The following is a 112918-nucleotide window of genomic DNA, read 5'->3' as shown; positions in this document are numbered from 1 at the left end:
TGGCATGGATGTTCGACGAGGAGCAGACCCCGCAGCAGAAGTACGCGCCGGATCTGGTCAAGGACCCGGTGCTGCGCGGCATCTCCCGGACGTTCGTGCTGTGGACGGTCGTCTCGCTGGCGATTCCGCCGCTGATCGGCGGCCTGGTCACGATGTCCTGGCAGGGCGCACTGACCGCGTTCTTCTGGGGTTCACTCGTGCGGGTGGCGTTGCTGCACCACGTGACGTGGTCGATCAACTCGATCTGCCACGCGGTCGGCAAGCGCCCGTTCGCCTCGCGGGACCGCTCGGGCAACGTCTGGTGGCTGGCGGTGCTCTCGTGCGGCGAGTCCTGGCACAACCTGCACCACGCCGACCCGACATGCGCACGCCACGGCGTGGAGCGGGGGCAGCTGGACTCCAGCGCGCGCATCATCCGCTGGTTCGAGAAGGCGGGCTGGGCGTACGACGTGCGGTGGCCCCGGCGCGAGCGTATCGACTCCCGCCGCAGGGACCCGGGTGCCGAAGCGGCATGATGGTCCCCGTGCCGACCGACGACCGAGCGAACGCGCCCAGCAAGAAGGACCACTCCTCCCACACCAGCACGCCGCCGGCCGCCCGCCGTGCGCGCCGGCGTATGACGGGCAAGGAACGCAGGGAGCAACTGCTCGACATCGGACGGACGTTGTTCGCGGAACGCGGCTTCGAGGCCACCTCGGTGGAGGAGATCGCGGCCAAGGCCGGTGTCTCCAAGCCCGTCGTCTACGAGCACTTCGGCGGCAAGGAAGGGCTGTACGCGGTGGTCGTGGACCGCGAGATGCGGCAGCTGCTGGACATGGTCACCGGAGCACTCACCGGCGGCCACCCGCGTGAACTGCTCGAACAGGCCGCGTTCGCGCTGCTGGACTACATCGAGCAGTACACCGACGGCTTCCGCATCCTGGTGCGCGACTCCCCCGTGGCCCAGTCCACCGGCACCTTCGCCTCCCTGATCAGCGACATCGCCACCCAGGTCGAGGACATCCTCGGCCGCGAGTTCAAGAACCGCGGCTTCGACCCGAAGCTGTCCCCGCTCTACGCGCAGGCCCTGGTGGGCATGGTCGCGCTGACGGGCCAGTGGTGGCTGAACGCGCGCAAGCCGAAGAAGGCCGAGGTCGCCGCGCACCTGGTGAACCTCGCCTGGCACGGCCTGGACGGCCTGGAGGCCAAGCCCCGGCTGATCGGCCACCGCCGGTCGTAGGGGCACACCGCGCGGGCGCGGTGCGGGCCCCCGCACCCGCGCGGCCCGGGCCCATAGCCGTCGAGCGACCGGGATGCAGCGGAGAGTCACCAGGCTGTTTACGCAGCTGTATATTCCCGACCATGTCGGATGCCATGATCCGCGTCCCCGCCGAGGTACGTGACCGCCTCCTCCAGCTCGCACAGGACCGCGGCTCCACGATCGGTGCCATAGTGCGCGACTACGCCACTTCGACCCCCACCCGTCGCGAGATGGAAGCCAGAGCGGCGGAGACGAAGCAGATTCTGTATGAACTGTCCGGATACGACCCCACTCCGCAGGAGGAGGCGTCCGTAGTCGCCGAGTTGGAGCGACGCATCGCGGACGGCGCCCGGTGACGAGGTGCACTTCGTCTTCGCCCCTCCGCCCTGCTGGCCGCAGGGGCGGGGAATCGTCTGGTGTCCGGGCTCATCCATGAGGCGAGCCGCCGTCCCGAATGGTCGCTCTACGTGCCCTTGTACGCGCTCGTGCAAGCGGACTGGGAACGCAAGGGCATCGCGGAGCACTTCGCGGCCCTCCCGGACGTGGCATTCATCGACCTGGACCTCCCGGGTGCGCTCGCCGTCACCCAGGCAGCACACGGTGGACATCAACACCTGACGAAGCCGATCTGCTTGATCTCGGCGTCATATCTCCTCCTGGAACTCCAGGCGGTTGCCGACCGGATCGCGGGTGTGGAAGCGGCGGTGGCCGGGGAGGGCGTCGTCCCAGCGGGCGTCGGCTCCGGCGGCGGTCAGCCGGGCGGCGAGCGCGGCGAGCCCGGCGACCCGGATGCCGGGGTGGGCCTTGGCGGGCGGGCGGTAGCCCTCCTCGACGCCCAGGTGCAGCGCGACCGCACCGGCGCGGAACCAGCAGCCGCCGCGTACGGCGAGGGCCGGGGGCTTGGGCTCCTCCGTCATACCCAGGACACCCGCGTAGAAGGCCCGCAGCGCGTCCTCCGCGCCGGGCGGAGCCGCGAGCAGGACATGGGCGAACGCCTCGATCGTCCGGACGGCGCGTGTGCTTCCCCGTTCACCGCCTGCCCGTTCACCGCCGCACCGCCACCGCGAAGACCCGGCGGAACGGGAAGAGCGTCCCCGAGGGCCCCCGCGGGTACGCGGTGCGCAGCGCGGCGGCGTACTCCTCCAGGAAGGCATCCCGCGCCTCCGGGTCGTCCGCGAGCCGGGTGAGCACGGGCCGCAGCGTCGTGCCCTTGACCCATTCCAGCACCGGGTCCGGGCCGGGCAGCACATGGGTGTACGTCGTCTCCCACGTGTCGACGGCGCAGCCCAGCGGCGCGAGCACCTCGAAGTACCCGGCGGGATCGAGTACGGCGTCACCCGCCGTCTCCGCGCCCAGGCGGTCGCGCCAGCGCGGCGAACGGCGCAGGGCGCTCAGCAGGGTGTGGCTGGGGGCGGCGAAGTTGCCCGGCACCTGGAAGGCGAGGACCCCGCCGGGGGCGAGCGCCGCCACGTAGGCGGGGAAGGCGGCGGTGTGGCCCGTGAGGCGTCCCTCGCCGCCGGCGGCGGGAATCCAGTGGAAGGCCGCGTTGGAGAAGATCAGGTCGAAGGTGTCGGCGGGGGCGGGCCGCCACGTGGCCAGGTCGGCGTGCGCGAAGTCCAAGGTGCCGCCGCCCGGGGTGGCGCCCGCGTGCGTACGTGCCTCGGCCAGCATCGCGGCGGAGTTGTCGTAGCCGGTGAGGTGCGCGGCGGGCCAGCGCTCGGCCAGCTCGGCGGTGGGGCCGCCCGTGCCGCAGCCCAGGTCGGCGATACGGGGCGCGGCGCCGGAGGCCTCGGCGGGGAGCGCGGGGACCCGGGCCAGCAGTTCGCGGCGCGGACGGGCCCGGTCGTCTGCGTACCGCCCGTACTGCCGCGGGTCCCAGAGGGGGGCGGGCGGGGGGCCGGGGAACGTACCTGAGGTCATGCACACCAGGCTCCTCCGCGAGTATCTTGATGTCAAGAGACTTCACATCGACACAACTACTACACTGATCCCATGGAGGACGAGGTCGACCGACTGGTTGCAGCATGGCGACGCGAGCGCCCGGACCTCGACGTGGAGCCGCTGGAGGTGCTGAGCCGGATCAGCAGGCTCGCACGTCACCTGGACCGGGCCCGGCGGATCGCCTTCGCCGAACACGGCCTGGAGCCGTGGGAGTTCGACGTCCTCACCGCACTGCGCCGCGCGGGGCCGCCGTACCAGCTCTCCCCCGGCCAGTTGCTCACACAGACCCTGGTCACCTCCGGCACCATGACCAACCGGATCGACCGGCTGGCCAAGAAGAGCCTCGTGGAGCGGCTGCCCGACCCCAGCGACCGGCGCGGCGTGCTCGTGCGGCTCACCGCCGAGGGGCGGCACCGCGCGGACAGCACCCTGGCCGGACTGCTCGACCAGGAACGCGCCATCCTCGTCGAGCTGTCGCCCGTACGTCGCAGGGAACTGGCCGGGCTGCTGCGGGAGTTGACCGCGCCGTTCGACAACACGCCGTAGGCCGGACAAGGCACGGCGGGCAGCGGCGGGCGGATCACCCCGGGCCGGCGGTCGCCTCGACGTCGGCCGGGCCGACGCCCGCGCGGCGGGCGAGGGCCACGGCGGCGAGCGTGGAGTGCACGTCCAGCTTGCCCAGGACGTTCTGCATGTGCGTACGCACCGTGTGCGGCGAGAGGTAGAGCCGCTCGGCGACGGCCTTGCGGCCGAGACCGGCGACCATGCAGCGCAGCACCTCGTGCTCGCGCGGGGTGAGGGCCTCGACCAGCCGCTCGCTCTCCGTACGGTGCTTCCTGGCCGCCGTCAGCTCGCGCAGCACGCCGGTCAGCAGCGCGGGCGGCAGATGGGTCTCCCCCTTCAGCACGCCCCTGACGACCTGGAGCAGCCGGGAGAGCGAACTGTCCTTGGCCACCCAGCCGCACGCCCCCGTCTGGAGGGCCGCCGCCGCGCACCGCGCGTCGTCGCGCTCGGCGAGGACGACCGTGCGCAGGGCCGGGTGCTCGGCCCGCACCCGGGCGACCAGGCCGAGGCCGGCGGAGGCCGCGACGCGCGGGCCGGACGCCCCCGGCGGGGCCTGCGGTGCGGTGCGGGCGCCGTCGCGGGCGGGCGGGCGCGCCGCGCCGTTGACCGGACCCGCGCCCGGACCCGGACCCGGGCCCGGAGCAGGCCCCGGACCTTGGGCCTGTGCCGGGCCCGCGCCCGCATCGCCGGTCAGCTCGCAGAGGTCGGCGTCGACCAGCAGCACATCGAAGCAGCGCCCCTCGCCCGCGCCGCGCTCCAGCGCCCGCAGCGCCGCCGAGCCGTGCCCGGCCGCCGCGACCTCGATGTCCTGCTCGGCCGCCAGCGCGGCAGCCAGCGACTCGGCGAATATGCGGTGGTCGTCGACCACCAGGACCCGGATCCGCTGCATGTCACCCCCTGACGGAGGGTGCGCCGTCGGACGGAGCGGTGTCGCGCCCCGGCCGCCGCCGGGCCCTCGCCCCGTCCGGGTGTCGCACCCCGGCTGTCTCGACCCCCTGGCCGCACCGGTTCCTGACCGGTGTGGTGTGTTCAACTCAGCGTAAGGCCGAGGTCCGTCCGCGGAAGGCTATTGGCGAAACTGCCCACCTCTCGCGGGGGCGGGACAGCTCTTGGCCTGGAAATTGCGATGCGGATCGGGACAGAAGCCGACCAGCGGCGCCGGATCAGCCCGCACGGCGCCCGGAAGCGGCAACGCCCGGCTCTCCCCCGTCCCGCGCGCCCCTCCGGGACACTTCGGCGGGCGACGAACAGCCAGTCCGGCTCCAGCGAGTGGACGGGGCTCCGCGCGGTACGGGCTGGGTACCCGGATGAGGGCGCGGGCGCGTGGAGACCCGGGGTTGCCAGGCGCCGGACTTCTGCTGCAAGCCGGGCCACCAGGTGGCCCGCGTCGTGAAGCACCAGGGTCTGTCATGCGGGTCGGGCCGGGGGCGCGGCCCGGTGCGCGGCCTCTCCAGGCGGAAGGGTCGTGCGCCGGGGCACGCGAGCCCGGCATGACCCGGACGACGGACCCCCACCGCCGGGCTGAACGCCACACCACCCCACCGCGCCGCGCCCCGGCGCGTTCACCGCACCCGGTGCGCCCCGCGCGAGGGGACCGCCTCGAAGACGCGCGGGCCGCCGAACCCGGCGGCCGTGAAGGCCGTACGCAGCGCTTCCGCCACCGCGGCGGTCAGCGCGGCGTCCAGCAGGACGACCGCCGAGCCGCCGAAGCCGCCGCCCGTCATCCGGGCGCCCAGCGCGCCCGCCGCGAGCGCCGTGTCCACCGCGAGGTCCAGCTCCGCGCAGGAGACGGCGAAGTCGTCGCGCAACGAGGCGTGTCCGGCGGTGAGCAGCGAGCCGACCCCGCGGACGTCCCCGGACTCCAGCAGCCGGACAGTGTCGGCCACCCGGCGGTTCTCGGTGAGCACATGCCGCACCAGCTCCGGCACCCCGGGCCGCCCGCCCTCCCCCGCGACGCCGTCGGCGGCACCCGCCCGCAGGCGTCCCAGCGCGCCGTCCAGTTCCTCGTACGGCACGTCGCGCAGGGCGCGTACGCCCAGCAGCCGCGCGCCCTCCTCGCAGCCCGCGCGCCGCTCGGCGTACGCGCCGTCGGCCAGTTCGTGCCGCACCCGGGTGTCCACGACCAGCAGCGTGAGCCCGTGCTCCGCGAGGTCGAACGGGATCTGGCGGCGGCCGAGGTCCCGGGTGTCCAGGAAGAGCACGTGCCCCTCGGTGCAGCAGGCCGACGCCATCTGGTCCATGATCCCGCAGGGGACGCCGACGAAGTCGTTCTCCGCCCGCCGGCACAGCAGGGCCAGCTCCGCCGCCTCCGGTCCGCCGGACCCGCCCGGTCCGCCCGGACCCCCGTGCAGTTCGCTCAGCGCCAGCGCGGTGGCGACCTCCAGCGCCGCCGAGGAGGAGAGCCCGGCGCCCGTGGGCACCGTGCTCTCGACGTGCAGGTCCGCGCCGCCGGCCGGGGCGCCCGCCGCGCGCAGCGCCCAGGCCACCCCGGCGGGGTACGCGGCCCAGCCAGTGGCGTCTGCGGGGGACAGCGTGTCGGTCCGCAGCTGGACCACCCGGCCCGGCGAGGCGGCCGAGTGCAGCCGCAGCACCGCGTCGTCGCGGCGGGCGGCGTGCACGCGGGTGGTGTGCGGGAGGGCCAGCGGCAGCACGAACCCGTCGTTGTAGTCGGTGTGTTCGCCGATGAGGTTGGCCCGGCCGGGCGCGGCCCACACGCCGTCCGGGGCGTACCCGTAGACCTCGCGGAAGCTCATACGGGGGCCGAGGCCGCCGTTCGCCGCGCGAAGGCCCACGCGTCCGCCACGATCACCGGCAGTTCCGCCCGGGAGGGGCGCCAGCCCAGCCGGGTGCGCGCCCGGTCGGCGGCGGCGACGAGTACGGCGGGGTCGCCGTCGCGGCGCGGCGCGGCGCTCTCCGGCACGGCGTGTCCGGTCACCTCGCGGACGGTCTCGACGACCTGGCGGACGGAGAAGCCGTTGCCGTTGCCGAGGTTGCAGATCAGGTGCTCACCGGCGACGGCGGCGTCCAGGGCCAGCAGGTGCGCCTCGGCGAGGTCGGAGACGTGGATGTAGTCGCGCACGCAGGTGCCGTCGGGGGTCGGGTAGTCGTCGCCGTAGACGGAGATCGACTCGCGGCGGCCCTGGGCGACCTGGAGCACCAGCGGGATGAGGTGGGTCTCGGGGTCGTGCCGCTCGCCGTACGCCGCGCCGTCGGCGGCGAAGTGGGCGCCCGCGACGTTGAAGTAGCGCAGCGAGACGGCGGCCAAGCCGTGCGCCCGGCACTCGCCGGAGATCATCTGGTCGACGGCGAGCTTGGTGGCGCCGTACGGGTTGGTCGGCGCGGTCGGGTCGTCCTCGGTGATCGGGCTGCGGACGGGCTCGCCGTAGGTGGCGGCGGTCGAGGAGAAGACGAGGCGGCGCACGCCCGCGTCGCGCAGGGCGGCCAGGAGTTCGATGGTGCCGCCGACGTTGTTGCGCCAGTACTTGTCCGGGTCCGCGACCGACTCGCCGACCTGGGAGCAGGCGGCGAAGTGCAGCACCCCGTCGAACGCGGGGGCGCCGGACGCGCCGGGGCGCAGCCAGCGGGCCGCGTCCTGGACCCGGCCCTCGATGAACTCCGCCCCGGCGGGCACACCTTCGCGGAAGCCGGTGGAGAGGTCGTCCAGCACGGTGACCCGGTGCCCGGCCTCCAGCAGGTGCGCGGCGACGACGCTGCCGACGTACCCCGCGCCGCCCGTCACCAGGTAGTGGCGGGCGGGGGCGGGGGTCTCGTTCTGGATGTGTGCGGTCACGCGCTCGCTACCTCTCGCAGTCGCTGCGCCGCGGCCTCCGGCGGCACATCGTTGATGAACACGTTCATGCCGGATTCGGAACCCGCGAGGAACTTCAGCTTGCCGGAAGCGCGGCGGATGGTGAAAAGCTCGAGGTGGAGCGCGAAGTCGGCGCGGGACGGCGCCGCGCCGGGTGCCTGGTGCCAGCCCGCGACGTACGGGGTGGGCGGCTCGCCGGGCCCGAAGACCCGGTCGAGGCGGCGCAGCAGCTCCAGGTAGATCCCGGCGAACTCCGCCCGCGCCGCCTCGTGGAGCGAGGGCAGGTCCGGCACCCGGCGCAGCGGATAGAGGTGCACCTCGTACGGCCAGCGCGCGGCGTGCGGCACGAACGCGGCCCAGTGCGCGCCCGTGAGGACGACGCGGGAGCCGTCGGCCAGTTCGGCGGCGAGCACGTCGTCGAAGAGGTTACGCCCGCCGGTGCGCTGCCGGTGCCCCTCGACGGAGCGCAGCACGCGGGCGGTGTGCGGGGTGGTGAAGGGGTAGGCGTAGATCTGGCCGTGCGGGTGGCCGAGGGTGACGCCGATCTCGGGGCCCCGGTTCTCGAAGCAGTAGACCTCCTGCACGCCGGGCAGCCGGGCCAGCCGCGCCGTGCGGTCCGTCCAGGCGTCCAGGACGAGCCGGGCCCGCGGCTCGGTGAGGTCCGCGAAGGAGGCGTCGTGGTCGGCGGTGAAGCAGACGACCTCGCAGCGGCCCGCGCCGGGGCGGTGGGCGAAGAGGCCGTACGGCCCGTCGGCGCGGGTGGCGCCGGGCGGGCCGGTGAAGGAGGGGAAGCGGTTCTCGAAGACGGCGACCTCGTACTCCGCCTCGGGGATCTCGGTGTGCCGCCCGCCGCGGGACGGGCACAGGGGGCAGGCGTCCGCGGGCGGGTGGTAGGTGCGGTCCTGCCGGTGGGCGGTGACGGCCGTCCACTCGGCGAGCAGCGGGTCGAAGCGGATCTCGGAGGCGGCGGCCCCGGCTTCGGCGGTCCCGGCTGCCGCGGCCCGCGGGGTGAGCGGGCGCGCGTCGGCGGCCTCGCGTACGGCGTCGTCACGGCTGTCGTAGTAGACGATCTCGCGGCCGTCCGCCAGCAGGGCCGAAGTCTTCTTCACCAGGCTTCCTCCCGCAGCACCCGTACAGAACTGAACGCAAACAATCACAAGTCAACATCAGGATCAAGCGTGCCCGCCTGGGCCGCCCTGTTCGGGCGATCTTTGCGGATCGGCCCGCAGGGGGCACCTCGCCGTGCGCCCGCCGTGGAGTGCGCGACCGGCTTCAAGGGGCAACCCGCATGACGGGCGCTCACCCCGCCGCAGCGCTCGCAGCGCCCGCGGCGCCCCGGCTCACTCCCGTTCGCGTACGGGCGACGCCCCCGCCCGCTCCAGCAGCCCCGTACGCGCGGCCAGTGCCGCCGCCTCCAGCCGCGAGCCGACTCCGAGCTTCATCAGCACCCGCTGCACGTGCGTACGCGCCGTGCTCGGCGCGATCCGCATGCCGACGGCGATCAGCCGGGTGTCCTCCCCCTCGGCCACCCGTACCAGGACCTCCACCTCGCGCGGGGTGAGCATCTGCAACAGCCGCTTGCCCTCGTCGTCCGGCTCCGCTGCCGGGTTGAGCAGTTCGGCGAACGCGTCCCGCAGCAGCTGCGGCCCCACGGCGACGTCACCGGCCCGCGCCTTGATCATGGCGCGCTCGACGCCCTCGATCCGCTCGTCGTGCCGCACGTAGCCGGAAGCGCCCGCCGCGAAGGCCGCCGCGATGCCGCGCGGGCTGGGCACCGGGCCCAGCACCAGCACCGCTATCTGCGGCTTCTCCCGTTTGATCCGCACCACCGGGTCGAAGATGCCGGGCTCGGCGGGCGTCGCGGTGCCCAGCAGGCACACCTCCGGCGCCCTGCTCACCACCAGGTCCGCCGCACCGGCGCTGGGCGCGGCGGCGGCCAGCACCCGGTGTCCGCGTAGTTTCAACGCCGAGGCCAGCGCCTCGGCGAGCAGCCGGTGATCGTCGACCACCATGAGCCGCACGCTCATCGAGCCCCGCCCCCCATCCCCCGCCCCGGACACGACCGTCCCGCCCGTGAGGACTGCCCCCACAGGCCCGGCCGCATGCCCCCGGAAGCTACACGCTCGTGCGCCGATGCGCGCCCCCACGAAGGGGGGCGAAAGGGCAAAGAGGAGGGGCGGGTGCGCAGTCGCACCCGCCCCCCGCCGCCGCATCGGTTCACCCGATCCGGTCAGCTCACCCGATCCGCCCGGTGCCTGCGGCTCACTCGACGCCGAATCCCGCGGCCAGGTACTTGCGGCCGCTGCCGGAGGAGTCGCGCTCCGAGATCAGGTCGGTCTGGAGATACAGCCTGCCGTACGCGAAGAGCGCGCGGTCCAGCAGCGAGAACGCCACGAAGCCGTCCTCGACCTTGCTGCTGCCCAGCGTGAACCAGAGGGTCTGCTTGCCCTTCGCGGGCTCGACCCCGACGATCTCGCCGCCCTCGTCGTAGGTGGGCAGCTTGTAGGCGATCAGCTCGTCGCCCTCCATCGTCAGCGGGGTGATGCTGCGGCCCTCGCCCGCGTCCGACTTCCACTTCGTCTTGCCGGTCTTCAGGTCGAAGGCCATGATCTCGTTGGTGCGGCCGGTGCCCGTACCGTCTTCGTGCGCGGCGGTCGGCATGTACAGCGCGTCCTTGCCGACCGCGATGTCCTTGCACGCCTCGGTCTCGATGTCGCAGTCGACCTCGTACCGGTCGCCGAGCGGGATCTTCGCCATCAGCTTGCCCTCGGGCGAGATGGTCATGACGTCGGTCGCCGAGACCTCACCGGCGCCCACGACGAGCACCAGCGGGTCGGTGGAGGCGACGGACAGCGTCTCGACGCCCTTGGGGACCTCGAACTCCTGCTGCTTCTTGCCCGTCTTCGGGTCCAGGGTCTGCACCTTGAACGTCGCGTCGGAGAAGCTGCCGCACTCCACGACCGCGACCAGCTTCGGACCGCCCGCGTAGCCCTGGTCCCGGCAGTCGCCCGGCTTGGCCGACCACAGCGGCTTGCCGCCGGTCATCTTGTAGCCGACGGAGCCGCCGATCCAGGCCGAGGCGACGGTGCCCTGGCTGATCGTCACGTTCTCCACGCCCAGGGTGTCGGCGCCCGGCATGGTCTCCTGCCACACCTTCTTGCCCTTGTCCAGGTCGATGACCACCATCTGGTTGCAGTCGGCCTTGCTGGACTTGGTCTCCTGGGTGACGATCGCCGTCTTGTTGTCCTCGGTCACGTGCCGGGACGCACCGCAGACCGCGCCGTCCAGCGCGATCTTCCACTTCTCCGTGCCGCTCTTGGGGTCGATCCCGAGGACGGCGTTCACGGTGCTCTTGGCGAAGGTGTCCTCGGTGCCCCACAGGCCGGCCACCGAGGTCAGGTCGTCCACCTTGGGCGCGTCCAGGCTGAAGAGCATCTCGCCCTTGGTGCTCTTGGGCTTGCTGCCGCCGGTGCCGCCACCGCTGTCGCCGCCGCTGTCACCACCGCCCTTGGTGCCCTGCGAGCTGCCCTTGTCGTCGCCCTTGGACTCGTCCTTCTTGTCACCGCCGTCGTCCTTGGTGAGGAAGAAGACACCGCCGGCGGCGATCAGCACGACGGCGACCACCGCGGCCACGATCATGATCATCTTGTTGTTCCTGCCGCCGCCCGCACCCGGGCCGCCCGGCCCGCCCGGACCGGGCATCGTGCCGGGAGGCGCCGTCGGATACAGACCCGGGTCCTGCCCGTACGGCGGCTGCCCCGGCTGCCCGTACGGTCCCGCGCCCGGCTGCCCGTACGGGGGCAGGGTGGGCGGCTGGGCCGGGGGCGGGGTGGGGGCGCCGAAGCCGCCGGGCGGTGGCGGGGTCGGCGCACCGAAGCCGCCTCCCGGCGGCGGCTGCTGGGGGTATCCGTAGCCCGGAGGCTGACCGGGCTGGCCCTGCGGGTATCCGTAGCCCGGAGGCTGACCGGGCTGGCCCTGCGGGTATCCGTACCCACCGGGAGCCCCGCTCGGCGGACCACCCGGAGGCGGGTCCTGCGGCCCGCCAGGGCCGCCCGTCGGCGGCTGACTGGGCGGCGGAGGCGGCTGCGACATGACATTCCCTCGTTACGGCGGACCGGCTGCCCAGCGCTGCGCAAAACCCTTCAGGGGCGAGCGAATCGGGCATTTGGCCTGCCAGTTGTTGGCTGGCTGAGCAGACGTTCTTTGTATCACCGGACACCGAAGAGCCGTTGTCCGGTTCCCGCCCGTGACAGCCCGTCGTTATGAGAATGCAGCCGCGCTCTACGCGCCCTCTGCCAGCTCCAACCAGCGGGTCTCCAGGTCGTCACGCTCCGCGACCAGCGCGCGCCGCCGGCCGTCCAGTTCGGCCACCAGCTCGAAGTCCGTGGCGTTCTGGGCGATTTCGGCGTGCAGCTTGGTCTCTTTCTCGCCGATCCGGTCCAGCTGCCGCTCGATGCGCTGGAGTTCCTTCTGCGCGGCACGGGAGAGGTGGCTCGCCGAAGCCCCCGACCCTGCGGCCCCTGCTGCCCCGGTGGCCGCCGGAGCGGCGCCGGACGCCGCGGGGGCGGGAGCCGGGGCCGCGGCGGCGGCGCCGGACGGCGCCGCGTCGCGCATCCGCGCCCGCCGCTCCAGGTACTCGTCCACCCCGCGCGGCAGCATCCGCAGCGCGCCGTCCCCCAGCAGCGCGAACACCCGGTCCGTCGTCCGCTCCAGGAAGAACCGGTCGTGGGAGATGACCACGAGCGAGCCGGGCCAGCCGTCCAGCACGTCTTCCAGCTGGGTCAGCGTCTCGATGTCGAGGTCGTTCGTCGGCTCGTCGAGGAAGAGGACGTTGGGCTCGTCCATCAGCAGCCGCAGGATCTGGAGCCGCCGCCGCTCGCCGCCGGAGAGGTCGCCGACCGGCGTCCACTGCTTCTCCTTGACGAAGCCGAACCGCTCGCACAGCTGCGAGGCGCTCATCTCGCGCCCCTTGCCCAGGTCCACGCGCGAGCGCACCTGCTCGACGGCCTCCAGCACCCGCCAGGCCGGGTTCAGCTCGGCCACCTCCTGTGAGAGGTACGCGAGCTTCACCGTGCGGCCGACCTTGATGTGCCCGGCCGCGGGCTGCGTCTCCCCCTCGCTGCGCGCGGCCTCCTCCAGCGCCCGCAGCAGCGAGGTCTTGCCCGCGCCGTTGACCCCCACCAGGCCGATCCGGTCGCCGGGACCGAGCTGCCAGGTCAGGTGGCGCAGCAGCACCCTCGGGCCCGCCTGGACGGTCACGTCCGCCAGCTCGAAGACGGTCTTGCCCAGCCGGGAGTTCGCGAACCGCATCAGCTCGGCGGTGTCGCGCGGCGGCGGCACGTCCGCGATCAGCTCGTTCGCCGCCTCGATGCGGAACCGGGGCTTGCTGGTGCGGGCCGGAGCGCCCCGGCGCAGCCAGGCCAGCTCCTTGCGCATCAGGTTCTGCCGCTTGGCCTCCTCGGTCGCCGCGATCCGCTCGCGCTCGGCCCGCGCGAAGACGTAGTCGCTGTAGCCGCCCTCGTACTCGTGCACGGTGCCGCCCTGCACGTCCCACATCCGGGTGCAGACCTGGTCCAGGAACCAGCGGTCGTGCGTCACGCAGACGAGCGCGGAGCGCCTGCTCCGCAGGTGCCCGGCCAGCCAGGAGATGCCCTCGACGTCCAAGTGGTTGGTCGGCTCGTCCAGGACGATCAGGTCCTGCTCGGAGATGAGCAGCTGCGCGAGCGCGATACGGCGCCGCTCGCCGCCGGAGAGCGGGCCGATCACCGTGTCCAGGCCCTCGGCGAAGCCGGGCAGGTCCAGCCCGCCGAACAGGCCGGTCAGCACGTCCCGGACCTTCGCGTTCCCGGCCCACTCGTGGTCGGCGAGATCGCCCAGCACCTCGTGCCGCACCGTCGCCGCCGGGTCGAGCGAGTCGTGCTGGGTCAGCACGCCCAGCCGCAGCCCGCCGACGTGCGTGACCCGGCCCTCGTCGGCGCTCTCGTGCTTGGCGAGGATGCGGATGAGGGTGGTCTTGCCGTCCCCGTTCCGCCCGACGACACCGATCCGGTCCCCCTCGCTGACGCCGAGGGAGAGGCCGTCGAGGAGCGCACGGGTGCCGTACACCTTGTCGACGGCTTCCAGATTGACGAGGTTGACAGCCATCTCACTCCTGATAAGGGAACCGGTCAGCCCCCCAGGGTAGCCGCCGGGTTCCGGGCGGTTCCGCGCAGCCGCCGGTCAGGGGCCGGACGGCCGCCGGACCGCCACCGCGCAGACGTCGCTCAGCCGCCGGTGAGCATGAGTGCGATGCCCGCCGCCAGCAGCGCGGAGGCGGCGACCCTGGGCGCACCGAACCGCTCCTTGAAGAACACCGCACCGATCGCCGCCCCCGCAATGATCGACGACTCGCGCAGCGCCGCGACCGGCGCCAGCGGAGCCTGCGTCTGCGCCCACAGGACCAGCCCGTAGGCGCCCGTGGACAGCGCGCCGCCGAGCAGCCCGAGCCAGACCACCGGGCGCATCCGGTCCAGCAGCTCACCCCCGCGCACCGCGAACGCGTACAGCGGGATGCACGGCCCCATCAGCAGGACCAGCCAGCCGGTGTAGCCCAGTGCGGTGCCGGAGGCGCGGACCCCGGCGCCGTCGACGACGGTGTACGCGGCGATGGCCAGCCCGGTGCTGACCGCGGCCAGCAGCGCGGGCCGCGCCGTACGGACGCCGCCGGCCCGGCCCCGGATGCCCCACAGGGCGACGCCGACCAGGCCAGCGGAGGCCACGGCCACCCCCGCCGTCTGCCAGGGACCGGGCGTCTCGTGCAGGAAGACCATGGCCAGCACGGTCACCACCAGCGGCGCCGTACCGCGCGCTATCGGGTACATCTGGCCGAAGTCGCCCAGCTGGAACGAGCGCATCAGCAGCACCTGGTAGCCCACGTGCAGCACCACGGAGGCCAGCAGGTACGGCCAGGCGCCCGCCGCGGGTACCGGCGCGTAGGCGACGACGAGCGCCCCGCACAGGATGTCGGCGGCGCCGATCAGCGAGAAGGCGACCAGCTGGTCCCGTATGCCGTGCGCGATGGCGTTCCAGCCCGCGTGCGTCACGGCGGCGGCCAGCACCGCGGCGACGACCAGCGGCGTCACGCGCCCGTGGCTTCCTCGGCGACCTCGGCCAGGGTGCCGCCCGCGTGCGCGACCAGCGTCTCGGGGTCCAGCGCGAACACCGTGTGCGGCGTACCGGCGGCGGCCCACACCGTACGGTGCGCGAGCAGGCCCCGGTCCGCGAGGACCCGCAGCGTCGTGCGGTGCCCGAACGGCGGGACGCCGCCGATGGCGAAGCCCGTCGCCGCCCGTACGGTCTCCGCCGACGCGCGGCGGACCTGCCCGGCCGCCAACTCCGCGCGCACCCGCGCCACATCCACCCGCCCGGCGCCGTCCATCAGCACGAGCACCGGTACGCCGTCCGCCTCGAAGACGAGGGACTTGACGATCTGGCTCAGCTCGCAGCCGACCGCGGCGGCGGCCTGGACCGCGGTGCGCGTCGCCTCGGGGAAGGTCCGCACCTCGACGTCGTCGAGCCCGAGCGCGGCGAGCGCGACGGCGAAGCGGGGGTGGACACCAGGTGAAGCAGCGTTCATGCCCGTCAGCCTAAGGGCACTCCCGTAGTCCCCGGCGAGCGCGCGACGACCTGCGTTGTCAGCTCATCCCCGCTCCACGTTCCACCTCGCAGGATCGCTACTGTGGGCTCATGGGGAGGGGAGCTTGGCAGCAACAGGCGTACGACAGGGCAGCGGCCGAACTGTCCGGCACCGGCCCTGAGATCGAGGACCTCCGCGTCAGCGAATGCGACTTGCCCGCGCTACCGGACGAACTGTGGCGATTGCGACGGCTGCGCCGTCTCGCCATCCACGCTGACAACCTCCAGGAGATTCCCGCCGGGATCGCGCGGCTGACACGGCTGGAGAGCTTGGAGATCGACGCACCGGTCACCGCCCTGCCGCCGGAGATCGGTCTGCTCACACAGCTGCGCCGGCTCACCATCTCCAGCGGTCAGCTTGAGGAACTACCCGTCGCGATCGGCGAGCTCCGCCGACTGGAAGTCCTCAACGCCCAGCGTGAGCCCTTGCGGGCCCTCCCGGCGGAACTCGGCCGACTCGCGTCCCTCCGCCGTCTGTGGCTGAACGGCGAAGCCCTGGAGACCGGGGGAATCCCGGCCGCGCTGTGGGAACTCGGCGCACTGCGCGACCTGGACCTGCCGTACTGCCAGGTCGACGAACTCCCGGAAGGCATCGGGAATCTCCGCGCGCTACGCCGCCTCAACCTCTGCCACGGCATCCTCAGCGACGACGACGGCGTGTGGTCCGCCCCACCCGCCGACCTGTGGGAACTGACCGCTCTCGAAACACTGATCCTCCCCATGAGCGGCCTCACCGGCATCCCGCCTTCCCTCGGGCGCATGACCCAGCTCCGTCACCTGGACCTCAGCACCTGCGACGTGCGTGAACTGCCGCCGCAGGCAGCCCGCCTCGCCAACCTGGAGTACCTCGATCTCAGTTGGACCCTGGTACGCACGGTGGACTCGGCCGTGCGCGGACTGCCACGCCTGCGAGAGCTCCACCTGAGTCAGCGCGAGGTGCACGATTCCGGCTTGCCCCTTCGGGCGACCCCCGCGCCGAAAGACCCTCCGCCGCCCGGGTGATGAGGCCGGTCGCGCGGGTTCGGGCGCGCGGGACAACCCGACCGGCGTCAGTACCGGCCCCTCGGTACGAGGCGTCAGACAGGCATCGAACTCGCCCCGGAACTGGTCAGTTCCGCGAACGCCTCAACACGCCGGCGCCAGGCTGCTACCGCGCCGCGCGTGAGGTCCGGTGGAGCTTCTCGGGCCCGGGGCGGAGGCAAACCCGCCCCGGGGCGGTCACCCCGCGTCGAGGACCTTCCGGACCACCGGGCCCGCGAACTCGCCGCCGTGGCCCGACTCCGGCACCACGGCCGCCGCCGCGACGTCGTCGCGGTAGGCCGTGAACCAGGCGTTCGGCTTCTTCTGGTTGTCGACCTCCGCCGAGCCGGTCTTCGCCCCGACGTCGCCGTCGGCGCCCGCCATCGCCTCGGCCGCCGTGCCGCCGGTGGCGGTCGTCTTCATGAGCTGCCGCAGATCGGCGGCGACCTGCGGCTTCATGGTGCGCGGCGCCTTGGCGAAGGTGCGGTCGTCGAGCGAGGGGGAGACGAGGTAGGGCTGCTTGAAGACACCGGACTTCACCGTCGCCGCCACGGACGCCATGGTCAGCGGGTTCATCCGGACGCCGCCCTGGCCGATCAGGGAGGCGCCCTTCTGCGCGTCGGCCTGCACGGGCACCTGGCCGTCGAACGTGCTCGTGCCCGTCTTCCAGTCGAGGCCGATGCCGAAGACGTCGCGCGCCTCCTTGGTCAGGGCGTCGTCGTCCAGTTCGGGTGCCTGGCTGATGAAGGCGGTGTTGCAGGAGCGGGCGAAGCTCTGGCTGAAGGTGCCGCCCTTGATCTCGAACTTGTCGTCGTTCTGGAACTTCCAGTGCCCGTAGGTGAAGTACTTGGGGCAGGGGTGCGTCTTGCCGGGAGCGGCCAGACCCTGGTCCATGAGCATCGCCGCGGTGACGACCTTCATCGTGGAGCCGGGCGCGTACGAGCCCTGGAGCGCGGTGTTGAAGCCCTTGGCGGGCGAGTTGGCGATCGCCAGTATCTCCCCGGTGCTCGGCTTGACGGCCACCACCGACGCCTTCGCCTTGCCCTCGACGGCCGCCTCGGCCGCCCGCTGCCGGGTCAGGTCGAGGGTGGTCTTCAGGGTGCCGGGGGTGCCCTTGGAGAGGGTGAGCAGCGTGGTGCCGGTGTCCTTGCCCTTGGCGTCGACGATCCGGGTCTCGATGCCGGGGGTGCCGTCCGTCTTGGCGCCGTAGCGCTTGCGCAGGTCGGCCAGCACCCCGGCCAGCGCGGGGTGCTCCTCCTTGGTCAGCTCCGCGCCGTTGCGGTCGACGGCCCTGACCGGCGGCGTGCCCGCCTCACCGGTGCGGACGGCCTGGCCCTCCTTCAGCTTGGGGTGCAGCACGTCGGGCTTCCAGCGGACGACGGGCTCGCCCGTCCGCTCCTGCCGTACGACCTCCAGCCGGGATTCGTAGGACCAGGTGGCGCGCTGCTCGCCGTGCGCGACCGCGGCCTTGACGCCGAACGGCACCGCCGCCTTCGCGGCCGGGCCGGGGGTGAACTTGAGCTGGGAGACGCGGGCCTGCTTGCCGAAGGCGGTGAGCGCCTTGGCGGCGGCCCCGCTGTCGTCCGTGAGCGCGGCGGCCTTGCCCGCCTCGCCCGCGGACCAGGCGTCGAGGAAGTCCCCGGCGGCCGTGCGGACTTCACGGGCCGAGAGCGGGCCCTTCTTGACGGGCTCCGCGTTCTTGCCGTCGCCGTCGCCGTCGGAGGCCGCGGACGTGCCGTTCCCCGAGCCGCTTCCGTCGTCGCCGGTGAGGGCGTACACACCGAACCCGGTGGCTCCCACGACCACGGCGGCGATCCCGCCGACCACTGCCATCCGCTGGCTGTCACGCACCGACATCCCGCCCCTCCGCGCCGCCCCCGCCGTCTGGCGGAGGACCTCCGACAGCGAACCCTAGAGCACCGAAGTGACAGCCCCTGCCTCAGAGTCACCTGAGAGTCACCTTTCGGACGGGACCGCGGCGAGGACATCCGCTTCAGCCGGACCCTGCTCGAAGAATCCGGGGGCGAGGTCTCCAAGATCGAGAGCGCCGCCTCGGGCCGTCTGGGGGCCGTCGTCGTCGCTGCGAGAGACCCTAGATCCAGGTGTCGAACCACATGCGGGCGCGCCAGTCGTCGGTGGGGATGGGCTCGCCGGTGTAGATGGGCCAGAAGTAGATGAAGTTCCAGATGATCAGGAGCACGAGGACGCCGCCCGCGACGATGCCGATCGTGCGGCGGCGTTCCGTGACGCCCGGTGGGCCCGCCAGGGCGCCGAGCATCATGGCGAGGGCGAGGCAGAGGAAGGGCAGGAAGACGATCGCGTAGAAGAAGAAGATCGTCCGCTCCTGGTAGAGGAACCAGGGCAGGTAGCCCGCGGCCACGCCGCACAGGATGGCGCCCGCCCGCCAGTCGCGGCGCAGCAGCCAGCGGTAGAGCGCGTACGCCAGGGCGAAGCAGCCGGCCCACCACAGCAGCGGGGTGCCCAGGGCGAGGACCTCGCGGGCGCAGCCGTCGGCGGCCGTGCAGCCGTCCTCGCCCGCCTTGGGCGACTCGTAGAAGTAGGAGACGGGGCGTCCCAGAACCAGCCAGCTCCATGGGTTGGAGTCGTAGGTGTGGCCGGAGTTGAGGTTGACGTGGAAGCTGTAGACCTCGCTCTCGTAGTGCCACAGGCTGCGCAGCGGGCCGGGCAGCCAGCCCCAGCCGCCCGCTTCGCCCTCGCGCTCGGCCCAGTCGCGGAAGTAGCCGCCGCTGGTGGCGAACCAGCCGGTCCAGCTGGCGAGGTAGGTCAGGAGCGCGACGGGCACCAGGGAGAGGAAGGCGGGCAGCGCGTCCCGGCGGAGCATGGCCAGGCCGGGGCGGCCGGCTCCGGCGGTACGGCGCGCGCCGACGTCCCACAGGACGGTCAGCAGCCCGAAGGCGGCGAGGACGTAGAGGCCGTTCCACTTGGTGGCGCAGGCCAGGCCGAGGCAGACGCCGGCGGCGAGCCGCCAGGGGCGCAGGCCGAGCCCGAGCCGGTCGCCGACGTGGAGGCGGGGACCGGCGAGGGCCGGGGCGGGCGCGAGCGCGGGCGCGGGGCCTGCGGTGGAGCCGGAGGGGGCGGACGGATCGGGGTCGTCAGGGGGCAGCGCGGCGGCGAGCCGGGCGCGGGCCTTGTCCCGGTCGACCAGCAGGCAGCCGAAGGCCGCCAGCACCCAGAACATCAGGATCAGGTCGAGCAGGGCGACCCGGCTCATCACGAAGTGCAGCCCGTCGACCGCCATCAGCGCGCCCGCCAGGCAGCCCAGCATCGTGGAGCGGAAGAGCCTGCGGCCGATCCGGCAGAGCAGGAAGACCGAGAGAGTGCCGAGCAGCGCGGTCATGAAGCGCCAGCCGAAGGGGTCCAGGCCCCACATCCACTCCCCGAGCCCGATGATCCACTTGCCGACCGGGGGGTGCACGACGTACGAGGGGTCGTCGCTGAGCGGGATCTTCTGGTCGTCGCGGAGGATCAGCTTGTCCGCGCCGTCCGCCCACTTCGCCTCGTAGCCGTGCTGGTAGAGCGACCAGGCGTCCTTGGCGTAGTAGGTCTCGTCGAATATCACCGCGTGCGGGGAGCCCAGCTGCCAGAACCGGAGCAGCCCCGCGACCAACGCGACCAGTGCCGGGCCGCCCCACGCCGACCAGCGCGCGAGGCGCGCGGCGAGGTGCGGGGAGAAGCCGAACAGCGCCGGGAAGCGGGGCGAGGGGCTCGGGTACGGCGGCACGAGCCGTTCCCGTACGCCCGACTGCGGACGCGCCACGTAGCCGTATCGGCGCAGCCGCGCGGGCCAGCCGGGCGCACCGCCAGGGGTGGGGCCACGCTCGGCTGCTGCGGCTTCTGCGGCGGTGTCACTGGTCGTCACGGGCTCATCGTAGGGAACCGCGCTGGGTTCGCGTGGCATACCGCTGCGAGGATGGTCCGGTGGACACCGGAACCCTCGTACTCGCAGGAACCCCCATCGGCGACCCGGACGACGCGCCGCCCCGGCTCGGCGCCGAAATCGCAGCGGCGGACATCGTCGCCGCCGAGGACACCCGGCGGCTGCGGCGGCTGACCCAGGCGCTGGGGGTGCGGCCGGAGGGACGGGTCGTGTCCTACTTCGAGGGCAACGAGGCCTCGCGTACGCCGGAGCTGGTCGAGGCGCTGGCCGAGGGCGCGCGGGTGCTGCTGGTCACGGACGCGGGGATGCCCTCGGTGTCCGACCCCGGCTACCGGCTGGTGGCGGCGGCGGTGGAGCGCGGGGTGCGGGTGACGGCGGTGCCCGGCCCGTCCGCCGTGCTGACGGCGCTGGCGCTCTCCGGGCTGCCGGTGGACCGCTTCTGCTTCGAGGGTTTCCTGCCGCGCAAGGGCGGTGAACGCCTGAACCGGCTGCGGGAGGCGGCGGCGGAGCGGCGCACGCTGGTCTACTTCGAGTCCCCGCGGCGGCTGGGCGACACGCTCGCCGCGATGGCGGAGGTCTTCGGCGCGGACCGCCGGGCGGCGGTGTGCCGGGAGCTGACCAAGACGTACGAGGAGGTCCGGCGGGGCGGGCTCGGGGAGCTGGCCGGGTGGGCGGCGGGCGAGGTGCGGGGCGAGATCACCGTCGTCGTGGAGGGGGCGCCCGAGCACGGCGCGGAGGAGCTGGACGCGGCCGAGCTGGTGCGGCGGGTGGCGGTGCGCGAGGAGGCCGGGGAGCGGCGCAAGGAGGCGATCGCGGCGGTGGCGCAGGCGGCGGGGGTGCCCAAGCGCGAGGTGTTCGACGCGGTGGTGGCGGCGAAGACGGCCGGGGGACAGGCCGGGGGCGCCTGAGAGGCAGTCTCTGAGAGCCGCCCCCCGCGCTTCGCGCGGCCCCGCGTGCCCCGCCGCTCGCGCCAGGCGGAGCGGCGGGTAAAGGGATTATCGTGAGAGGTAAAGCCCGTGCCGCGATGCGGGCCGCATTCTCCATAGCTGGGCCAAATCTGCCCCAACAGCGCGGAGGGCTGCTGCGCATCCCCGGGCGGAGGAGTCCACTGGTGAGTGGGCCATCCGCCCGTCGAGAGGAGCCGGGGATGAAGGACAGCAGTGGCACCAGTGGTCCCAACGGTGCGAGCGCCCCGAGCAGAAGGGGAGCCACCGGGGAGACGGCTCACGAGGCGTACAGCTTCGCCTGCATGAAGTGCGGGTACTCGTGGGAGCAGACGTACGACATCGAGCACCACGTGCCGCCGACGGGGGAGCCCTTCGTCACGTACTACACGGACGGCAAACGCGTGCCTTCCCCGCTCAAGAGCCCGACCTGCGTCAACTGCGACGGGCACGTGCTGCGGATCATGCGTTCGGGCCGGGTGGCCACCGCGCAGGAGGCGCTGCACCACCTGTGACCGGCCTGCCGGAGCGGTGCCGGCGGCGCGGATTATCATCGCGGGATGCCGAAGCCTGACCAGCCCGCGCCGCCGCCGCCCGCACCGCTCCGGGTCCCGGTCGCCGACTCGCACACGCACCTGGACATGCAGGAGCCCGCCGTCGAGGAGGTGCTCGCCAAGGCCGCCGCCGTCGGCGTACGCACGGTGGTGCAGGTCGGCTGCGACCTGGAGCGCTCGCGGTGGGCCGCCGAGGTGGCGGCCGAGCATCCCTCGGTGCACGCCGCCGTCGCCCTGCACCCCAACGAGGCGCCCCGGCTGGACGCCGAGGGGCCGGACGTCCTGAACGCCGCGCTCGCGGGCATCGAGAAGCTGGCCGCGCTGCCCCAGGTGCTGGCCATCGGGGAGACCGGGCTCGACCACTTCCGCACCGGCGAGGAGGGCCGCGCCGCGCAGCAGCGCTCCTTCCGCGCGCACATCGAGATGGCCAAGCGGCTCGGCAAGGCGCTGGTCATCCACGACCGGGACGCCCACGAGGACGTGCTGCGCGTCCTGGCCGAGGAGGGCGCCCCCGAGCGCACCGTCTTCCACTGCTTCTCGGGCGACGCGGAGATGGCCCGGCTGTGCGCCGCGCACGGCTGGTACCTCTCCTTCGCCGGGAACGTCACCTTCAAGAACGCGCAGCCGCTGCGCGACGCGCTGGCCGCCACCCCGCCCGAACTGCTGCTGGTGGAGACCGACGCACCGTTCCTGACCCCGGCGCCCTGGCGAGGGCGGCCCAACGCGCCGTATCTGATCCCGATCACGCTGCGGGCCATGGCGGCGGTCAAGGGGATGCCGGAGGACGCGCTCGCCGAGCACATCGCGGCCAACACGGCACGGGCATTCGGCTACTGACGCGCGCCCGTAAACTGCACCGGTGAGTACCGCCCCCGACCCCTCCTGCGGCCCCGTTCCCGACCTGCCCGCCGACCCGCCCGCCGACCGGCTGCTCGGCCCCGCCGACGTCCGCGAGCTGGCCGCCGCCCTGGGCGTACGCCCCACCAAGCAGCGCGGGCAGAACTTCGTCATCGACGCGAACACGGTGCGCCGGATCGTACGGACCGCCGGGGTGCGCCCGGCCGACGTCGTGGTGGAGATCGGGCCCGGTCTCGGCTCGCTCACCCTCGCCCTGCTGGAGTCGGCCGACCGCGTGGTGGCCGTGGAGATCGACGACGTGCTCGCCGGCGCTCTGCCCGCCACGGTCGCGGCCCGGCTGCCCGAGCGCGCCGGCCGCTTCGACCTCGTGCACGCGGACGCGCTGCGCCTGGCCGAGCTGCCCGGGCCGCCGCCCACCGCGCTGGTCGCCAACCTGCCGTACAACGTCGCGGTCCCGGTGCTGCTGCACATGCTGGCCGGCTTCCCGAGCATCGAACGCAGCCTGGTGATGGTGCAGGCCGAGGTGGCCGACCGGCTGGCGGCGCCGCCGGGCTCGAAGGTCTACGGGGTGCCGTCGGTCAAGGCCGCCTGGTACTGCGAGGTGCGGCGGGCGGGCGCGATCGGGCGTACGGTCTTCTGGCCCGCGCCGAACGTGGACTCCGGCCTGGTCTCGCTGGTACGGCGCGATCCGCCGCGTACGACGGCCTCGCGCGCGGAGGTGTTCGCCGTCGTGGACGCGGCGTTCGCGCAGCGGCGCAAGACGCTGCGGGCGGCGCTGGCCGGTTGGGCCGGTTCGGGGGCGGCGGCCGAGGCGGCGCTGGTGGCGGCCGGGATCTCGCCGAAGGCGCGGGGCGAGGGGCTGACCGTCGAGGAGTTCGCGGCCATCGCGGAGCACCGCCCGGGACCGGGCGCGGAGCCCGGGGCGGCGGAACGGGCACGCTCGCAGGCGCGGTCGCGGTCGCAGGGGCAGACGCAGACGCAGACGCAGACCAGAGGGGACACCGCATGACCGGCAGCACCGGCGGGCCCGGCACGCAGGGCGTGACCGTCCGGGTACCGGCGAAGGTGAACGTGCAGCTCGCCGTCGGCGGCCCGCGCCCCGACGGCTTCCACGGGCTGGCGAACGTCTTCCTCGCCGTCGGCCTCTACGACGAGGTCCGCGCCACCCGCGCGGAGACCTCCCGGCTGACCGTCGAGGGTCCGGACGCGGACCAGGTGCCGCTGGACGACAGCAACCTGGCCGCCCGCGCCGCCCGCGCGCTGGCCGCGCACCACGGACTCGGCGAGCCCGCCGTCCACCTTCACCTGAGCAAAGACATCCCCGTCGCGGGCGGCATGGCGGGCGGCAGCGCGGACGCGGCGGGTGCGCTACTGGCCTGCGATGCGCTCTGGGGCACCGCCACACCGCAGGACGAACTCCTCGCGCTGTGCGCCGATTTGGGCTCCGACGTGCCGTTCAGCCTGCTGGGCGGCGCCGCGCTGGGCCGGGGCCGGGGGGAGTTGCTGACTCCGCTGGAGGTCGGCGGCGTCTTCCACTGGGTGTTCGCGGTCGCGGACGGCGGGCTGTCCACACCGGCCGTCTACCGCGAGTGCGACCGGCTCCGCGAGGCGTCCGGCGCCGGGGCGGCGGCCGTCGGGACCGGCGATCCGGAGGCGTCCCCCGCCCTGCTGGAGGCACTCCGTACGGGCGACCCGGCGGCCCTGGCCGCCGCACTCGCCCCGGACGGCGGCTCGTCGAACGACCTCCAGGCCGCCGCCCTCTCGCTGCGCCCCTCGCTCGCCGGGACCCTGGACGCCGGGACGGCGGCGGGCGCGCTCGCCGGGATCGTCTCCGGCTCGGGCCCGACCTGCGCGTTCCTCACCGAGGACGCCGCCTCGGCGGAGTCGGTGGCCGAGGCCCTGCGCGCCTCGGGCACCTGCCGGACCGCGCGCCCCACGACCGGCCCGGCGCCGGGCGCCACGCTGCTGGGCTGACGGGACGGCGGGCGGGACAGCGGGACGGGCCCCACCCGGTCGGCGCCGCACCCGCCCCCGCTACTCCCCCGCCCGCTCCCCGGCCTCGAAGGCCCGCCGCAGCCCGTGGTTGCTGATGAGCAGCCCGCCGTCCACCGGGAGCGTCACGCCGGTGATCCACGACGCGTCGGAGGAGGCGAGGAAGGCGACGGCGGCGGCGATGTCGTCCGGCCTGCCGACCCGGCCGAGCGGGTACTCCCCGGCCGCCCGTTCCAGCACGGCTGCCCTCCCCTCCCAGGCCGGGGTGTCCACCGTGCCGGGCGCGACCAGGTTCACCCGCACCCCGCGCGCCGCGCTGCTCCCGGCGAGCGTCCGGGTCAGCCCGGCGAGTCCGGCCTTGGCGGCGCTGTAGGAGTGGTTGCCGAAGTCCCGCTCGCCGTTGACCGAGCCGACGCTGACGATGGCGCCCCGTCCCCCCGCCGCCACGAGGTAGGGCATCGCGGCGCGCGCGCAGCGGAAGGCGCCGTTCAGGGTGATGTCCAGGTTGCGCAGCCAGGTCTCGTCGGTCTCGTCCTCGAACAGCTCGGTGCCGTGGAGGCTCGCGTAGGCGTTGTTGACCAGGACGTCCAGCCCGCCGTACAGCTCGGCCGCGTACGCCACCGCCTCCTCGACCGCCGTACGGTCGCCCACGTCGCAGCCGCGCGCCGCCGCCTCGCCGCCGTCCTCGCGGACGCGCCGGGCCGCGCCCTGCGCCCGTGCCTCGTCGCGGTCGGTGATCAGCACCCGGGCCCCCTCGGACGCCAGCCGCCGCGCGATCGCCTCTCCCATGCCCTGTCCGGCTCCGGTCACCAGCGCCGCGTACCCCTCGAATCGCCGCATCGCACCAGCATAGGTACGCGGCACCGCTTCAGAGCCCGGTAATATCCGCCCCGATCACGAACCCCCGCGCAGGCCCTTCCGGCAGCACCGCGTCCTTCCCGTACGGAATGCGGTGGGTGTCGGCGTACGCGCCACCGCCCGGCCGGGGCGACGTCAGCACCGTGACCGCACCGTCGCCGTCGAAGTCGTCGATGATGACGTAGAGCGGGATTCCGGCCCGCGCGTACGCGCGCTGCTTACGCACCCGGTCCCGCTCCCGGGCATCCCGGCCCGGTGAGACCACCTCGAACACCGCAGGAACCCGCCCCGCGTCCACGCCGAGGTCCTCCTCGTCGGGGATCTCGTCCAAGTCCTGCTGAGCGATGAACAGATCGGGGATGCACACCTTCCGCCGGTGGATGACATTCACATCCTGGAACGCGGCGTACCCGCCCCCCGCCAGCTCGGCGTCCAGCGCCCGACGGAGGCGGTTGATCACGATGCCGTGACGGCGGCGGCCGGTGGGGGACACCTCGATGGACTCCTCGATGATCTCGGCTCGGAAGCCCGCAGGAAGATCCATGGCCTTCCACGTCTGCCACAGCACCTCATCGAGGGGGGAAGGATCACTGCCTTCCGCATCCGGACCCGCCTCGTAGGCAAGTGCAGTCATCGTGAGAACACCTCCTCCGTCAGTGTGGGCGCGGGTGCCACCGCGGCACAACCGCTGATCCGACGCTACGGGAATCGAAGAGTGCCACCTTCCCCCGTCGCGCTCGTTCACCCGAAAGGGGCCGGCGGCAGGCGCGTCAGGCGCGCAGGCAGCCGCGCAGGGCGCGGACCAGGGCCAGGGCGCGCGGGTCGGAGGTGACCGACTTCTGCATGCCCGCCGTGGTGTACGCGAAGGCGACGCCCGACTCCGGGTCCGCGAAGGCCAGCGAGCCGCCGCGCCCCGGGTGGCCGAACGAGCCGGGGCCCAGCATGGGCGAGGCGGGTCCGTGCAGCATGTAGCCGAGGCCGAAGCGGGTGCCGACCACGAGCACCCGGTCGGGGCCGGAGGACTCCTGGGAGCGGGCCTGGGTGAGCGTCGCCGGGGTGAACAGGCGGCGTCCGCCCGCCGGTTCGCCGATCAGCGAGGCGTAGAAGCGGGCGAGCGCGCGGGCGGTGGCGACGGCGCCGGAACCGGGGAGCCCGGCGGCGAGGAAGGCCGGGTGGTTCTCGTCGGGGTAGGGGGAGAGCACGCCGAAGGTGCGGCGGGTGACCGAGCCGGGGTCGCGGTAGGCGTCCGCGACGGCGCTCTTGGGACGGACGCGCATGCCGTGCCCGGCGGGCGCCTCCGGTGCCTCGGCGGTGACGATCCGGGCGAGCCGCGACCCGCCGCCCTCGCCGGGACGCACGCCCTCGCCGTCCCCGGCCCCCTCCCCCGGCGGCAGCCCGAACCACAGGTCCAGCCCCAGCGGTCCGGCGATCTCCCGCGCGAACCACGCCCCCAGCCGCTCCCCCGTCACCCGCAGCACCAGCTCGTCCAGCAGCCAGCTGAAGGTGTGCGCGTGGTACCCGTGCGCCGTGCCCGGCTGCCACAGGGGCTCCTGCGCGGCCACCGCGCGCGGGCCGCTGACGCCGTCGACGGCCTCCGCGAGGCTGAGCGGCCGGTCCAGCAGGGGCAGTCCGGCCCGGTGCGCGAGCAGTTGCCGCACGCGCACCCGTTCCTTCCCCGCGGCCTTGAACTCCGGCCAGTACGCGGCCACCGGCGCGTCCAGGTCCAGCCTGCCGCGCTGGTGGAGCAGGTGGAGCACGGCCGCCGCCGGGCCCTTGCTCACCGAGCGCACCAGGACGGCGGTGTCGCGTTCCCAGGGCGTGCCGCCGGTGCGGGTGCCGCCCCACAGGTCGGCCACCGGGTGTCCGTCCAGGTGCACCGAGAGCGCCGCTCCGGTGTCGCCGCGCGCGGTGAAGTTCTCGGCGAAGGCTTCGCGGACCGCCCCGAATCCGTCCGCCACCGTGCCCTGGACCTCGACCACCCCGCCCTGGCCCGCCACCGCGCCCGCCCCCGTCCCGCTCCGTGTCCGCTGCTGCTCAGCCCGTCGGCGGGCCGGTCTGCCCGTCTGTGCCCCCCATGCTGCTACGGCCCGGTAATCCCGGCCGAGGCGGGGTCCCGGTCCGCACCGGCGCACCCTGTGGCACAGCTCACGGGCGATTTCGCGTGACGGGCACCGCGCCGGACGCGTCTGACTGTACGAGGGGCCCGGAGCCGAGCGACCCCCCGCCCGTCCGCCTTGGCGCGCCGCCCCGCACACGGAGGAGCAGACGATGTCCGCAGTTATCGAACACACCGTGCAGGCCCGCCTGATCGCCCGGACGAGTGCCGCGCGCCCGCTGTCCGTCCTCCTGCGCTACGACCCCGAGGACCCGCTGGCCGTGCACCTCGTCTTCCCCGCCGAGGCCTCCCTGGACGGCTCCGAGGTGGTCTGGGTCTTCTCCCGCGAACTGCTGGACGCCGGGCTGCGCACGCCCGTCGGCGCGGGGGACGTGCACCTGTGGCCGTGCGGCCACGCGCACACCATGCTGGAACTGCACGCGCCCGAGGGGATGGCGCTGACCGAGCTGCGCAGCTCCGACCTGCGCCGCTTCCTGGGTCTGGCCTACGCGGCGGTGCCGCACGGGCAGGAGCGCCTCGGCGCCGACCTGGAGCGCGGGCTGGCCGAACTGCTGCGGGGCGTGTGACGTGGGCCTGGCCGTGCCCGCTTCGGTGTCCGCCCCCGGCGCCCACCGCTCCGGCGGCGACCTGCACGCCGTACGCGACACGCCGTACGGCCTGCGGGTGCTGATCGGCGACGTACGGGGCCGCGACGCGCTCGCCGCGAGCGGCGCGCGGGCCCTGCTGGGCGCGTTCCACCACGCCGGCGCGCGGGCGCGCACACCGCACGCCCTGGTGGATGCGCTGGAGCGGGCCATGCTGCGGCACATCGAACGGCACCGGGGCCACGCGGCGGACGAGGACTTCGCCTCGGTCCTCGTCGCCCAGTTCAGCCCGGCCGCGGACTCCCTGGTGCTGCTCAACCGCGGCCACCCCGCGCCGCTGCTGCTGCGCCCGGGCTCCGTACGCGCGCTGGAGCCCCGGCAGCCCGGGCTGCCGCTCGGGCTGCGTGAGCTGGCGCCGCAGCAGACGCGGGCGGTCACGCTGCCGTTCCCGGCGGACGGCACGCTGCTGCTGTTCACCGACGGCACCACCGAGGCGCGCTCCCCCGACGGCGCCTTCTACGACCCGGTCGCCCGGCTGGCCGGGTACGGGGGCGACCACCCCGAGCAGCTGGTACGGCGCCTGCGCGCGGACGTACGGGCGCACGTCGGGGACACCGGCGCTCCCGGCGCGGCTCCCCGCGACGACATGGCCGTCCTGGCGCTGCGGCCCCGGCGGCCGGAGCGCGCCGCGGCGGCACCGGCGGACCCGGCAGCCGCGAACCCCGCCGCGAACCCGGCCACCGGGCGGCACGCGTACGTCTGCCCCTGACCGGAACCCGGCGCCGACCGGCACCGCACGCACAGCACCCCGCGCACAGAACCGCCCGCGCCATCCTCGGCGCGGGCGGTTCTGTGTGGTGCGGGGGTTCTTGCGGGGGGTTTGCGGTGCGGAGGGGGAACCGGCCGGTCCCCCCTCCGCGTACTACCGCCTGCTCAGACGCCGCTCGTCTCGTGCTCACGCGGCGACGGCTTGCTCGGCTGCGCCGCGTCGGCGCCGGGGCCGTCGAGCTGCTGGTGCAGCTTCTCGCCCTCCACGTCGACGTTGGGCAGGATCTTGTCGAGCCAGCCCGGCAGCCACCACGCCTTGCCGCCGATCAGGGCCAGCACCGCCGGCACTATCGCCATCCGGACCACGAACGCGTCGAAGAGGATCGCGATGGCGAGACCGAAGCCCATCATCTTGATCATCGAGTCGGACGCGCCGATGAAGCCCGCGAAGACGCTGATCATGATGATGCCCGCCGCCGTGACGACCCGGGCGCCGAGCTTGAAGCCGGAGGTGATGGCCTCGTTCGCCGACTCGCCGTGTACGTACGCCTCACGCATCCGCGTGACGAGGAAGACCTCGTAGTCCATCGCCAGGCCGAAGGTGACGCCGACCATGAAGATCGGCATCATGCTCATGATCGGCCCGGTCTCCACGCCGAGGAGCCCGGACAGCCAGCCCCACTGGAAGACCGCGACGACTGCGCCGAGCGCGGCCAGCACGGACAGCAGGAAGCCGAGCGCCGCCTTGAGCGGCACCAGGATGGAGCGGAAGACCAGCATCAGCAGCACGAAGGCGAGACCGACGACCAGGATCAGATACGGCACCAGGGCGTCGTTCATGACCTGCGAGAAGTCGATCGTGACGGCGGTGGCGCCGGAGACCAGCAGCTTGGCGCCGGTGTCCGCCTCCAGGCCGCCCGCCTCGGCCCGGATGGCCTTGACGACGTCCTCGGTGCCCTTGTCGCTCGGGCCCGCGTTCGGGATGGCCGTGATGTTGGCCGTGTCCTTGTTCTTGTTGAAGACGGCGGGGGCGACGTTGACGACGCCGTCCACCTTCGCGACCTTGTCGCCGATCTGCTGGGCGGCGGCCTCCGGGTCGTCGGCACCCTTGGTGTCCACGACCAGCAGCAGCGGACCGTTGAAGCCGGGCCCGAAGGCGTCCGACAGCATGTCGTACGCCTTGCGCTGGGTGGTGTCGGTGGGCTGGTTGCCCTCGTCCGCCATGCCCAGGGTCATGCTGGAGACCGGCAGTGCGACCACGCCGAGCCCGACCACGGCCGTCACCAGCACCATGACCGGCTTGCGCAGCACGAAGCGGGACCAGCGGGTGCCCATGTTCTCCTTGGCACCGGCGACCCGCAGCGGCGGTACGCCCGTCTCCGGGTTGGCCTTGCGCACCTTCTTGCCGAAGATCCGCTTGCCCACGATGCCCAGGGCGGCGGGGACCAGGGTGATGGCGGCCAGGACGGCGATGATCACCGTGCCGGCGGCTGCCATACCCATCTTGGTGAGGATCGGGATGTTGACGACGAAGAGCCCGACCAGCGCGATGACGACGGTCAGACCGGCGAAGACGACCGCCGATCCGGCCGTGCCCACGGCCCGGCCGACCGCTTCCTCGCGGTCTCTGCCCTCCATCAGCTCGGCGCGGTAGCGCGAGGCGATGAACAGGGCGTAGTCGATGCCGACCGCCAGGCCGATCATCATCGCCAGGGTGCCGGTGGTCGCGGAGAGTCCGAGCGTGGCACCCAGCGCGGTGATCGACATGATGCCGATCATCACGCCGATCAGCGCGGTGATCAGCGGCAGTCCGGCGGCGACGAGCGACCCGAAGGTCACGATCAGCACGATGGCCGCGATGGCGATACCGAAGATCTCGGCACTGCCCATCTCGGGCTCCACGAAGAGCGCGTCACCACCGGTCTCGACGGTCAGGCCCTCCCCGCGGGCGACCTCGGCCGTCTTCTCGATGCCGTCGCGGGTCTTGTCCTCCAGCTCGTTGGTCGGGACCTTGTACGTACCGCTGAGGTACGCGACGTCGCCGTCCTTGCTGATCGCTCCGCTGCCCTTGGCGAAGGGGTCGGAGATGGAGTCCATCTCCTTGTTCTTGAGCGACTCGGCAGCCTGGTTGACGACTGCCTTGTGCTCGGTAGCGGTGATCTTCTCGCCGTTGGGGGCCTCGAAGACCATACGGACGCTCGCGCCCTCGGCCGAAGCCTCGGGGAAGCGGTCCTCCATGAGGTCGAAGGCTTCCTGAGCCTCCGTCCCGGGCAGTGCGAACTCGTCCTCGGGAGGTGCGGATGCGGTGGAGGCGCCCACCCCTACGGCGACGAGCAAGGCCACCCACAAGAGGGCGACGATGCGGCGGCGCCGGAAGGCGAGTCTGCCTAGCTTGTACAAAAAGGTGGCCACGAGAGTGGTTCTCCGGTCTCGGGTCGCAGGGGCACTGACAGTCCATGCCAAAAGACGCAGGCTCCTAGGTCCAGGGATGAGTCCTCGAACGAAATGAGTGCCAGATCACAACTTGCCGCGTCGCCATACCCCACAAGAATTGGGTATGTGACTGAATACGGTGCTTATCTCCGTTTCCCCCACCTTCACGGCGATCTGGTCTGCTTCAGCGCGGAGGATGACCTCTGGGTGGCACCACTGGTCCCGCTCGGCGTTGAGCCGGGACGTGCCTGGCGTCTGACTGTCGACCGTACCCGCATCGGGCACCCGCGCTTCTCACCGGACGGAGAACACATCGCGTTCACCACCTGGCGCAGTCTCGACCCTGAGATCCACCTCGCCCCCGTCTCCGGAGGCCCGGCCCGCCGCCTCACCTACTGGGGCTCGACCGACACCCGCGTCTGCGGCTGGGCTCCCCCCGATCGTACGGGGCGCAGCGACGTTCTGGCGGTCGCCTCGCACGGCCAGCCCTTCTCCCACTTCACCTGGTCCTACCGGGTACCGGTGGAGGGCGGCCCGGGCAGCAGGCTCCCCTGGGGGCCGGTGTCGCACTTGGCCATGACCGAGCGGGGCGGGCAGCGCCGCACGCTGCTGCTGGCCGGGAGCGCGCCGCACGAGCCCGCGTCCTGGAAGCGCTACCGGGGCGGCGCGAAGGGCCGCATGTGGCTGCACGGGGAGCGGCTGCTGCCGGAGCTGGACGGGCACCTGGACTGCCCGCTCTTCGTGGCGGTGCCCGGCGAGGAGGCCCCGGGGGAGACGCCGGGGGAGGACGGCGAGGAGCGCATCGCCTTCCTCTCCGACCACGAGGGCATCGGCAACCTCTACTCCTGCCTCCCCGACGGCACCGGTCTGCGCCGCCACACCGACCACGCCGACTTCTACGCCCGCCATGCGGCGACCGACGGCCACCGGGTGATCTACCAGTGCGCGGGCGAGCTGTGGCTGGTCGAGGACTTCTCCCCCACCGGTACGCCGCGCCGCCTCGAGGTGCGGCTGGGCGGTCCGCGCGCGGGGCGCCGTACGTACCAGGTGCCCGCCTCCGCGCACGTCGACTCGCTGGCCGCCGACCACACCGGCCGGGCGAGCGCGGTCTGCGTGCGCGGCAGCCTGTACTGGCTCACGCACCGCGACGGCCCGGCCCGCACGATCGCGGACACCGCGGGCGTACGGGTGCGGCTGCCCGAGATGCTCGGCGACACGGGGCGGATCGCGTACGTCACGGACGCGGAGGGCGAGGACGCGATCGAGATCGCGGACCTGCCGCGGGCAACCCGGCCCAGCACCCCCCGGCGGGTGGCGTCGGGGCTGCTGGGGCGGGTGCGGGAGCTGGTGGCCGCGCCGGACGGGGCGTCGGTGGCGGTCGCCTCGCACGACGGCAGGCTGCTGGTGGTGGACCTGCGCACCGGACGGGCGGGCGGCGCGCACGAGGCGGGGTGGGAGCCGGAGGCGGCGGAAGCGGAGGCGGCCGAGGCCGGGCCGGCGGTCACCGAGGTGATCCGGTCCGTCAACGGCCCGGTGCACGACCTGGCCTTCTCGCCGGACTCCCGATGGCTCGCGTGGGCGCACCCGGGCATCGGCCGTTCGCTGAGCCAGATCAAGATCGCCAAGCTGTGCGGCGACCGTACCCTCCTCGACGTGACCGACGGCCGGTTCGAGGACGAGCAGCCGGTCTTCACCCGGGACGGCCGCTATCTGGCCTTCCTCTCCTGGCGCGGCTTCGACCCGGTCTACGACGTGCACACCGGCGACCTCTCCTTCCCGCTGGGCTGCCGCCCGTACCTGGTGCCGCTCTCCTCGGCCACCCACTCCCCCTTCGCCCTCTCCCCCGACGGCCGCCCCGCCGCCGGGGGCCTGGACCCGCAGGACTCGGCTCCGGAGAGCGGCACCGTGCTGGTGGAGGCGGAGGGGCTGCCGAGCCGGGTGACGCCGTTCCCGGTGGCGGCGTCCAAGTATTCGGCGCTGCACCCGGTGGCGGGCGGCGGGCTGATCTGGCTGCGCTACCCCATCTCCGGGGCGCTGGGCGAGACGTTCGTCAACCCCGCTGACACCTCCGGCCGGCCCACCCTGGAGCACTTCGACCTGGTCAAGGCCCGGCGCACCGAACTCACCGGCCACCTCGACTGGTTCTCGGTCAGCGGCGACGGCTCCCGCCTGGTCGTGGGCGACAGCGGCGACCTGCGCGTGATCCCGGCCGACGACCAGGCCGACGCCGACTCGACCATCTACCTCGACCTGCGCCGCATCCTGCACGAGGTCGATCCGGCGGCGGAGTGGCGGCAGGCGTTCGACGAGGCGGGCCGCATCATCCGGGCGTACTTCTGGGAGCCCCGGATGTGCGGGATCGACTGGTCGGCGGTGCTGGACCAGTACCGTCCGCTGGTGGAGAACGTCGCCTCGCCCGGCGAGTTCGCCGATCTGCTGCGGGAGGTGCTCGGCGAACTGGGCACCTCGCACGCCTACGTCTCCGCCGCCCGCCGCAACGAGGGCCCGCCGCACTACCAGCGCGCGATCGGGCTGCTGGGCTGCAACTTCGCCCGCACCCAGGCCGGGGAGTGGCAGATCTCCCGCATCCTGCCCGGCAACTCCTCGGATTCCAAGGCCCGTTCGCCGCTGGCGGGCTCCGGCATCCGGGAGGGCGCGACGCTCACGCACGTGGACGGCCGCCCGGTGGACCCCGCCGCCGGACCCGCTCCGCTGCTGTCGGCCGCCGCGGGCACGACGGTGGAGCTGACCTTCTCCCGCCCGGACCCGGAGCGCCCGCCGCGCCGCGTGGCGGTGGTCCCGCTGGTGGACGAGCGTCCGCTGCGCTACCAGGACTGGGTCGCCAAACGCCGCGAGGTCGTACGGGTGTTGAGCGGCGGCAAGTGCGGCTACCTGCACATCCCCGACATGGGGGGCTCCGGCTGGGCGCAGTTCAACCGGGACCTGCGGATGGAGGTCTCCCGGCCCGCGCTCCTGGTGGACGTACGCGGCAACGCGGGCGGCCACATCAGCGAACTGGTCGTCGAGAAGCTGACCCGGGTGATCCTGGGCTGGGACCTGACGCGCGACGCGCAGCCGGTCAGCTACGCGAGCAACGCGCCGCGCGGCCCGGTCGTCGCCCTCGCCGACGAGGCCACCGCCTCCGACGGGGACATGATCACCGCCGCGTTCCGGCTGCTCGGGCTGGGCCCGGTGGTGGGCGGGCGCACCTGGGGCGGGGTGGTCGGCATGACCGGGCGGCACCGGCTCGGGGACGGCACGGTGATCACCGTGCCGATGAACGCCGCCTGGTTCGACGCGTACGGCTGGTCGGTGGAGAACCACGGGGTGGAGCCGGACATCGAGGTGCTGCGCGGCCCGATGGACTGGGCAGAGGGACGGCACCCGGACCTCCAGGCCGCCGTGCGGACCGCACTGGACCGGCTGGAGCAGCACCCGGCGGCGGCGCCGCCCGACTACAGCCAGGTGCCCGACCGCCGACGCCCGCCGCTGCCGCAGCGCGAACCGTCCTGACCCGCGCGGCGGGTGGGGCCGGTGTGCCGGTGGAGCCGGTGGAGGTTGGCGGAGGAAGATCCCCGATGCGAGGTACGGGGCGACATGTCAGGCTGGTGATGTTCCTCTGTATTTCACCCGGTTTGGAGTAGTCATGGTTCCTCCCGATGTGTACAACGACAGGTCCGAAGAGCCCGAGGACCAGGGGCGCCGGCGGCAGGGCGGCACGGACGAGGAGCAGGGCCGGAGCCGCATGGAGGACGAGGGCGGCGACATGCAGCGCCCCGACCCGCAGCGCGGCACCGACGAGCAGCAGGACGCCGGCGGGCAGCGCGACCGCGCGCGGGAGACCGAGGAGGAGGCCCGGCGCGACCGGGGCTCCCTGGACGAGGGCGACGACGAAGGCCCGCAGCCCCGTTCGATGTGACGCACACACCGCGGTCGGTGCGAGGGGCGCGCCCCTCGCACCGGCCCGGGCGGGCACCACCACGCCGTGCCACCCCGCGTCAGCGTTCCGCGCGGGCCTTCTCGTCGGCCGCGCCGCCCGCACCGACCAGTCCTCCGCGCGCGCCGGGCGAAGCCGCCAGCCGGGGTGCGTACCGCGCCATCTCCCGCTGCCCCACCGCGCCGATCACCGGTGGCAGCCAGCCCCGTACGCCCTGCACCCCGCGCAGCCACCACTGCGCGTACACGTGGTGCGAGCGGCGTTCGATCCCGGCGACGAGGCGGTCCACGGCAGGGCCCGGCGGGTAGGTCCTGTTCGCGGGCCAGGGCAGCCGGGCGCGCAGGTCCCGCATCACCTCGTCCGCGTCCGCGCCGCGCACCATGTCCGTGTCGGTCCAGCTCAGATAGCCGACGCCGACCCGCACCCCCTTGTGCCCGACCTCCGCGCGCAGGCAGTGCGCGAACGCCTCGACGCCGGACTTGGAGGCGCAGTACGCGCTCATCATCGGCGCCGGGGTGATCGCCGCCAGGGAGGCGATCTGGAGGAAGTAGCCGCGCGAGGCGACCAGCAGCGGGAGGAAGGCGCGGGCGGTGACCGAGCCGCCGATCAGGTTGACCTCGACGACGCGCCGCCAGGAGTCGGGGGCGGAGTCCAGGAACGGGCCGCCGGAGGCGACGCCCGCGTTGGCCACCAGCACGTCCACCGTGCCGAAGTGCTCCTCGACCTCCGCCGCGACGCGGGTCATCGCGGCGTGGTCGGTGACGTCCGCGTGCCACGCGCGGGACGCGGTGCGCAGCGAGGCGCTGACTTCCTCCAGCGCGTCCGGCTCCAGGCCCACCAGGGCGAGGCGGGCGCCGCGCGCGGCCAGTTTGCGCGCCAGCAGCGCGCCGATGCCACGGGCGGCGCCGGTGACGACGGCCACCTGTCCGTCCAGATCCCTGCGGCTCATGCGCTCTCCTCCTCGACGGCGGCGGCGCGTTCGGCCGCTCCCGGTTCACCCGCGCCTGGTTCACCCGCGCCTGGTTCGGCCGCGCCGGTGAGGTGGTCCCGTACGAGCCCGGTGAGCACGGCGGTGACCGCCTCCGGCGCCTCGACGGGCGTCATGTGCCCCAGCCCGTACAGTTCCGTCAGCCCGGTGCAGCGCGGCAGTACGGCGGCGATGCGGCGGGCGTGCACGAAGGGCGTGAGCCGGTCGGCGGTGCCCGCGACGACGGCGGTCGGCTGGGTCAGCCGGGCGAGCCCGTGCCGCAGGTCCAGCGTGTCGAGCACGTGGCCCCAGGCGGCCCGCACCCGGCGCGGGCAGGCGTGCACGATCCGGGCGCACCTCTCCACCTGCTCACGGGAGGAACCGGGGCCCATGGTCGCGTACTTGAGGAGGGCGCGGGCGGCCGGTGTCACCGGCCCCAGCGGCAGGCTGCTGCCGAGCACCTTGCGGTGCAGCCACCTGCGCAGCCCGGGCGGGCGCGCGGGCACCACCCGCGAGGCGGCGGTGAGGTGGTCGCTGCCGGTGCTGCACAGCATCAACGCGGCCGCGTGCTCGCGCAGTTGCGGGCGTTCGGCGGCGGCCATCAGCGTCATCGCGCCCATGGAGTGCCCGCCGAGCACGGCGCGTTCGCCCGGCCCCAGGGTGGCGTCCAGCACGGCGCACAGGTCGTCGGCGAGGACGCGGGTGCTGTAGCCGGCCGGATCGGCGGCGGGGCTGGCGCCGTGGCCGCGCAGGTCGTAGGCGATCACGCGGTGGCCGCCTGCGAGCAGCCCCCGCACGACCGGGGCCCAGAAGGCGAGGGAGCAGGTCCAGCCGTGCACGAGCACGACGGCGGGCGCCGCCGCCGCGCCGTACTCCGCCACGTGCAGGGCGGCCCCGTCGGCGGAGTGGACGGTACGGCTGGCGCGCGGTACGGGCTGCCGCGTTCCGCCGGTCATCGGGACTCCTCCCCCGCCGCGACGGGCACCCGCCCCGGTGCGCCTCCCGGTGCGCGCAGCACCTCGTACTCGGCGAGGTCGAGCCGCCGCGTCACCCGGCGGAACTCGCTGGTCGTCCCCGGCCACACCGTCGTGTTGCGCCCCTCGGCGTCCAGGTACCAGCTGTCGCAGCCGCCGGTGTTCCACACGGTGCGCCGCATCCGGTCCTGGAGGCGCGCGTTCCACTCCCGTACGGCCTCGGGGCGGGCGTCGAGGGCGGCTTTGCCGCCGGGGCCGCCGGGGCCGCCCAGGACGTCCAGCTGGGCGAGGTAGTCGACCAGGTAGTTGAGCTGGGCCTCGATGATCAGGATCATCGAGCTGTTGCCCAGGCCGGTGTTGGGCCCGATGACGGTGAGGAAGTTGGGGAAGCCCGCCGCCGTGCAGCCGCGCAGGCCCTGCATGCCGGTCCGCCACTCCTCGGCCAGCGTGGTGCCGCGGGCGCCCTTGATCCGCTCCGCGATCGGCAGGTCGGTGACGTGGAAGCCGGTGCCGAAGATGATCGCGTCGGCCTCGGCCTCGGTGCCGTCCTCGGCGACGAGGGTGTTGCCGCGTACCTCCTTGAGACCGGAGGCGACCAGGCCCACGTCGGGGCGGGCGAGCGCCGGATAGTAGCTGTTGGAGAGCAGGATGCGTTTGCAGCCGATCCGGTAGTCCGGGGTCAGCCGGGCGCGTGTCGCCGGGTCCTTGATCGCGCGCCGCATGTGCGCCGAGGCCAGCTTCTCGACGAGGCCGAGCTGGCGGGGCCGCTTGGTGAAGGCGCCGACCTGGAGTTCGCGCAGCGCCCACAGGAGTTGGCGGCGCAGCGTGCCGGTCGCCGGGATCTTGCCGTGCAGCCACCGCTCGGCGCCGGTGACCCTGCGGTCGACGCGCGGCATCACCCAGGGCGCGGTGCGCTGGAAGACGGTCAGCCGTGCGGCCTCGGGGGCGATGGCCGGGACGATCTGGATCGCGGAGGCGCCCGTACCGATCATGGCGACGCGCTTGCCGCGCAGGTCGTAGTCGTGGTCCCACCGCGCGGAGTGGAAGATCTTGCCCTCGAAGGTGTCCAGGCCGGGGAAGTCGGGGATCTTCGGGTCGGAGAGCGGGCCGGTGGCGCTGACCACGAAGTCGGCGGTCAGCGTCGTGCCGCCGTTGGCGCCGGTCTCGACGATCCAGTGCAGCTCCTGGTGGTCCCAGGTCAGCTGGGTGACCTCGGAGCGCAGGCGCAGATGGGGGCGGAGCCCGAAGGTGTCGGCGACGTGCTCCAGGTACGCCTGGATGTGCCGTTGTCCGGAGAAGGTGCGCGGCCACTCGGGGTTGGGGGCGAAGGAGAAGGAGTAGAGGTGCGAGGGCACGTCGCAGGCGCACCCCGGATAGCTGTTGTCCCGCCAGGTCCCGCCCACCGCGTCCCGGCGCTCCAGGACGACGAAGTCCGTGATGCCCGCGCGGCGCAGCCGTACGGCAGCACCCAGGCCGCCGAACCCCGAACCGATCACCGCCACCCGTACGTGCTGTTGCTCGCGCTCGCGCTCGCGCTCGGCTGCCATGCCGCCGCCTCCCGAGGTCCGAGATGCCGAGGGGCCGTACTCCAGGGCCCGCTGATCACGCCAGTAATCACTGGCATGGTTTGGAGGGTAGAGCAGTCCACTACCGCTGGGTAGGGGTCGGGCAGCGGGAGTTACCGCCGGTTACGCGCGCTCGGCACCCGCCGACGGCCCCCGCCGACGGCACGGTCCCGCGCCCGCCGCCCGTCAGCCTTCGGGCAGCCGCGCACGGACCAGCTCGCGCATCCTCCGCGCGGCGGTCAGCAGGGCGGCGATCTCGTCCGGGTCGTGCTCCGGCGGCGCCTCGTAGACCTCGATGGCCTCCTCGATCGCGGCGAGCGCGGCCTGCGGCTCCTTCAGTTCGCCGCGCAGGACGCACAGCAGGGTGAGGGAGCGGGCGAGTTGGAGGGCGGGGGACGGAGAAGGGGGAAGGTCCGGGGCCGGGGGAAGGCCCGGGGCCGGGGAGTCCGTCGCCGACAGCCCGCGCTGGACGGTGACCGCCTCCTCCAGAGCGCTCATGCCGCGCCGCGTCATGACCGCCGACTTGCCCGCGCTCCCCGCCGTGCCCAGGCAGAACCCGAGCCGGTAGAGCGCGTCGCCCAGTCCGGCCCCGTGCGCCTGGGGCCGCACGGTTGCCAACTGCCGCCTGACGACGATCTCCTCGCCCAGGACGGCCGCGTACTCCGTGTACGGGCGCGCCTTCGCGACGAACACGGCCACGTGGGCCAGCAGGTTCGCGAGGCGCACGACCTGGGCCTCTCCCGCGTCCGCAGCCGCCTCGCGCTGGACGACCACCGCCTCCCGGACGGCGGCCAGCGCGTCGTCCCGCCGCCCGGCGTCCCACAGGTGCCTGCCGTGGTGGAACAGGGACTCGGCGAGGTCGTGCGCGTGGGCGGCGGGGTTCGCCCGGGCCAGCCGGCGGCGGATCTCCAGGCAGAGCCGTCCGACGGCGAGCACCCGCTGATGGTGGCCGGAAGGGGCCAGCACCGCGCAGAGACCGTTGAGCGAACGCGCGTACTCGGGCTCGTGCACGGCTGGCTGCTCCCGGGCCAGCCGCTCGTTGACCGCCACGGCCTCCTCGGCCGCCGCCACCGCCTCGTCCCGGCGGCCCAGTTGACCGAGGCAGAGCGCGAGGTTGCTGAGGGCCATGGCGAGGGTCACCCGGCGGACGGGGTTCAGCTCACTCAGGCGACGCAGCAGCGGAACCGCCCGCTCCAGAGGCTCCCGCGCCTCCGCCGAGCGGCCGAGATCACCGAGGTTGGCCGCGACGTTGGAGAGCGAGATCGCGAGGTCGGGCTCGTGGGCGTACGGGTTCTGCTCGCTGAGCCGCTGCCGGATCGCCAGCGCCTGGCGCTGCGCGGCCAGGCCCTCCGCCGGACGGCCCGCCCGCGCCAGCTGCACCCCGAGGTTCGCCAGCGCCGCGGCGTACGGCGGCTCGCACGCGGCGGGTTCCTTCTCGGCCAGCCGGCGCCAGAGCCCGACAGCCTCGACCGTGGCGGTGAGCGCCTCCTCGCCGCGGCCCAGGGCGTACAGATGAGCACCGAGGTTGACCAGGGCGAGCGCGTGCGAGTCCGTGACGACGCCCGGACTCGCCTCGGCCAGCCGCTGATGGATCTCCAGAGCCGCCCGCTGCTCCTCCCACGCCGCCCCGTGCTCGCCCAGCGCGGAAAGGCACGCCGCCAGCTCCGACAGCGCGGTGGCGAGGCCGGGTTCCTGCGAGGGATCGCGCTCGGCCAGCCGCCGCCGGCGGGCCGCCGCCTCCCTGGCGGATTCCACCGCCCCCTGGTGGAGTCCCGCCCGGGACCGGCGCTGGGAGAGGAGGGCGTGCAGCCGGGCCTGTTCCGCCTCGTCGTCGGCGGCCTCCGCGAGGGAGGTCAGCACCCGGTCGCTCACCGCCGCGATGCCCGGGTCGAGGTCGGTGTGCGGCTCGGTGGGGAAGCGCTCCTCGACCGCCTCCAGGACGGAGAGGTCCAGGCCCTCGATGTCCGCCAGCGCGGTGAGCGCGGCGCCGCCCGCGGTCAGGGCCAGGTCCGGCCGTTCGGTGAGCAGCGGAGCCAGCTGCTCGGCGCACACATGGGGCCACCGGGCGGCCACCGCGATCAGCCGGGTCAGGGCGGGACGTGTCCACTCCGCCGCCGGACCGGACAGCAGCCGCCGCGGGGCGGTGAGGGACCAGGCGTCGGGAACGTAGGCGTCCAGGCCGTGGCCCGGCAGGCTCAGGGCGAGCAGGTCCTCCGCCAACTGGTCCGGATACAGCGGCTCCAGAACGGTGCTCGGCGTCGCGGACGGGCAGGACACGGCGTGGTCCTTCAGCGTCCGGTCCGCCGCCTCCTCGGCGCACGCACCGGCGCGCACGAGGACGGCGCGGCCCCCGTCGTACGTCAGCGGCCCGGCGAGCGCGGCCGTGTACGCGGCCTGGGAGAGCGCGTCGGGGTGGGTCGGGACGGCGCCGTTCTCGTACAGCGTCTGCCGGTGCAGGCGCTCGCGCCGCAGCAGGTACGCGGAGACGTGGGCCAGGGTGTCCAGCGGTACGTCCGGCTCCCGGTGGAACCACCGGTCCACGGTGGCGAGCGCCGCCATGTGCACCCCGAGCACCCGGCCGAATCCGCCCTCCGCAGCCCGGCCGGCTCCCGCGGGCATCGGCGGCACCGGGTCGGCCGCGCCGGGGACGGCGAGTGCGGCGGCGAAAGTGCGCACCGCGCCGTCGAAGAGGGTCCCGGCGCCGAGGCCGGGTTCGTCCGCCAGCGGACCCAGCGCCAGCTTCTCGGCCGGCAGGCCGAAGTCGTCCAGGCGGTGTGCCAGGGACTGCCACCACACGCCCGCCGCACGGCAGACCAGCAGTACGCGGGCGCCGCGCCCGTCCTGCCGTACCGCGTCCGTCAGCATCTCCAGCAGATCCGCCGCAGGCCACCGCTCCGCGTAGTCGGCGATCAGCAGGGCGCGCTCCTCCTTGGCGGCGGGAGGGTGCGCGGGAGCGGCCGGGCCGAGCTGGGTGGCGTGACGCGCTTCGAGGACCCGCCAGCCGCAGCCGCGGCTCTCGCGGGCGAACCGGGCCGCCAGCCGCGTCTTCCCCTGGCCGCCGGGGCCGTGCAGCAGCAGGACGGAGGCCGGGTCCGCGCCGTCGCGCCAGCGGGCCAGGCGCGCCAGCTCGGCGGCACGGCCGGTGAACTCCACGGCCTGGTGGCGGGATTGCAGGAGGCGGGCCGGCTGGGCGCGGGCCTGGTCCGGGGTCAGCGGGGGCCGGTCGGCGGGGAAGCCGTCCACGCGGTACACCGGGCGGCCCTGGCCCGCCGTGACCGAGACATCGCCCTCGACGCCGCTGACCTGGATCAGCGGCCCGTGGACGACGGTTCCCGCCACCCACTGCCGGAAGCGCCTGCGCCCGGTCACGGACCCTGCTCGATCTCGACGCCGCCGCCGGCGTTCTCCACCTGGTCGACCGGCCCGGCCACGCCGCTGCCGGTCACCGACTGGCCTCCGGGCGCGGTGGTGGTCCCCGGGGGATGCGGGCCGCCCGGGGGAGGCGGCGCGGCGGGCGGTACGGGAGGCGGTGCCCCGGGGGGGCCGCGGTGGACGATCCGCACGTCCCCGCCCGCACCGGAGACCTGGACCACCCCGCCGCCGACAGCGCTGTCACGCACCGACTGACCCCCGCCGCCCCCGGCACCCCGACCACGCCAGGCGCCCACGGCGGACACACCCGCCCCGACGAGGGCGACGAACAGGCTCAGCACGCCGGAGACCTGACTGGCCGTCTCCAGTCCGATCGCGGCCAGATACACGGCCAGGCCCAGGCATCCGGCTCCCGCGAGCGTTCCACCGGCCCACGCCGGTATGCGTCCTGCCATGCTCCGATTCTGGCACCGCGCACAGGCGGGCTCCAGCGGTTCAACGGGGGCGGCTGCGGGGGATCGGGGCCCCTCCGGGACGCATAGGCTGGCGGCGTGCGGAATCCAGGGGAGCGGGACGATCGGGACGGACACGACGAGTCGCACGAGCCGGACAGGCCTGGCGGCGGACGGCCGGACGAGGCCGCCGCCCCGCGCGAGTTCCGGGCGACCGAACTGGCCGAGGCCGCCGGGATCACCCCGCGCACCCTCCGCTTCTACCGCGAGCGGAAACTGCTGCCGCCGCCCCGCCGCACGGGCCGCATCGCCTGGTACGACGAGCACCACCTCGCCCGACTGCGCACCATCGCCTCGCTGCTGACCCGCGGCCACACCCTCGGCGGCATCGCCGACCTGCTCACCGCCTTCGAACAGGGCCGCGTCGGGCACAGTGCCGCCGAACTCCTGGGCCTGGAGGCGATGATCACCACACCGTTCTCGGAGGAGATGCCGGTCCGGCTCACCCCGGAGGACCTGGCGGGCTACTTCGCGGACGACGTCACTTCGGAGAACCTCGCCGACTCCCTGGAAATCGGCTACGTCGCGATCGACGGCGACGACCTCGTCCACGTCAGCCGCCGCCTGCTGGACGCCTCGGCCGCCCTGGTCCGCGAGGGCATTCCGCTTGCCGCCGTACTGACCGCCGGGCGCGAACTGCGTGCCCACGCTGACGCCATCGCCGCGATCTTCAGTGACGTCGTCCGCACCCACCTGCTCTCCGGCGACCTCTCCGACACGGACGCGGAGCGCATCAGCCACACGCTGGAGCGCGTGAACCCCCTGGCCAAAGAGGTCGTGCAGGCCGAGCTGGGCCTCGCCATGGACCGCCGGGTCCGCAGCGAACTCGACGCGTGGCTGAGCGAGGCCCCCACCCAGGAGTAGCACGCGGGTGCGCCCGGCGGCGGGCTGGATTCCGCCGCATTTCTTCACATTCATTTGGCATATGCCGCCAGGTAAACTCAGTCGCACGAAGTGTGGACGGAATGTGCACGAGCGCGAGGGGGGCGGCGGGATGGCGCACCGGATACCAGGCCAGGAAGCGGAGACCCCCCGCCCGTGGAAGACCGTGCTGCCCGCCTGCATCGGCCTGCTCCTCGTACTGGTCTCCGCCGTCCTGTTCGCCGTCGTGTCGGCCAAGGTCGCAGACGTCCGCGAGTACGAGTCGGCGCCCGTCTGCCCGGCCGACGCGCGGTCGGACTCCTGCACGTCCACCGCCCCGGCAGTCGTCCAGGGCACGGAGAGCAAACCCTCGGGCAAGAGCACCGCGCACTGGATTCTGCTGTCCGAGGGCGACTCGGGCCCCGAGCAGCGCGTGCGCATGGAGGGCTCGGAGCCCGTCCAGGACGTCGTACGCGTCGGCGACAAGGTGACGCTGACGTACTGGCAGGGCGAGATCAGCAAGGTGCGGTTCGGCTCCGCCACCCAGGAGACCTGGGCCTCCCCGGTCAAGGACTGGCGCGCGCCGCTGGCCTTCGCCCTCCTGGTGCTGCCCTGCGGCCTCATGCTCCTGGTGACCAGCTGGTGGGGCCGCTACCGCTGGCAGGTCACGAAGTCGCTGGTCCCCTGGGGACTCACCACCGGCTGGGTGGCCATGGCCGCCCTGAGCACCCTCGGCGTCGTGGCGGGCATGATGGCGGGCAGCGTGCGCGAGGCACTGCTCCTGATGGCCGCCGGGGTGCCGCCTGCGACAGTTCTCGGCCTCATGACCGCCTGGTGGATACGGCGGCGGCTGAAGAGAGCGGCGGACACCAGCGACATCGTCCCCGTGCCGCCCAGGAAGAGGCGCTGCGTGCGGGCGTCCTTGGGAGGGGACGTCCCCGACAGCGTGGCAGGCTACGGCCACCTCGTGGTGGGCGACGGACCCCCGGCCGCGACCCCGGACCCCACGGGCCACGCCGCCCGCTGGGCCCTGCCGGAGACGCTGACCGTGGAACGCGTCAGCGCACTCAAGCCCGGCGACCCCGACCACTGGGTGCAGGCGTACAAGCTCGACGGCGTCGTCATCGAGTGCCGCGACGGCGACCGGCGGTACTGCATCGCCACGAACCGGCGCGACGCGCCCGTACTCCTCGGCGCGCTCACGGCCCCGTCACCGGCCCGGTCACCCCGAACCGCCTGACGCGGCGCGCGCTACGCGTACTTGACCTCCGCGACGAAGGAGACCCACGCGGTCTCCGGAAACACCAGCACCGGCCCCAGCGGCTCCTTGGAATCACGCACCGGAACGACGCCGGGGAAACCGGGGGCCACCTCGACGCAATTGCCGCCGTTGCCGCCGCTGTAGCTGCTTTTGCGCCACTTCGCCGCGCTCAGATCGGGAAAGCTCATCAGTGCCGTACCTCTCCATGATTTCGGTGATCAGAGCGGCAGATTCGGGGGCTGAAAGCGCGTCCGCCCTGAGCACATCATAGGTCTGCGCGTGCCGTGCCACGGTTGCCGGATCATCGTCGAAGTGGCCGAGGTCCAGCGACTCGGAGTACACGAGCTGTTGGCCATCAGGCATCGTGATCAGGGACATGGACGTATCCGGCAGAGACAGTGCCGGATTGTCGAACGGCGCTACTTGCACCCGGACGTTGGGCAGCGCACCGACTTTCAGCAAGTGCTCGCATTGCGCACGCATCACGGCCGCACTTCCCACGACGGTGCGGAGTGGACTCTCGTGAAGGATCACCACCAGCATCGGCCCGCCGGAAAGCAGGAAGCGATGCTGCCGGTTCAATCGCGCCGCCACGCGCCGTTCGATCTCTTCCGGCATGGCCTCGGGATTGGTGACTCTGAACAGCGACCGGGCGTACTCCTCAGTCTGCAACAGCCCGTGCACGACGTGCGCTTCATACTCACGGAGGGCCACCGCTACCGCGTCCATACTCGCCCGGCGCTTGAACCAGTCGGGGTGCTGTGCTGGCGGATACCAGTCGATCCGGCTCCACAACCGGGCCAGTACCCCACCCGTACCCAAGAGTTCATCGCACTTGCGGGCGAACGCCTCCGGCGGAACCCGCGTGCCCGCCTCGATGCGGGCGACATGCGACCTGTCGCACGGGATGTCGTTCGAGAGGCCCTCCTGCGTCCCCCCGGCCGCCTCACGGAAATGCCGGAGCACCTCCCCGAACACGGCAGCCGTCGTCGCCGCGGTTCCTCCCTGCGCGTTGCGTCGGTTCACGGCAGTCCCCCTCGTGACAGTTGGCCAGTGACACGCGATCGGCATTGTGCACCGCCGTCCCGGAGGGCGACGCTGTACTCACTGAATGTAAGCGCCGCCACTGACAACTGCCGCCCGTGCGGCCGTACATGCCCCCGTACGAGCCACACCCGCGCCGCCGCCTGCTCGTGCTCGGCCCGGACGGACGGCTGGTGCCCGTATGCCCGTGACCCTCACCCGCGTCTGCGTACGCTGCGGCACCCTGCTCACCGTCCGGCAGGACTCCGCCGCCCGCTTCCGGCCGTACGCCTGCCCGCCCTGCCTGCCGTCCCTGGCCGCTTCCCCATACGCCCCCGAATGGGTCGACCAGGCCCTGAGCGAACCGGCACCCACCGGCGAGGAGCCTCGCGAGGCGGACCCGTCAGGCGTCCGCCCGCGTCACCCTCGGTGAACCGCGCCCGGGCGGCGTGCGCGCACTCAGGCGGCGGCGCGTTCGGCGAGCGGGCGGCGGCGCGACGCGGTGTCGGTCAGCGAGCGCGGCGGGAAGGACGTGGCCGGGTTGTACAGGTTCACCCCGGGCGGCACGATCTCGTCGATGCGGTCGAGCGTCGCGTCGTCCAGGGTGAGCGCGGCACCCTTGAGGAGGCCCTCCAACTGCTCCATGGTCCGCGGCCCGATGATCGCCGAAGTGACGGCCGGGTGGGCGACGGTGAAGGCCACCGCGAGTTCCGGGAGGGTGCAGCCGATGCTCTTCGCGAGTTCGACGAGCTGCTCGACGGCGTCGAGCTTGGCGGCGTTCTCGGCGAGCGCGGGGTCGAAGAACGCCGGGCGGAGCGCGGCACGGCCGGTTGCCAGATCGACGGGCCGGTCCTTGCGGTGCTTGCCGGTGAGGAAGCCGAAGGCGAGGGGGCTCCACACGAGTGCGCCCATGCCGTGGCGCTGGACCACGGGCAGGAGCGAGGCCTCGATCCCGCGGGCCAGGATCGAGTAGGGCGGCTGGGCGGTGCGGAACCGTCCGAGGCCGCGCCTTTCCGCCACGTGGTGCGCCTCGACGATCTCCTCCGCCGGGAAGTTCGAGCAGCCGAAAGCGCGGATCTTCCCCTGGCGCACGAGGTCGCTGAGCACCGAGAGGGTCTCCTCGATGTCCGTGGAGTGGTCGGGCAGGTGCACCTGGTAGAGGTCGATCCAGTCGGTGTCCAGACGCCTGAGGCTGTCCTCGACCGCCTTGAGTATCCACCGCCGCGAGTTGCCGCTGCGGTTGCGGCCCTCGCCCATCTGGAAGTGCACCTTGGTGGCGAGCACGATGTCGTCACGGCGACCCCGGAGCGCCTTGCCCACGATCTCCTCCGACTCGCCTGCTCCGTACATGTCGGCGGTGTCGACGAAGTTGACGCCCTGGTCGAGGGCGGCGTGGATGATGCGGACGCAGTCGTCGTGGTCGGAGTTGCAGCCGTCCTGGAACATCATCGTCCCGAGGCAGTGGACGCTGACCTCGATACCGGTTCTGCCGAGGGTGCGGTAGCGCATGGAGATGCTTCCTTACTGAGCCGACGGTGAGGCGGGCCGACAGACCGTCGGCCGCAGGAGGCACCCTAGGAACTAGAGTCTTCTCTAGCTCAACCCCAGATCGCCCCCGATACCCTGGGGCCATGGCTGAGAGCACGGCTGAGGACACGGCGACGCTGAGTATCGGAGAGGTCTCCGAGCGCACCGGCCTGAGCGTGCACGCGCTGCGCTTCTACGAGCACGAGGGCCTCTTCCTCCGCCCTGTGCGCCGCGGGCCTGGCGGGCGCCGCGTCTACAGCCAGGACGACGTGGCCTGGCTGCACGTCTGCATCATCCTCCGCGCCTCCGGAATGCCCGTACCCACGCTCCGCCAGTACACGGACCTGGTCAGGAAGGGAGCCGGCAACGAGGCGGAGCGGCTCGCGCTCATGCGCCGGCACGAGGAGCGCGTCACCACCGAGATCGGCAGGCTCACCGAGTCCCTGGACCTGATCCGGTTCAAGGTCGGGGTGTACGAGGACCTCGTCGACCAGGGCAGCGCCGCCGCCCGCCAATGCCACGCCCCGCCCTCCGCGGCTGACGAAGCAGTGGTCCGCTAGCGGTCCGGTAGCGGTCTCGCGCGCGACGATGATTTCTTGCCGCTCGGAGAGTCTCCCTTCAGAGCGGCAGCGCAGCAGCGCGCGCAGCACGAGGAGGAGCGCATGGCTCAGCTACTGAAAGTCCAGAACTTCACCGTCTCAAGTGACGGCATCGGCGCCGGCGAGGGCCAGAGTTTCGAGAGGCCGTTCGGCCACGCCGATCCCGGGGCGATGATGTCCTGGGCCGGTGCCACCGCGAGCTGGCCGAATCGCACCGACCCGGGTGGCAGCCGGGGTCTGGACGACTACCTCACGCGGGACTTCACGCACAACATCGGCGCCGAGATCATGGGCCGCAACAAGTTCGGTCCGCAGCGCGGGCCCTGGCAGGACCACGAGTGGCAGGGCTGGTGGGGCGACGAACCCCCCTTCCACACGCCGGTGTTCGTCATGACCCATCACACCCGCCCCTCCTTCACGCTCTCCGACACCACGTTCCACTTCGTGGACGCCGACCCGGCCACCGTCCTGGAGCAGGCGCGTGAGGCGGCGCAGGGCAAGGACGTACGGCTCGGGGGCGGGGCGACCACCATCCGGGAGTTCCTCGACGCCGACCTGATCGACACCCTGCACGTGGCGGTCTCGCCGGTGAAGCTCGGGACCGGATCACGGCTCTGGGGGTCGCCCGACGAACTGCTCGACCGCTTCCACCTCGACGTGGTCCCCAGCCCGGGCGGCACCGTGACCCACCACCTCTTCTGGCGCAAGTAACCCGAGGGCTCACTCGGCGGTGCCCGCCGCGTCTCCCCGGCCGGGCCGCCGGGTGAGCCGTCGGCGGTCGCAGACCGAGGTGACCGGTGCGTGGCCGCACCAGCGCTCCCCGTGAGCCGCACCGCGTTCCACGACAGGCGGGCGGCCCAGCAGCGGAACGCCTGGACGGAACGCGTACCAAAAGATGATTCCGCTTCCCCCGTTCGGCGGAGGGCCCGCCGTGGAGACGCTACCCAGGCGTGACGTCTGGGGTCCGGCAACGGAGCACTGTGGACCCGGTCGGCGACAGCCGCCGGCCGGGTTCGGGCCCGGAGGCAGGAGCGGAGTTGACGCGCGTGGTGACGCCGGCAGTCCAGAAGGTCGTGGCGCTGTGCAGTGCGGCCGCCGCGCCCTACATCGCCCTGAAAACGTACTGGGCGTTCGGCGGCAGGGCAGGGCTTGCGGACGGGTTCGATGTGGCGGACGAGTTCGAGAAGAACGGTGCCCCCGATGCCGTGCTGTGGATGGAAAGGCACGGCATCGACTTCACGGCCGTGCTGACGCTGGCGGGCGTGATGTTGGCCTTCGCCCTTGTCCGGCCATGGGGGCGAAGGCTCCCTCGGTGGCTGCTGCTCGCGCCGGCCTGGGCGGGAACGCTGCTGATCCCCTACGGCCTGCTGACTGCCGTACTCGCCCTCACCGGGAGCGGTGGCAACGCCGAGCCTTCTCTCACGCAGTGGGTGGTGCCTGCCGGGGTCGGAGCGTTCCTGGGCATCGGTACGGCCCTGGGCGTCGGAGCCTGGTCGCAGCTGAACCGGACAGGCTGCCGCCGAACGAATGCCTCGTCGAAGCGGGCGGACGTCCCGGGGCTGAACCCCTGATCCCGGATGTCCGCCACCACGGATCAAGCCCGGCACATGTCCTGGTGAGCGGGGAGCGGCGCTGCCCGCACGGCTGACCGCACCCCCTCGTTTCCCTGTAGCGCCGCCCGGCAGCGCCGCCCGCGCCGGGGCATGGCTCTGGTTACATGGCCGCCATGCACAGTTTTCTTCTCATTGAAGGCTCCAACACGTCGGGCAGCGTGTCGACGGCGTACGCGGGCGTCCATCGGAGCGTGGCTGCGACGGAGTCGGCCATCCAGGACTACGTTCGCTCGGGCGGCGGCTTCGAGCTGACCGCGTCGGCGGGCCAGGAACTGTCCTTGCGGATCTACCAGCAGGGCGTGCGTGTGGCGGAACATGATCTGATCCCGTTGCTCCGCCTGCACATCCCCGGCTTCACGGAGATGGGATTCGACGACGACTACGACCACGTCGGAGGCGAACCGGAGCCGGACAGCGACGCCGACGGGATCGATGATCCGGAACTCCTGGCCGACATGCGCGCGGAGGCCCTGCTCGACCACCACAGCGAGGTCGGAGTCACGGTCGAGTGGCACCGGCTACCCCTGCCGGCCCTCCGGGAGCCGCTGCTCCCGGAGGGACAGTCCGTCACCCTGGACGGGCGCACCTTGAGCTTCGGAGCCAACTGGTTCCAGGGCTGAGCAAAGGACCTCCGGGCCGCCCCGCCGGCCTACGGCCGGGCGGAGACGCCTGGCCGACGCCAGACACCGGGGGAGCCAGGGGATGAGTTCTCCCGCTTCGACGTTCAGCGATGTTCAGCGGCGTTCCGGCGCCCTCGGTCATGGCCCGTAGCGGGGTACCTGATCCCGGCTGCGTTCTCCGTCAGGAGCACGCGTTCTCCGTCAGGAGTACACGACTGTCACCGGTGCGTGGTCCGACCACCGCTCCGCGTGCGTGGCCGCCCGTTCCACGTACGCCTTGACCGCACGGGAAGCCAGCCCCGGCGTGCCGCACTGCAGGTCGATGCGCCAGCCCGCGTCGTTGTCGAAGGCGCGGCCCCGGTAGGACCACCAGCTGTACGGGCCCGTCTCGTCCGGGTGCAGGGCGCGCATGACGTCCACGAAGCCGCCGTCGTCCGGGTCCAGGACCTGGGACAGCCAGGCGCGCTCGGAGGGCAGGAATCCGGCGGACTTGCGGTTGGTGCGCCAGTTCTTGAGGTCCGCCTCCTGGTGGGCGATGTTCCAGTCGCCGCACACCAGCACCTCGCGGCCCTCGTCGGCGGACCGCTTGCGCAGGTCGCGCAGGTAGGGGAGGAACGCGTCGAGGAAGCGTTCCTTCTCGGCCTGCCGTTCCGTGCCCACCTCGCCGGAGGGCAGGTAGAGGCTCGCCACGGTCAGGCCCGGCAGGTCCGCCTCCACGTAGCGCCCCGCGTCCGTGAACTCCGGGACGCCGAAGCCGACCCGTACGGCGTCCGGCTCGCGGCGCGTGAGCAGGGCGACCCCGGCGCGGCCCTTGGCGGCGGACGGCGCGTAGACGGTGTGCCAGCCCTCCGGCCCACGGATCTCCGGGGGCAGCTGGTCCGCCTCGGCACGTACCTCCTGGAGGCACACGACGTCGGCGGGCGTGGCGGCGAGCCACTGGGCGTAGCCCTTCTTGGCGGCGGCCCGCAGTCCGTTCACATTGACGGTCGTCACCGTTTCCAAGACATGCTCCCGAGGTCGTGCGGTAGTGCGGAGGGGGTTGGCGAGGCCAGGCTCCCACACCGGGGCACGCGCCCGCTGATGGGGTGAATCGGGCGGGTCGCCGGTGGGGCGCGGGGGCCGGGCGGCGGAAGTTTGTGATCTTAAGGCGTCCCGGTCAGCGGCTCACCGCTCGTCCGGGTGTAACCACCCCTCCCTTCCCCCGTACGAGGAGTCCCGTGCGTATCCGAACGATCCTCTCCCTCGCCGCGTCCGCCGCCGCCGTGCTGACACTGGCCACCCCCGCCCAGGCCGCCGACGACGGCGACTACCTCATCCACGACGTCCGCACCGGCGCGTGCCTGACCCCCGGCGAGGGCTACCTGGGCGGCAGCCTCGGAGCGTGCACCCCCGACACCGTGTGGACGGTGCGCACCCTGCCGAACGGCGCGGTGCAGATCGTCGACCGGCAGCAGCCGAACCGCTGCCTCGCCCAGTCGCCGCTGCGCATCTTCCCGCCCGCCGTCTACGTGGAGGAGTGCGGCAACGCGCTCGACCTGTGGCAGATCGAGGGCCCGGACAACGGCTCGGCCGTCACCATCAAGCCGTTCGACAACCAGTACGCGGGCACGCTGACCGCGCGGCACGGCGACCGCGCGACCCTCGGCGGCGAGGGCGCGCCGGAGTGGGTCCTCCAGCGCATCGTCTGAGCCACGCGTACGGACACCCGGCGCCACGGCACCAGGCACCCGTCATCCGGCGACGGCCGCAGCCGCTCCTCGACCCAGGGGGCTGCGGCCGTCGCCGTGTGCGCGTACCCGGTGCGCGCCCGGTGTCCGTACGCGAAACCGGTTGCGCCCCGGGGGAGGCGGGCGCATACGCTGGCCCCGATGCCTCTCTCAGACAGGGTGCGCCGCCCGTAACGGCGGCGCGACTCCCTGAACCCACGCTCCGCCGTACCAGCGTCAGCTGCCGTGCGGCGCCCCTTGCGCTGCGCGGCTCCACGTCTCGACGGCGGAGCACTGTGTGCGTACGAAATCCTCTTCTTCCTCCTTCTTCCCTCCCCTCCCTCCTGCCCTGGTGCTGGCGACGGTCCTGCTGTCGTCACTGATGTTCCCGTTGACGATCACGGGGGCGTCGGTGGCGCTGCCCGGCATCACCGACGAACTGGGCGCCGGGCTCGCCGCCTCCCAGTGGGTCGTCAACAGCTACAACGCCGCGTTCGCCGGGTTCCTGGTGATCACCGGCGCACTGGCCGACGTGTACGGCAGGCGGCGCGTGTTCGCGGGCGGTGTGGCGCTGTTCTTCGCGGGCGGCCTGGGCGGCGCGCTCGCCGGGGACGTCGTGGTGCTCAACGTGGCGCGCGGCCTCAGCGGTGCCGGAGCCGCCGCCGCGACGACCGCCGGGGCCGCGATCCTCGCGGCGACCTTCGACGGCCCGGCACGCGGGCGGGCGTTCGGGCTGCTGGGCACGGTGCTCGGCGGCGGTACCGCGTTCGGGCCGATGATCAGCGGCTTCCTGGTGGACGCGCTGAGCTGGCGCGCGGTGTTCGCGGTCCCGGCGGTGGTGGCCGGGCTGGTTCTGCTGCTGGCGCCCGGGCTGCCGGCGCTGCCCGGCACCGGCGGGCGGCGGCACGGGCGGCCGGAGCCGGCCGGGGGGCCCGGGCGCGGGATCGACTGGTGGGGCGGGGTGCTGTTCGCCGTGCCGCTGGTCCTGTTGGTCTTCGTGCTCAACGAGGGCCCGGTGCTCGGGTTCGCCCACCCCGGCGTCGTCGCGGCGCTCGCCGTGCTGGCCACGCTGGCCGTCGTCTTCGTACGGGTGGAACGCCGGGTGCCCGCGCCGATGTTCGACCTGGGGCTGGTGGGGAACGCGCGCTTCCTCGCGTACGCGGTGGCGGCGGGCGCCCTGATGGGGATTCTCGTGCCGCTGCTGGTCTATCTGCCCTCCTATCTGATCGACGTCGTCGGACTCGGCGCGGGCCGGGCCGGGGTGTGGCTGCTGATGCTGACCCTGCCCGTGGTGCTGCTGCCCGGCGTCGGCGCGGCGCTGGCGAAGCGGTACTCGCCGGTGCGGCTCGTCGCCGGATCGGTGGCGGTCAGCGGGGCGGGTGCGCTGCTGCTGGCGGCGGTGCTCGGACCGGAGGGCGGCCCCGGGCGGCTGCTCGTGCCCTTCGTGCTGATCGGTGCGGGCGCCGGGCTGACCATGGGCGTGCTCGACGGGCTGGCGATCAGCAGCGTGCGGCCGGACCAGGCGGGCACGGCCGCCGGACTGTTCAACACCGCACGGCTGGCCACCGAGGCCGTCGCGCTCGCGGCGGCGGGCGCGCTGCTCGCGGCGTACGGGGGCGGGGAGTTGCGCGGGGCGGCGTTCACCGGCGGGATGCGGGCGGTGGCGCTGGCGCTGGCCGGGTACGCGGCGGTCGCCACGGCGGCGGTCGTGGTGCTGGCGCGCCGGGCGGCGGCGCGGGAGCTCGTACGGGGCGATGGTGCCGGGCCGGGCACGGCGCCACAGGCCGAACTCGTGAACGCGCCGCCCGAGCACGGGGCCCCGTCCTGAATCCGTGATCCCCCGCCTGCCCGCCCCGAGGGCCTGCGCCCCGGGGTGGGCAGCCGCCTCGCTCAGCAGCCCGACCGGCGTCGATGGCACATTCGAGCACGTTTACGATGCACGAATGGAGATAGTTCCCGTCCGGTACGACCATCCCGACGCGGTGAAGCTGAACGACATCGTTCAGGAGGAGTACACCGAGCGCTACGGGGAGAGCGACGTGACGCCGCTCGCCCCGGAGATGTTCGACGTCCCGAACGGGCTGTACCTGCTCGCGTACGACCCCGACGGCCGCCCGCTGGCCACCGGCGGCTGGCGGGCGAAGGAGCGCGGGGACGACGGCTACGAGGACGGGGACGCCGAGATCAAGCGGATGTTCGTGATCCGCGAGGCGCGGGGGCGCGGGCTCGCCCGCCGGATACTGGCGGCCCTGGAGGAGAGTGCGCGCGAGGCCGGCCGCGACCGGATGGTGCTGGAGACAGGTACGGAGCAGCCGGAGGCGATCGCGCTCTACCTCTCCAGCGGCTACGTGCCGGTCACCAAGTTCGGCCACTACCGCTTCCACGAGTCGAGCCGCTGCTACGCGAAGCCGCTGTCCGGGCAGGACCCGGCCCGCGCCGCCGCGCTCAGAACGCCGTGATCGCCCAGACCCCGGCCGCCAGCACCGCCGCCGCGTAGCAGCCGACGGCCACCGCCACCGTCCGCTCCCGCCCGGTACGGCCCAGGGCGTCGAACGGAGCGAGCGAGAGCAGCCACGCCAGCGCCGGGAGGATGAGCACGGCGTGCAGCGTCACCGCGTGGAAGGGCTTGAGGAAGCCGGTGGAGCTGTACGCGTCCTGCTGGTGGCCCGTACGGCTCAGCACGACGCCGCGCGCGATCATCCCCGCGCCGGAGAGCAGGGCGAGCAGCAGGATGCCGAAGCCCGCACGCAGCGCCAGCGGCATGCCCGCGGGCCCGTCGGGCCGTTCCCGGAAGGCGGCGACCGCGAACGCGGAGAGCAGCACGACCAGCAGCCCGCCGCCGACGGCGAGCAGGATGGAGACGACCGTGTTGAACGGGGTCTCCATGTTGAGGTGCGAGGGCACCCCCCGCCACGCCTGGAGGCTGATGCCCGCGACTTCGAGGACGCAGTCGGCGGCGAAGAGCAGGAGCAGCAGCGTCCGGCGGCGGGGCGGCATGCGCAGGTAGGAGGTCACCCAGGTGACCGCGATGAGCGTGATCCCGAAGGAGAAGCCGAAGGTGATCGGTTTCCGCCAGGAGACCGGGCCGTTCCACGGGCCGCCGTCCACGAAGAAGACCACCACGTGCACCAGCCCGGAGAGCATCAGGAAGGCGCCCGTCGCGTAGCTGAGCCGTTCGACCTTGCGCGCCTCGCGGTGCATCTGCTCCGGCCCTCCTGGCTGGTTCGTGCGGCGCCTTGCCTGTCCGGCTCGCCGCACGCGGTGGCGTCGTCGGGCCGCCCGGTGATCGTTCTCCTGGCGGGGCCAGCATGGCGCGCGCGTCGCGCCGCGTCGTCATCCGCCCGAAGGTACCCGCCCTACGCCGTGCGGAGTAGCGCGGCGCGACAGGCGGGCGGCGGCGGGCAGTTCACGGTTTACGGGCGCGGGCGCGGGCGCGACGCCGCGCCGTACTTCCCCTGAGCCGCACGGCGCGAGCCCTGGTGCGCAACCGGCGAAGGTCGGGGGTGCGCCTGCCGAAGGCGCGGTGTACGGCATCGGGCGGCTGCCGCAGAGTTCACCTCATGCGAACACACAGGCGTACCCCGCACCGCAGGACCCGGCGCGCCGTCGTCGGCGCACTCGCCGCGGCCGGATTCACGGCCTCGGTACCGGCCTTCGGCCTGCCGGGCGGCGAGCAGGGCGAGCGGCCGAAGGCGCGAGCGCGGGACGAGGACGGGAGCGGCCCCGTACGGCTCACCCTGCCCGCGCCGACGGGCCGTTACGCCGTGGGCACCACGGAGCTGCACCTCGTCGACACGCGGCGGCGGGACCCCTGGGACACGGCGCGGCACCGGGAGGTGATGGTCAGCGTCTGGTACCCGGCGGCCGAGGCGGGGCACGGGGGCGGCACCCGCGCCCCGTACATGCGCCCCGGGGCCGCGCGGGTCTTCGGCCAGGGCGCCGCCGAGCTGCTCGGGCTGGAGCCGGACCGGATCGACTGGGCCGGAATCGGCACCCACGCCCGCGTCGGTGCCCCGGTGGCGGGCCGGGCGGGCCGTACGCCGGTGGTGCTGTTCAGCCCGGGGATGTACAACGAGCGCACCCTGGACACCTCGATGGCCGCCCAACTCGCCTCCGAGGGCTGCGCGGTGGTCACCGTCGACCATCCGGGCGAGGCGCACGCCGTGGAGTTCCCCGACGGGCGGGTCGTGACCACCTCGCCCGAACTCCAGCGGATGACGGACCAGTCGGCGCAGTGGCAGCTGGCCCTGGACATCCGGGTGGCCGACGTCCTCTTCGTGCTCGACCGGTTGCGGCTGCTGTCCGACGGCGGCAACCCGGACGCCGGGCGCCGCAGGCTGCCCGCCGGCCTGGCCGGGGCCCTGGACCTGCGGCGGGTGGGCATGTACGGGCACTCCATGGGCGGCACGACGGCGGCCATGGCGATGCACCAGGACCGCCGGATCGGCGCGGGCGCCTTCCTGGACGCACCGCTGGGCCTGCACTGGAGCGATCCGGACAAGCTGCTGCCGGTGGCCAAGGCCGGACTGGACCGGCCCTTCCTGCTGTTCGGCGCGAAGCTCTTCCACGACGACGGCTCGGTGGAGCCGCACACGCACCGCACGTCCCCGTCCTGGAAGTCGCTCTGGGCGCGCTCGCCGGGCTGGAAGCGCGATCTGTGGTGGCCGCAGGCCGCGCACAACTCGTACACCGACTACCAGTCGCTGCTGCCGCAGCTCGACCAGGCGGTCACGCTGCCGGACGGACTGCGCGCGAGCATGATCGGCACGGTGGACGCCGAGCGCTCGACGGGCAGCCAACGGGCCTACCTGGGCGCCTTCTTCGACCACGCGCTGCGCGGGCGCCACCGGCCCGTGCTGGACGGCCCCTCGCCCCGCCATCCGGACGTGCGGTTCATCGGTCCGGTGGTGGCGTGAGACGCGGCGGCTGCCCGGCAGTCGGGTGGCGCCGTTCGACCTCCTGCGGCGGCTGACCGCCGGGCGCATCTCCCGGGGGCGAGCCGGGGCCGCCGCGTACGGTGCCCCGGCTCGCGGCCATACCGCCTCAGGAGTGCTCGCGCGGCGCCGCGCCGGAAGTCGATGCTCAATCATCGTGTCGCATTCCGCATGGAACGCGTACGAGTGATCCCACGAAGTCTGCGGCGTTCAGGGCGTGTCGAATATCCAGCCTCCGATGCATGCAACTGATCAGCTTTTCCGCCACAGGCTGGGAGTCCTGGGATGTGGCCCAACATCCGCTCATCCGCGAGCAGATGCCTGTGCTCATCGGGCTGCGCGCTCCGCTCGAACCCTCTACGGCTTCCTCGGCAATTACATCGAGTGGTTCAACTGGCTTACAGAGGAAGGCATTACGACTCTGGGTGGCGTCTCCCAGGAGCTGTGTGAGCGCTGTCTGGAGGAACACTCATGGAGTGTTTCCCGCCCAGGGCGGCCCCGACGACGTCTGGAGCCGTACTCGACCGTGGCACACGTCCGCAGGACTGCTCCTGGTCGCTCCACGCCGGCGGCTCATACCCCTGCGGCGACGCCCACGCCGAGCAGGACCAGAACCGTGCCCGTACCGATACTCAGCCCCCGGCGCACGGCGGGCCGGGAGAAGAAGGTGGCGCCCCGACCGACAGCCCAGGTGAAGAGCAGGTACCAGCCGACGTTGATCGCGGTCCAGAGCACGCCGAGAGCAAGGCTGGTGAGCAGCACCGGGCCGTCGGGGGTGACCAACTGGGGCAACACGGAAACGGCGAACATGCCCGCCTTTGGGTTGCCGAGGGCGGTTCCGAGCCCGGCGAGACAGGCGGCGCGCCACCGCCCGCACCCTTCGGTTTCCACAGCGGGCGACTCCACGTCCGGAGCCTTGCAAGCGGTGCGGAGGGTGCCAATGCCGAGGATGACGAGCACGCCGTCGCCCAGGCCCTCGTCGGCACCGGCATCAGCGTCGCCCTGGTCTCCCTCCCGCCTGGCCCTGACCCGGCTCCCCGGCGTCGCCCACCGCGATATCGCCGGGCCCCGCCTGCACCGCGAACTCCACGCGGTCACCATGTCCGACACCTCGCTCACCCCCCTGACCGAGGTCTTCCTGACCTTCCTGCGGGACGCGGCACAGGAGATCACCGCCGACTGGGGCAGTCCCCGGGGCTGACCAGCCCATCTCCAACCACCCTGAAGTCGCATCGTGGGGCCACGGGCTGAACCCGGGCAGCGGGCTCCGCAGTGCCTACCCCGTGGTCAGTTGTGTCGCTATGGCGGTGAGGCGTTCGGCCAGTGCGCCGGGGCTGGATCTCGTCATGGCGGTGAGTTCGATGGTCACCGTCGCGCGACGGAGCGGTCTGAACCTGACGGCGGGGCGGGATGTGGACGCCGCGGCGGGTACGACGGTGACGCCGAGTCCGCACTCGACCATGGCGATCTGTGAGGTCACCGACCGCGCCCAGTGGGCCGGGACAGGGCTGAATCCTGCGGTCCGGCACATGGTCGCCATGGCGTCGTGGTAGTCGGGCGAGATATGGCGGTGCAGCCACACCCACGGGTCGCCCGCGAGGTCGGCCAGATCCAGCGGGCCGGTGGCGTCGGCGGCGAGGTGGCGGACCGGCAGGGCTGCGACGAACCGGTCGGCGAAGAGAGAGGTCGCCGTGGTGCCTCGCACCGGGGCGGTCTGACGCACGATCGCCCAGTCGAGCGAGCGGTCGAGAAGCCCCGCCGCGGCCTCGTGGGTGTCGATCTCCTGGGTGCGGATCTCGACGTCCGGCAGGGCCTGGTGGAACCGCTCCAGCACAAGCGGCAGGGGCCAGGAGAAGGCCGACGCGACGGCCCCCAGGCTCAGTCGTCCGCCGCGCCCGGTGGCGGCCTGCCGGGCGGCGGCTTCCGCTTCCTCGGCGTGCCGGATCAGGGCGCGGCAGTGGTCCAGGAACACGGCTCCGGCGGGGCTGAGGGCCACCGACCTCTGGGTGCGGTGCAGCAGTTCACAGCCGAGCTGCTGTTCAAGCTGCTTGATCGCCTGGGACAGCGGTGGCTGGGACATCTGCAGCCGCTGCGCCGCACGGCCGAAGTGGAGTTCTTCGGCGACCGCGACGAAGTACCGGGCCTGCCGGATCTCGACCATGATTCGCACAGCCTCTTACTGATAGAGGAAATCAGACCTTCCGAATATATCTGGTGGCTGTTGAAGTGGAAGCCATGAGCAACTCATCTCTCCTGGACCGCTTCGCGGCGCTCGACTCAGCCGCAGTCAGCGACGCGCTCGACCAGCTCGGGCTTCCCCCCGGAGTCGGCGACATCCGTCCGGTGTGGGGCCCCGCGGCCGTCGTAGGATTCGCCGTCACCGTGGGGCTCGAACCGTGCACCGAAGGCCCTGCCGGAGCCCACATCGCCACCACGGCCGTCGAGGGTTCGGACGACCAGAGCGTGATCGTCGTCGACAACCAGGGCCGTACCGACGTGTCGTGCTGGGGCGGCATCCTGAGCCTGGGCGCGGCCCAGCGTGGTGTTCGCGGTGTCGTCGCCAACGGCGTGTGCCGAGACGTGGCGGAGGCCCGCGAACTGGGTTTCCCGGTGTTCTCGCGGGGGTCGATCCCGGCCACGGCCCGGGGCAGGTTGCAGCAGCGTTCCATCGGCGAGCCGGTCAGCGTCGACGGACTCACCGTCGAGCAGGGTGACGTCGTCCTCGCCGACGAAACCGGTCTCGTCGTCGTCCCGCGGGACCGGGCAGAGGAAGTGGCGGAGATTGCCACCACGATCGTCGCCCGGGAGCGCGCCATCGCGGACGAGGTGCGCGCGGGCGCGCCCCTCTCCCAGGCCATGCACGACGCCCGCCTCGCCGGAGAGGAGGAGTCGGTACGGTGAGTGACCCCACCGCCACCTCGAACCTCGCCACCGACCCGTCCACCGCGTCGGTCTCCGACGCCCTCGACTCGCTCGGCCTCCCCGGTTCCCTCCACGGCATCGGCGCGCTGCGTCAGGGCCAGCGGGTGGTCGGGCCGGTCTTCACCGTCACCTACGAGCCGGTCGACGAGACCGGCGGCACGGTGGGCGACTTCCTCGACGATGTCCCCGCCGGCGCGGTGATCCTGATCGACAACGCCGGCCGCACCGACTGCACGGTGTGGGGCGGCATCATGAGCCAGACCGCCCACGAGCGCGGCATCGCGGGCACGGTCATCCACGGCACCTGCCGTGACGTCGCCGTCGCGACCGCCGCCGGCTACCCGATCTGGTCGGCCTCCCGGTTCATGCGCACCGGCAAGGACCGCGTCCGGGTGGCCGCGGTCCAGACACCCGTCACCATCGACGGCGTCCTCATCCACCCCGGCGACATCCTCGTGGCCGACGACGACGGCGCTGTGGCCGTCCCGGCCGAAGGCTGGGACGAGGTCGCGGACATCGCCCGCCGTATCGACCGCGTCGAAGACGCCATCGTCGAGGCCGTCCGCGCCGGCGCCACGCTCACCGAGGCGCGTAGGCGGCACGGCTACCACTCGCTCCAGACCCGGAAGGCCCCCTCGTGAGCACGAACGACCTCGCCCGCGGCCACTCCAGCGCGACCCTGTCCGAGGCGTCCGGACTCGCCGTGGCCCTGTCCCCGGAGATCCGGTCTCTGTGGGCCGGTGCCCGGCTGTGCGGCCCGGCGTTCACCGTGCAGGGCGCCGGCGGCGACAACCTCGCCCTGCATCACGCCGTACTGCAGGCCCCGCCCGGGTCGGTCCTGGTCGCCGACCTCGGCGGCGCCCGCTTCGGCCACTGGGGCGAGATCCTCACGGTGGCCGCCCAGCAGCGCGGGATCGTGGGCCTGCTCATCGACGGTGGCGTCCGTGACGCGGCGGAGACCGAAGCGCTCGGCTTCCCGGTCTTCTCGCGCGACAACGCGATCCTCGGTACCCGCAAGGACTTCCGCGGCGTTTTCGGGCGTCCCGTCAAGGTCGGTGGCGTCACGGTCCACACCGGCGACCTCGTCGTGGGGGACGTCGACGGAGTCGTGGCGCTTCCCGCCTCCGAAACCCAGCGGAGCCTCGATCGCGCCGACGCGCGCGTGGCCCACGAGAACGAGCTGATGAAGCAGTTGCGGGAAGGCCGCAGCACCCTCGACCTGTACAACAACTTCGAAGCTGCCGGGCGGTGACGACACCGATGACGGACAACCCGATCTTCGCCGTGGCCGCCAAGGCTGAAGCGCTGCGTGCCCAGGGCGCGGACGTCATCACGCTCGCCGCCGGGGAACCCCAGGCGGCCAGCAGTGCCGTCGTCGTGGAGGCCGCCGTGGCCGCGGTCCGCGACCCCGCCACCCACCACTACGGAACGGCCCAGGGCTACCCCGCTCTGCGCGCGCTCGTCGCCACCGTGGTCTCCGGCGACACCGGGCTCCCCTGGAGCGCGCGCGACATACAGATCGCCCTCGGCGCGAAGCACGCCCTTTTCCTCGCCACCGAGGCCCTGATCGACGCCGGCGACGAGGTCCTGGTCGCCGCACCCGGCTGGCCCGGGCACGCCGAGGTCGTCACCGCGGCCGGCGGCATAGCCGTCACGGTCGCCACCGACGAGGAGTTCCGGCTCTCGGCCGACGCACTCGACCGCTACCGCACCCCGCGCACCCGGGCTGTGATCCTCTCCAGCCCGGGCAACCCCACCGGCGCCGTCTACCCCGAGTCCCGGCTGCGGCAGATCGCCGACTGGGCGCAGCAGCACGGCATCTGGGTCATCAGTGACGACATCTACCGGGCGTTCGACTACACCGGGACCTACCAGTCGATCCTGCGGGTGGCTCCGCAATTGCGCGGCCTTACCGTCGTCGTGGGCGGGGTGTCCAAGGAACACGCCATGACCGGCTGGCGCGTCGGCTGGCTCGCGGCCCCGCCGGAGATCATCGCCTCGGCGCGGCTGCACGTGTCCCGCACCATCACTCACGTCCCGACGGTCAACCAGCGGGCCGCCCTCGCCGCCCTGGGCGACACCCGCACCCCCATCGAAGCCGCGAGCGACTACCGGCGCCGGCGCGCACTGCTGGTGAAGGCGCTGAACGGGATCGAGGGCATCGACTGCCCGCTGCCCGACGGCGGCATGTTCGCCTTCCCCGACGTCAGCGGGCTCCTCCGCAGCCGCGGAGGGTCCAGCAGCGCCGACCTCGCCACGTGGCTCCTCGATACCGCCCATCTCGCGGTCGTACCCGGCGAGGCGTTCAGCGCTCCCGGACGCATCCGGGTGTGCTTCGCCGTGGACGACGACAAACTGATCACCGCCATCGAGCGGCTGCGGACCGCCCTCGGGCCCGCCGAGCACGAGCCGGCGGTACGACAGATGGAGGAGGCCCGATGAGCCCCATCAGGAAGCTCGAACGTTTCACGCTCCCCCTCACCCTCGGCGGAACCCGCGTCGAGGTGTCCGGCCTCTGCCGCGGCGGCACCGGCACGCCCCTGGTGTTCCTCCACGGCTTCGGCTCGACCAAGGAGGACTACGCGGACATCGTCCAGCAGGACCGGCTCGCCGACCGCCCCGTCCTGGCCTACGACGCGCCCGGCTGCGGCGCCAGCGCCTGTGCGGACCTCGGCGCCCTCTCCATCCCCTTCTTCGTCTCCGTCGCCGAACAGGTCCTCAAGGCACGGCAGATCGACCGGTTCCACGTCGTGGGGCACTCGATGGGTGGTCTGACCGCACTCGTGCTCGCCGACGGCGACCCCGGCAGGGTCGCGAGCTTCACCAACATCGAAGGCAACGTCGCACCCGAGGACTGCTTCCTCAGCCGACAGATCGTCACCCACTCGCATGACGATCCCGACGCGTTCCTGGCCCGCTTCGCCGAACGCGTCGGCGGGTCACGCTTCTACGGTGGTGCCCTGTACGCGTCGAGCCTTCCCCACAAGGTCCGGGCCGGAGCGGTCCGGGCCATCTTCGAGTCCATGGTCGACCTCTCGGACCACGGCAAGCTACTCGACCGGTTTCTCGGACTCCCCGCACCGAAGATGTTCATGTACGGGGAGCAGAACGACACCCTGTCCTATCTCCCCACCCTGGCCGACGGCGGCGTCGAACTCGCCGAGATCGAGCACTGCGCCCACTTCCCGATGTACTCCAACCCGCCGCAGATGTGGGCCCGCATCGCCGACCTCGTCTCACGCGCCGATGCCGACTCATGACGGCAACGGGCCGCGGGAGAGGCGGCGTTCAGTCGCTACTGGGCCGGCCGTGCCGGGCCGGGACCATATCCCCACTGGTGTTCCGCAAACGTATAGTCACGTTCGGGATCGGCGCCGGACCGCCTCATCCACCCGCTCGCCCTTCGTGGCTTGATCCACTCGAAGAGTCGGGCAAGGAACAAGACGGCTCACGGAAACGCGACACAGCGGCGAGGCTCAGAGCGCTCGTAAAGCGACACGACCTGCGTGGGACACAGCAAGTGCCGCGACTCACCCCGCCAGGCCCGCCGTATCCCCGGCATCCCCCGTAGCTGCCGCATCCCCCGCATCGGCCGTGTCGGCCGTATCCGCGGCGCCGGAAAGGCTGAGCCGGTGCGCCCACTCGGACAGCAGCAGCGCGACCACGGCCAGCCCGGCCGCGAAGTACGGCAGTGTCCACCCGCCTGTCCAGCCGATGCCCACCCCGCCCAGCAGGCCGGACAGCGAGATCGCCAGGTAGAGCACCGCGGCGTTCAGCGCCACCAGTACCGGGGCGGAGGGCGGGTCGAGCGTGATCAGCCGGTGCTGCTGCGGTGTGGTCAGGGCGAACGCGGCGGCCCCGTAGACGACGATCATGATGATGCCGGAGGTGAGGCCGCCGACCAGCGTCGGCATCACCAGCAGGCTGGCGACCAGCCAGACGAGCGCACCGGCGACCACCCGCCGTCCGCCGAACCGGTCGGCGACCACGCCCGCGGCCATGTTGCCGAGCGTGCCGACGACGCCCAGGACGAACAGCAGCAGCGCCAGCCGGCCCGCACCGCCGCCGGTGGCGGGCTCGAAGACCACGGCCAGGTAGGTGTACGGGATGTAGACCGCGGTGAATCCGATGAGCGTCGCACCCACCAGCGCGAGCACCCGCGGTTCGCGCAGCGGACGCAGCCGCTGCCGGAGCCCGGCGGGCGGCGGCGTGGGGACCCGGGCGGGCACCAGGGCGCGTACGCCCAGCACACCGAGTACGCCCAGCCCGGCGACGAACCACATGGTCGCGCGCCAGCCCAGCGCACCGCCCAGGACGGTGCCCAGCGGGGCGCCCAGCGCGGTGGCGGCGGTGAAGCCGGTGGTGACGGCGGCGATGGCCCGCCCCTGCCGGTCCTTCGGCACGAGGGCCGCGGCCGTGACTGCGGCGGTCGGCACGAACAGCCCGGCGCCCGCCGCCGCGACGGCCTGTGCCGCCAGCAGCCAGCCGAAGCCGGGGGCGAGGGCGGTGGCGATGTTGCCGAGGAGATAGATCAGGAGCGCGGCGAGCAGTACGGCACGGCGGGCGAGTCCGGCCAGAGCCGTGGCCAGGATCGGTGCCAGGACGGCGCAGGTGAGGGCGAAGACGGTCACCACCTGTCCGGCGGCGGCCACCGACACGTCCAGATCGTCGCTGAGCAGCGGGAGCATTCCGGCGAGCACGAACTCGTCGGTGCCGACGGCGAAGGTGGCGAAGCCCAGCGCCAGCACGCTCCCGCGGGCGCCCGCGCCTCCGGAGCGCCGGTCGGAGCGGTCGGTGGAGTCCTGATCGTCGTCCGCCGTGCCGGGGTCCTCACCTCGGGATGTGTTCCGGGTCTTGTCCAAGGGTTCTGCGTCCACGTACGTGCCTCCGCGCCGTGCAACCGTCGATCCATTTCGGAACCGATCGGTACCATTTTTCGAAACGGTACCGATCGTTTCCGTTTGCCGTCAACATCGACTACCGTGGACACATGCCGACCCACGCCCGCGACCGCCTCCTGGAGACGGCCAAGCAGCTCTTCTTCGCGGAGGGCATCCACGCGGTCGGCGTGGAATCGCTGCTGTCCGCCTCCGGAGTAGGCCGCGCGTCCTTCTACCGCCACTTCGGCAGCAAGGACGAACTCGTCACCGAGGTGCTCAGGGACCGCGACCGCACCTGGCGGGAATGGCTGGCCGCCGCGGTCGCCGAGCGCGGCGGCGGCCCGCTGACCGTCTTCGACGCGCTCGCGGAGGACGGCACACGGGGCGACTTCCGCGGCTGCGCGTTCCTCAACGCAACCGTGGAGTACGCGGACCCCGAGAGTCCGGTGCACACCCTCGCCCGCGCGCACAAACGCGCGGTCGCCGACTTCGTCGCCACCCTGCTGCGCGACGCCGGACACCGCGACAGCACGCCGCTGTCCGACCAGTTCGTACTGCTCATGGACGGTGCCACGGTCACCGCAGCCCGCGAGCGGAGCACCGAGCCGATGTACCGGGCGAAGGCGGTCGCGGCGCGGCTCCTCGCCTGACCCAGGCCCGCCCGGGACACCGGAGGGAGGCAGGCCGGCCTGGCCGCGGTGTGGCCCGGCATGCCGTGTTCACCTGACGTTGTGGCTGATGTCCGCCGCCCGACATCGGCGGAATTCCCATTGCCGCGTCCGCCGCACGGTGTTGGACTGACCGGATGGACAGTGACGCGGTTCTGGCCGCCTTCGATCGCCAGATGCGACGGGACGCTCCCTCCTTCGGCTCCGGAGGGAAGGTCGAGCGGGGCGCCGATGTGGTGCGACAGATCGGCGGCTCGTCCGGCGGCAGCGGAGAGGGCCCCGAGGCGGACCCGGGAGGCGGGGAGGGCTGGAGCGGTGTCATCTGGTCGGACCTGCGGGAGGAGACGGCGGACGCGGCCATCGCCGCGCAGATCGAGCACTTCACCTCGCTGCGGCGGGAGTTCGAGTGGAAGCTGTACGCGCACGACCGCCCGTTCGACCTCGCGGACCGGCTCCGTACCGCCGGTTTCACGCCGGAGCCGGACGAGACGCTCATGGTCGCCCCGGTCGCGGAGCTGCCCACCGCGGTCGAACTGCCCGAGGGCGTCCGCCTGCACCACGTGACCGACCCGGCGGACGTCGACCTCATGGTCACGGTGCACGACCAGGCGTTCGGGCCGGACCGCTCCCCGCTCAAGGAGCAGCTGCTCCACCAGCTCACCGAGGCACCGGACACGCTGACCGCCATCGTCGCCATGGCCGGTGAGGTCCCGGTCTGCGCGGCGCGGATGGAGACCTACCCGGGTACGGACTTCGCGGGCCTGTGGGGCGGCGGCACCCTGGCCGAGTGGCGTGGCCGGGGCATCTACCGTGCCCTGGTCGCCGTCCGGGCCCGGATCGCGGCCGAGCGCGGCTTCCGCTATCTCCAGGTCGACGCGTCGGACCAGAGCCGCCCGATCCTGCACCGCCTCGGCTTCACCGCCCTGACCACCACCACGCCGTGGGTGTACGCGGGCTGAGCCCGGCGGTCCGAGGCAGGGCTGCCTGACCTCCGGGCTGCCTGAAGGCTGGGGCGGTCGGCCTGCCCGGCGCACGCCGCAGGCCCACCGCCCCCTCGCGTGAAGGGTCCTACGGCCCCCGCGTCAGGCCCGGCGCCCCGAGGCGGGGGTATCCCGGGTCGGGGTGTCCAGATCCGGGGTGTCCAGATCCGGGGTGTCCAGATCCGGCAGGTCCAGCCGCTGGAGGCGGGCAACGTCGGCCAGGAGGTTGATCTCAGCGATCCGCCCGTCCCGGACGGTGAGTGCCATGACCGCGAACGCCGTGCCCCCGTGCACGGTGAGGACGCCCACTGCCCCGTTGACCAGCACCGGCCGCCCGTGGCGCGCGGCCTGCCGGCCGAACGTGACGTTCTGCCGGGCTACTTCCGCCGCGCCCCGGATGAGCTGGGAGACCCCGCCCGGCACACCGCCCGCGCCGATGTCGACCCGCAGCACGATGTCCGGGTCGAGCAGTTCGACCAGACCGTCGAAGTCCCCGCCCCGCGCGGCGGCGAGGAACGCCTCCACCACCTGGCGCTGACGGCCCAGGTCGGCGTCGGGCGTCGCCGCACGCTGCACCCGCCGACGCGCACGGCTCGCGAGCTGCCGCGCCGCCGAGGGGTTGCGGTCCACGAGGGGGGCGATGTCGTCGAACGGCACGGCGAACATGTCGTGCAGGACGAACGCGAGGCGCTCGGCGGGCGGCAGCGTGTCCAGTACGACGAGCAGCGCGAGGCCGACCGAGTCCGTCAGCAGCGCCGCCTGCTCGGGGTCGGCCTCCTCCAGCCGCCGGACCAGCGGGTCCGGCAGGTGCACTTCCAGCGGCTCCTCGCGCCGGGAGGTGCGCAGCCGCAGCATGTCCAGGCAGATCCGGCCGACCACCGTCGTCAGCCAGGCGCCCAGGTTCTCCACGCCGCCGGTGTCGGCACGCTGGAGCCTGATCCAGGCCTCCTGGACGGCGTCCTCCGCCTCGCTGAGCGAGCCGAGCATGCGGTAGGCCACCGCCCGCAGTCCGCCGCGCTCGGCCTCGAAGCGCTCCGCCAAAAACTCGTCCCGGTCCATCCGTCACAAACCTCCGTCGAATTCCGTCGGTGCTGTGAAGGACGGACGCCCTGAACGCTCGACGACTCCCGAGATCCCCTGTGACTGCCCGGCTGACCGGCCCGCTGGCAGCTCACTCGAACGGTAAAGGCTCACCCCACCCGAAGGCTACCGAAGGAGACCGATCATGCAGGCACGCATGACCAATCCCGCCGTGCTCGTTCCCGGCGCCATGGAAGCCCTTCGCGCGTTAGGGACGTCCGCCCAGCGCACCGGCGTACCCGCCACCACGCACTACCTCGCCCACCTGCGCACCAGCCAGATCAACAACTGCAGCGTGTGCGTCCACATGCACGCGACCGAGCTGAAGGGGGCGGGCGAGAGCGACGAGCGCATCTTCGCCGTCTCCACCTGGCGGGAGCGGCCCTTCTTCAGCGGGTCCGAACGCGCCGCGCTCGCACTCGCCGAGGCCGTCACCCGGATCACCGACCAGCCGGACGCGGTGCCGGACGCGACGTGGAACGAGGCCGAGCGCCACTTCAACACGATGCAGCTGGGCGGTCTTCTCCTCTCGATCGCGACGGTCAACATGTGGAACCGGGTCAACCTCGCCACCCGGCAGGTGGCGGACGTCAACTGGGGATAGCCGCCTTCCGGGGGACGCAGCCGGGGGACGGCAGCCGCTTCCCCACAGGGGTTGTCAGAGATTACGTACCTACGTAACATCCGAGTCATGGAACTGGAGAAGCGCCTCACCGCGCTCGAAAAGCGGCTGGCCGCACTGGAGTTGGCAGAGCAGCCGGAGAAGACCGCGCGCAGCCGCGCGGCGGCGCCGGGCGCCGTCTCCGACTTCTGGGCGCTGGAGGGCCTGCGGGCCGAGCTGGCCGGGAGCGGGCCGTCAGCGGGCGGCGTGCTGTTCACAGGCTCGGTCCGGCTGCCCGTGCACGGAGCGGACGCTCCGTCCGAGGGGGACGACGCGCGCCAGACCTACGAATGGCAGTACGGCATGCCCGCGGACGCCCTGCTGGAGGCGGACTGGACGGAGGCCGCCGAGTCGTTCGCGGCGCTCGGGCACGCCGTGCGGATGCGGCTGCTGCGGGAGGTCCTGGGCGGGCGGCAGACCGTCGCGGAGCTGGCGGCCCTGGAGGATCTCGGCACGACGGGCCAGATCTACCACCATGTGCGGCAGTTGACGTCCGTCGGCTGGCTGCACACGGCGGGCCGCGGCCGGTACGAGGTGCCGCCCGGCCGGGTCATACCGCTCCTGGTGGCCCTGGTCGCCTCCCGGCCGCACCCTCCGGGCACCTGACCTCCTCCGGCCGCACCGCATCGCCCGCGCGGCCCCGCGTCGACGCGTGGCAACGCGCATCGACTCGCCACGTCCCGCGACGTGCGCGACGTCCAGGGGTCCAGGGGTCCAGCTGATGGGCGGCCCAGGCATGGCCACCGCGCGCGGCGTCCCGTTCGCGTGGTCCGCAGTCGGCGTACCGCCCGGGCGGCGAGTACCTCTCGGTCCGCGAGCCGCCCCCGTGATCGCCTCCCGCCATAGCCGCAAGCTATCGGGTCCGGCGCGAAGCACCGGCCCCGCAGGCCACAGGCCCCGCCGCCCCGGCTCCGGCGCGCCACGCGCCCCGTCGGCTCCAGGCACCCTTGCGCCGAACACCCGTCGCATAGTCCGCTGACCCCCATGAGGAAGAGAAGTGCTGCCATGCTGATCGCCGCCCTCGTCGCGGGGTCCCTTCTGTCCGGCGCACCGAGTTCGGGCGCGGAGTCCGCCGAGTCCGGCGCCGACGGCTCCTCGCCGCCGACGGGCCCGCCGCCGAAACTGGGCGTCGACCTCGACACGGTGACGATCCCCGAGCTTCAGTCCCGCATGGAGGACGGCTCGCTGACCTCGCAGGCGCTGACCCGTGCCTACCTGTGGCGGATCAAAGCCGTCGACCCCAAGATCAATGCCGTGCTGCGCACCGACCCGACAGCCCTGCGGCAGGCCGCGGCCAGCGACGCCCGGCACCGGCGTGGCACCACCCGTGGCCCGCTCGACGGCATCCCCGTCCTGCTCAAGGACAACGTGGACACCCGGGACATGCCGACGACGGCCGGGTCCCAGGCGCTGGCCGGAAAGCCCCCGGCCGACGATGCCGCCCTGGTGACCAGGCTGCGGGACGCGGGGGCGGTGATCCTCGGCAAGACCAACCTGTCCGAGTGGGCGAACTTCCGTGCCGCGAAGCCCACCTCGGGGTGGTCGGCGGTAGGCGGCCAGACTCGCAACCCGTACGTGCTGGACCGGAATCCGTGCGGTTCCTCCTCCGGTTCGGGCGCCGCGCTGGCCGCGTCGCTGTCGCAGGTGGCGATCGGCACCGAGACGGACGGCTCGATCGTGTGCCCGGCCGGGATGAACGGCGTGGTGGGCCACAAGCCCAGCCTCGGGCTGGTCAGCCAGGACGGCGTGGTGCCCATCTCCGCCGAGCAGGACACCGCCGGCCCCATGGCGCGCAACGTGACGGACACCGCGCTCACCCTCTCGGTGCTCAGCGGCGGTGACACCGCCGACCCCACCAGTCTGCGCGGCAAGCGGATCGGCCTGTGGCGGCTGCCCTCGCTCGGCCCGGAGGTGGACGCCGTGATGATGCGTACGGCGGCACAGCTGCGGCAGGCGGGGGCCAAGGTCGTCGAGGTCACTCCCCCGCACCAGGACCGGCTCGCCGAGCTGGAGTTCCCGGCGCTGCTGAGCGAGTTCCACCGGGACATCGACGCCTACCTCGCCACCCGGGACGGGCCCCGGGACCTCGCCGAGCTGATCGAGTTCAACCGCACCCACCCGGAGGAGCAGACCTGCTTCGCCGGCCAGGAGCTGTTCGAGCAGGCCCTCGCGGCTCCCCCCACCACCGACCCGGAATACCGCGCCATGCGCGCCGAGCTGACGAAGCTCTCCCGGCTCTCCATCGACGAGACCATGGCCACCCACCGGCTGGACGCCATCGCCGCCCCGACCAACCCGCCCGCCTGGACCACCGACTGCGCCCGCGGCGACAACGACGTGATCCCCTCCTCCACCCCCGCGGCCGTCGCCGGATACCCGTCGCTGTCGGTGCCCGCCGGGTCCGTGGAGGAACTGCCCGTCGGCCTGCTCCTGATGGCCGGTGACCAGCAGGACGCCCGGCTCCTCTCCCTGGGCGCGGCGGTGGAACGCCGTCTCGACGCCTGGCGAGCCCCCCGCTACCTGCCCTCGACCGGCCCCGACCCCACCCCCTGACCCACGGAGCCGGGCCGGGCCGACCTCACGCGGTTCGGCCCGGCTCCGCGACACCGCCTCAGACGTCGGCCCCGTACGTCCCGTACTCGGGGAGTCCCGCCGCCGTGAAGATGTGCACCGAGAGCCCGCCCAGGGTCGTCTGCTGGCTGGCGAGCCGCAGGCCCACCGGCGCGCCCCCGTCCGGGAACAGGCGTCGGCCCTGGCCCACCACGACCGGTGCGATGGCCAGGCGCAGTTCGTCGACCAGGCCCGCGGCCAGCAGGGACTGGGCCAGCTGGGAGCTGCCGTGGACCTGAAGGTCCCGGCCCGGCTGCCGCTTCACTTCGGCGACCTGGGCGGGGACGTCGCCGTTCAGGATCGTCGTCGGGTTCCACTCGGCCTTGGTGAGGCTGTGGGAGGCCACGTACTTCGGGAGGCCGTTCAGGATGTGGGCCGAGGGGTGGTCGGTCATGCCCGGCCAGTCGCGCGCGAAGTTCTCGTAGGTACGCCGGCCGAACAGGAACGCGTCCGCCTCGCCGAGCCAGGCGGTGGCCAGCCGTTCGAACTCCTCGTCCAGGTGCGGCACGAACCAGCCGCCCCGGGTGAACCCCCCGCTGGTGTCCTCGTCCGGGGCCCCAGGCCCCTGGGACACTCCGTCAAGTGTCAGGAACTCCTGCACAACCAGCTTCATCAAGCACCACGCTTCCCTCGGCCGCCATGACCGATTCCGCCGCACGGACACGGGGGACGCGAACGTCCCCAGTCTTGGACACCGTGGCACGGAAAAACTCATCGGTCCGGGAGCCCCGAACGTCACGCTGCCTCGGCGGCGTATCCGCGTATCCGCGTACCGCGCCCGAGAACGGCAGCGGGCGGTGGGTCACGCTCCCGCTCAGGGCCTGAGCAGGCCGCCCACCCACCAGTCGTGCGGCTTGCCGTCCTTGGCGATCCCGCGGTTGCGCAGAGTCCCCTCGAGCGTGAAGCCGAGCTTCTCGGCAACGGCGAGCGAGCCCGTGTTCCCGGCCATGGCCCACCACTCGATGCGGTGCACCTCGAGAGTGGCCCAGCCCCACTCGCACAGCGCGCGAGCGGCCTCCACCGAGTAGCCCCGGCCGCGCTGCTCCTTGACCGCCCAGTAGCCGAGTTCGTACACGCCCGGCATGATCACGAACAGGGAGTACGACCCGACCAGCGCGCCGCTGTCCTTGCGGAAGGCGCCCAGACTGTAGTTCTTGTCCGTGGCCCAGCCCGTCGGCGCGCTCTCGCCGACGTACTTCTCCGCGTCCCCGCGCTCGTACGGCACCGGCACCGGCGTGTAGAACTGGATGCCTTCGTCCTGGCATGCGTCGTACACCGCGTCCACGTCCGCGGACGTGAAGGCTCGAAGCACGAGACGGTCGGTCTCGAGAGTCACCGGTTCCATCCTCGCAGTATGTACCTCCACCGGTGGCGGTGACCAGCTAATATTCCGGGCTCGGTAAGGTCGGCCGCCGCCCCGCACCAACCGATCCACGTACCAGGAGCGTCAGCATGAGCTGGGAAGACCACCGCGTCGTCATCTCGGCCGCGGGCCGCGACTTCGGACGGACCCTGGCCCTCCGCCTCGCGGACCTCGGCGCCGAGGTCTTCCTCTCGGCACGCGAACTCGCCGCCGCCCAACGCGTCCGCGACGAGATCACCGACCGCGGCAATCCGCGGGCGCACGCCTTCGCCTGCGACCTGACGGACCCGGCCGCGATCCGCGACTTCGCCGCCGGCGTCGCGGAACGCACGGACCGGGTCGACGTGCTCATCAACAACGGTTCTCGCTACCTTCACGGCCCCGACCTGCTGTCCGCGACCGACGCCGACGTCGCGGACACCCTCGCCTCCGGCGCCACCGGCACGGTCCTGACCACGAAGAGCTTCCTCCCCCTCCTGCTCAACTCGGAGAGGCCCGACGTCGTGACGATGGTCTCGGCGTGCGGCACACCGGGCCACCACAGGTCGGACGCGCACGACGCCTTCTACGCGGCCAAGAGCGCCCAGGCGGGGTTCACCGAGATCCTCTCCAAGCGCCTGCGCCCTCAGGGGGTCCGGGTGATCTCGCTCTACCCGCCCGACTTCGACAACGCCGACCCACTCTCCGAGGAGTGGGACACGACCCCCCGCGAGGCCGCGGACGCCCTCACCGCGCACTCACTCGTGGAGTGCGTCCTCTTCGCCGTCGCCCAGCCGCGCGACTGCTTCATCAAAGCGTTCCACTTCGAACAGGTCTGAGCCGTGCCCGCGCACGGGGCGGGTCAGCGCCCGGTCGCGCCGTCGATCAGCTCGCGGAGGATGTCGGCGTGGCCCGCGTGGCGGCCGGTCTCCTCGATCAGGTGGGTGAGCGCCCAGCGGACGCTGGGGGCCGCGCGTCCCGGCCGTGGCCGGGGGACGGGCTCGCCGAGGTCGGCAGGACCGCCGCGGTCGCCGGAGTCTCCGGGGGCCGCGCAGCCGTCGAGCACCTCGTTCGCGCGCTCGACCGTGCTGCGGTACCGGGCGACGACCTCGGCCACGCTCTCCTCGGGTACGGCCCGGAACGTCGCCTGCCAGTCGCTGACTTCGTCCCCGAGGAACGTCGCGCGCTCCACGCAGGTGAGGTGGTGCAGCAGCCCGAGCAGGTTCGTGCCCGAGGGCACCGCGGCGGTGCGGACCTGCGGTTCGGGGGCGCCCTCGACCTTCGCGGCGACGGAGGCCCGCAGGTAGTCGAGGAAGCCGCGCAGGACCTCGGTCTCGCTGCCGCCAGTGCGGGGCGGCGGGGTGTCACCGCGGCTGCGCCGCCGTGAAGCGGCGGGCTTGGAGATGGCGGGAGTGGTGGAGGTGGCGGGAGTGGCGGGGGTGGCGGGAGTGGCGGGGGTGGACAAGGGGGCCTCCTTCGCGGCAGCGCTGCTCGATCCTCGCCGGGTCAGGCGGTGCGGCGGATGAGCAGGACGTGGTCGGTGACCTCGGCGGTACGCCCGTCCGGCCCGGTCGCGACCCGGCGGGGCGCGTCCGTCCGCTCGACCCGCCATGTCTCCGGGTCCAGCGCGAGGCCGTCGGCAACCTCCCGCGGCGTCGGGTACCGGACGCCGGAACCCTGGTTCCACGACCACGGCGCGGTCGAACCGTGGTCGACGACGAGGAGCCGCCCGCCCGGACGCAGCGCGTGCGCGGCCCGGCGCAGGGCGGCGGCCCTGTCCCACTCGGCGGGGGTGTGCAGGTAGTGGGCGCAGACCAGGTCGAAGGCGCCCTGTGGGAAGGACTCGTGCAGGTCGTGCCGCTCGGTGTCGACCCGGCCGTCCAGTCCGTGCGCACGGGCGAGTCCGGCGAGCCGCTCGACCGCCACGGCCGAGAGGTCGACGGCGGTGACGCGCCAGCCCTGGCGGGCGAGCCACAGCGCGTCGCCGCCCTCGCCGCAGCCGAGGTCCAGCGCGTCGCCGGGCGGCAGCCCCGCGACCGTCTCGGCCAGGCGGACGTTCGGCCGCGGATCGGTGGCGGCCGAGCGGGCCGCGTAGACGCCGTCCCAGAACGCGAGCGCATCGGGTGTACTCATCGGAGCTCCTTCTGTCGGGGGACCCCAGTCTTGCCAGTCGCGCCGCCATCCGGCACGAAATCTTGCCGTTCTGGCAAGGTGGGCGCATGGACCGCGGAACGGAAGACGTACTCGGCACGGTGGGACCGCGCCTGCGCGCGCTGCGACGCGCCGGCGGCGCCACCCTCGCCGACATCGCGGCGGCGACCGGGATCTCGGAGAGCACCCTGTCCCGCCTGGAGAGCGGGCGGCGCCGGGCGACCCTGGAGTTGCTGCTGCCGCTGGCCCGTACGTACGACGTCCCGCTGGACGACCTCGTCGGCGCCCCGCCCACCGGCGACCCGCGCATCCACCTGAAGCCGGTCCGGCGGTTCGGGATGGTCTTCGTGCCGCTGTTCCGGCGGGCGGGCGGCGTGCAGGCGTTCAAGATGATCATCCCGGCCCCGCAGGCACCACCGGCACCGACCCCGCAGACCCACGAGGGCTCGGAGTGGCTGTACGTGCTCAGCGGACGCCTGCGGCTGGTGCTCGGCGAGCGCGACCTGACGCTGCCGCCCGGCGAGGCCGCCGAGTTCGACACGGCGCTGCCGCACTGGCTGGGCAGCGCCGACGGCGCGGCGGTCGAACTGCTCATCCTGTTCGACGCACAGGGCATGCGCGCGCACGTACGCACCGAAGCCCGGCGCTGAGGTCCGTGACCCGGCGGGTGCGCGGCCGAGCCGCCCGGGCGAGGCGGCGAAGAGAACGCCGCAGCAATCCGCGCACGGAGGCACCAAAAATCCCGCCCGATCAACCTGATCGAACGGGATCTTGTGCACCACTCTTCCTGAGCGAACTCAAGAACAGTCATGGGGTGGACCTGAGGGGATTCGAACCCCTGACCCCCTCGTTGCGAACGAGGTGCGCTACCAGCTGCGCCACAGGCCCCTGCGACGGACGAAACTTTAGCATCCCGGTCGGGTGCGGTGGAAATCCGTTCCGGCGCTGGTCACGGCGTCCGTCGCGGCGGCCCTGACAGGGGGCGTCATTCGTTGGCGGCGCGGGGGCGGTCCTCGTCGGCGTACTGATCGAAGAGCGGGGTGCGGGAGCGCTCGCGGGCCGGGGTCGGCGTCGAGGCGTCCGCGGTGGTCTGGGCGTCCGTCGCCGCACCCGCCGTGCTGGAGCGGGCGGAACTCCAGGTGTCCGGGGCGTCCAGGTCCACGCCGCGCGCGGTGCGCGGGGCGACGGGGGCGCTGACGTACGTCGGCAGCGGCACCGGCACCGGGTCCCAGCCCTCGCCCTCCGCCTGCTCGTGGACCCGGCCGCGCTCCTGGTCGACCCACTCGGCGTGGTCGGTCTGCTCGACGAGCGCGCGGCGGTCCGCCGACGGCACCGCCACCGGGCCCGGCGAGGGCGCGGACGGCGCGACGGCGGCCGTCGTGGGCACGGCGGACACGGCGGCGACCGTCCGCGCCGCGGGTTCCGGCTCGGGGGCGGGCTCCGGGACGGCCTCCCGTACGGCGGGGGCCGCGCGGGGGCCGCGCTCGCGCAGCCGCTGCGCCGCCTCCTCCGCACGGCGCCGGTCCATCGTGAACGCGAAGCGGCGGCGCTCCTGGGTACGCAGATGCACGATGTACGCGCTGAGCAGGGCGGCCGGTGCGGCCGGCGCCCACAGGAAGGCGAGCCCGCCGACGGCGGCGACGATCGCGCCGCAGGTGAAGGCGAGGAAGAGGAGCATCGTGGTGCGGCGGCGGCGGGCCAGCACGCGGGCACGCTTGTTGCGCTCCGCGTCGGCCCGCTCGGCTTCCGCGCGCTCCGCGTCGGCCCGCTCGGCACTCGCGCGGTCCGGGGCGGCGGGGCGGCCGTGCGGCTCGGTGTACGCCTCGGAGGGCTGCCGGATCATGGTCCGGGGCTCGGCGAAGGCCCGGACGTCGACCGCGTCGTCGGCCGCTGCGCCCGGGTCACTCGTGTCCGCGTCGTCATCGCCAGGGCCCGCGGCCTCTTCGCCGGTGCCCGCCCCCGGGAAGTCCGGGTCCTGCGCGTCGCGCCGCTCGGCGTCCCTCGCGTACCGGCGCTCCATCGCCGCCTTGCCGGAGAGAAGCCGGATGGCGGTGCTGAAGCGCTCCGTCGGACGGGCTTCGTTCAGTTCGTCCTGCCTGCGGAGCCACATCGGCACCAAGTAGGCGGCCCAGGCCCCGACGATGACTGCGTAGATGAGGCCACTGCTGCTCACCCTCACACGGTAGAGGGGATTTCGGCGGAGCACCGACGGAATAGCGCGGCGTGTCGCACGATCTTGCTGATAGCTCGAGCTTTTTTTGTGATTACGGCGCCCCCGTGGCGCCTTTTGTGCCCAATTGATGCGTGGATGGCGGCAGTTCAATGCCTCATATCGAACACCTATTTCATTTCTGCTGGGCGGGCGGGCTCGCCCGGTGCCAGCGGGCCAGCAGCCCCTCCCGCACCTCGTCCGCGGTCAGCGCGTAGACCAGATGGTCCCGCCAGCCGCCGTCGATGTGCAGATAGCTCGGCCGGACGCCCTCCTCGCGGAATCCGAGTTTCTCCACCACCCGCCGGCTGGGCGCGTTCTCCGGGCGGATGCAGACCTCGAGACGGTGCAGCCCGACCGCACGGAAGCAGTGGTCCGAGGCGAGCGCGACGGCGGTCGGCATCACCCCGCGCCCGGCAACCGCCTGGTCGATCCAGTAGCCGACATGGCCCGAGCACATCGAGCCCCAGGTGATCCCCGCGACCGTCAGCTGCCCGACGAGCCGCCCCTCGTACTCGACCACGAACGGCAGCATCCGCCCCGCCTGCGCCTCGGCGCGCAGATGCCGCACCATCTGCCGGTACGTCGGTCGCCGCGGCGGGTACTGGCCGGGGAGCGCGGGCGGGATCGTCGCCTCCCAGGGGCGCAGCCACTCCCGGTTGCGCTGGTTGACCTCGCGCCAGGCACGCTGGTCGCGCAGCCTTATGGGGCGGAGGGCGGTGGCGCCGTCCGCCAGCTCGACCGGCCAGGGCGCGTTCAGTGGGTGTCGTCCCCTCTTCGGTGGTCCCCGCCCCGGATCTGGTCGACGGCGTGCACGAGCAGCCGCTCCAGTACGGCGAGCCCGTCGCGCACCCCGCCGGACGAACCGGGCAGGTTCACCACCAGTGTGCGTCCGGCGACCCCGGCCGTGCCACGGGACAGCGCGGCGGTGGGCACTTTGGCCAGCCCCTCGGCCCGGATCGCCTCGGGGATGCCGGGGATCTCGTAGTCGAGGACGCGCCGGGTCATCTCGGGCGTACGGTCCGTGGGCGAGATGCCGGTGCCGCCGGTGGTGAGGACCACGTCGTAGCCCTCGGCGACGGCTGACCGCAGCGCCTCGGCGACCGGCTCGCCGTCCGGCACGACCCGGGGGCCGTCGGCGGCGAAGCCCAGCCGGGCGAGGCCCGCGACGAGCAGCGGCCCGCCCGCGTCCGCGTACACGCCCGCGGCGGCGCGGTTGGAGGCGGTGACGGCGAGCGCGCGGTACGCGGACGCGGGCGGGCCGGGGGCACCTTCGGTGCCGTGGGCGCCCTGGGTGCCTTCGGTGTCCGGCCGGGCGTTCACCGGGTGCCGCCCGCGGCCCCGCGCGCCCAGTCGCCCGACCTGCCGCCGGTCTTCTCCTCGACGCGCACGTCCGTGATCACCGCCGCCTTGTCGACCGCCTTGACCATGTCGATCATGGTGAGCGCGGCCACCGTGACGGCGGTGAGGGCCTCCATCTCCACCCCCGTGCGGTCCGCCGTGCGCACCGTCGCGGTGATCTCCACCGCGTCGTCCGCCACGGCGAGGTCCAGCGTCACCCCGGAGAGCGCGAGCGGGTGGCAGAGCGGGATGAGGTCCGGCGTCCGCTTGGCGCCCATGATCCCCGCGATACGGGCGGTGGCCAGCGCGTCCCCCTTGGGCACGCCCCCGCCCCGCAGCAGTTCGACGACGCGGGGCGCCACGAGCACCCGGCCGCTCGCGCGCGCGGTGCGCGCCGTGACGGGCTTGGCCGCCACGTCGACCATGCGGGCGGCGCCCTCCTCGTCGAGGTGGGTGAGGTGGTGCTGCTCCGCGCTGCTCATCGCTCTCCCGGTCCGGTCGCCGTGCGGAGATACGGTACCGGTCCGCCGCGGCGGGCGGGAGCGCGCCCACTGCCGGCCTGGTGCACGAGAGGCCGCCGGAGCGGCCGCCAGCCGAGCAGGCGTCAGTCGAGCAGGAGTACCTCGACCTCGTCCCCCGGGGTCAGCTCCTCGGTCTCCTCCGGCACCACGATCAGCGCGTCCGCCTGCGCCAGCGCGGCCACCAGGTGGGAACCCGCCCCGCCGACCGCGCGCACCGCGCCGCGCTTCTCCCCCGGCCCCGGCGCCTCGTACGCGCCGCGCAGGAACTGCCGCTTCCCGGCGGGCGAACTGCGCACGCCCTCCCCCGCGAGCACGGCGGGCAGCGCTGGACGCCGTACCGGGTCGCGCCCCATCAGGGCCCGGATGGCGGGGCGGACGAACAGCTCGAACGAGACGTAGCTGCTGACCGGGTTGCCCGGCAGGGCGAGCAGCGGGGTGCGCTCGGAGCCGATCAGCCCGAAGCCCTGCGGCTTGCCCGGCTGCATCGCCAGACGGCGGAAGTCGACGCTGCCGTCCGCGCCGTCGATGCTGCTGAGCGCCTCCTTCACCACGTCGTACGCCCCCACGCTCACGCCGCCGCTGGTGACGATGATGTCGGCGCGGATGAGCTGGTCCTCGACCGCCGCGCGCAGGGTGTCCGGGTCGTCGGAGACCGCGCCGACTCGGTAGGCGAGGGCTCCGGCGGCGCGCGCGGCGGCGGTCAGCACGAAGCTGTTGGAGTCGTGGATCTGGCCGTGAGCCAACGGCGCGCCGGGCTGGACGAGTTCGCTGCCGGTGGAGATGACGACGACGCGCGGGTGGGGCCGCACCCGCACCGACGCGTACCCCAGGGCGGCCAGCAGGCCGATCTGCGGCGGCCCCAGCACCGTGCCCGCGGTGAGGGCGACCGACCCGGACCGTACGTCGCTGCCGCGCTCGCGCACGTACTGGCCGGCCGCGACCGGGCGGTGGACCCGGACCTCGCCGGAGGCGCCGCCGGGGTCGGCGGCGCGCGGCGCCATCGCCTGGGCCGGGCCGCCGCCCGCGCCGCCGTCCGTCCACTCGACCGGGACGACCGCCTCGGCTCCGGGCGGCAGCGGGGCGCCGGTCATGATGCGGGCGGCCTGGCCGGGGCCGACCGCGGGCGCGGCGGTGCTCCCCGCCGCGACGTCGCCCAGGACGGTGAGCACGGCGGGGAACTCCTCGGTGGAGCCCTCGACATCGGCGATCCGCACCGCGTAGCCGTCCATCGAGCTGTTGTCGAAGGGCGGCAGCGAGGCGGGCACCGTGACCTCGTCCACAAGCACGCACCCCTGCGCGTCCAGCAGTTGCAGCTCGATGGGCTCCAGCGGGCGGACACTGCGGAGGATGTCCTCCAGGTGCTCCTCGACGGACCAGGTCTCGCTCAATGCCCTACATCTCCTTGCTCACATATCCGCGCAGCCACTCCCGGAAGTCCGGGCCCAGGTCCTCACGTTCGCATGCCAGTCTGACAATGGCGCGCAGGTAGTCGCCACGGTCTCCGGTGTCGTAGCGCCGCCCGCGGAAGACGACGCCGTGCACCGGGCCGCCGAGGGAGGGGTCGGACGCCAGGGCCTGGAGGGCGTCGGTGAGCTGGATCTCGCCGCCCCGGTCGGGTTGGGTCTTGCGCAGCACCTCGAAGACGGCGGGGTCCAGGACGTAGCGGCCGATGATGGCGAGGTTGCTGGGCGCCTCCGCCGCGGTGGGCTTCTCCACCAGGCCGTCGATCTTGACGACGTCCTCCTGGCCGGTCGGCGTGGCGGCGGCGCAGCCGTAGAGGTGGATGCTCTCCGGCTCGACCTCCAGCAGCGCGACCACGCTGCCGCCGTGCTCCTGCTGCACGGCGGTCATCTTGGACAGCAGCGGGTCGCGCGGGTCGATGAGGTCGTCGCCCAGCAGGACGGCGAAGGGCTGGTCGCCGACGTGCGGCGCGGCGCACAGGACGGCGTGCCCCAGGCCGCGCGGGTCGCCCTGCCGTACGTAGTGCATGGTGGCCAGGTCGCTGGACTCCTGGACGCGGGTCAGCTTGGCGGCGTCGCCCTTGGTGCGGAGCACCTCTTCCAGCTCGTAGTTGCGGTCGAAATGGTCCTCGAGGGGGCGCTTGTTGCGGCCGGTGACCATGAGCACGTCGGAGAGGCCCGCGGTGACGGCCTCCTCGACCACGTACTGGATCGCGGGCTTGTCGACGACGGGAAGCATTTCCTTGGGCGTCGCCTTGGTGGCGGGAAGAAAGCGGGTGCCCAGGCCCGCGGCTGGGATGACAGCCTTGGTGATCCTGTTACGTGAAGTAGTCATGCTCAGCACCATAACGGGTGTGTATGCGAGGAAGATGAGGTTCTGCGACGGTGAGTGATGTTCACGCTAGGAAACGAGAGTTGCGCCGGGGCATCCTCCTGGCCAGGTCCCGGTTGACGGAGGATGACCTGCGGGCGACATCCGGCGCCCTGGCCCGGCACGCCCTCGAACTGCCCGAGCTGGCGCGGGCCCGGACGGTCGCGGCGTACGTCTCGATCGGCCGCGAACCGGGGACGGGTCCCCTGCTGGACGCGCTGCGGGCGGCGGGCGTACGGGTGCTGCTGCCGGTGCTGCTGCCGGACAACGACCTCGACTGGGGCGCGTACGAGGGCGCGCACACCCTGCGGAGCGCGGGGCGGGGACTGCGCGAGCCGGCGGGCCCGCCGCTCGGCCCGGACGCGGTGGCCGGCGCGGACGCGGTGCTGCTGCCCGGCCTGGCCGTGGACGGCCACGGCACGAGGCTGGGGCGCGGCGGCGGCTCGTACGACCGGGCGCTGGCGCGGCTGGCGGCGGCAGGGGCGCGGCCCGCGCGGGTCGTACTGCTGCACGAGGGCGAGCTGCTCCCCGAGGTGCCCGCGGAGCCGCACGACCTGCCGGTCACGGCGGCGATCACGCCGACGGGCGTGCACCGCTTCCCGGCGGTGGGAGGGCGGCGGCGGCCCGGGGCGCCCTGACGGCCGGGGCGGCCCCTGCCGCCGCCCCTGCCTCGAACCCGGCTGTCAGGGCGTCAGGGCCATCTTGTCGTCCGTCGCCTTCTCCACGGCCTTCTCGCTGAACGCCCAGTCGTACTGCTCGCCCGCCGCCCACTTGTCCGTCTGGTCGACGTAGTTCGGGTGGTACGCGTGCCCGGACGCCCCCGTGAGGTTGATCCACGTCGACTTGTCGAGATCATCCAGGTTGACCACCATCCGCATCGACGGCACCCAGGTGACCCCGTAGCCGCCCGCCGCGTTCCAGCCGCTCGCGTTGACCGCGGCCTCGCCGCCGCCCAGGTCCCAGGGCCCGCGGTTGAGGAGCCACTGCACGAAGCCGGGGCCCTCCTTGCCGAGCGTCTGGTTCTTGAGCATCATCCGGTGCAGGCGGCCCCAGCTCCAGGTGTCGATGTCCTTGCCCAGCTTGGCGGTCAGCTCCCAGCGGGCGTCCTTCATCGCTTCCTTGAGCAGTTCGTCGCGGTTTCCGGCGCCGGGGTTACGCTTGGTCCCGGAGGTCTTCCACCACTCGTTCTCGGGCTCGTCCACGAGGTTCCGTACGACCTCGGACCAGCGGTCGCCGCCGTCCGGCTGTGCGGAGTCCGCGTCGCGCTTGCCGCACTCGCGTACCCGCTTGGTGTTGCCGTCCAGGTCCTCCACGGGCGCCGACTTGTCGGCGGGGCGCACCCACAGGCACTCGCCCTCGACCCGCAGCTCCTTCGGAAGCTTGTCACCGAAGGCGAGTTGCAGCATGTTGCGCCAGACGGCGTTGAAGTAGGCGGCGGCGGCCGAGTCGGAGTCCTGGGTGTAGTCCCAGCCGCGCAGCAGCTCCTGCGCCTCGCGCACGTAGTCGTCGCCGATCTCGATCTCCAGCAGCAGCGGCACCAGCAGCTTGGCGATCTCACTGCTGTTGTCCATCTGCATGTCCCGCATGTCCTGCATGGAGATCTTGCCGCCGTCCTCCGTCTTCTTCTTGATGAGGTCGTTGATGCGCTGGCTGCGCGCGCCGTAGCCCCAGTCCTCGGTCAGCAGGTAGGGGTACTTCTCCTGGTCCACGACGGCCTGGTTGGCGGTGACGATGTAGCCCCGCTCCGGGTTGTAGTCCCAGGGCAGCGAGGCCTGCGGGATGTAGCTCTTCCAGCGGTAGTCCGGGTCCCAGCCGGGCGCGGGGTAGCGGCCGTCGCCCTTGCCGCGTACGGGGATGCGGCCCGGTGCCTGGTAGCCGATGTTGCCGGCGGTGTCGGCGTAGATGAGGTTCTGCGAGGGGACGGCGAAGTCGGCCGCGGCGGCCCGGAACTGCTCGAAGTCGGTCGCCTTGTTGAGGTTGAAGACGGCGTCCATGGTCTTGGAGGGGGTCAGCGCCGTCCAGCGCAGCGAGACGGCGTATCTGTCGCCTCTGTCGGGCGCCGAGGCGTCGACGGGGGCCTCCTCCCCGACGTCGGCGAACTCGTCCCTGCGGTCGGAGATGATCGGGCCGCTGTTGGTGCCGCGCACCGTGATCTGGCGGTTCTCGCCGCCGGCGACCTTGATGATCTCCTTGCGGGTGGTGAACGGGCGCCGCTTGCCGTCGTAGAGGTAGCCCTCGTCGTCGATCTCGTGCAGGTAGAGGTCGGTGACGTCGGCGCCGAGGTTGGTCATGCCCCAGGAGATGTCCTGGTTGTGGCCGATGACGACGCCGGGCATGCCCGCGAAGGTGAAGCCGGAGACGTCGAACGGACACGCCTGGCTGACGGAGCGGCAGTGCAGGCCCATCTGGTACCAGACGGAGGGCAGCTGCGGCGCGAGGTGCGGGTCGTTGGCGAGCAGCGGTTTGCCGGTGGTGGTGTAGTCGCCGGAGACGACCCACGAGTTGGAGCCGATGCCGCTGCCGTTGGGGCCGAGCAGGTCGGGCAGGTCGTCCAGCGCCTGGGCGACGCCGCCCAGCTGGGTCTGGGCGCCCTGGACGGCGTCCTCCATGCCGGGGACCTCGCCGGGGCTCGTACCGGGCGTGGGGCCGGAACCCTCGGGCTCGTAGTCCTTGGTGATCCGGTTGACCGAACCGCCCTCGACGATCGGCTTGTTCCGCTTGACCGGGTACGCGGGGTAGAGGTCCTCGATCTTCGACTCGTCGAGGCGCGTGCCCATCAGGGCGCGGTCGGTCTCGTCCTGCATGTTGCCGCGCAGGTCCCAGGCCATCGCCTTGAGCCAGGCGACGGAGTCGACCGGGTCCCACTTCTCGGGGCTGTAGTCGTTCTCGAAGTCGAGGGCGGCGTACTCGACGGAGGCGGCGGCGCCCTTGTGGTCCTTCAGGTAGGCGTTCACGCCGTCCGCGTACGCCTGGAGGTACTTCTTCGTCTTCGGCGCGAGCCGCTCGTACTCCTTCTCCGCGACCTCGCGCCAGCCCAGCGTGCGCAGGAAGGCGTCGGTCTTGACCTGGCTCTCGCCGAACATCTCCGAGAGCCGTCCGGACGTCGTGTGGCGGCGTACGTCCATCTCCCAGAAGCGGTCCTGCGCCTGCACGAACCCCTGGGCCAGGAACAGGTCGTGCGGGTTGTCCGCGTAGATCTGCGGGACGCCCTGGCCGTCGCGTTTGACGGTGACCGGACTGTCGAGGGCCTTGATCTTCAGAGATCCGGTCGTCTGCGGAAAGGACTCGCGGACGGTGCTGACACTCCAGAACGTGCCGTAGCCGAGACCCGCCACGAGCAGCAACACGACTGCGATCACGATCAGGCGGGCGCGTCGCGAGGTCTTCTTGGCGGGCATCGCTGTCCTTCGAGGGGCACGGTGGTCCTGGGCAGTGCTGGAGCAACCATAGGCCGAACCGGTGAGTCGCCCGACAGGGAGTCAGCACAGCGGCCGAGTCCGTAGTCGGCGGCGGCGGGCGCCGGTGGGATATTCAAGCGATGGTAAATTGTTAGCCATGCGAACGACTAGCGGGAGGAACGGCCGCTGACTATCGAACATCTCAACCAGCTCATGCTGATCGGCGCGGTGGTCCTGCTCGTCGCGATGGTGGCCGTCCGGCTGTCGTCCCGTACGGGTCTGCCCAGCCTGCTCATCTACCTCGGCATCGGCGTCGTCATAGGGCAGGACGGCTTCGGCCTCCGCTTCGAGGACGCGGAGCTGACCCGGGCCGTCGGCTACGCCGCGCTGGTCGTGATCCTCGCCGAGGGCGGCCTGGGCACCAAGTGGCGGGACATCCGCCCGGCCGTGCTGCCGGCCGCCGCGCTGGCGACGGTCGGCGTCGGGGTGAGCGTGGGCGTCGTCGCGTGCGCCGCCCACTACCTGATCGGCCTGGAATGGCTGACCGCGCTCATCGTCGGCGCCGTGGTGTCCTCCACCGACGCGGCGGCGGTCTTCTCCGTACTGCGCAGAGTGCCGCTCCCGCAGCGCCTCACGGGCACCCTGGAGGCCGAGTCCGGCTTCAACGACGCCCCGGTGGTCATCCTGGTCGTCGCCTTCTCCGCCTTCGAGAAGGAGCCGCACAGCTGGTACGTACTGCTCGGCACGATCGTGCTGGAACTGGCGATCGGGCTGGCGGCCGGCCTGCTGGTCGGGCGGCTTGGGGCGTACGGCCTGCGCCGGGTGGCACTGCCCGCCTCCGGCCTCTACCCGATCGCGGTGATGGCGCTGTGCGTCCTGGCGTACGCCGGCGGCGCGACCGCGCACGGCAGCGGTTTCCTCGCGGTCTACGTCTGCGCCCTGATCCTGGGCAACGCCAAACTCCCGCACCGCCCCGCCGTACGCGGCTTCGCCGACGGCCTGGCCTGGCTCGCGCAGATAGGGCTCTTCGTGCTGCTCGGGCTGCTGGTCACCCCGCACGACCTGGTGGACGACATCTGGCCCGCACTGGTGATCGGACTCGCGCTGACCCTGGTGGCCCGCCCGCTGTCGGTGGTGCTCAGCCTGCTGCCCTTCCGGTCCCCCTGGCAGGACCAGGTGCTGCTTTCCTGGGCGGGGCTGCGCGGCGCGGTGCCGATCGTGCTCGCGACCATTCCGATGGTGGCCCAGGTCGAGGACAGCGAGCGGATCTTCAACATCGTCTTCGTGCTGGTCGTGGTCTTCACGCTGCTCCAGGGCCCCACGCTGCCCTGGCTCGCCCGGCGGCTGCGGCTCTCCGACACCTCGGGGCCGCAGGACGTGGACATCGAGTCGGCACCGCTGGAGCGGCTGCGCGGGCACCTGATGTCGGTGGCGATCCCGGAGCGGTCGCGGATGCACGGTGTGGAGGTCGGCGAGCTGCGGCTGCCGCCCGGCGCCGCGGTGACGCTGGTCGTACGGGGCGGCGACAGCTTCGTACCGCAGCCGACGACCATGCTGCGGAAGGGCGACGAACTGCTGGTCGTGGCGACGGATGCGGTCCAGGAGAGCACGGAGCGGCGGCTGCTTGCGGTCGGTCGCGGCGGCAAGCTGGCGGGCTGGCTGGGCGGTACCGGGAGCACCTCGTCGCGCTCCTGACCGGACTGTGATCCGCGTCCGGTGGACTATGCAGCGGAAATACTGCACGATGGAGCGTCGTTAGCACTCCACAGGTAAGAGTGCCAGGAGGAAGAAGTGCCGACCTACCAGTACCAGTGCACCCAGTGCGGCGATGGCCTTGAGGTGGTGCAGAAGTTCACCGATGACTCGCTCACCGTGTGCCCGAACTGCGAGGGGCGCCTGAAGAAGGTCTTCTCGGCGGTCGGCATCGTGTTCAAGGGCTCCGGGTTCTACCGGAACGACAGCCGGGGCACGTCGACGAGCAGCACGGGCGCCTCGACGGCGACTTCGTCGTCCTCGTCCTCGTCGGACTCCTCGGGGGGCTCGGGCTCCTCCGGGTCGGGCTCGTCGTCCGACTCGTCGTCGTCCTCCTCGTCGTCGGGTTCCTCGGGGTCGGGCTCGTCCGCGGGCTCCTCCAGTTCCTCCGGGGCGTCGGACAAGGGCAGCGCCAGCAAGAAGAGCGCCTCCGCCGCCTGACAGCGCGCGTTCGAACGCTGCCCGTAGGGTGAGCACATGAGCGAACAAGCAGAGATCGGCGTCATCGGCGGCTCCGGCTTCTACTCATTTCTCGACGACGTGACGGAGATCACTGTCGAGACTCCCTACGGTCAGCCGAGCGACTCGCTCTTCGTCGGCGAGCTGGCCGGGCGCCGGGTCGCCTTCCTGCCCCGGCACGGCCGCAAGCACCACCTGCCGCCACACCGGATCAACTACCGCGCCAACCTGTGGGCACTGCGCGCCACCGGCGTACGCCAGGTGCTCGCGCCCTGCGCCGTGGGCGGCCTGCGGCCGGAGTACGGCCCCGGCACGCTGCTCGTCCCCGACCAGCTGGTGGACCGCACCAAATCACGCACGCAGACCTACTTCGACGGCGAACCGCTGCCGGACGGCTCGCAGCCCCTGGTGGTGCACCTCACCTTCGCCGACCCGTACTGCGGGCCGGGGCGGGAGGCGGCGCTCGCGGCGGCGCGCGGGCGGGACTGGGCAGCCGTGGACGGCGGCACGCTGTGCGTGGTCGAGGGGCCCCGCTTCTCGACCCGCGCCGAATCGCGGTGGCACGCGGACCAGGGCTGGTCGGTGGTCGGCATGACCGGGCACCCGGAAGCGGTCCTCGCCCGGGAGCTGGCGCTCTGCTACACGACCATGGCGCTCGTCACGGACCTGGACGCCGGGGCCGAGACGGGCGAAGGGGTCTCGCACGAGGAAGTGCTGAAGGTCTTCGGAGAGAACGTGGGGCGGCTGCGCGAGGTGCTCTTCGACACGGTGGCGCGGCTGCCCGAGGAGCGGACCTGCGGATGCGCGAAGGCGCTGGACGGGATGGACCTGGGCATCGAGCTGCCCTGAGCCGCTGCCCCGGACCGCTGCCCTGAACGGGGGCGGGCGGGGTGCGGTGCGGCTGGTGCGTCCGGTGAGGCGACCGTGCGTCACCCCGGGGAGTGCCGGAGTTGTCCACAACCACCGGGTCATCCACAGGCGCGAGCGGGCTTCGCCGAATCCGTGCACCGTGGGGGTCGGCAGGCTGACTCTCACGGCAGGCGGTGGCCTTCATGTCGCACCATTCCGGCGGTTCCCCCTCCCCCGGCTCCCTCTCCCCTCACACCCTCTCCCCTGACACCCCCTCCTCCCGCCCGCGCCCCGGCTTCGCGGCGGGCTCCGCCCCGCCCCGCTGCGGTGTGCCGGAGTTCCGCCCCATCCGGGCCGGGAGCGCGGCGGGGCGGCACCGGCTGCGCCGTGCGGTGCGCGGCCGGCGCCGTACGGCCGCCGTCGGGCTCGCCGTGGCGGCGGCGGCGATGGCCGCGGCTCCGTACGGGCGCGACGCTCCGTCCCGGGCCGCGGCGGACGCGGCGGCGCCGGACTCCCCGGCGGCGCAGCCGGGCAGGGGCGGGGGGCCGGAGCCGGCCCCGGCACCAGCCACCGTGGCCGCGCCCGTCCGCATCGCCGACGCGGCGACGGTCAAGCTGCTGCGCCCCGGCGATCGCATCGACGTCATCGCGACGGCGGCGGAGCCCGGGGCTGCCCGTGTGCTGGCCCGCCGGGCCCGCGTCGCGGAGATCCCCGGTGCGGGGGCTGACGAGGCGCCGGGCGCGGTCTCCCGCGCCGACGCGCCCCTGCCCGGCGCCTGGGCGGAGGACGGCGGCGCCCTCGTCGTCCTGACCGTGCCGCGTGGCACGGCCACCCGGCTCGCGGGCGCCTCGGCGGACTCCCGGCTGGCGGTGACGCTGTGCTGAGGGCGGCCGTGCGCGCGCTGCTCGCGCTGCTGCGCCTCCTCGGCGGTCCCGCGCCCCAACCTCCTTGCGCCGCAGGGCGGTTCGCCGCGGCACCGAAGCGTACGGGCGTCCGTACGGCCATGCGTACGGGTCGGCCCGACTGGACAGCCCCGGGGCGGCTCAGGCACGGTATGCGACGTTCCGCATCCTGCGGAATCAGATCATCCGAGGAAAGGCAGCCCCTTGAGCGGCGAGAACAGCGGCAGCACCGGCGTCCTGGGGGGCTTCAAGGACTTCCTGCTGCGCGGCAACGTGGTCGAGCTGGCCGTCGCCGTCGTGGTCGGCACGGCGTTCAGCAAGATCGTGGACGCGGTTGTCAAGGGCTTCGTCAACCCCCTCGTGGGCGCGATCGGCACCAAGAACCTCGACGAGTACCGCTCGTGTCTGCGCGGCCCGTGCAAGACGGACCCGGCGACGGGCGAGGTGCTCAGCGGCGTCCCGATCAGCTGGGGCACGGTCCTGAGCGCCTCGCTGACCTTCCTGATCACCGCTGCGGTCGTCTACTTCCTGATGATCCTGCCGATGAACCAGTACAAGCGGCGGCAGGCCGACCGGCACCCGGTGGTCGAGACGGAGACCGGCCTCACGGAGGTGGAACTGCTCACCGAGATCCGGGACGCGCTGGTCGCCCAGCGCACCGGCTCGGCCGAGGACACCGGAGCCGGCCCCTCGGGCGCCGCGCTGCTGGCCGCACCGCGCAGCGCCGGTGCGGACGCGGAGGCGGGCGCGGAGAAGAGCGGGGGCCGCCCGGACGGCAGCAGCGGGGGCGCGTCCTCCCGGGCGTAGCGCGCGGGCTCGCCCGCGCCCGGGCCGAGTCAGAGGTGGTGCGGGGGCTTCTCGTCCAGGAAGCGGGCCAGGTCGGCCGCCGAGCCGTCACCGCTCTCGGCCGGCCGCTCGCCCCAGCCGCCGTCGCCGGACTGCCCCCACAGCTGCGCGCTCTGGGCGGACTGCTGGCTCAGCGGGTCGTCGAAGATCAGCTGTTCGGACGGCTCCGGGCTGGTGCTCATGCCTCCAGGGTACGGGCACCATGGCCGTCATGGACTCCCTCACGGATGTAGCGGGCCTGCTGGTGGGCCACGCCCAGCGGACCGAGGACGGCTGGCTGACCGGTACGACGGTGGTGCTCGCGCCCGAGGGCGGCGCGGTGACGGCGGTCGACGTACGCGGCGGCGGGCCCGGCACCCGCGAGACCGACGCGCTCGACCCGCGCAACCTGGTGCAGCGCGTCGAGGCGGTGGTGCTCACCGGCGGCAGCGCGTTCGGACTGGACGCGGCCTCCGGGGTGATGGAGTGGCTGGAGGAGCGCGGCCGTGGCTTCGCGGTCGGTCCCGACCCGGCGCAGGTGGTGCCGGTGGTCCCGGCGGCCGGGCTCTTCGACCTCGGCCGCGGCGGCGACTGGCGCGCCCGCCCCGGCCCCGCGCTGGGCCGGGAGGCCGCCGAGCGGGCCGCCGATGGCGCGGTGGCCGCCGTGCCACAGGGCAACGTCGGCGCCGGTACGGGCGCGGTGACCGACGGGCTCAAGGGGGGTGTGGGCTCCGCCGCCACCACCCTCCCCTCGGGTGTGACGGTGGGCGCGCTGGCCGTGGTGAACGCGACGGGGTCCGTGCTGGACCCGGAAACGGGGGTGCTCTACGGCGAGTTGTGGGAGTCCGGCGGCACCTACACGCCCTCCGCCGCCCGCCACACCGAGGCCCGGCGGCGCCTGGCGGCGGCCCGCGAGGAGTCCGCGCGACGGTCGGCGGGCTCCGTCCTGCCGCCGCTGAACACCACACTGGCGGTTGTGGGGACGGACGCCGTGCTGAGCCGGGCGCAGGCGCAGAAGCTCGCGGGCACCGCGCATGACGGGCTGGCGCGCGCCGTGCGCCCTGTGCACCTGCTGAACGACGGGGACACCGTCTTCACCCTGGCCACGGGCGAGCAGCCGGTGGACGGCCCGGCGTTCAACGAACTGCTGGCCGCGGGCGCGGACCTGCTCACCCGCGCCGTGGTGCGCGGCGTGCTGACGGCGGAGGGGGTGGACGGCCCGGGCGGGGTCTTCCCCGCCTACCGCGACCTCTACGGCTGGCGCTGAACGGCCGCGGCCGGCAGGGGCGACCGGGCTGGCTCACGCCCACTGAGCCGACTGGGCCGACTCGACCGGCTGGGCGGCCGGGGCGCCCGGGCCGTCAGGCCGCCGCGTCGAACCCGGTGTCGCGGGCGAGCTTCTTCAGCTCCAGCAGCGCGTGCTTCTCGATCTGCCGGATGCGCTCCCGCGTCAGCCCGTGCTGCTTGCCGACCTCGGTGAGCGTGCGCTCCCGGCCGTCCTCCATGCCGTAGCGCGCCTTGATGATCGAGGCCGTACGCGGGTCGAGCCGCCCGATCATGCCGTCCAGCTCCTCGCGGCGCAGCAGCGTCATCACCGACTGCTCCGGCGAGGCGGCCGAGGTGTCCTCCAGCAAGTCGCCGAACTGGGTCTCCCCCTCGTCGTCCACCGACATGTTGAGGCTGACCGGGTCGCGGGCCCAGTCCAGGACGTCGCCCACGCGCTCCGGGGTGGAGCCCAGCTCCGCGGCGATCTCCGTGTGCTCCGGGTCCCGCCCGTGCTCGCGGTTGAACTCCCGCTGCACGCGCCGGATACGGCCCAGCTCCTCCACCAGGTGGACGGGCAGCCGGATCGTACGGGACTGGTCGGCGATGGAGCGGGTGATGGCCTGCCGAATCCACCACGTCGCGTACGTGGAGAACTTGAAGCCCTTCTGGTAGTCGAACTTCTCGACCGCGCGGACGAGGCCGGCGTTCCCCTCCTGGATCAAGTCCAGCAGCGGGAGGCCGCTGCGCGGATACCGGCGGGCCACGGCGACGACCAGCCGCAGGTTCGACCGGATGAAGACGTCCTTCGCCTGCTCGCCGCGGGCGACGACCGCCTCCAACTCGGCGCGGTCGGCGGAAGCGCTCGGCGAGTCGGCGGCCGGGCTCTCCTCCGCTCCGTCGAGTATCCGGCGGGCGTAGACGCCCGCCTCGATGTCGAGCGACAGCTCGACCTCCTTCGCCGCGTCGAGCAGCGGTGTGCGGGCGATCTCGTCGAGGTACATGCCGACCAGATCGCGGTCCGCTACTTCTCCGCCGCTCGTGGGGCGAGCGCTCCTGGCCGAGTCAGCGGCACCGGTAGTGGCAGCCTGACGACGGGCGACGGCACGGGTTGCCATGCGTGCTCCCTTGCGTGGTCTACGAACTGGTCGGTGGCTGGAGCGGACTCTCAGTCCTCTGGTCGAGTGCCCGCATCCGATGGAAACAACGAGGGGAAACCGGACAGAATTCCCACAAGGCGCATCATTTTTGAGATCATGCAGTATCCTGCGCCGCCACCCACCGGGGGAGATCAATGACAGACAGTGCGGAGATACAGGTCAGAGCGGCCGACGAGAGCGACCTCAAGGCACTGACCAGCATCTACAACCACTACGTACGCGAGTCACCGGTCACCTTCGACCTCGAACCCTTCACCCCCGAAGAGCGCCGCCCATGGCTGCTCTCCTACCGTGAAGACGGACCGCACCGCCTCATGGTTGCCTCGGCGGCCCCGCCGGACGGCTCGGCCGACGGCCGCCGCCGCGTCGTCGGCTACGCGCACAGCGGGCGCTTCCGGCCGAAGGCCGCGTACGACACCTCCGTGGAATGCACGGTCTACGTCGCCCCGCACGAGGGCGGCCGCGGCATCGGCACGCTCCTCTACGAGCGCCTTTTCGAGGCCCTGGAGGGCGAGGACCTGCATCGCGCCTACGCCGGCATCACCGTCCCCAACGAGGCGTCCGTCCGCCTCCACCGCCGCTTCGGCTTCGAGCTGTGCGGCACGTACGGGCAGGCGGGCCGCAAGTTCGGGCGCTACCACGACGTGCAGCGGTTCGAGAAGGTGCTGTAGAGCTGCCCACGATGCTGTGGCACGCCTCACAGGGCCGGCCGCCCGCACCCGGGCAGCGCCGCCCCTCCCGCCCGCGGGCGATGCAATCGTGACGTGAGTCACAGGTATCAACGAAATATCCGGGGACTGCGTCCTCGTTTACACAGGCGTTCGACAGAAACGGGGAGCCATTCCCCGGAACGCACGCCGCAGGAAACGAGTCTTCGGAGAGGAGCGTGGCAGCCCATGACCGCACCGGCCGGCCCCCGTACCGCAGGGCAGCCGCGGCTGCGCGCGGACGCCGTGCGCAACCGCGAGCGGATCATGGAAGCCGCGCGCGAGGCGTTCGTGCAGTTCGGCCCCGACGTCCCGCTCGACGAGATCGCGCGGGACGCGGGGGTCGGAAACGCCACGCTCTACCGGCACTTCCCGGACCGCGACTCACTCATCCAGCAGGTCGTCCTGGCCCTGATGGACCAGATCTCGGGGCGGGCCGAGGCCGCGTACGCGGAGGTGCCGGACGCGTTCGAGGCGCTGTCCCGTTTCGTCTTCGAGGCGGCGGACCAGCGGGTCGGCGCGCTCTGCCCCGTCCTGACCCACCACATGGACCGGAACGATCCACAGATCCTCGCAGCACGAAATCGACTGGAAGACGCCGCCACCCGTCTGATGGAGTGTGCACAGCGGGCCGGTCAGCTGCGAGCAGACGTCGGTTTCGGTGATCTCATCGTCGCGATCACCCAGCTGGCACGCCCCCTGCCGGGCACCGGCTGCACCGAGATTCAGCGCTTCGTGCACCGTCACCTCAAGATCTTCCTCGACGGGCTGCGCGCGCCGGGCAGATCGAGTCTCACCGGGAGCGCGGCCACCTTCGACGACCTGAGGAGCACCGTGCCCGCCCACCGCGCGTGACGCCCGGCTCACCCCTGGGCAAGCGGCCCCGGCCGCCCGAGGCGTCCCGCCTTCCCGCCCGGAACAGCCCGTTCGTGACCACCAGCCTGAACCAGCCTGAACCGACCCGAGTCAACCAGCCTGAGACAGCCAGCCTGATGAGACAGCCGGCCTGAAGCGCTCGCAGACAGTCCGACCGATGAGTTCCACCGGTGCGGCCGGTCAGTGGTGCCGGGAAGCCGGTCAGGCCCCAGTCACCCCCCGTCCTTTTCTCCGTTATTTCGACATTCGCACCGTGAGGTAGCTACACCCATGTCCGAATCTGCCGGCTCGCTCGACCCGAGGCGCTGGAAAGCGCTCACCTTCATCGCGATAGCCCAGCTGATGGTCGTCCTCGACGCGACCATCGTGAACATCGCCCTCCCCTCCGCCCAGACGGACCTCGGCATCTCCGACGGCAACCGCCAGTGGGTCATCACGGCGTACGCCCTCGCCTTCGGCGGGCTGCTCCTCTTCGGCGGCCGTATCGCCGACCTGTGGGGCCGTAAGAAGACCTTCGTCACCGGCCTCATCGGCTTCGCCGCCGCCTCCGCGCTCGGCGGCGCGGCCGTCGAGCCGTGGATGATGTTCGGCTCGCGCGCCCTCCAGGGCGTCTTCGGCGCCCTGCTCGCCCCGGCCGCGCTCTCGCTGCTCGCCGTGATGTTCACCGAGCCCAAGGAGCGGGCCAAGGCGTTCGGCATCTACGGCGCCATCGCCGGTGGTGGCGGTGCCGTGGGCCTGATCCTGGGCGGCGTGCTCACCGAGTACCTGAACTGGCGCTGGACCTTCTTCGTCAACATCCCGTTCGCCGTCGTCGCCGCGCTCGGCGCGCTGGCGGTCATCCACGAGCCCTCCTCGGCCCGCAACCGCTCCTCGCTCGACATCCCCGGTGTGATCCTCTCCACCCTCGGACTGGTCTCGCTGGTCTACGGCTTCACCCGCGCCGAGTCCGAGGGCTGGTCCGACGGCGGCACCATCGGCATGTTCATCACCTCCGTCGTGCTGCTGGCCGCCTTCGCGTACGTCGAGTCCCGGGTGAAGGCGCCGCTGCTGCCGCTGCGCGTGATCACCGACCGCAACCGCGGCGGCATCTACCTCTCGCTCGGCCTGGCGATCATCGCGATGTTCGGGCTGTTCCTGTTCCTGACGTACTACCTCCAGATCGTCCAGGGGTACTCGCCGGTGAAGACCGGCTTCGCCTTCCTGCCGATGATCACCGGCATGATCGTGGGCTCGACCCAGATCGGCGCCCGCCTCATGACCCGCGTCCCGGCGCGGCTGCTGATGGGCCCCGGCTTCCTGGTCGGCGCGCTCGGCATGCTGATGCTGACCCAGCTGGAGATGGACAGCTCCTTCACCACGCTGATCCTGCCCGCCCAGCTGCTGCTCGGGCTCGGCATGGGCACGGCCTTCATGCCCGCCATGTCGCTCGCGACGCTGGGCGTCAAGCCGCAGGACTCGGGTGTCGCCTCCGCCATGGTCAACACCTCGCAGCAGGTCGGCGGCGCCATCGGCACCGCGCTGCTGAACACCATCGCCGCCAGCGCCACCACGGCGTACGTCGCCGACCACGCCGCCGGCGCCCGCTCGGAGGGCGCCCGGCACCTGGTCGAGCTCCAGGGCATGGTCGAGGGCTACACCACGGCCATCTGGTGGGCCGTGGGCATCCTGGTGGTCTCCTCGCTGATCGCGGGCTTCCTGATCAACGGGGACGGCCGGACGGGCAGCACAGACGCCGCCGAGGGTCCCGAGGGCCAGGCCAAGCAGGACGAGCCGGTCCTGGTGGCCATGCACTGACGCGCTGATGCACTGTTGCACTGACGTGCTGATCGTGCGCTGATCACCGACCCGGAGCCGTACGCGCGGGGGGCCTGTCGCCCCTCGCCGGCAGGCCCGAGGCGCGAGCCCGTCACTTCACGGGGAGTGACGGGCTCGCGCGTGTCCGGACCCGGTTTCCGTCCGCCCCTCCCAAGGCTGTCCCGTAACTCCCGGCGGGCGCCACCAGCCCACCAGGCCGGCTCCCTCCTCCGCCGGGGACACGAGGCCGCCTGCCGCCGCTCCCTCATCCACCAGGAACTACGGCACAGCCCTTAGCCTCGATTCGTCCGGCCGACGCCGAAGGGAACGAGGAGCCACCCCCCATGAGCACCGCCACCCCCACCACCCCCGTCCGCCTCGCGGTCATCTACTACTCCGCGACCGGCACCAACGCCGCCGTCGCCCGCGAGATCGCCGAAACCGCCGAACGCGCCGGGGCCGAGGTCCGGCTGCGCCGGGTCACCGAACTGGCGCCGCAGGCGGCCATCGACTCCAACCCGGCCTGGGCCGAGAACGCCCGCGCGACCGCGGGCATCCCCGAGGCCGTCCCGGAGGACATGGAGTGGGCCGAAGCAGTGGTCTTCGGCACCCCGACCCGCTTCGGGAACGTGACCTCGCAGCTCAAGCAGTTCCTCGATCAGCTCGGCGGGCTGTGGCAGCAGGGCCGGCTCGCCGACAAGGTCTACAGCGGCTTCACCTCCTCGGCCACCCTGCACGGCGGCCAGGAGTCGACCCTCCTCGCGCTCTACCACACCGTCCACCACTTCGGCGGCATCCTCGTCGCTCCCGGCTACACGGACGCCTCGAAGTTCACGGACGGGAACCCGTACGGCACCTCGCATGTCGACGCCCAGGGCGAGAACCCGGTCAACGACACGACGCTCAAGGCCGCGCGCGTACAGGCGGAGCGCGTCGTACGGGTCGCCGCCGCGCTCAAGGCGGGTGGCGTCGCGTAGCCACCGGGCGGGGCGGGTGCACCGCCGAAGCCGCGCCGTGCCAGCCTGTGGCGGAGCGAAGGGAGCACAAGGATGGCGGCAGCGCGGCGCATGGTGGTCATCGGGGGCGACGCGGCAGGCATGTCGGCCGCCTCACAGGCCCGCAGGCTCAGCACACCCGGGGAGCGCGAGATCATCGCCTTCGAGCGGGGCGGCTTCACCTCGTACTCGGCGTGCGGGATTCCGTACTGGATCGGCGGCGAGGTGGCCGGGCGGGACGAGCTGATCGCCCGTACGCCCGAGGAGCACCGGCGGCGCGGCATCGACCTGCGCCTGCACACCGAGGTGACCGAGATCGACCTGGCCGGCCAGCGCGTCCGCACGGCAGGGGCCGGGAGCGGGGCCGGGGACGGAAGCTGGACCGGCTTCGACGAGCTGGTCATCGCGACCGGCGCCCGCCCCGTACACCCGCCGCTGCCCGGCATGGACGCCCCCGGCGTGCACGGCGTGCAGACGCTCGACGACGGCCAGGCGCTGCTGGAGACCCTGGAGCGCGGCGAACCCGGCTCCGCGCGCGAGGCGGTGGTGGTCGGCGCGGGCTACATCGGCGTCGAGATGTCCGAGGCACTGGCCCGGCGCGGCTACACCGTCACCGTGCTGACCCGCGGCGCCCAGCCGATGGCGACGCTCGACCCCGACATGGGGGCGCTCGTACGCGAGGCGATGCGGGGCCTCGGCATCCGGGTCGAGACCGGCACGGAGGTGACCGGCGTGCTTACCGACCCCGCAGGGCGGGCCCGCGCGGTGGTCACCGCGGACGGTGGCACCTACCCTGCCGACGTGGTGGTGCTCGGCATGGGCGTACGCCCGCAGACCGCGCTCGCCGAGGCGGCGGGGCTGCCGCTGGGCCCGCACGGCGGCCTGCTGACGGACATCTCCCTGCGGGTGCGCGGGCAGCACAACGTCTGGGCGGGCGGCGACTGCGTCGAGGTGCTCGACCTCGTCGCGGGCGGCACCCGGCACATGCCGCTCGGCACCCACGCCAACAAGCACGGCCAGATCATCGGCACCAACGTGGGCGGCGGTTACGCCACCTTCCCCGGCGTCGTCGGCACGGCGGTCAGCAAGGTCTGCGACCTGGAGATCGCCCGTACGGGGCTGCTGGAGCGCCAGGCCACCGCCGCCGGGCTGCGCTTCGTGACGGCCACCATCGAGTCGACGAGCCGCGCGGGCTACTACCCCGGGGCCGCGCCCATGCACGTGAAGATGCTCGCCGAGCTGCGTACGGGGCGGCTGCTGGGCGTGCAGATCGTCGGCCGGGAGGGGGCGGCGAAACGGGTGGACGTCGCGGCGGTGGCCCTGACGGCGGGGATGACGGCCGAGCAGCTGACCGCGCTGGACCTGGGCTACGCACCGCCGTTCTCACCGGTGTGGGACCCGGTCCTGATCGCCGCCCGGAAGACGGTGGCGGCCCTGCGCGCGCAGCCGGCGTAGGGGACGGCCGCGATGCGCCACGGCTTCGCGCCCCGGGCCGAAAACCGCGAGCCAGGCCGACCGGCCGCCTCCTAGAATCGGCGTATGGCTTCCCACGAGGCACCGACGAGCGTCCGGGTCGACAGCTGGATCTGGTCCGTGCGGCTGACCAAGACCCGGTCGATGGCCGCCGCCGCCTGCCGGGCGGGGCACGTACGGGTCAACGGCGAGCGCGTCAAGCCCGCCCAGGCGGTGCGCGAGGGTGACGAGATCCGGCTGCGGCACGCGGGGCGCGAGCGGATCGTGGTCGTCTCGCGGCTCGTACGGAAGCGGGTCGGGGCCCCCGTCGCCGCCGAGTGCCTGATCGACAAGAGCCCGCCGCCGCCCCCGCCCGAGACCGCTGCGGTGGTCCCGGTCCGGGACCGCGGCGCGGGGCGGCCGACGAAGCGGGACCGCCGCGAGCTGGACCGCCTGCGCGAGCTGTGACGCCCGGGGCGGGTCGGACGACGAGGCGGTTCGGCCGGGCGGACGGACCGGCAGGTTGGCGGGTTGACGAGCTGGCGGGTTGACGCGGGCGGGCGGCTCAGGCGGCGTGTCCCACCAGGGTCGCGACCCGCAGGTGCTCCGTGAAGCTGTCGCCCGGCGGCAGCGCGCGCCGCACCCGGGCGGCGAACTCCGGTCGCTCCCGCGGCCCCGGCAGGTCGGCGGCCGACATCGCGGAGTAGACCCCGCCGATGAGCGCCTCGAAGTCCAGCTCCTCGCGGTACTCCACGACCGTCTCCCGCACCTGGGTGAACCCGGCGGCCCGCAGCGCGTCCGCGTACACCGCCCGCTCCTGTGCGCCGGTGCCGCAGGACGCCTTCAGTTCGGTGCCGAAGTGCTCCTCCAGGCAGCCGCGCAGCGCGGCCGACCAGTCGCTGTCCTGCTGCCACAGCGGTGCGCCGTTGGCGATGACCGCGACGCCCCCGCCCGTCCGGCACAGCGGGCGGAGCCGGGCGAAGAGCGACTCGTGCCGCATCCAGTGGAGCGCCTGCCCGATCACCGTCAGCGCCAGGGACCGCGGCCCCAACAGCCCGCCGAGGGCGGGCAGATCGCCGTCGCCGCCCAGTACCCAGGTGGCGTTCCGTACGTCCTGGGTGGCGGCGGCGCGGGCGGCCAGGGCGAGCATGTCCGGTTCCGGGTCCATGCCGATGACGGAACCGGCCCGGGCGGCCAGCGGCACGGCGAGCTGGCCCGTGCCGCAGCCGAGGTCGAGCACCGTGTCCTGCGGACCGAGGGCGAACTCGGCCTGGAGCGCGTCGAGTACCGAGGGCGGGTAGCCGCGCCGGAACGCGGCGTAGTAGGCCGCGACCTCGCCGCTGAAACCCAGCCCGCCACTGCCGCTGCCCTCGCCCGTGCCACTGCCGCCGTCACTGCCCTTGCCACCGTCACTGCCCATGGCGGCCACGATGGCCGTCCGGGGCGGCCGGGGGAAGGTCCCCGTACGGCTGATCGCTCAGGGCGGAAGGCCCGGCGGGCGCGGCCCGCCTGCGGTGCCACCAGTGGCGGCGGCGCGGATGCACAGCACGGCCCAGCCTGCGGCCGAGCAGCAGGTAGCCGAGGGCGGCGCCGGCGGTGTTGAGGAGGATGTCGTCGATGTCGAAGGCCCGCCCGGTCACCAGGGTGCCCTGCACCAGCTCGACCAGCAGCATGACGAGCGCGGTCGCGCCCGCCGACCGCAGCAGCCCGCGGGTCTGCGGGGCCATGACCGGCAGCAGTATCCCGAACGGCACGCCCAGCAAGACGTTCCCGCCCAGCTGCCGCAGGCTGTCGGCCGGGGAGTCCAGAGCGAGGTACTCGCGGAGGGAGTCGCCCGGGCGCAGGTTGGTGTGCGTCAGCGACTCGGACGCGGACGAGGGTTGCAGGGTCGCCTGGGCCAGATAGTCGGCGAAGACGATCATGGCGGCGAAGGCCAGCAGCATCACCAGCGCCCGTACGAGCGGGGACGCCGGGGCGCGGGGCGGCGCCTGTCTGCGGGAGGGGTTCGATCGCACGCGCAGTCACCCCCGGGGGTGTCGTGGGCCGGTGGGCCGTGAGTCGGGTGAGCTTGCGCACGTGTACCCGCGCGCGGCGGCCTCACGCTCCGGTCGCAGTCGCGAAGTACCGTTCCTCCACCACTGGACTGGACCACTAAAGTCCCGCGCGGCATCTGGCTCATCACGCGTCACGCTGCGACGATGTGGCCTTCCCCGCGTGCGAACGGTCTCCCTGAACCCCCCACAGGTTCCGCCCATCCGGCCGTTGCGGCCATCCCCTTGTGACATGTGAGGTGCGTTCCGATGCAGCAGCCCACTCGCAGACAGGCCCTGACCGGCGCGGCCGGCGCCGCGGCAGGTCTCGGGATCGCCGGGGCCGGCGGCGCCGCCGCGAGCGGCACCGGCGCCGACGGCCCGTTCGGCAGCGCGGCGGCCGAGCGGCGGAGGGTGCACGGCCTCCTGCGCCGGATGTCGCTGGAGGAGAAGGTCGGCCAGCTGTTCGTGGTCGAGGTGTACGGCCAGGGCGTGCACACCGCGCACGCCAGGAACCGCACGCTGTACGGCGTGGACACGCCCGCCGAGATACTGGCCAAGTACCGTCCGGGCGGCGTGATCTACTTCGACGCCCGCCGCGGCCCGGACAACGTGCGAGACCCCCGGCAGACCGCCCGGCTCTCCAACGGCCTCCAGCGCGAGAGCCGCGTCCCGCTGATCATCTCCACCGATCAGGAGGGCGGCAGCGTCGTCTACCGCCTCACCGAGCCCGCCACCATGCTGCCCGGCAACATGGCGCTGGCGGCCACCCGTTCGACCCGGGACACCTACGACGCGGCCCGCGTCCTCGGCACCGAACTGGCCGCCGTCGGCATCAACCAGAACTACGCGCCGGTCGCGGACGTCAACATCAACCCGGCCAACCCGGTCATCGGCGTCCGCTCCTTCGGCTCCGACCCGGACCTGTGCTCCGCCCTGGTCACCGCCGCCGTACGGGGCTACCACCGCGGCGGGGTGGCCAGCGCCGCCAAGCACTTCCCCGGCCACGGCGACACGGACACCGACTCGCACTACGGCCTGCCCGTGATCAAGCACACGCGGACGGAGCTGGAGCGGATCGACCTGCCGCCGTTCCGCGCCGCGATCGAGCGCGGCGTGGACACGATCATGACGGCCCACATCGTGGTGCCCGCCCTGGACCCGACCGAGGTCCCGGCCACCATGTCGCACCCCATCGTCACCGGCGTGCTCCGCGACGAACTGGGCTTCGACGGCCTCATCGTCACCGACGCGCTGGACATGCAGGGCGCCTCGGGCGAGTTCCCGCCCGACGTCGCCCCGGTCCGCGCGCTGGAGGCGGGCTGCGACCAGCTGGTGCTGGCGCCCGAGACGGACGTCGCCATGGCGGCCGTACTGGCGGCCGTACGGTCGGGGCGGCTCACCGAGGAGCGCATCGACGAGTCGGTGGTGCGGGTGCTGACGCACAAGCTGCGCCGCGGCCTGTTCCCCTTCCCGTACGTCAGCGAGTCGCGGGCCGCGCGGACGGTGGGCAAGCGCGCGCACCGGTCCGACGCCCGCCGGATCACCGAGCGCACGCTGACCCTGGTGCGGAACGAGGGCTTGCTGCCGCTGGCCCCGTCCACCGCCCGCTCCGTGCTGGTCACCGGCTGGGACGCGAAGGTGACCGGCGCCCTGGCCGAGGCGATCGGCACCCGCGGCGGCCAGACCGCCCAGGCCCTGGAGTCCGGCGCCGTGCCGACCGCCGCCCGGATCGACGCGGCGGTGGCGGCGGCCGGCGGGAAGGACCTGGTCGTGGTCTCGGCGAACGCCGCCGCAGCGGGCAAGGAGGGCGGCGCCGCGCAGGCCGCGCTCGTCCGGGCGCTGCTGGCGACGGGCACGCCGGTGGTGGTCGCGGCGGTGCGGAACCCGTACGACATCCGGCGCTTCCCCGAGGTGACCGCCTACCTGGCGAGCTACTCGTACGGGCGGCCCTCGCTGGACGCGCTCGTCGGCGCGCTCTACGGGGAGGTGACGCCCGGCGGCAAGCTGCCGGTCGCCGTCCCCGCGCTGGACGACCCGGCACAGATCCTCTACCCCTTCGGGCACGGGCTCGGCTACTGACGCCGACCCCGACACCGACACCGACGACAGCGCCGACGCCAGCGCCGGGGCCGCGCGGGCGGATACTCGTAGGCATGGCGGAACGAGAGGCTGAGGAGCGGGCGGGCGAGAAGGCCGCGGGCGGTGGGGACGCGCCCGCGGCCCCGCCCCCCGCGGCGGCGGGCGGCGGCGACCCGGCCTGCTGGCTGGACCGGGTGTGCCCGGAGTGCGGCGGGCTGACGGACGACGTCCCGCCGCCCGTACGCTGCCCGCGCTGCGGCTCGCCGCTCACCGAGGGCTGACACCCGCCGACCGGTCCCCTGGCGTCCCGCCACGGCGGGTAGCATCACGCTGCGCCGCGGCGCGTACGGGAGCTGCCGCCGGAGCGTCAGGGGTCGGGGCCGGAGTGTCGAGGGGGAGCCGGGCCAGGTGGCGGACCAGGTGACGGGCGCGGTACGGCTGAGGGTGCCCGTCGGACGGGACGCGGCCCGCTGGGTGACCCGGAGCGGCTGCCGCCGCGTGCTCCTCGTCGTGCACAACGTGACCTCCGCGACCCGGCTGCTGGACGTCCTGCCGCTGCTCCGCGACGACCTGCGGCTCCAGCTGCTGGCCACCTGCACCGGGTCCTCCCCCTTCCTGGCCGGAGTGCCGGAGCTGCTCACGGCGGCGGGACTCCCCGTACTTCCCTGGGAACAGGCGACGGCCATCGAGGTCGACCTCGCGATATCCGCCAGTTACGGGGGCGAACTCGACCGGATACAGGGTGACTTGGCCGTGCTGTCGCACGGGGTTGGCTACAATAAGAGGCTGGCGACACCGGACACCGGACACCGGACACCGGACACCGGACGTCCGGCGGCGCCCGCTCCCGTCTTCGGCCTGGCCCCCGACTGGCTGCTGCACGAAGGACGCCCCCTCGCCGCCGCCACCGTCCTCTCCCACCCCGAGCAGCTCGTACGGCTGCGCGCCGCCTGCCCCGAGGCCGCGCCGAGCGCCGTACTCGCCGGGGACCCGTGCTACGACCGCATACTGGCAGCCCGTTCCCGGCGTGACCGCTTCCGGCGGGCGCTCGGGGTGGCCGACGGGCAGCGGCTGATCGTCGTCAACTCGACCTGGTCCACCCGCTCCCTCTTCGGCAACGCACCCGTCGAGGACCCTGGCGAGGACCTCGAAGACGGCCCCTACGGCGCCGACCCGCTCCCCGCGCTGCTCCCCCGGCTGACGGCCGAACTGCCCGCCGACGAGTACCGGACGGCCGCCGTCCTGCACCCCAACATCTGGTACGGGCACGGCCACGGCCAGGTCCGTGCCTGGCTGGACCGGGCCCGCCGGGCGGGTCTGACCCTCATCGACCCGCTCGAAGGCTGGCGGCAGGCCCTGATCGCGGCGGACTGCGTCCTGGGCGACCACAGCAGCGTCACCTTCTACGCGGCGGCCCTGGGCACGCCCGTCCTGCTCGGCGCCTTCCCGGACGCCGACCTCGACCCCGCCTCCCCGGTCGCCGCCCTGGGCCGCACCGCGCCCAGGCTGCGCGGCGGCCGGCCGCTGCGCGTCCAGCTCGACCGCGCCATGGCCGAGCACACCCCCGGCCGGTACGCGGCGCTCACCGCGCAGACCACCTCCGCCCCCGGCCGCTCCGCCCCGCTCCTGCGCCGCGCCTTCTACGACCTGATCGGCATCCCGGAACCCGCCGACTCCCCGGCGCTCCTGGACCGGCTGCCGCTCCCGCCCTACGAACCGGCCGCGCGCACCGCGCCCGTACGGGTCCTCACCCGCCTACTGGGCACCGCGCCGCCGGAGGTCGCCGTCACCCGGTACGCGGACGCGGCGTACGAGCCGGAGGACGCCCGCCCCGACGGCGGCGGAGCCGACGAGGCCGCCGACGGCGCGCACACGGTGGTGCACGAGGACACCCTCGACCCGGCCCTGCTCGAACTCGCCGACGTCATCACGCAGTACGCGGCGCCCGACGACCCGCGCCTCGGGCCGCCCGCCGCCTGGACTGCCGAGACGCTCGCCCGGCATCCGCACTGCGGGCTCGCGGTGTACGTGACCGCGCCGGACCGGTGCACCGTACGCACCCGCGACGGCGCCCTGCTGCGGCTCACGGCCGCGCCGTACGGGGCGGATGCGCGGTACGGCCGGGCGGACCTGTGCGACCCGGCCGCGTACGCCTCCGCGCTGCACGCCTGGACCGGCGGCGGCGGTACACCGGACGGCGCGGCGCCGGGCCTGGTCGTACGGACGGGCGCCGCGCTGCACCGGGTCACCGTCGAGCGGCTGGAGCCGCGGGGGGCACCCGGGGCGTGACGCGCGGGCCGGACAGGCGCGGCGACGCGGCCTGTCCGGCCCGCAGTTGACGCTGCCTCAAGCAGCTCCGCCCGCCTCGCCCTGTACGACGCCCAGTTCGCCCAGCCGGGCCTCGATCCGGGCGACCGCCCGCCCCGCACCCGCGTCCGCGTACAGGCGCAGGGCGCGGCGCAACCGCCGTACCTCGTCGGCCGGTTCGCCCAGTGCGCGGGCGCAGCGCGCGGACAGCTCGGCCGCGTCCGCCTGCTGGAGTGCGGCGCCTTCGCGGTCCATGGTGGCGAGGGCCTCGTCGAGGAAGTCCCGTGCGGCGGCCGGGTCACCGGCGCTCAGCCGGGTCTCGCCCATGCTCATCCGCACCCGTCCTTCGTTGTACGCGTCGGGCTCGGCGAGTTCGCGGAAGAGCGCGAGGGCGGTGTGCAGTTGCCCGAGCGCGTCCGCGTACCGCCCCTGGCCGCGCAGCGCCCGGCCGAGATGGTGGGCGAGGAGGGCGAGCCCGCGCGGCACGTCGCGGGCGCCGTCCTCGCCGGGGGCGATCTCCAGCAGCGTCCGCCGGGCCTCCCGGAAGCACTCCGCCGCCTCCTCGTACCGCCACTGGGCGAGGCGCAGCAGGCCCAGCGACTCCACGGCGGTGGCCCGGCCACGGCGGTGCCCGGCGGCCTCGTCCGCCGCCGCGGCCTCGGTCAGCGCGGCCTCGGCTTCGGCCTTGCGGTCCGATCCCAGGTAGGCAAAGGCGAGTTGGGCCAGCATGCGACCCTCCGCCCGCCGGTCCCCGAACTCCTGCGCGCAGCGGCGGGCCGCCGCCACGCCGCGCAGGTGCGTGGCCACCCACTGCTCGTGGAAGCCGAGCCGCAGGTGCAGCCCCCACGACGCCTCGCACAGTTGCCACAGGGCCTCGTCGAACCCGTACGCCTCCGCCGCCCGCACCGCCGAGGCGAGGTTCTCCCGCTCGCGGCGCAGTTCCTCCAGCGCGGCGCGGCCCTCCCCCGCCACCGGCCGCCGGTCGGCGGAGAGTTGGGCGAAGGCCGGGCCGAGGCGCCAGCGGCCGGGGATGACCCGCAGGTCGGCGGCGGCGGCGAAGCGCAGGTACCAGGTGACGGTGCGGCGCACGGCAGCCGCGATGCCCGCCTGCCCGTCCTCGGCCCGGGCGCGCTCCTCCGCGTGCCGCCGTACGACGTCGTGGAAGCGGTAGCGCTCCTCGGCCACCTCCTCCAACAGGTGTACCCCGGCCAGCTCTTCGAGGAGCGGACGGACCTCCCCCTCGGCCAGGTCGGCGGTGCGGGCCGCCGCGCCGACGCCCGTCTCGGGCCAGGGCCAGGCGCCCAGCAGACGGTAGAGGCGGGCGGCGGGGGCGCTCAGCTCGCGGTAGGACAGGTCGGTGCTCAGACTCGCCGCGTCCGCGCTCCCGGCGTCCGCCACCCCGGCCCCCTCCGCCCCGTCCGGCCCGGCCCGCTGCGCCTGCTCGGCCCGTTCGGCCCGTTCGGCGAACTGCCGCTCCAGCGTCTCCCAGCTGAGGTGTTCCCGTACGGCGACGCGGGAACCCGTCTCGCACAGGGCGAGCGGGACCCCGCCGCACCGGGCCGCGACCGCGCTCGCGCGGGCCTGCTGGCCGGCCACCCGCCCCGCACCCGCGACGCGGGTGAGCAGGCGCAGGGAATCGGCCCGGGAGAGCGGGCCGAGGACGAGGGGGTGGGCGCCGTAGTCGCGGACCAGCTCCGGCAGCCGGTAGCGGCTGGTGACCAGCGTGAGCGAGCCGGGACCGGCGGGCAGCAGCGGGCGCACCTGGGCGGCCGAATGGGCGTTGTCCAGGACGACCACGAGGCGGCGGCGGGCCGTCAGTTCGCGGTAGAGGTCCGCCTGCGCCTCGGCGCCGGGAGGGACCCGGTCGGCCGGGACGCCGAGGCGGTGCAGGAAGCGGACGAGGACCTCGGACGGGGACAGGGCGGTGGCGGCGGAGGTACCGCGCAGGTCCGTGTGCAGGTCGCCGTCGGGGAAGCGGGCCGCGAGGGAGCGGGCGCAGTGGACGGCGAACGCGGTCTTGCCGATGCCGCCGGGGCCGACCAGCGTGACGACCGTCGGGGGCGGGCCGCCGGGTGCCGTGCCAGGGGAGCCGGGGTAGTCGTCCGGCGGGGCGTCGCCTTGGAGGCTGTCGTCCGGCGGGCCGTCGAGGAGCGCGGTGATCTCGTCCCGCGCCGCGTCGCGGTCGGTGAACGCCGCCGTGCCGGGCGGCAGCATCTGCGGACGGGAGGCTCCGGGCGCCACCGCGAGGCGGTCGTCCGGCTGCGCCAGCTGCGCCGTCTCCTGGAGCCAGCGGAGCAGTTCGCGGGCGAAGCCGGGCTCGTGGCGGGCGTGGGCGACGAGCCGTGCGGCCAGCTCCCGGCGCTCGCCGACGGTGCCCGGGGCGCCCACAGCCCCCTCGTCGCCCGGCTCCGTGCCGGCTGGTGCACCGGGGTCGTCGCCGTGCCGCATCCGCCGTGCCAGCCCGGCCAGCGCCTCCGAGCTGCGCCGCCCCATCTCCCCGGCGGCGCCCGTGAGGACACCGTTCGTGGCGGTGTCCACCGCGCCGAGCACGGACGCCATCGTCAACGCATCCACCGGCCTGGCCCCTCGTCAACTGCTCCAACTCGCCTACGTGGTCACGCTATCGGCCCGCCCGTACGAGCGCCGCCCCTTCCGGCCACCCGCCACCCGCCCGCCGCACCGTGCCGCGCGGGGAACCGGCGCCGGGCTCGACTACGCGTGCACTCGGCCTCTTCCTCCCTGCGCGTCCTGCGTGTTCTGTGCGCTCTGTCACTAAGCCGTTCGATTCCGTCACGAAGTGGGCAGGGTCGGTCCGCCGGGTACGTCCGCCGGCGCACCGGTACCCGGAAGGACAAGCCATGAGCGAGCCCGAAAGACACCGCGACGCCGCACCAGGACTGCTCAACTGGGCAGGGAACGTCACCTTCTCCACCAGCGCGCCCCAGCGGCCCGGCTCACTTGACGCGCTACGCGCGTTGATCGCGGACAGCCGCCACGTACGGGTGCTGGGCACCGGCCACTCCTTCAACACCCTCGCCGACGCCGACGGCCCGGACGGCACCCTCGTCTCGCTCGCCGCCCTGCCCACCGCCCTCGACGTCGACACGACGGCACGCACCGTACGGGTCGCGGGCGAGGTCCGTTACACGGAGCTGGCGGACCACCTCCACCGGCGCGGCCTCGCCCTGGCCAACCTGGCCTCGCTCGCGCACATCTCCGTCGCGGGCTCGGTCGCCACCGGCACCCACGGCTCGGGGAACACCCTCCCGCCCCTGCACGCCGCCGTACGCACCCTGGAACTGATCACCGCCGACGGCTCCCCGCTCACCCTCCACCGGGGCGACGAGGGCTTCGACGGCGCCGTGGTCTCGCTGGGCGCGCTCGGCGTCGTCACCGCGCTGACCCTCGACGTGGAACCCGCCTACCAGGTCAGCCAGCACGTCTTCACCGGCCTGCCGCTGGCCGCCCTCGACTTCGAGGCGGTCAGCGCGGCGGCGTACAGCGTGAGCCTCTTCACCGACTGGCGCGGCCCGCACCTCACCCAGGTCTGGTTCAAGCAGCGCGGCGACGGCCCGCCGCCCGACCTCCCGTACGCCACCCCCGCCACCACCCACCTGCACCCCCTGCCCGGCCTCCCCGCACGCGACTGCACCCCGCAGCGGGGCGAGCCGGGCCCCTGGCACGAACGGCTGCCGCACTTCCGCGCGGGCCTCACCCCCAGCAGCGGCGACGGACTGCACTCCGAGTACCTGCTCCCGCGCGCCGACGCCACAGCTGCCCTGCACCTCCTGCACTCCCTGCGGGAGGTGCTCGCGCCCGCCGTCCTGCTCTCGGAGATCCGCACGGTCGCCGCCGACACCCAGTGGCTGAGCCCCGCGTACGGGCGCGACACCGTGGCCTTCCACTTCACCTGGGTGCCGGACACGGCGGCGGTCCTCCCGGTGGTCGCCCTCGTCGAGGAGCACCTCGCGCCGTTCGGGCCCCGACCCCACTGGGCGAAGATCTCCGCCGTCCCCTCCGCCACCCTGCACGCCCGCTACCCCCGCCTCCCCGACTTCACCGACCTCGCCAACCGGCTCGACCCGGCGTCCAAGTTCCGCAACGCCTTCCTGCACCGCCTCCTCACCCCCTGACCACCGCCTCCCCTTGCCCCCACCACCGCCCGGGTCCCCTAAAGTTGGCGGATGCCGGAGCAGACATCACCCCCGCCGCGGATCGGGTCGCCCGCGTGGGCCCGGGAACTCACGGACCTCGGACTGGACCGGCAGGAGGCCGACCTCGACGCGGATGCGGTGCTGGCGAAGGCGCACGCCCACGGCGAGTTCAACCCGCACCAAGTGCACCTCTTCGGGACCGACGCCGAGATCGCCGTCGACTGGGTTCTGCTGCATCAGAAGTTCCCGTCCTACGGGGTCCTGATGTACCTGCGCATGTACTGGTCGTCCGGTGACCACACGCTACGGGCCTGGATCGTGCGCCAGTTCGCCGCGATGCTGCTGCACGGCCCGGCCCCGGTGACCGACTCGGCCGCGTACGGACTGTGGACCGACTACTTCCCCTCACCGGAAGCACCGCAGGTCTTCACGGCTCTGACCCGCCAGCTGCCGCAGTCCCACTGGGACCGCCTGATCAGCGGCGCCGGTCCGGTGCCCTGGGACGCCAAGCACCAGGCGTTCCAGCAGGCGGCCGAGATCCCGGCACTGCATCCCGCGCTCGCGAGGGGCATCGCGGGATCGTTCTACGACGTGTACGGCGACGTCGACGCCGTGGACGCGGCCGAGCTCCTCGACCGGCTCACGCTCGCGGACGAAAGCCTGACGGCGGCCCTGGCCGAGGCCACCACGCAGCCGCTGCGGCTGCGGTCCGGATCAGCGGTGATCGTCGACGAGTCCGCGCCGGGGTGGCAGCACCCGGGGAGCTTCCTGCTGCGCGCGGCGGTGCTCAGCCCGCGAAGCCGGTGGGTACGTCAGTCCGAGCTGGTGTCCGACGGCCGGGTCTACGGCCGCCTGGCGCACTGGGACTTCCCCTTCGACCCGGCGAAGACCGCGCACCGCGTCGCGCCCGCACCCGAACCGGAGGGGCGGGTCGTCCTCTTCCGGGTCGAGGGCCCACCCGAACACGCTGACCTGCTGACGGGCCGCGACCTCGAAGCCTGGCCCCCGGGCCTGCGCGAACACCTCACCCCCTGAGAGCCGGACCCCCACGTTCCCCCACCGCCTGCACACCCGTACGCCCAGCACCCCACCCGCTACACTGGCGGCGGCGAGCAGACCCTCACGGGTCGACCGCCACAGCCTGCCCAAAACACGCCAAACCCGACTCTTTCCACACTGCCGGTTTTGACACTTTGGACAGCTCCCCGCCTCCGTAGCTCAGGGGATAGAGCACCGCTCTCCTAAAGCGGGTGTCGCAGGTTCGAATCCTGCCGGGGGCACAGCACGTAAGCACAGGTGAGACACCCAATGCGGCCCCTCCCGAGGAAGGGGCCGCATTGGGCGGCTGACGCCACATAGACGCCACATGGCCCTGGTAACCCGTTCGGACGCCCCTTGAAATGATCACCACCTGGGCCGAGATGCGTGCGTAGAGTGGCAGGCAAGAGAGGCTAGGGACTCTCGTGCGCGAAGCAATAGAGGAAGGCCGCCTCCCTCTATTGCACCGACGCCGACCGCGAGGGTGCAGTGAGGCCGGAACCAATGGTGATCGCTCGTCTCGCGCTCACCGCTTGGCCTGCGGGGCGATCTCGGCGATGAGGCCCTCCACCCTCGTCCTGATCTCGTCCCGGATGGGTCGTACGGCTGCGACGCCCTGTCCGGCCGGGTCTTCGAGCTTCCAGTCGAGGTAGCGCTTGCCGGGGAAGACAGGGCAGGTGTCGCCGCAGCCCATCGTGACGCAGACGTCCGACTCGCGGACCGCATCGGCGGTGAGTATTTTCGGGATCTCGGCGGAGATGTCGATGCCGACCTCTGCCATCGCCTCCACGGCCGCCGGGTTGATCGCGTCGCCGGGGTGGGAGCCTGCGGAGCGGACCTCGACGCGGTCGCCGGCCAGATGGGTCAGCCACGCTGCGGCCATCTGGGAGCGGCCGGCGTTGTGGACACAGACGAACAGCACAGAGGGCTTCTCGGACATCAGGAGGTCTCTCTTGTCTCACGACGGAGTCAGGCACCCATGACATCAGCACCCGATGGCGTCAGCTGCCACTGATGTGAGAATATCAGTCCATGATGACGTCAGTCGACACTGAACTGATCCGGGTGCTGGCAGATCCGCTCCGCCTCCGGATCGTGATTCTGCTCGCCCGCGAGACTCTGTGCACCACGCACCTGGTGGAGGAGACCGGCGCCCGGCAGACCAATCTCTCCAACCATCTGCGGGTCCTACGGGAAGCCGGGGTCGTGGAGACCGAGCCCTGTGGCCGCTTCACGTACTACAAGCTGCGGCCGGACGTCATCGCTCAGCTCGCGGGTCAGTTCGCCGGCCTGGCCGAGTCCGCCCGTACCGCCGCCGAGAACAAGAGGGCCTGTCCGTGACCCCCGCTGAACCGGCCGCGACTGCATCGCCGCAGGTAGGCGAGGACGCCTCGGTCGTAGCCAAGCTGTCCACCCTCAACCGGTTCCTCGCCGTGTGGATTCTGCTCGCCATGGCGCTGGGCCTGGGGCTCGGCCGGCTGATTCCCGGCCTGAACGACTCCCTGGCGAAGGTGGAGATCGGCGGTATCTCGCTGCCGATCGCGGTCGGCCTGCTGATCATGATGTATCCGGTGCTGGCGAAGGTGCGCTACGACAGGCTGGACGCCGTCACCGGCGACAGGAAGCTCATGGCCTCGTCCCTGGTCGTCAACTGGATCGTCGGCCCCGCGGTGATGTTCGCGCTCGCCTGGATCTTCCTGCCCGATCTGCCCGAGTACCGGACCGGCCTGATCATCGTCGGCCTCGCCCGCTGCATCGCCATGGTCATCATCTGGAACGACCTCGCGTGCGGCGACCGCGAGGCAGCCGCCGTGCTGGTCGCGCTCAATTCGGTCTTCCAGGTCATCGCGTTCGGCCTGCTGGGCTGGCTCTACCTCGACCTGCTGCCCGGCTGGCTCGGCCTCGGAGAGGGCGAGAGGCTCGACATCTCCATGTGGGAGATCACCCTGAACGTCGTCATCTTCCTCGGCGTCCCGCTGCTGGCGGGCTTCCTCACCCGCCGCCTGGGCGAAAAGAAGCTGGGCCGGGAGTCCTACGAGGCGAAGTTCCTGCCGAAGATCGGCCCCTGGGCGCTCTACGGGCTGCTGTTCACGATCGTCATCCTGTTCGCCCTCCAGGGGAAGACCATCACCTCGCAGCCGCTCGACGTCGTACGGATCGCGCTGCCGCTGCTGGTGTATTTCGCGATCATGTTCTTCGGCACCTTCCTCCTCGGCCGGGGCCTCGGACTCGCCTACGACCGCACCGCGACCCTGGCATTCACGGCGGCGGGCAACAACTTCGAGCTGGCCATCGCGGTCGCCATCGCCACCTTCGGCGTCACTTCCGGTCAGGCCCTCTCCGGCGTGGTCGGCCCGCTCATCGAGGTCCCGGTCCTCATCGCTCTGGTGTACGTCTCTCTCGCCTGGCGCAAGAAGTTCGACGCCGACGCAGTGACCACGACCAGCACGGGGCGGTGACCGGCAGCCAACGACGGGCCCGCCGGGGGTGTCAGGCGGCAGCAGAGAGCAGTTGTCCCATGGCCGCGAGGACGGAGGGCTCCACGCGGTAGTAGACCCAGGTCCCGCGCCGCTCGGAGGTGAGCAGGCCGGCCTCGCGGAGCTTCTTCAGGTGGTGGGAGACCGTGGGCTGGGACACGCCGACATCGGAGATGTCGCAGACGCACGCCTCTCCGCCCTCGTGGGAGGCGACGGCGGAGAACAGGCGAAGGCGCACAGGGTCGCCGAGTGCTTTGAACATCTTCGCCGTGCGCTCGGCCTCCTCCGCGCTGAACGGCCGTTCGGTCAGCGGCGGGCAGCACGGTACGGCAGCCTGCTCCAGCACGGCCGGCGGCCTGGTAAGCGACATGCACCTATGTTGACATACATCGAATCAGTGAGGGAGGGGCGCAGCCTGCGGCCCGAGCGGGCCCGCCGGGCCGCGTCGCGGCTCGACGGGGTCACAGACCGGCGGTGGCCGGTGCCTTGCGGACGTGTGCCGCCAGTGGCGGAATGACGTAGGCGGCGTCCCGGCCCACGCCGCGCAGGGTGTTGGAGGCAAAGGACCGCTGGAATTCCAGGCCCAGGTAGACCAGGCCGGGGTGGGTCAGGGAGAGCCCACCGCTGTGCAGGGGCATGCCGTCGGCGTCCAGTGCGCCGAGCGGCTGGAGGTAGTCCAGGCTGGGGCGGTATCCGGTGGCGAGCAGCACGGTGTCGGTCTTCTCGCGGGAGCCGTCGGACCACACGACAGCGTCGCCTTCGAGCGCGGTGAACATCGGCCGCCTGGCCAGCTTCCCGGCTTCCAGGGCCTTCTGGTAATGACCGCCGTCCAGGACGAGGGTCCCGCCGACGTAATGGATCAGCCACGCGGGCGGCAACTGGTCGAAGCCGGTGGACGTCAGCCAGTGGTGCACATCCCGGCCCTCGCGGATCTGCGGGAGGAACCGCACGGGGTTGCGGCTGGCGAGCGTCACTTCCGCCACCTCGGCGAGTTCGTCACCGATCTGGACGGCGGTGTTGCCGCCGCCCACGATGACGATCCGCTGACCCGCGTACGACTCGGGGCTGCGGTAGTCCGCGGCGTGCAGCACCCTGCCGGTGAAGTCTTCCTGGCCCGGCAGGCCGGGCAGCAGCGGGTTGCCGAAGGCTCCGGTGGCCGCGACGATCCCGGCCGCCCCGATGCTGCGGCCGTCGGCGGTCCTCAGGGCGAAGCCGCCGCCCTCGCTCCGCACACCCTCGACGCGGGTGCGCGTACGGATCTCCACATCCAGCCGGTCCGCGTAGCGGGTCAGGTAGTCGACGACCTCGTCCCGCCGCGGGTAGCGGTCACCGTCCCCGCCGAAGGCCAGACCCGGCAGGGCGCTGAACCGCGCGGGAGAGAACAGCGTGAGGCTGTCGTAGTAGCACGGCCACGAGCCGACCGGGCGCCCGGAGGCTTCCAGGACCACCGGCCGCAGCCCCTCCCGGATCAGGGCGCTGGCCGCAGCCAGGCCGGACTGCCCCGCACCGATGACCGCGACATCGAACTGCTCCATCACTCTCAACCCATCACTTCGATGTATGTCTATGTTGACGCACATCAATACAGGTGTCATCCTGGAAACGCAAGCCATCGATGAACGTCGAAACAACCTGGGAGTCACCGTGAACGCGCCCACCACCGCCCTGCCCACCGTGGTGATCGGAGCCGGCCCCACCGGCCTTGCCGCCGCCGCGCACCTCACCGAGCGGGGTATCGAGGCCCTGGTCCTGGAGACCGGCTCCGCAGCGGGCAGCGCGGTGCGCCAGTGGGGGCACGTTCGGCTGTTCTCGCCGTGGTCCGAGGTCGTGGATCCGGCAGCCGAGAAGCTCCTGGCGCCCACCGGCTGGACCGCACCTGACGGCGCCAGCTACCCCTCCGGAGCGGACTGGGCGGAGAAATACCTTCAGCCCCTCGCCGACCTCCTCGGCGACAAGATCCGCTACGACGCCACCGTCAC

General features: G+C 73.1%; 109 protein-coding genes and 2 tRNA genes (2 of these 111 running past the window's edge). 60 read left to right on the top strand and 51 right to left on the bottom strand.

Going from position 1 to position 112918, the window contains the following annotated elements; genetic code table 11:
- From H299_RS0127330 to H299_RS0127320, 3 genes are all read left to right on the top strand, one after another.
- On the top strand, positions 1-515 hold the 3' portion of the coding sequence (locus H299_RS0127330; RefSeq protein WP_027751012.1) for a fatty acid desaturase. The gene continues 484 nt to the left of window position 1, outside the view; only the last 515 of its 999 coding nucleotides appear in the window; its start codon lies beyond the left edge, outside the window; its stop codon occupies positions 513-515.
- Positions 512-1219, top strand: coding sequence for a TetR family transcriptional regulator (locus H299_RS36580; RefSeq protein ID WP_486587443.1), 708 nt, complete (start codon positions 512-514; stop codon positions 1217-1219). Before H299_RS0127330 ends, H299_RS36580 begins: the two co-directional genes overlap by 4 nt.
- Positions 1220-1341: 122 nt before the next feature.
- Positions 1342-1596, top strand: coding sequence for a hypothetical protein (locus tag H299_RS0127320; protein WP_027751011.1), 255 nt, complete (start codon positions 1342-1344; stop codon positions 1594-1596).
- Between the two features lie 288 nt (positions 1597-1884).
- Here H299_RS0127320 and H299_RS0127315 read toward each other — a convergent pair whose 3' ends face one another.
- On the bottom strand, positions 1885-2241 hold the full coding sequence (locus H299_RS0127315) for a VOC family protein (protein ID WP_027751010.1): 357 nt from the start codon (positions 2239-2241) through the stop codon (positions 1885-1887).
- A 43-nt stretch (positions 2242-2284) separates the two neighbouring features.
- Positions 2285-3160: a methyltransferase domain-containing protein gene (locus H299_RS0127310; RefSeq protein ID WP_027751009.1), complete on the bottom strand. Its 876-nt coding sequence runs from the start codon at positions 3158-3160 to the stop codon at positions 2285-2287.
- Positions 3161-3232: 72 nt separating this feature from the next.
- On the opposite strand from H299_RS0127310, the gene H299_RS0127305 reads away from it, so the two are divergent.
- A complete protein-coding gene (locus H299_RS0127305) occupies positions 3233-3727 on the top strand; it encodes a MarR family transcriptional regulator (protein ID WP_027751008.1) in 495 nt (164 codons plus the stop codon).
- Between the two features lie 34 nt (positions 3728-3761).
- Here the strand turns inward: H299_RS0127305 and H299_RS0127300 are convergent, their stop codons facing one another.
- The 9 genes from H299_RS0127300 to H299_RS0127260 form a co-directional block, all read right to left on the bottom strand.
- A complete protein-coding gene (locus H299_RS0127300; protein ID WP_027751007.1) occupies positions 3762-4634 on the bottom strand; it encodes a response regulator transcription factor in 873 nt (290 codons plus the stop codon).
- 673 nt (positions 4635-5307) lie between these two features.
- A complete protein-coding gene (gene galK, locus H299_RS0127295; protein WP_027751006.1) occupies positions 5308-6498 on the bottom strand; it encodes a galactokinase in 1191 nt (396 codons plus the stop codon).
- The gene (gene galE / locus H299_RS0127290) at positions 6495-7535 is read right to left on the bottom strand and encodes a UDP-glucose 4-epimerase GalE (RefSeq protein WP_486587442.1); all 1041 of its coding nucleotides are present in this window, start codon (positions 7533-7535) and stop codon (positions 6495-6497) included. The genes galK and galE overlap by 4 nt, the downstream gene beginning before the upstream one ends.
- Positions 7532-8662 (bottom strand): galactose-1-phosphate uridylyltransferase, encoded by a 1131-nt coding sequence (gene galT, locus H299_RS0127285; protein WP_027751004.1) that lies wholly within the window; start codon positions 8660-8662, stop codon positions 7532-7534. The genes galE and galT overlap by 4 nt, the downstream gene beginning before the upstream one ends.
- A 231-nt stretch (positions 8663-8893) precedes the next feature.
- Entirely contained in the window at positions 8894-9580 is a 687-nt protein-coding gene (locus H299_RS0127280) for a LuxR C-terminal-related transcriptional regulator (protein WP_027751003.1), read from the bottom strand.
- Between the two features lie 235 nt (positions 9581-9815).
- Positions 9816-11645: an outer membrane protein assembly factor BamB family protein gene (locus H299_RS0127275; protein WP_027751002.1), complete on the bottom strand. Its 1830-nt coding sequence runs from the start codon at positions 11643-11645 to the stop codon at positions 9816-9818.
- 189 nt (positions 11646-11834) lie between these two features.
- Positions 11835-13697 carry an ABC-F family ATP-binding cassette domain-containing protein gene (locus H299_RS0127270; protein WP_027751001.1) on the bottom strand — a complete coding sequence of 621 codons (1863 nt, stop codon included), beginning with the start codon at positions 13695-13697 and terminating at the stop codon, positions 11835-11837.
- A 119-nt stretch (positions 13698-13816) separates the two neighbouring features.
- Positions 13817-14674: an EamA family transporter gene (locus tag H299_RS0127265; RefSeq protein WP_027751000.1), complete on the bottom strand. Its 858-nt coding sequence runs from the start codon at positions 14672-14674 to the stop codon at positions 13817-13819.
- On the bottom strand, positions 14671-15168 hold the full coding sequence (locus H299_RS0127260) for a YbaK/EbsC family protein (RefSeq protein ID WP_037760646.1): 498 nt from the start codon (positions 15166-15168) through the stop codon (positions 14671-14673). Before H299_RS0127260 ends, H299_RS0127265 begins: the two co-directional genes overlap by 4 nt.
- A 110-nt stretch (positions 15169-15278) precedes the next feature.
- Here H299_RS0127260 and H299_RS0127255 point away from each other — a divergent pair, with 110 nt between their 5' ends.
- Entirely contained in the window at positions 15279-16229 is a 951-nt protein-coding gene (locus H299_RS0127255) for a leucine-rich repeat domain-containing protein (RefSeq protein ID WP_106965867.1), read from the top strand.
- 216 nt (positions 16230-16445) lie between these two features.
- Here the strand turns inward: H299_RS0127255 and H299_RS0127250 are convergent, their stop codons facing one another.
- Together H299_RS0127250 and H299_RS0127245 are read right to left on the bottom strand one after the other, a co-directional pair.
- Positions 16446-18104, bottom strand: coding sequence for a penicillin-binding transpeptidase domain-containing protein (locus tag H299_RS0127250; protein ID WP_486587441.1), 1659 nt, complete (start codon positions 18102-18104; stop codon positions 16446-16448).
- Positions 18105-18339: 235 nt separating this feature from the next.
- Entirely contained in the window at positions 18340-20166 is a 1827-nt protein-coding gene (locus H299_RS0127245; protein ID WP_051262881.1) for a phospholipid carrier-dependent glycosyltransferase, read from the bottom strand.
- A gap of 20 nt (positions 20167-20186) precedes the next feature.
- On the opposite strand from H299_RS0127245, the gene rsmI reads away from it, so the two are divergent.
- The 5 genes from rsmI (at position 20187) to H299_RS0127220 (ending at position 24475) form a co-directional block, all read left to right on the top strand.
- Complete coding sequence (rsmI, locus tag H299_RS0127240) at positions 20187-21053, top strand: 16S rRNA (cytidine(1402)-2'-O)-methyltransferase (RefSeq protein ID WP_037760643.1); 867 nt, start codon at positions 20187-20189, stop codon at positions 21051-21053.
- A gap of 239 nt (positions 21054-21292) precedes the next feature.
- Entirely contained in the window at positions 21293-21604 is a 312-nt protein-coding gene (locus tag H299_RS40710) for a hypothetical protein (RefSeq protein WP_486587440.1), read from the top strand.
- Positions 21605-21649: 45 nt separating this feature from the next.
- Positions 21650-22480 (top strand): TatD family hydrolase, encoded by an 831-nt coding sequence (locus tag H299_RS0127230; protein WP_027750994.1) that lies wholly within the window; start codon positions 21650-21652, stop codon positions 22478-22480.
- Between the two features lie 64 nt (positions 22481-22544).
- Positions 22545-23510: a 16S rRNA (adenine(1518)-N(6)/adenine(1519)-N(6))-dimethyltransferase RsmA gene (gene rsmA, locus H299_RS36570; protein WP_078513096.1), complete on the top strand. Its 966-nt coding sequence runs from the start codon at positions 22545-22547 to the stop codon at positions 23508-23510.
- Positions 23507-24475 (top strand): 4-(cytidine 5'-diphospho)-2-C-methyl-D-erythritol kinase, encoded by a 969-nt coding sequence (locus tag H299_RS0127220; protein ID WP_051262880.1) that lies wholly within the window; start codon positions 23507-23509, stop codon positions 24473-24475. The genes rsmA and H299_RS0127220 overlap by 4 nt, the downstream gene beginning before the upstream one ends.
- 60 nt (positions 24476-24535) lie before the next feature.
- On the opposite strand, the gene H299_RS0127215 is transcribed toward H299_RS0127220, so the two are convergent.
- From H299_RS0127215 to H299_RS0127205, 3 genes are all read right to left on the bottom strand, one after another.
- Positions 24536-25333: an SDR family oxidoreductase gene (locus H299_RS0127215; RefSeq protein ID WP_027750992.1), complete on the bottom strand. Its 798-nt coding sequence runs from the start codon at positions 25331-25333 to the stop codon at positions 24536-24538.
- A gap of 28 nt (positions 25334-25361) precedes the next feature.
- A complete protein-coding gene (locus tag H299_RS0127210; RefSeq protein WP_027750991.1) occupies positions 25362-25985 on the bottom strand; it encodes a Uma2 family endonuclease in 624 nt (207 codons plus the stop codon).
- Between the two features lie 136 nt (positions 25986-26121).
- On the bottom strand, positions 26122-27330 hold the full coding sequence (locus H299_RS0127205; protein WP_027750990.1) for a serine hydrolase domain-containing protein: 1209 nt from the start codon (positions 27328-27330) through the stop codon (positions 26122-26124).
- A 289-nt stretch (positions 27331-27619) separates the two neighbouring features.
- Here H299_RS0127205 and H299_RS0127200 point away from each other — a divergent pair, with 289 nt between their 5' ends.
- Positions 27620-28033: an SsgA family sporulation/cell division regulator gene (locus tag H299_RS0127200; protein WP_027750989.1), complete on the top strand. Its 414-nt coding sequence runs from the start codon at positions 27620-27622 to the stop codon at positions 28031-28033.
- A 13-nt stretch (positions 28034-28046) separates the two neighbouring features.
- Entirely contained in the window at positions 28047-28820 is a 774-nt protein-coding gene (locus H299_RS36565; protein ID WP_158692401.1) for a PP2C family protein-serine/threonine phosphatase, read from the top strand.
- A gap of 164 nt (positions 28821-28984) precedes the next feature.
- Here H299_RS36565 and H299_RS0127190 read toward each other — a convergent pair whose 3' ends face one another.
- Complete coding sequence (locus tag H299_RS0127190; RefSeq protein ID WP_027750988.1) at positions 28985-31231, bottom strand: MMPL family transporter; 2247 nt, start codon at positions 31229-31231, stop codon at positions 28985-28987.
- Between the two features lie 147 nt (positions 31232-31378).
- Between H299_RS0127190 and H299_RS0127185 the strand changes: the two genes are divergently transcribed.
- Both H299_RS0127185 and H299_RS0127180 read left to right on the top strand, forming a co-directional pair.
- Positions 31379-34765 carry a S41 family peptidase gene (locus H299_RS0127185; RefSeq protein WP_027750987.1) on the top strand — a complete coding sequence of 1129 codons (3387 nt, stop codon included), beginning with the start codon at positions 31379-31381 and terminating at the stop codon, positions 34763-34765.
- Between the two features lie 133 nt (positions 34766-34898).
- Positions 34899-35171 carry a hypothetical protein gene (locus tag H299_RS0127180; protein ID WP_158692400.1) on the top strand — a complete coding sequence of 91 codons (273 nt, stop codon included), beginning with the start codon at positions 34899-34901 and terminating at the stop codon, positions 35169-35171.
- A 79-nt stretch (positions 35172-35250) separates the two neighbouring features.
- Here the strand turns inward: H299_RS0127180 and H299_RS0127175 are convergent, their stop codons facing one another.
- The 5 genes from H299_RS0127175 to H299_RS39345 all read right to left on the bottom strand — a co-directional run bounded on the left by H299_RS0127175 (position 35251) and on the right by H299_RS39345 (position 42522).
- Complete coding sequence (locus H299_RS0127175) at positions 35251-36138, bottom strand: SDR family oxidoreductase (protein ID WP_027750985.1); 888 nt, start codon at positions 36136-36138, stop codon at positions 35251-35253.
- On the bottom strand, positions 36135-37112 hold the full coding sequence (locus tag H299_RS36560) for an alpha/beta hydrolase (protein WP_051262878.1): 978 nt from the start codon (positions 37110-37112) through the stop codon (positions 36135-36137). Before H299_RS36560 ends, H299_RS0127175 begins: the two co-directional genes overlap by 4 nt.
- Positions 37109-38677 (bottom strand): flavin-containing monooxygenase, encoded by a 1569-nt coding sequence (locus H299_RS0127165; RefSeq protein WP_027750984.1) that lies wholly within the window; start codon positions 38675-38677, stop codon positions 37109-37111. The genes H299_RS36560 and H299_RS0127165 overlap by 4 nt, the downstream gene beginning before the upstream one ends.
- A gap of 204 nt (positions 38678-38881) precedes the next feature.
- A complete protein-coding gene (locus H299_RS36555) occupies positions 38882-42064 on the bottom strand; it encodes a tetratricopeptide repeat protein (protein ID WP_051262877.1) in 3183 nt (1060 codons plus the stop codon).
- Positions 42061-42522, bottom strand: coding sequence for a hypothetical protein (locus H299_RS39345; RefSeq protein WP_037760640.1), 462 nt, complete (start codon positions 42520-42522; stop codon positions 42061-42063). The genes H299_RS36555 and H299_RS39345 overlap by 4 nt, the downstream gene beginning before the upstream one ends.
- A gap of 96 nt (positions 42523-42618) precedes the next feature.
- On the opposite strand from H299_RS39345, the gene H299_RS0127150 reads away from it, so the two are divergent.
- Together H299_RS0127150 and H299_RS0127145 are read left to right on the top strand one after the other, a co-directional pair.
- Complete coding sequence (locus tag H299_RS0127150) at positions 42619-43443, top strand: MerR family transcriptional regulator (RefSeq protein WP_078513071.1); 825 nt, start codon at positions 42619-42621, stop codon at positions 43441-43443.
- A gap of 103 nt (positions 43444-43546) precedes the next feature.
- Complete coding sequence (locus H299_RS0127145; RefSeq protein WP_486587439.1) at positions 43547-44680, top strand: hypothetical protein; 1134 nt, start codon at positions 43547-43549, stop codon at positions 44678-44680.
- 11 nt (positions 44681-44691) lie between these two features.
- Here the strand turns inward: H299_RS0127145 and H299_RS39750 are convergent, their stop codons facing one another.
- Together H299_RS39750 and H299_RS38700 are read right to left on the bottom strand one after the other, a co-directional pair.
- Positions 44692-44811 (bottom strand): DUF397 domain-containing protein, encoded by a 120-nt coding sequence (locus H299_RS39750; RefSeq protein WP_486587438.1) that lies wholly within the window; start codon positions 44809-44811, stop codon positions 44692-44694.
- Positions 44774-45727 (bottom strand): helix-turn-helix domain-containing protein, encoded by a 954-nt coding sequence (locus H299_RS38700; RefSeq protein WP_078513070.1) that lies wholly within the window; start codon positions 45725-45727, stop codon positions 44774-44776. The genes H299_RS39750 and H299_RS38700 overlap by 38 nt, the downstream gene beginning before the upstream one ends.
- Positions 45728-45926: 199 nt before the next feature.
- Between H299_RS38700 and H299_RS0127130 the strand changes: the two genes are divergently transcribed.
- The gene (locus H299_RS0127130; protein WP_027750979.1) at positions 45927-46157 is read left to right on the top strand and encodes a hypothetical protein; all 231 of its coding nucleotides are present in this window, start codon (positions 45927-45929) and stop codon (positions 46155-46157) included.
- A gap of 26 nt (positions 46158-46183) precedes the next feature.
- Here H299_RS0127130 and H299_RS0127125 read toward each other — a convergent pair whose 3' ends face one another.
- Positions 46184-47233, bottom strand: a complete 1050-nt coding sequence (locus tag H299_RS0127125) for an aldo/keto reductase (protein ID WP_027750978.1) — start codon at positions 47231-47233, stop codon at positions 46184-46186.
- Between the two features lie 122 nt (positions 47234-47355).
- On the opposite strand from H299_RS0127125, the gene H299_RS0127120 reads away from it, so the two are divergent.
- The 4 genes from H299_RS0127120 to H299_RS0127105 all read left to right on the top strand — a co-directional run bounded on the left by H299_RS0127120 (position 47356) and on the right by H299_RS0127105 (position 50083).
- Positions 47356-47811: a MerR family transcriptional regulator gene (locus H299_RS0127120; RefSeq protein ID WP_027750977.1), complete on the top strand. Its 456-nt coding sequence runs from the start codon at positions 47356-47358 to the stop codon at positions 47809-47811.
- Between the two features lie 102 nt (positions 47812-47913).
- Positions 47914-48561 (top strand): dihydrofolate reductase family protein, encoded by a 648-nt coding sequence (locus tag H299_RS0127115; protein WP_027750976.1) that lies wholly within the window; start codon positions 47914-47916, stop codon positions 48559-48561.
- 326 nt (positions 48562-48887) lie between these two features.
- Entirely contained in the window at positions 48888-49421 is a 534-nt protein-coding gene (locus H299_RS37810) for a DUF3995 domain-containing protein (RefSeq protein ID WP_158692398.1), read from the top strand.
- Positions 49422-49654: 233 nt separating this feature from the next.
- Positions 49655-50083: a hypothetical protein gene (locus H299_RS0127105; RefSeq protein ID WP_158692397.1), complete on the top strand. Its 429-nt coding sequence runs from the start codon at positions 49655-49657 to the stop codon at positions 50081-50083.
- A 201-nt stretch (positions 50084-50284) separates the two neighbouring features.
- Here the strand turns inward: H299_RS0127105 and H299_RS0127100 are convergent, their stop codons facing one another.
- Positions 50285-51085 carry an exodeoxyribonuclease III gene (locus H299_RS0127100; RefSeq protein ID WP_027750973.1) on the bottom strand — a complete coding sequence of 267 codons (801 nt, stop codon included), beginning with the start codon at positions 51083-51085 and terminating at the stop codon, positions 50285-50287.
- Positions 51086-51300: 215 nt separating this feature from the next.
- Between H299_RS0127100 and H299_RS0127095 the strand changes: the two genes are divergently transcribed.
- The 3 genes from H299_RS0127095 to H299_RS0127085 all read left to right on the top strand — a co-directional run bounded on the left by H299_RS0127095 (position 51301) and on the right by H299_RS0127085 (position 54248).
- Complete coding sequence (locus H299_RS0127095; protein ID WP_027750972.1) at positions 51301-51771, top strand: hypothetical protein; 471 nt, start codon at positions 51301-51303, stop codon at positions 51769-51771.
- Positions 51772-52141: 370 nt separating this feature from the next.
- Complete coding sequence (locus H299_RS36540) at positions 52142-53617, top strand: MFS transporter (protein WP_199782506.1); 1476 nt, start codon at positions 52142-52144, stop codon at positions 53615-53617.
- A gap of 115 nt (positions 53618-53732) precedes the next feature.
- Positions 53733-54248 carry a GNAT family N-acetyltransferase gene (locus tag H299_RS0127085; RefSeq protein ID WP_027750971.1) on the top strand — a complete coding sequence of 172 codons (516 nt, stop codon included), beginning with the start codon at positions 53733-53735 and terminating at the stop codon, positions 54246-54248.
- On the opposite strand, the gene H299_RS0127080 is transcribed toward H299_RS0127085, so the two are convergent.
- Complete coding sequence (locus tag H299_RS0127080; protein WP_027750970.1) at positions 54235-54990, bottom strand: hypothetical protein; 756 nt, start codon at positions 54988-54990, stop codon at positions 54235-54237. The genes H299_RS0127085 and H299_RS0127080 overlap by 14 nt on opposite strands.
- A 359-nt stretch (positions 54991-55349) precedes the next feature.
- Here H299_RS0127080 and H299_RS36535 point away from each other — a divergent pair, with 359 nt between their 5' ends.
- Entirely contained in the window at positions 55350-56705 is a 1356-nt protein-coding gene (locus tag H299_RS36535; RefSeq protein WP_486587437.1) for an alpha/beta hydrolase family protein, read from the top strand.
- Positions 56706-57296: 591 nt separating this feature from the next.
- Here H299_RS36535 and H299_RS39745 read toward each other — a convergent pair.
- Positions 57297-57629 (bottom strand): LysE family translocator, encoded by a 333-nt coding sequence (locus H299_RS39745; protein ID WP_486587455.1) that lies wholly within the window; start codon positions 57627-57629, stop codon positions 57297-57299.
- A 43-nt stretch (positions 57630-57672) separates the two neighbouring features.
- Between H299_RS39745 and H299_RS39740 the strand changes: the two genes are divergently transcribed.
- On the top strand, positions 57673-57924 hold the full coding sequence (locus H299_RS39740; protein WP_158692395.1) for a type 2 periplasmic-binding domain-containing protein: 252 nt from the start codon (positions 57673-57675) through the stop codon (positions 57922-57924).
- 75 nt (positions 57925-57999) lie between these two features.
- On the opposite strand, the gene H299_RS0127060 is transcribed toward H299_RS39740, so the two are convergent.
- Complete coding sequence (locus tag H299_RS0127060) at positions 58000-58884, bottom strand: LysR substrate-binding domain-containing protein (protein WP_027750969.1); 885 nt, start codon at positions 58882-58884, stop codon at positions 58000-58002.
- A gap of 74 nt (positions 58885-58958) precedes the next feature.
- Between H299_RS0127060 and H299_RS0127055 the strand changes: the two genes are divergently transcribed.
- Genes H299_RS0127055 through H299_RS0127035 form a run of 5 tightly spaced genes read left to right on the top strand, consistent with a single transcriptional unit; the run spans position 58959 to position 62905 of the window.
- Positions 58959-59624 (top strand): RraA family protein, encoded by a 666-nt coding sequence (locus H299_RS0127055; protein WP_037760635.1) that lies wholly within the window; start codon positions 58959-58961, stop codon positions 59622-59624.
- Positions 59621-60286 (top strand): RraA family protein, encoded by a 666-nt coding sequence (locus H299_RS0127050; protein WP_027750967.1) that lies wholly within the window; start codon positions 59621-59623, stop codon positions 60284-60286. Before H299_RS0127055 ends, H299_RS0127050 begins: the two co-directional genes overlap by 4 nt.
- Positions 60283-60897, top strand: coding sequence for an RraA family protein (locus tag H299_RS0127045; protein ID WP_027750966.1), 615 nt, complete (start codon positions 60283-60285; stop codon positions 60895-60897). The genes H299_RS0127050 and H299_RS0127045 overlap by 4 nt, the downstream gene beginning before the upstream one ends.
- Positions 60894-62087 carry an aminotransferase class I/II-fold pyridoxal phosphate-dependent enzyme gene (locus H299_RS36525; protein WP_158692394.1) on the top strand — a complete coding sequence of 398 codons (1194 nt, stop codon included), beginning with the start codon at positions 60894-60896 and terminating at the stop codon, positions 62085-62087. The genes H299_RS0127045 and H299_RS36525 overlap by 4 nt, the downstream gene beginning before the upstream one ends.
- Positions 62084-62905, top strand: a complete 822-nt coding sequence (locus H299_RS0127035; protein ID WP_027750965.1) for an alpha/beta fold hydrolase — start codon at positions 62084-62086, stop codon at positions 62903-62905. Before H299_RS36525 ends, H299_RS0127035 begins: the two co-directional genes overlap by 4 nt.
- A gap of 270 nt (positions 62906-63175) precedes the next feature.
- On the opposite strand, the gene H299_RS36520 is transcribed toward H299_RS0127035, so the two are convergent.
- Positions 63176-64522, bottom strand: coding sequence for an MFS transporter (locus H299_RS36520; protein ID WP_486587436.1), 1347 nt, complete (start codon positions 64520-64522; stop codon positions 63176-63178).
- Positions 64523-64635: 113 nt separating this feature from the next.
- On the opposite strand from H299_RS36520, the gene H299_RS0127025 reads away from it, so the two are divergent.
- Complete coding sequence (locus tag H299_RS0127025; RefSeq protein ID WP_027750964.1) at positions 64636-65175, top strand: TetR/AcrR family transcriptional regulator; 540 nt, start codon at positions 64636-64638, stop codon at positions 65173-65175.
- Between the two features lie 155 nt (positions 65176-65330).
- Positions 65331-66152 (top strand): GNAT family N-acetyltransferase, encoded by an 822-nt coding sequence (locus H299_RS0127020; protein WP_027750963.1) that lies wholly within the window; start codon positions 65331-65333, stop codon positions 66150-66152.
- Between the two features lie 123 nt (positions 66153-66275).
- On the opposite strand, the gene H299_RS36515 is transcribed toward H299_RS0127020, so the two are convergent.
- A complete protein-coding gene (locus H299_RS36515) occupies positions 66276-67232 on the bottom strand; it encodes a sigma-70 family RNA polymerase sigma factor (protein WP_078513067.1) in 957 nt (318 codons plus the stop codon).
- Between the two features lie 166 nt (positions 67233-67398).
- Between H299_RS36515 and H299_RS0127010 the strand changes: the two genes are divergently transcribed.
- From H299_RS0127010 to H299_RS0127000, 3 genes are all read left to right on the top strand, one after another.
- Complete coding sequence (locus tag H299_RS0127010) at positions 67399-67857, top strand: carboxymuconolactone decarboxylase family protein (protein WP_027750962.1); 459 nt, start codon at positions 67399-67401, stop codon at positions 67855-67857.
- A gap of 87 nt (positions 67858-67944) precedes the next feature.
- Entirely contained in the window at positions 67945-68520 is a 576-nt protein-coding gene (locus H299_RS0127005) for a winged helix-turn-helix domain-containing protein (RefSeq protein ID WP_027750961.1), read from the top strand.
- Positions 68521-68898: 378 nt separating this feature from the next.
- The gene (locus H299_RS0127000; protein WP_027750960.1) at positions 68899-70467 is read left to right on the top strand and encodes an amidase; all 1569 of its coding nucleotides are present in this window, start codon (positions 68899-68901) and stop codon (positions 70465-70467) included.
- Between the two features lie 58 nt (positions 70468-70525).
- Here H299_RS0127000 and H299_RS0126995 read toward each other — a convergent pair whose 3' ends face one another.
- Both H299_RS0126995 and H299_RS0126990 read right to left on the bottom strand, forming a co-directional pair.
- On the bottom strand, positions 70526-71137 hold the full coding sequence (locus tag H299_RS0126995) for a dihydrofolate reductase family protein (protein ID WP_027750959.1): 612 nt from the start codon (positions 71135-71137) through the stop codon (positions 70526-70528).
- Positions 71138-71338: 201 nt separating this feature from the next.
- Positions 71339-71869, bottom strand: coding sequence for a GNAT family N-acetyltransferase (locus tag H299_RS0126990; protein WP_027750958.1), 531 nt, complete (start codon positions 71867-71869; stop codon positions 71339-71341).
- A gap of 107 nt (positions 71870-71976) precedes the next feature.
- On the opposite strand from H299_RS0126990, the gene H299_RS0126985 reads away from it, so the two are divergent.
- Complete coding sequence (locus H299_RS0126985) at positions 71977-72705, top strand: SDR family oxidoreductase (RefSeq protein WP_027750957.1); 729 nt, start codon at positions 71977-71979, stop codon at positions 72703-72705.
- A 23-nt stretch (positions 72706-72728) separates the two neighbouring features.
- Here the strand turns inward: H299_RS0126985 and H299_RS0126980 are convergent, their stop codons facing one another.
- Complete coding sequence (locus tag H299_RS0126980; RefSeq protein WP_027750956.1) at positions 72729-73271, bottom strand: DinB family protein; 543 nt, start codon at positions 73269-73271, stop codon at positions 72729-72731.
- Between the two features lie 101 nt (positions 73272-73372).
- Positions 73373-73999 (bottom strand): methyltransferase domain-containing protein, encoded by a 627-nt coding sequence (locus H299_RS0126975; protein WP_027750955.1) that lies wholly within the window; start codon positions 73997-73999, stop codon positions 73373-73375.
- Between the two features lie 86 nt (positions 74000-74085).
- Here H299_RS0126975 and H299_RS0126970 point away from each other — a divergent pair, with 86 nt between their 5' ends.
- Positions 74086-74667: an XRE family transcriptional regulator gene (locus H299_RS0126970; RefSeq protein WP_027750954.1), complete on the top strand. Its 582-nt coding sequence runs from the start codon at positions 74086-74088 to the stop codon at positions 74665-74667.
- 165 nt (positions 74668-74832) lie between these two features.
- Here the strand turns inward: H299_RS0126970 and H299_RS0126965 are convergent.
- The 7 genes from H299_RS0126965 to galU form a co-directional block, all read right to left on the bottom strand.
- Positions 74833-74905, bottom strand: a tRNA-Ala gene (locus H299_RS0126965).
- A gap of 97 nt (positions 74906-75002) precedes the next feature.
- Complete coding sequence (gene sepX / locus H299_RS0126960) at positions 75003-76190, bottom strand: divisome protein SepX/GlpR (RefSeq protein ID WP_027750953.1); 1188 nt, start codon at positions 76188-76190, stop codon at positions 75003-75005.
- Between the two features lie 172 nt (positions 76191-76362).
- Positions 76363-76986 carry a GNAT family N-acetyltransferase gene (locus tag H299_RS0126955; RefSeq protein WP_078513065.1) on the bottom strand — a complete coding sequence of 208 codons (624 nt, stop codon included), beginning with the start codon at positions 76984-76986 and terminating at the stop codon, positions 76363-76365.
- Positions 76983-77426: a MogA/MoaB family molybdenum cofactor biosynthesis protein gene (locus tag H299_RS36510; protein ID WP_051262916.1), complete on the bottom strand. Its 444-nt coding sequence runs from the start codon at positions 77424-77426 to the stop codon at positions 76983-76985. Before H299_RS36510 ends, H299_RS0126955 begins: the two co-directional genes overlap by 4 nt.
- 119 nt (positions 77427-77545) lie before the next feature.
- Positions 77546-78049 (bottom strand): cyclic pyranopterin monophosphate synthase MoaC, encoded by a 504-nt coding sequence (gene moaC / locus H299_RS0126945; RefSeq protein WP_027750951.1) that lies wholly within the window; start codon positions 78047-78049, stop codon positions 77546-77548.
- A gap of 122 nt (positions 78050-78171) precedes the next feature.
- Positions 78172-79476 carry a molybdotransferase-like divisome protein Glp gene (gene glp / locus H299_RS0126940; protein WP_027750950.1) on the bottom strand — a complete coding sequence of 435 codons (1305 nt, stop codon included), beginning with the start codon at positions 79474-79476 and terminating at the stop codon, positions 78172-78174.
- Positions 79477-79480: 4 nt separating this feature from the next.
- Positions 79481-80383 carry a UTP--glucose-1-phosphate uridylyltransferase GalU gene (gene galU, locus H299_RS0126935; protein ID WP_027750949.1) on the bottom strand — a complete coding sequence of 301 codons (903 nt, stop codon included), beginning with the start codon at positions 80381-80383 and terminating at the stop codon, positions 79481-79483.
- 50 nt (positions 80384-80433) lie between these two features.
- Between galU and H299_RS0126930 the strand changes: the two genes are divergently transcribed.
- On the top strand, positions 80434-81057 hold the full coding sequence (locus H299_RS0126930; RefSeq protein WP_027750948.1) for a 5-formyltetrahydrofolate cyclo-ligase: 624 nt from the start codon (positions 80434-80436) through the stop codon (positions 81055-81057).
- 45 nt (positions 81058-81102) lie between these two features.
- Here the strand turns inward: H299_RS0126930 and H299_RS0126925 are convergent, their stop codons facing one another.
- Entirely contained in the window at positions 81103-83817 is a 2715-nt protein-coding gene (locus H299_RS0126925; RefSeq protein ID WP_027750947.1) for a penicillin acylase family protein, read from the bottom strand.
- Between the two features lie 213 nt (positions 83818-84030).
- Here H299_RS0126925 and H299_RS0126920 point away from each other — a divergent pair, with 213 nt between their 5' ends.
- The 5 genes from H299_RS0126920 to H299_RS36505 all read left to right on the top strand — a co-directional run bounded on the left by H299_RS0126920 (position 84031) and on the right by H299_RS36505 (position 88586).
- On the top strand, positions 84031-85512 hold the full coding sequence (locus tag H299_RS0126920) for a potassium/proton antiporter (protein WP_078513063.1): 1482 nt from the start codon (positions 84031-84033) through the stop codon (positions 85510-85512).
- Positions 85513-85608: 96 nt separating this feature from the next.
- Positions 85609-86010: an FmdB family zinc ribbon protein gene (locus tag H299_RS38695; RefSeq protein WP_078513062.1), complete on the top strand. Its 402-nt coding sequence runs from the start codon at positions 85609-85611 to the stop codon at positions 86008-86010.
- A gap of 36 nt (positions 86011-86046) precedes the next feature.
- Complete coding sequence (locus H299_RS0126910) at positions 86047-86877, top strand: S-methyl-5'-thioadenosine phosphorylase (RefSeq protein WP_027750944.1); 831 nt, start codon at positions 86047-86049, stop codon at positions 86875-86877.
- Positions 86878-87080: 203 nt separating this feature from the next.
- Positions 87081-87761, top strand: coding sequence for a hypothetical protein (locus H299_RS0126905; protein WP_027750943.1), 681 nt, complete (start codon positions 87081-87083; stop codon positions 87759-87761).
- Between the two features lie 222 nt (positions 87762-87983).
- Positions 87984-88586: a large conductance mechanosensitive channel protein MscL gene (locus H299_RS36505; RefSeq protein ID WP_078513061.1), complete on the top strand. Its 603-nt coding sequence runs from the start codon at positions 87984-87986 to the stop codon at positions 88584-88586.
- A 29-nt stretch (positions 88587-88615) separates the two neighbouring features.
- Here H299_RS36505 and H299_RS0126895 read toward each other — a convergent pair whose 3' ends face one another.
- Positions 88616-88807, bottom strand: a complete 192-nt coding sequence (locus tag H299_RS0126895; RefSeq protein WP_027750942.1) for a hypothetical protein — start codon at positions 88805-88807, stop codon at positions 88616-88618.
- Between the two features lie 20 nt (positions 88808-88827).
- Between H299_RS0126895 and H299_RS0126890 the strand changes: the two genes are divergently transcribed.
- Positions 88828-89871, top strand: a complete 1044-nt coding sequence (locus H299_RS0126890; RefSeq protein WP_027750941.1) for a P1 family peptidase — start codon at positions 88828-88830, stop codon at positions 89869-89871.
- Between the two features lie 94 nt (positions 89872-89965).
- Here H299_RS0126890 and H299_RS0126885 read toward each other — a convergent pair whose 3' ends face one another.
- The gene (locus tag H299_RS0126885; RefSeq protein ID WP_027750940.1) at positions 89966-90985 is read right to left on the bottom strand and encodes a sigma-70 family RNA polymerase sigma factor; all 1020 of its coding nucleotides are present in this window, start codon (positions 90983-90985) and stop codon (positions 89966-89968) included.
- Positions 90986-91161: 176 nt separating this feature from the next.
- Here H299_RS0126885 and H299_RS0126880 point away from each other — a divergent pair, with 176 nt between their 5' ends.
- The 6 genes from H299_RS0126880 (at position 91162) to H299_RS0126855 (ending at position 97319) form a co-directional block, all read left to right on the top strand.
- The gene (locus H299_RS0126880) at positions 91162-91698 is read left to right on the top strand and encodes a GNAT family N-acetyltransferase (protein WP_037760628.1); all 537 of its coding nucleotides are present in this window, start codon (positions 91162-91164) and stop codon (positions 91696-91698) included.
- A gap of 225 nt (positions 91699-91923) precedes the next feature.
- On the top strand, positions 91924-92589 hold the full coding sequence (locus H299_RS0126875) for a TetR/AcrR family transcriptional regulator (protein ID WP_027750938.1): 666 nt from the start codon (positions 91924-91926) through the stop codon (positions 92587-92589).
- A 291-nt stretch (positions 92590-92880) separates the two neighbouring features.
- Positions 92881-94404 carry an MFS transporter gene (locus H299_RS0126870; RefSeq protein WP_027750937.1) on the top strand — a complete coding sequence of 508 codons (1524 nt, stop codon included), beginning with the start codon at positions 92881-92883 and terminating at the stop codon, positions 94402-94404.
- Between the two features lie 344 nt (positions 94405-94748).
- Complete coding sequence (gene wrbA, locus H299_RS0126865) at positions 94749-95381, top strand: NAD(P)H:quinone oxidoreductase (protein ID WP_027750936.1); 633 nt, start codon at positions 94749-94751, stop codon at positions 95379-95381.
- Between the two features lie 72 nt (positions 95382-95453).
- Entirely contained in the window at positions 95454-96854 is a 1401-nt protein-coding gene (locus H299_RS0126860) for an FAD-dependent oxidoreductase (RefSeq protein ID WP_037760624.1), read from the top strand.
- 84 nt (positions 96855-96938) lie between these two features.
- Positions 96939-97319 carry an RNA-binding S4 domain-containing protein gene (locus tag H299_RS0126855; protein ID WP_027750934.1) on the top strand — a complete coding sequence of 127 codons (381 nt, stop codon included), beginning with the start codon at positions 96939-96941 and terminating at the stop codon, positions 97317-97319.
- A 97-nt stretch (positions 97320-97416) separates the two neighbouring features.
- On the opposite strand, the gene H299_RS0126850 is transcribed toward H299_RS0126855, so the two are convergent.
- Together H299_RS0126850 and H299_RS36500 are read right to left on the bottom strand one after the other, a co-directional pair.
- Positions 97417-98271, bottom strand: coding sequence for a class I SAM-dependent methyltransferase (locus tag H299_RS0126850; protein WP_078513095.1), 855 nt, complete (start codon positions 98269-98271; stop codon positions 97417-97419).
- Positions 98261-98866 carry a VanZ family protein gene (locus H299_RS36500; RefSeq protein ID WP_486587435.1) on the bottom strand — a complete coding sequence of 202 codons (606 nt, stop codon included), beginning with the start codon at positions 98864-98866 and terminating at the stop codon, positions 98261-98263. The genes H299_RS0126850 and H299_RS36500 overlap by 11 nt, the downstream gene beginning before the upstream one ends.
- Positions 98867-99151: 285 nt before the next feature.
- Between H299_RS36500 and H299_RS0126840 the strand changes: the two genes are divergently transcribed.
- The 3 genes from H299_RS0126840 (at position 99152) to H299_RS36495 (ending at position 103252) form a co-directional block, all read left to right on the top strand.
- Positions 99152-100963 carry a glycoside hydrolase family 3 protein gene (locus tag H299_RS0126840; RefSeq protein WP_027750932.1) on the top strand — a complete coding sequence of 604 codons (1812 nt, stop codon included), beginning with the start codon at positions 99152-99154 and terminating at the stop codon, positions 100961-100963.
- A gap of 74 nt (positions 100964-101037) precedes the next feature.
- A complete protein-coding gene (locus tag H299_RS0126835; protein WP_027750931.1) occupies positions 101038-101244 on the top strand; it encodes a hypothetical protein in 207 nt (68 codons plus the stop codon).
- A gap of 127 nt (positions 101245-101371) precedes the next feature.
- Positions 101372-103252, top strand: coding sequence for a hypothetical protein (locus H299_RS36495; RefSeq protein ID WP_486587434.1), 1881 nt, complete (start codon positions 101372-101374; stop codon positions 103250-103252).
- Positions 103253-103309: 57 nt separating this feature from the next.
- Here the strand turns inward: H299_RS36495 and H299_RS36490 are convergent, their stop codons facing one another.
- Entirely contained in the window at positions 103310-105844 is a 2535-nt protein-coding gene (locus tag H299_RS36490; RefSeq protein WP_486587433.1) for an ATP-binding protein, read from the bottom strand.
- A gap of 284 nt (positions 105845-106128) precedes the next feature.
- On the opposite strand from H299_RS36490, the gene H299_RS0126820 reads away from it, so the two are divergent.
- The 3 genes from H299_RS0126820 (at position 106129) to H299_RS0126810 (ending at position 108704) form a co-directional block, all read left to right on the top strand.
- Positions 106129-107403: an FAD-binding protein gene (locus H299_RS0126820; protein ID WP_051262873.1), complete on the top strand. Its 1275-nt coding sequence runs from the start codon at positions 106129-106131 to the stop codon at positions 107401-107403.
- A gap of 51 nt (positions 107404-107454) precedes the next feature.
- Positions 107455-108459, top strand: a complete 1005-nt coding sequence (locus H299_RS0126815; protein ID WP_027750929.1) for a hypothetical protein — start codon at positions 107455-107457, stop codon at positions 108457-108459.
- A 172-nt stretch (positions 108460-108631) separates the two neighbouring features.
- Positions 108632-108704 (top strand) — tRNA-Arg (locus tag H299_RS0126810).
- A gap of 284 nt (positions 108705-108988) precedes the next feature.
- Here the strand turns inward: H299_RS0126810 and H299_RS0126805 are convergent.
- The gene (locus H299_RS0126805) at positions 108989-109402 is read right to left on the bottom strand and encodes an arsenate reductase ArsC (RefSeq protein ID WP_027750928.1); all 414 of its coding nucleotides are present in this window, start codon (positions 109400-109402) and stop codon (positions 108989-108991) included.
- Positions 109403-109494: 92 nt separating this feature from the next.
- On the opposite strand from H299_RS0126805, the gene H299_RS0126800 reads away from it, so the two are divergent.
- Together H299_RS0126800 and arsB are read left to right on the top strand one after the other, a co-directional pair.
- Positions 109495-109803: a metalloregulator ArsR/SmtB family transcription factor gene (locus H299_RS0126800; protein ID WP_027750927.1), complete on the top strand. Its 309-nt coding sequence runs from the start codon at positions 109495-109497 to the stop codon at positions 109801-109803.
- Positions 109800-110921, top strand: coding sequence for an ACR3 family arsenite efflux transporter (arsB, locus tag H299_RS0126795; RefSeq protein ID WP_027750926.1), 1122 nt, complete (start codon positions 109800-109802; stop codon positions 110919-110921). Before H299_RS0126800 ends, arsB begins: the two co-directional genes overlap by 4 nt.
- Before the next feature lie 31 nt (positions 110922-110952).
- On the opposite strand, the gene H299_RS0126790 is transcribed toward arsB, so the two are convergent.
- A complete protein-coding gene (locus H299_RS0126790) occupies positions 110953-111309 on the bottom strand; it encodes a metalloregulator ArsR/SmtB family transcription factor (protein WP_027750925.1) in 357 nt (118 codons plus the stop codon).
- Between the two features lie 91 nt (positions 111310-111400).
- Positions 111401-112474 (bottom strand): flavin-containing monooxygenase, encoded by a 1074-nt coding sequence (locus H299_RS0126785; RefSeq protein WP_027750924.1) that lies wholly within the window; start codon positions 112472-112474, stop codon positions 111401-111403.
- Between the two features lie 109 nt (positions 112475-112583).
- Between H299_RS0126785 and H299_RS0126780 the strand changes: the two genes are divergently transcribed.
- A protein-coding gene (locus H299_RS0126780) for an NAD(P)-binding domain-containing protein (protein WP_027750923.1) crosses the window boundary here: on the top strand, positions 112584-112918 show its beginning. It continues 1063 nt past the right edge of the window; only the first 335 of its 1398 coding nucleotides appear in the window; its start codon is at positions 112584-112586; its stop codon lies off the right edge, out of view.

This window comes from Streptomyces sp. CNH287 (assembly GCF_000424825.1).
The sequence above is the reverse complement of the archived record's forward strand: the minus strand, read 5'-3'. Positions and strand labels throughout refer to the sequence as shown.

What these genes read in the sequence shown, in the direction of transcription:
- H299_RS0126875 (WP_027750938.1), top strand. Translation starts at nt 91,924, where the DNA reads ATGACCGCACCGGCCGGCCCCCGTACCGCAGGGCAGCCGCGGCTGCGC.
- H299_RS0126885 (WP_027750940.1), bottom strand. Translation starts at nt 90,985, where the DNA reads ATGGCAACCCGTGCCGTCGCCCGTCGTCAGGCTGCCACTACCGGTGCC.
- H299_RS0126815 (WP_027750929.1), top strand. Translation starts at nt 107,455, where the DNA reads ATGCCGGAGCAGACATCACCCCCGCCGCGGATCGGGTCGCCCGCGTGG.
- galU (WP_027750949.1), bottom strand. Translation starts at nt 80,383, where the DNA reads ATGACTACTTCACGTAACAGGATCACCAAGGCTGTCATCCCAGCCGCG.
- H299_RS0127280 (WP_027751003.1), bottom strand. Translation starts at nt 9,580, where the DNA reads ATGAGCGTGCGGCTCATGGTGGTCGACGATCACCGGCTGCTCGCCGAG.
- H299_RS0127085 (WP_027750971.1), top strand. Translation starts at nt 53,733, where the DNA reads ATGGAGATAGTTCCCGTCCGGTACGACCATCCCGACGCGGTGAAGCTG.
- H299_RS0126860 (WP_037760624.1), top strand. Translation starts at nt 95,454, where the DNA reads ATGGCGGCAGCGCGGCGCATGGTGGTCATCGGGGGCGACGCGGCAGGC.
- H299_RS36535 (WP_486587437.1), top strand. Translation starts at nt 55,350, where the DNA reads ATGCGAACACACAGGCGTACCCCGCACCGCAGGACCCGGCGCGCCGTC.
- H299_RS0127310 (WP_027751009.1), bottom strand. Translation starts at nt 3,160, where the DNA reads ATGACCTCAGGTACGTTCCCCGGCCCCCCGCCCGCCCCCCTCTGGGAC.
- H299_RS0127000 (WP_027750960.1), top strand. Translation starts at nt 68,899, where the DNA reads ATGAGGAAGAGAAGTGCTGCCATGCTGATCGCCGCCCTCGTCGCGGGG.
- H299_RS0127220 (WP_051262880.1), top strand. Translation starts at nt 23,507, where the DNA reads ATGACCGGCAGCACCGGCGGGCCCGGCACGCAGGGCGTGACCGTCCGG.
- moaC (WP_027750951.1), bottom strand. Translation starts at nt 78,049, where the DNA reads ATGAGCAGCGCGGAGCAGCACCACCTCACCCACCTCGACGAGGAGGGC.
- H299_RS0127080 (WP_027750970.1), bottom strand. Translation starts at nt 54,990, where the DNA reads ATGCACCGCGAGGCGCGCAAGGTCGAACGGCTCAGCTACGCGACGGGC.
- H299_RS0126820 (WP_051262873.1), top strand. Translation starts at nt 106,129, where the DNA reads ATGAGCGAGCCCGAAAGACACCGCGACGCCGCACCAGGACTGCTCAAC.
- H299_RS0127245 (WP_051262881.1), bottom strand. Translation starts at nt 20,166, where the DNA reads ATGCCACGCGAACCCAGCGCGGTTCCCTACGATGAGCCCGTGACGACC.
- H299_RS0127130 (WP_027750979.1), top strand. Translation starts at nt 45,927, where the DNA reads ATGCCCGTGACCCTCACCCGCGTCTGCGTACGCTGCGGCACCCTGCTC.
- H299_RS36560 (WP_051262878.1), bottom strand. Translation starts at nt 37,112, where the DNA reads ATGACCGGCGGAACGCGGCAGCCCGTACCGCGCGCCAGCCGTACCGTC.
- H299_RS0127010 (WP_027750962.1), top strand. Translation starts at nt 67,399, where the DNA reads ATGCAGGCACGCATGACCAATCCCGCCGTGCTCGTTCCCGGCGCCATG.
- H299_RS0127215 (WP_027750992.1), bottom strand. Translation starts at nt 25,333, where the DNA reads ATGCGGCGATTCGAGGGGTACGCGGCGCTGGTGACCGGAGCCGGACAG.
- H299_RS0126975 (WP_027750955.1), bottom strand. Translation starts at nt 73,999, where the DNA reads ATGAGTACACCCGATGCGCTCGCGTTCTGGGACGGCGTCTACGCGGCC.
- H299_RS0126785 (WP_027750924.1), bottom strand. Translation starts at nt 112,474, where the DNA reads ATGGAGCAGTTCGATGTCGCGGTCATCGGTGCGGGGCAGTCCGGCCTG.
- H299_RS0126905 (WP_027750943.1), top strand. Translation starts at nt 87,081, where the DNA reads ATGTCGCACCATTCCGGCGGTTCCCCCTCCCCCGGCTCCCTCTCCCCT.
- H299_RS40710 (WP_486587440.1), top strand. Translation starts at nt 21,293, where the DNA reads ATGAAGGACAGCAGTGGCACCAGTGGTCCCAACGGTGCGAGCGCCCCG.
- H299_RS0127025 (WP_027750964.1), top strand. Translation starts at nt 64,636, where the DNA reads ATGCCGACCCACGCCCGCGACCGCCTCCTGGAGACGGCCAAGCAGCTC.
- H299_RS0127260 (WP_037760646.1), bottom strand. Translation starts at nt 15,168, where the DNA reads ATGAACGCTGCTTCACCTGGTGTCCACCCCCGCTTCGCCGTCGCGCTC.
- H299_RS0126910 (WP_027750944.1), top strand. Translation starts at nt 86,047, where the DNA reads ATGAGCGAACAAGCAGAGATCGGCGTCATCGGCGGCTCCGGCTTCTAC.
- H299_RS0126800 (WP_027750927.1), top strand. Translation starts at nt 109,495, where the DNA reads ATGATGACGTCAGTCGACACTGAACTGATCCGGGTGCTGGCAGATCCG.
- H299_RS0126985 (WP_027750957.1), top strand. Translation starts at nt 71,977, where the DNA reads ATGAGCTGGGAAGACCACCGCGTCGTCATCTCGGCCGCGGGCCGCGAC.
- H299_RS0127165 (WP_027750984.1), bottom strand. Translation starts at nt 38,677, where the DNA reads ATGGCAGCCGAGCGCGAGCGCGAGCGCGAGCAACAGCACGTACGGGTG.
- H299_RS0127305 (WP_027751008.1), top strand. Translation starts at nt 3,233, where the DNA reads ATGGAGGACGAGGTCGACCGACTGGTTGCAGCATGGCGACGCGAGCGC.
- H299_RS0127115 (WP_027750976.1), top strand. Translation starts at nt 47,914, where the DNA reads ATGGCTCAGCTACTGAAAGTCCAGAACTTCACCGTCTCAAGTGACGGC.
- wrbA (WP_027750936.1), top strand. Translation starts at nt 94,749, where the DNA reads ATGAGCACCGCCACCCCCACCACCCCCGTCCGCCTCGCGGTCATCTAC.
- H299_RS39740 (WP_158692395.1), top strand. Translation starts at nt 57,673, where the DNA reads ATGACGAGCACGCCGTCGCCCAGGCCCTCGTCGGCACCGGCATCAGCG.
- H299_RS0127060 (WP_027750969.1), bottom strand. Translation starts at nt 58,884, where the DNA reads ATGGTCGAGATCCGGCAGGCCCGGTACTTCGTCGCGGTCGCCGAAGAA.
- H299_RS36515 (WP_078513067.1), bottom strand. Translation starts at nt 67,232, where the DNA reads ATGGACCGGGACGAGTTTTTGGCGGAGCGCTTCGAGGCCGAGCGCGGC.
- H299_RS0127120 (WP_027750977.1), top strand. Translation starts at nt 47,356, where the DNA reads ATGGCTGAGAGCACGGCTGAGGACACGGCGACGCTGAGTATCGGAGAG.
- H299_RS0126840 (WP_027750932.1), top strand. Translation starts at nt 99,152, where the DNA reads ATGCAGCAGCCCACTCGCAGACAGGCCCTGACCGGCGCGGCCGGCGCC.
- H299_RS0127275 (WP_027751002.1), bottom strand. Translation starts at nt 11,645, where the DNA reads ATGTCGCAGCCGCCTCCGCCGCCCAGTCAGCCGCCGACGGGCGGCCCT.
- H299_RS0126995 (WP_027750959.1), bottom strand. Translation starts at nt 71,137, where the DNA reads ATGAAGCTGGTTGTGCAGGAGTTCCTGACACTTGACGGAGTGTCCCAG.
- H299_RS0126850 (WP_078513095.1), bottom strand. Translation starts at nt 98,271, where the DNA reads ATGGGCAGTGACGGTGGCAAGGGCAGTGACGGCGGCAGTGGCACGGGC.
- H299_RS0126970 (WP_027750954.1), top strand. Translation starts at nt 74,086, where the DNA reads ATGGACCGCGGAACGGAAGACGTACTCGGCACGGTGGGACCGCGCCTG.
- H299_RS0126890 (WP_027750941.1), top strand. Translation starts at nt 88,828, where the DNA reads ATGGCCGTCATGGACTCCCTCACGGATGTAGCGGGCCTGCTGGTGGGC.
- H299_RS0126990 (WP_027750958.1), bottom strand. Translation starts at nt 71,869, where the DNA reads ATGGAACCGGTGACTCTCGAGACCGACCGTCTCGTGCTTCGAGCCTTC.
- H299_RS0127250 (WP_486587441.1), bottom strand. Translation starts at nt 18,104, where the DNA reads ATGTCGGTGCGTGACAGCCAGCGGATGGCAGTGGTCGGCGGGATCGCC.
- H299_RS0126805 (WP_027750928.1), bottom strand. Translation starts at nt 109,402, where the DNA reads ATGTCCGAGAAGCCCTCTGTGCTGTTCGTCTGTGTCCACAACGCCGGC.
- H299_RS0127320 (WP_027751011.1), top strand. Translation starts at nt 1,342, where the DNA reads ATGTCGGATGCCATGATCCGCGTCCCCGCCGAGGTACGTGACCGCCTC.
- H299_RS0127210 (WP_027750991.1), bottom strand. Translation starts at nt 25,985, where the DNA reads ATGACTGCACTTGCCTACGAGGCGGGTCCGGATGCGGAAGGCAGTGAT.
- H299_RS0127230 (WP_027750994.1), top strand. Translation starts at nt 21,650, where the DNA reads ATGCCGAAGCCTGACCAGCCCGCGCCGCCGCCGCCCGCACCGCTCCGG.
- H299_RS0127300 (WP_027751007.1), bottom strand. Translation starts at nt 4,634, where the DNA reads ATGCAGCGGATCCGGGTCCTGGTGGTCGACGACCACCGCATATTCGCC.
- H299_RS0127055 (WP_037760635.1), top strand. Translation starts at nt 58,959, where the DNA reads ATGAGCAACTCATCTCTCCTGGACCGCTTCGCGGCGCTCGACTCAGCC.
- H299_RS0127020 (WP_027750963.1), top strand. Translation starts at nt 65,331, where the DNA reads ATGGACAGTGACGCGGTTCTGGCCGCCTTCGATCGCCAGATGCGACGG.
- H299_RS0126790 (WP_027750925.1), bottom strand. Translation starts at nt 111,309, where the DNA reads ATGTCGCTTACCAGGCCGCCGGCCGTGCTGGAGCAGGCTGCCGTACCG.
- H299_RS0127270 (WP_027751001.1), bottom strand. Translation starts at nt 13,697, where the DNA reads ATGGCTGTCAACCTCGTCAATCTGGAAGCCGTCGACAAGGTGTACGGC.
- H299_RS0126855 (WP_027750934.1), top strand. Translation starts at nt 96,939, where the DNA reads ATGGCTTCCCACGAGGCACCGACGAGCGTCCGGGTCGACAGCTGGATC.
- H299_RS0127005 (WP_027750961.1), top strand. Translation starts at nt 67,945, where the DNA reads ATGGAACTGGAGAAGCGCCTCACCGCGCTCGAAAAGCGGCTGGCCGCA.
- H299_RS0127175 (WP_027750985.1), bottom strand. Translation starts at nt 36,138, where the DNA reads ATGAGCCGCAGGGATCTGGACGGACAGGTGGCCGTCGTCACCGGCGCC.
- H299_RS0127125 (WP_027750978.1), bottom strand. Translation starts at nt 47,233, where the DNA reads ATGCGCTACCGCACCCTCGGCAGAACCGGTATCGAGGTCAGCGTCCAC.
- H299_RS0126920 (WP_078513063.1), top strand. Translation starts at nt 84,031, where the DNA reads ATGCTGATCGGCGCGGTGGTCCTGCTCGTCGCGATGGTGGCCGTCCGG.
- H299_RS0127180 (WP_158692400.1), top strand. Translation starts at nt 34,899, where the DNA reads ATGGTTCCTCCCGATGTGTACAACGACAGGTCCGAAGAGCCCGAGGAC.
- H299_RS39345 (WP_037760640.1), bottom strand. Translation starts at nt 42,522, where the DNA reads ATGGCAGGACGCATACCGGCGTGGGCCGGTGGAACGCTCGCGGGAGCC.
- H299_RS0127255 (WP_106965867.1), top strand. Translation starts at nt 15,279, where the DNA reads ATGGGGAGGGGAGCTTGGCAGCAACAGGCGTACGACAGGGCAGCGGCC.
- H299_RS0126925 (WP_027750947.1), bottom strand. Translation starts at nt 83,817, where the DNA reads ATGCCCGCCAAGAAGACCTCGCGACGCGCCCGCCTGATCGTGATCGCA.
- H299_RS0126895 (WP_027750942.1), bottom strand. Translation starts at nt 88,807, where the DNA reads ATGAGCACCAGCCCGGAGCCGTCCGAACAGCTGATCTTCGACGACCCG.
- H299_RS0126870 (WP_027750937.1), top strand. Translation starts at nt 92,881, where the DNA reads ATGTCCGAATCTGCCGGCTCGCTCGACCCGAGGCGCTGGAAAGCGCTC.
- H299_RS36580 (WP_486587443.1), top strand. Translation starts at nt 512, where the DNA reads ATGATGGTCCCCGTGCCGACCGACGACCGAGCGAACGCGCCCAGCAAG.
- H299_RS0127035 (WP_027750965.1), top strand. Translation starts at nt 62,084, where the DNA reads ATGAGCCCCATCAGGAAGCTCGAACGTTTCACGCTCCCCCTCACCCTC.
- H299_RS0126835 (WP_027750931.1), top strand. Translation starts at nt 101,038, where the DNA reads ATGGCGGAACGAGAGGCTGAGGAGCGGGCGGGCGAGAAGGCCGCGGGC.
- galK (WP_027751006.1), bottom strand. Translation starts at nt 6,498, where the DNA reads ATGAGCTTCCGCGAGGTCTACGGGTACGCCCCGGACGGCGTGTGGGCC.
- H299_RS0126880 (WP_037760628.1), top strand. Translation starts at nt 91,162, where the DNA reads ATGACAGACAGTGCGGAGATACAGGTCAGAGCGGCCGACGAGAGCGAC.
- H299_RS0127200 (WP_027750989.1), top strand. Translation starts at nt 27,620, where the DNA reads ATGTCCGCAGTTATCGAACACACCGTGCAGGCCCGCCTGATCGCCCGG.